At 68.5% G+C, this 113,182-nt stretch carries 114 protein-coding genes, 2 tRNA genes and 1 other RNA gene (1 of these 117 cut by a window edge); 56 read left to right on the plus strand and 61 right to left on the minus strand.

The genetic code is table 11. The features are described 5' to 3' along the window. A partial coding sequence (locus DW306_RS14570) for a 2-oxo acid dehydrogenase subunit E2 (RefSeq protein ID WP_205814188.1) occupies positions 1-1,016 on the plus strand: 1,016 nt, incomplete at its 5' end. Between the two features lie 8 nt (positions 1,017-1,024). Here DW306_RS14570 and DW306_RS21645 read toward each other — a convergent pair. After that, a complete protein-coding gene (locus DW306_RS21645; protein WP_240747208.1) occupies positions 1,025-2,485 on the minus strand; it encodes a hypothetical protein in 1,461 nt (486 codons plus the stop codon). 163 nt (positions 2,486-2,648) lie between these two features. Here DW306_RS21645 and DW306_RS14580 point away from each other — a divergent pair, with 163 nt between their 5' ends. Further along, the gene (locus DW306_RS14580; protein ID WP_136056319.1) at positions 2,649-3,359 is read left to right on the plus strand and encodes a DUF4191 domain-containing protein; all 711 of its coding nucleotides are present in this window, start codon (positions 2,649-2,651) and stop codon (positions 3,357-3,359) included. 63 nt (positions 3,360-3,422) lie between these two features. Here the strand turns inward: DW306_RS14580 and DW306_RS14585 are convergent, their stop codons facing one another. Continuing rightward, entirely contained in the window at positions 3,423-4,610 is a 1,188-nt protein-coding gene (locus DW306_RS14585; RefSeq protein WP_136056320.1) for a RimK family alpha-L-glutamate ligase, read from the minus strand. Between the two features lie 17 nt (positions 4,611-4,627). Between DW306_RS14585 and DW306_RS14590 the strand changes: the two genes are divergently transcribed. After that, positions 4,628-5,116, plus strand: a complete 489-nt coding sequence (locus tag DW306_RS14590; protein WP_136056321.1) for a RimK/LysX family protein — start codon at positions 4,628-4,630, stop codon at positions 5,114-5,116. A gap of 7 nt (positions 5,117-5,123) precedes the next feature. Here the strand turns inward: DW306_RS14590 and DW306_RS14595 are convergent, their stop codons facing one another. Then, positions 5,124-5,552: an RDD family protein gene (locus DW306_RS14595; protein ID WP_168429343.1), complete on the minus strand. Its 429-nt coding sequence runs from the start codon at positions 5,550-5,552 to the stop codon at positions 5,124-5,126. Between the two features lie 121 nt (positions 5,553-5,673). Here DW306_RS14595 and glnA (DW306_RS14600) point away from each other — a divergent pair, with 121 nt between their 5' ends. Further along, positions 5,674-7,098, plus strand: coding sequence for a type I glutamate--ammonia ligase (glnA, locus tag DW306_RS14600; RefSeq protein WP_136056322.1), 1,425 nt, complete (start codon positions 5,674-5,676; stop codon positions 7,096-7,098). Between the two features lie 107 nt (positions 7,099-7,205). Further along, the gene (locus DW306_RS14605; RefSeq protein WP_240747224.1) at positions 7,206-8,363 is read left to right on the plus strand and encodes an AI-2E family transporter; all 1,158 of its coding nucleotides are present in this window, start codon (positions 7,206-7,208) and stop codon (positions 8,361-8,363) included. A gap of 70 nt (positions 8,364-8,433) precedes the next feature. On the opposite strand, the gene DW306_RS14610 is transcribed toward DW306_RS14605, so the two are convergent. Further along, complete coding sequence (locus tag DW306_RS14610) at positions 8,434-8,943, minus strand: hypothetical protein (RefSeq protein ID WP_136056324.1); 510 nt, start codon at positions 8,941-8,943, stop codon at positions 8,434-8,436. Positions 8,944-9,089: 146 nt separating this feature from the next. On the opposite strand from DW306_RS14610, the gene DW306_RS14615 reads away from it, so the two are divergent. The 3 genes from DW306_RS14615 (at position 9,090) to DW306_RS14625 (ending at position 11,090) form a co-directional block, all read left to right on the plus strand. Then, positions 9,090-9,578 carry a pyridoxamine 5'-phosphate oxidase family protein gene (locus tag DW306_RS14615; protein WP_136056325.1) on the plus strand — a complete coding sequence of 163 codons (489 nt, stop codon included), beginning with the start codon at positions 9,090-9,092 and terminating at the stop codon, positions 9,576-9,578. A gap of 65 nt (positions 9,579-9,643) precedes the next feature. Further along, positions 9,644-9,850 (plus strand): glycine zipper family protein, encoded by a 207-nt coding sequence (locus DW306_RS14620; RefSeq protein ID WP_136056326.1) that lies wholly within the window; start codon positions 9,644-9,646, stop codon positions 9,848-9,850. A 127-nt stretch (positions 9,851-9,977) separates the two neighbouring features. Then, on the plus strand, positions 9,978-11,090 hold the full coding sequence (locus DW306_RS14625; RefSeq protein WP_240747209.1) for an AI-2E family transporter: 1,113 nt from the start codon (positions 9,978-9,980) through the stop codon (positions 11,088-11,090). A gap of 23 nt (positions 11,091-11,113) precedes the next feature. Here DW306_RS14625 and DW306_RS14630 read toward each other — a convergent pair whose 3' ends face one another. Genes DW306_RS14630 through DW306_RS14645 form a run of 4 tightly spaced genes read right to left on the minus strand, consistent with a single transcriptional unit; the run spans position 11,114 to position 16,637 of the window. Next, entirely contained in the window at positions 11,114-12,034 is a 921-nt protein-coding gene (locus DW306_RS14630; RefSeq protein ID WP_136056328.1) for a diacylglycerol kinase family protein, read from the minus strand. A 50-nt stretch (positions 12,035-12,084) separates the two neighbouring features. Next, positions 12,085-15,060: a bifunctional [glutamine synthetase] adenylyltransferase/[glutamine synthetase]-adenylyl-L-tyrosine phosphorylase gene (locus DW306_RS14635; RefSeq protein ID WP_136056329.1), complete on the minus strand. Its 2,976-nt coding sequence runs from the start codon at positions 15,058-15,060 to the stop codon at positions 12,085-12,087. Positions 15,061-15,069: 9 nt separating this feature from the next. Then, positions 15,070-16,407 (minus strand): type I glutamate--ammonia ligase, encoded by a 1,338-nt coding sequence (glnA, locus tag DW306_RS14640; RefSeq protein WP_116634839.1) that lies wholly within the window; start codon positions 16,405-16,407, stop codon positions 15,070-15,072. Positions 16,408-16,409: 2 nt separating this feature from the next. Next, positions 16,410-16,637, minus strand: coding sequence for an SPOR domain-containing protein (locus DW306_RS14645; protein WP_136056330.1), 228 nt, complete (start codon positions 16,635-16,637; stop codon positions 16,410-16,412). Between the two features lie 68 nt (positions 16,638-16,705). On the opposite strand from DW306_RS14645, the gene DW306_RS14650 reads away from it, so the two are divergent. Beyond that, positions 16,706-17,452: an ROK family protein gene (locus tag DW306_RS14650; RefSeq protein ID WP_136056331.1), complete on the plus strand. Its 747-nt coding sequence runs from the start codon at positions 16,706-16,708 to the stop codon at positions 17,450-17,452. A 57-nt stretch (positions 17,453-17,509) separates the two neighbouring features. Here DW306_RS14650 and rnpB read toward each other — a convergent pair. From rnpB to DW306_RS14670, 4 genes are all read right to left on the minus strand, one after another. Beyond that, positions 17,510-17,866: RNase P RNA component class A (gene rnpB / locus DW306_RS14655), an RNA gene on the minus strand. A gap of 43 nt (positions 17,867-17,909) precedes the next feature. Continuing rightward, a complete protein-coding gene (locus DW306_RS14660) occupies positions 17,910-19,607 on the minus strand; it encodes a bifunctional 3'-5' exonuclease/DNA polymerase (RefSeq protein WP_136056332.1) in 1,698 nt (565 codons plus the stop codon). 22 nt (positions 19,608-19,629) lie between these two features. Then, entirely contained in the window at positions 19,630-20,364 is a 735-nt protein-coding gene (locus tag DW306_RS14665) for a C4-type zinc ribbon domain-containing protein (protein WP_136056333.1), read from the minus strand. A 37-nt stretch (positions 20,365-20,401) separates the two neighbouring features. Further along, positions 20,402-20,785: a YchJ family metal-binding protein gene (locus DW306_RS14670; RefSeq protein ID WP_136056334.1), complete on the minus strand. Its 384-nt coding sequence runs from the start codon at positions 20,783-20,785 to the stop codon at positions 20,402-20,404. Positions 20,786-20,846: 61 nt separating this feature from the next. On the opposite strand from DW306_RS14670, the gene DW306_RS14675 reads away from it, so the two are divergent. Further along, on the plus strand, positions 20,847-21,686 hold the full coding sequence (locus DW306_RS14675; protein WP_136056335.1) for an aldo/keto reductase: 840 nt from the start codon (positions 20,847-20,849) through the stop codon (positions 21,684-21,686). Positions 21,687-21,695: 9 nt separating this feature from the next. On the opposite strand, the gene DW306_RS14680 is transcribed toward DW306_RS14675, so the two are convergent. After that, entirely contained in the window at positions 21,696-22,532 is an 837-nt protein-coding gene (locus tag DW306_RS14680; RefSeq protein ID WP_136056336.1) for a helix-turn-helix transcriptional regulator, read from the minus strand. Positions 22,533-22,632: 100 nt separating this feature from the next. Here DW306_RS14680 and DW306_RS14685 point away from each other — a divergent pair, with 100 nt between their 5' ends. Then, complete coding sequence (locus DW306_RS14685; RefSeq protein WP_136056337.1) at positions 22,633-23,397, plus strand: SDR family NAD(P)-dependent oxidoreductase; 765 nt, start codon at positions 22,633-22,635, stop codon at positions 23,395-23,397. Positions 23,398-23,401: 4 nt separating this feature from the next. On the opposite strand, the gene DW306_RS14690 is transcribed toward DW306_RS14685, so the two are convergent. After that, entirely contained in the window at positions 23,402-24,292 is an 891-nt protein-coding gene (locus tag DW306_RS14690; protein WP_136056338.1) for a TIGR01777 family oxidoreductase, read from the minus strand. Positions 24,293-24,603: 311 nt separating this feature from the next. Beyond that, positions 24,604-24,679, minus strand: a tRNA-Val gene (locus tag DW306_RS14700). Positions 24,680-24,833: 154 nt separating this feature from the next. On the opposite strand from DW306_RS14700, the gene aceE reads away from it, so the two are divergent. The 6 genes from aceE to DW306_RS14730 all read left to right on the plus strand — a co-directional run bounded on the left by aceE (position 24,834) and on the right by DW306_RS14730 (position 32,459). After that, the gene (aceE, locus tag DW306_RS14705) at positions 24,834-27,560 is read left to right on the plus strand and encodes a pyruvate dehydrogenase (acetyl-transferring), homodimeric type (RefSeq protein ID WP_136056339.1); all 2,727 of its coding nucleotides are present in this window, start codon (positions 24,834-24,836) and stop codon (positions 27,558-27,560) included. Positions 27,561-27,591: 31 nt separating this feature from the next. Then, on the plus strand, positions 27,592-28,788 hold the full coding sequence (locus tag DW306_RS14710; RefSeq protein WP_136056340.1) for a PucR family transcriptional regulator: 1,197 nt from the start codon (positions 27,592-27,594) through the stop codon (positions 28,786-28,788). A gap of 101 nt (positions 28,789-28,889) precedes the next feature. Further along, positions 28,890-29,810 (plus strand): ACP S-malonyltransferase, encoded by a 921-nt coding sequence (locus DW306_RS14715; RefSeq protein ID WP_136056341.1) that lies wholly within the window; start codon positions 28,890-28,892, stop codon positions 29,808-29,810. Further along, the gene (locus DW306_RS14720) at positions 29,807-30,808 is read left to right on the plus strand and encodes a beta-ketoacyl-ACP synthase III (RefSeq protein ID WP_136056342.1); all 1,002 of its coding nucleotides are present in this window, start codon (positions 29,807-29,809) and stop codon (positions 30,806-30,808) included. Before DW306_RS14715 ends, DW306_RS14720 begins: the two co-directional genes overlap by 4 nt. Positions 30,809-30,875: 67 nt before the next feature. Further along, positions 30,876-31,124 carry an acyl carrier protein gene (locus DW306_RS14725; protein WP_017830435.1) on the plus strand — a complete coding sequence of 83 codons (249 nt, stop codon included), beginning with the start codon at positions 30,876-30,878 and terminating at the stop codon, positions 31,122-31,124. A gap of 93 nt (positions 31,125-31,217) precedes the next feature. Further along, positions 31,218-32,459 (plus strand): beta-ketoacyl-[acyl-carrier-protein] synthase family protein, encoded by a 1,242-nt coding sequence (locus tag DW306_RS14730; protein WP_136056343.1) that lies wholly within the window; start codon positions 31,218-31,220, stop codon positions 32,457-32,459. A 142-nt stretch (positions 32,460-32,601) separates the two neighbouring features. Here the strand turns inward: DW306_RS14730 and DW306_RS14735 are convergent, their stop codons facing one another. Next, positions 32,602-33,105 carry a DUF3145 domain-containing protein gene (locus tag DW306_RS14735; protein WP_136056344.1) on the minus strand — a complete coding sequence of 168 codons (504 nt, stop codon included), beginning with the start codon at positions 33,103-33,105 and terminating at the stop codon, positions 32,602-32,604. Between the two features lie 196 nt (positions 33,106-33,301). Continuing rightward, a complete protein-coding gene (locus DW306_RS14740; RefSeq protein WP_136056345.1) occupies positions 33,302-34,075 on the minus strand; it encodes a hypothetical protein in 774 nt (257 codons plus the stop codon). Between the two features lie 176 nt (positions 34,076-34,251). Here DW306_RS14740 and DW306_RS14745 point away from each other — a divergent pair, with 176 nt between their 5' ends. The 3 genes from DW306_RS14745 to DW306_RS14755 are packed head-to-tail and all read left to right on the plus strand — an operon-like array spanning position 34,252 to position 37,837. Continuing rightward, on the plus strand, positions 34,252-36,255 hold the full coding sequence (locus tag DW306_RS14745; protein WP_136056346.1) for a DUF262 domain-containing protein: 2,004 nt from the start codon (positions 34,252-34,254) through the stop codon (positions 36,253-36,255). Further along, positions 36,255-37,511: an alpha/beta fold hydrolase gene (locus tag DW306_RS14750; protein ID WP_136056347.1), complete on the plus strand. Its 1,257-nt coding sequence runs from the start codon at positions 36,255-36,257 to the stop codon at positions 37,509-37,511. Before DW306_RS14745 ends, DW306_RS14750 begins: the two co-directional genes overlap by 1 nt. Positions 37,512-37,570: 59 nt before the next feature. Then, complete coding sequence (locus DW306_RS14755) at positions 37,571-37,837, plus strand: hypothetical protein (protein WP_240747225.1); 267 nt, start codon at positions 37,571-37,573, stop codon at positions 37,835-37,837. A gap of 70 nt (positions 37,838-37,907) precedes the next feature. On the opposite strand, the gene DW306_RS14760 is transcribed toward DW306_RS14755, so the two are convergent. The 3 genes from DW306_RS14760 to glgA all read right to left on the minus strand — a co-directional run bounded on the left by DW306_RS14760 (position 37,908) and on the right by glgA (position 40,268). Continuing rightward, a complete protein-coding gene (locus tag DW306_RS14760) occupies positions 37,908-38,171 on the minus strand; it encodes a type B 50S ribosomal protein L31 (protein WP_136056349.1) in 264 nt (87 codons plus the stop codon). Between the two features lie 109 nt (positions 38,172-38,280). Beyond that, entirely contained in the window at positions 38,281-39,066 is a 786-nt protein-coding gene (locus tag DW306_RS14765; protein ID WP_136056350.1) for an ABC transporter ATP-binding protein, read from the minus strand. Between the two features lie 17 nt (positions 39,067-39,083). Further along, complete coding sequence (gene glgA / locus DW306_RS14770; RefSeq protein ID WP_136056351.1) at positions 39,084-40,268, minus strand: glycogen synthase; 1,185 nt, start codon at positions 40,266-40,268, stop codon at positions 39,084-39,086. A gap of 70 nt (positions 40,269-40,338) precedes the next feature. On the opposite strand from glgA, the gene DW306_RS14775 reads away from it, so the two are divergent. Genes DW306_RS14775 through DW306_RS14785 form a run of 3 tightly spaced genes read left to right on the plus strand, consistent with a single transcriptional unit; the run spans position 40,339 to position 42,998 of the window. Then, on the plus strand, positions 40,339-41,580 hold the full coding sequence (locus DW306_RS14775) for a glucose-1-phosphate adenylyltransferase (protein WP_136056352.1): 1,242 nt from the start codon (positions 40,339-40,341) through the stop codon (positions 41,578-41,580). Positions 41,581-41,623: 43 nt separating this feature from the next. Beyond that, entirely contained in the window at positions 41,624-42,259 is a 636-nt protein-coding gene (serB, locus tag DW306_RS14780) for a phosphoserine phosphatase SerB (protein WP_136056353.1), read from the plus strand. A gap of 43 nt (positions 42,260-42,302) precedes the next feature. Beyond that, complete coding sequence (locus DW306_RS14785; protein WP_136056354.1) at positions 42,303-42,998, plus strand: alpha/beta hydrolase; 696 nt, start codon at positions 42,303-42,305, stop codon at positions 42,996-42,998. Between the two features lie 24 nt (positions 42,999-43,022). Here the strand turns inward: DW306_RS14785 and DW306_RS14790 are convergent, their stop codons facing one another. After that, complete coding sequence (locus DW306_RS14790; protein WP_136056355.1) at positions 43,023-43,733, minus strand: beta-ketoacyl-ACP reductase; 711 nt, start codon at positions 43,731-43,733, stop codon at positions 43,023-43,025. Positions 43,734-43,874: 141 nt separating this feature from the next. Between DW306_RS14790 and DW306_RS14795 the strand changes: the two genes are divergently transcribed. The 4 genes from DW306_RS14795 to DW306_RS14810 are packed head-to-tail and all read left to right on the plus strand — an operon-like array spanning position 43,875 to position 45,915. After that, entirely contained in the window at positions 43,875-44,513 is a 639-nt protein-coding gene (locus DW306_RS14795; RefSeq protein ID WP_168429344.1) for a DUF4190 domain-containing protein, read from the plus strand. Between the two features lie 51 nt (positions 44,514-44,564). Further along, positions 44,565-44,915, plus strand: coding sequence for a DUF3099 domain-containing protein (locus DW306_RS14800; protein WP_136056357.1), 351 nt, complete (start codon positions 44,565-44,567; stop codon positions 44,913-44,915). Then, entirely contained in the window at positions 44,912-45,106 is a 195-nt protein-coding gene (locus tag DW306_RS14805; protein ID WP_136056358.1) for a hypothetical protein, read from the plus strand. Before DW306_RS14800 ends, DW306_RS14805 begins: the two co-directional genes overlap by 4 nt. Next, entirely contained in the window at positions 45,103-45,915 is an 813-nt protein-coding gene (locus DW306_RS14810; RefSeq protein ID WP_136056359.1) for an SURF1 family protein, read from the plus strand. Before DW306_RS14805 ends, DW306_RS14810 begins: the two co-directional genes overlap by 4 nt. 6 nt (positions 45,916-45,921) lie before the next feature. Here the strand turns inward: DW306_RS14810 and DW306_RS14815 are convergent, their stop codons facing one another. From DW306_RS14815 to abc-f, 3 genes are read right to left on the minus strand one after another with little or no spacing between them, the layout of a single operon-like run. Continuing rightward, positions 45,922-46,356 (minus strand): cupin domain-containing protein, encoded by a 435-nt coding sequence (locus DW306_RS14815; protein WP_136056360.1) that lies wholly within the window; start codon positions 46,354-46,356, stop codon positions 45,922-45,924. A gap of 19 nt (positions 46,357-46,375) precedes the next feature. Beyond that, positions 46,376-46,963 carry a pyridoxamine 5'-phosphate oxidase family protein gene (locus DW306_RS14820; protein ID WP_240747211.1) on the minus strand — a complete coding sequence of 196 codons (588 nt, stop codon included), beginning with the start codon at positions 46,961-46,963 and terminating at the stop codon, positions 46,376-46,378. Positions 46,964-46,993: 30 nt separating this feature from the next. After that, a complete protein-coding gene (gene abc-f / locus DW306_RS14825; protein ID WP_136056361.1) occupies positions 46,994-48,592 on the minus strand; it encodes a ribosomal protection-like ABC-F family protein in 1,599 nt (532 codons plus the stop codon). A 163-nt stretch (positions 48,593-48,755) separates the two neighbouring features. Between abc-f and DW306_RS14830 the strand changes: the two genes are divergently transcribed. The 4 genes from DW306_RS14830 to DW306_RS14845 all read left to right on the plus strand — a co-directional run bounded on the left by DW306_RS14830 (position 48,756) and on the right by DW306_RS14845 (position 52,706). Further along, entirely contained in the window at positions 48,756-49,373 is a 618-nt protein-coding gene (locus tag DW306_RS14830) for a VTT domain-containing protein (RefSeq protein WP_136056362.1), read from the plus strand. Between the two features lie 5 nt (positions 49,374-49,378). Continuing rightward, positions 49,379-50,629: a sensor histidine kinase gene (locus DW306_RS14835; RefSeq protein ID WP_136056363.1), complete on the plus strand. Its 1,251-nt coding sequence runs from the start codon at positions 49,379-49,381 to the stop codon at positions 50,627-50,629. Further along, complete coding sequence (locus DW306_RS14840; RefSeq protein ID WP_136056364.1) at positions 50,626-51,297, plus strand: response regulator transcription factor; 672 nt, start codon at positions 50,626-50,628, stop codon at positions 51,295-51,297. Before DW306_RS14835 ends, DW306_RS14840 begins: the two co-directional genes overlap by 4 nt. Positions 51,298-51,395: 98 nt before the next feature. Continuing rightward, a complete protein-coding gene (locus DW306_RS14845; RefSeq protein WP_136056365.1) occupies positions 51,396-52,706 on the plus strand; it encodes an acyltransferase in 1,311 nt (436 codons plus the stop codon). 4 nt (positions 52,707-52,710) lie between these two features. Here DW306_RS14845 and DW306_RS14850 read toward each other — a convergent pair whose 3' ends face one another. Then, on the minus strand, positions 52,711-53,304 hold the full coding sequence (locus DW306_RS14850; RefSeq protein ID WP_136056366.1) for an energy-coupling factor transporter transmembrane protein EcfT: 594 nt from the start codon (positions 53,302-53,304) through the stop codon (positions 52,711-52,713). Continuing rightward, on the minus strand, positions 53,301-54,002 hold the full coding sequence (locus DW306_RS14855; RefSeq protein WP_136056367.1) for an ABC transporter ATP-binding protein: 702 nt from the start codon (positions 54,000-54,002) through the stop codon (positions 53,301-53,303). Before DW306_RS14855 ends, DW306_RS14850 begins: the two co-directional genes overlap by 4 nt. An 82-nt stretch (positions 54,003-54,084) precedes the next feature. Here DW306_RS14855 and DW306_RS14860 point away from each other — a divergent pair, with 82 nt between their 5' ends. After that, complete coding sequence (locus tag DW306_RS14860; protein ID WP_136056368.1) at positions 54,085-54,669, plus strand: TetR family transcriptional regulator; 585 nt, start codon at positions 54,085-54,087, stop codon at positions 54,667-54,669. Here the strand turns inward: DW306_RS14860 and DW306_RS14865 are convergent. The 7 genes from DW306_RS14865 to sufB are packed head-to-tail and all read right to left on the minus strand — an operon-like array spanning position 54,632 to position 61,213. After that, on the minus strand, positions 54,632-56,002 hold the full coding sequence (locus DW306_RS14865) for an MFS transporter (RefSeq protein ID WP_136056369.1): 1,371 nt from the start codon (positions 56,000-56,002) through the stop codon (positions 54,632-54,634). The two genes, DW306_RS14860 and DW306_RS14865, sit on opposite strands and share 38 nt — an antisense overlap. After that, a complete protein-coding gene (locus DW306_RS14870; protein WP_136056370.1) occupies positions 55,999-57,153 on the minus strand; it encodes an aminotransferase class I/II-fold pyridoxal phosphate-dependent enzyme in 1,155 nt (384 codons plus the stop codon). Before DW306_RS14870 ends, DW306_RS14865 begins: the two co-directional genes overlap by 4 nt. 2 nt (positions 57,154-57,155) lie before the next feature. Then, positions 57,156-57,485, minus strand: a complete 330-nt coding sequence (locus DW306_RS14875) for a metal-sulfur cluster assembly factor (protein WP_116637041.1) — start codon at positions 57,483-57,485, stop codon at positions 57,156-57,158. A 9-nt stretch (positions 57,486-57,494) separates the two neighbouring features. Then, positions 57,495-58,265: a Fe-S cluster assembly ATPase SufC gene (gene sufC, locus DW306_RS14880; RefSeq protein WP_136056371.1), complete on the minus strand. Its 771-nt coding sequence runs from the start codon at positions 58,263-58,265 to the stop codon at positions 57,495-57,497. After that, a complete protein-coding gene (locus tag DW306_RS14885) occupies positions 58,266-58,592 on the minus strand; it encodes a non-heme iron oxygenase ferredoxin subunit (RefSeq protein ID WP_136056372.1) in 327 nt (108 codons plus the stop codon). Further along, positions 58,589-59,794, minus strand: coding sequence for a Fe-S cluster assembly protein SufD (gene sufD, locus DW306_RS14890; protein WP_136056373.1), 1,206 nt, complete (start codon positions 59,792-59,794; stop codon positions 58,589-58,591). The genes DW306_RS14885 and sufD overlap by 4 nt, the downstream gene beginning before the upstream one ends. After that, a complete protein-coding gene (gene sufB / locus DW306_RS14895) occupies positions 59,795-61,213 on the minus strand; it encodes a Fe-S cluster assembly protein SufB (RefSeq protein WP_136056374.1) in 1,419 nt (472 codons plus the stop codon). A 231-nt stretch (positions 61,214-61,444) separates the two neighbouring features. On the opposite strand from sufB, the gene DW306_RS14900 reads away from it, so the two are divergent. Together DW306_RS14900 and DW306_RS21650 are read left to right on the plus strand one after the other, a co-directional pair. Next, positions 61,445-62,566, plus strand: coding sequence for a COX15/CtaA family protein (locus DW306_RS14900; RefSeq protein WP_136056375.1), 1,122 nt, complete (start codon positions 61,445-61,447; stop codon positions 62,564-62,566). 65 nt (positions 62,567-62,631) lie between these two features. Beyond that, positions 62,632-63,093, plus strand: a complete 462-nt coding sequence (locus tag DW306_RS21650; RefSeq protein ID WP_240747212.1) for a hypothetical protein — start codon at positions 62,632-62,634, stop codon at positions 63,091-63,093. A 99-nt stretch (positions 63,094-63,192) separates the two neighbouring features. Here DW306_RS21650 and DW306_RS14910 read toward each other — a convergent pair whose 3' ends face one another. Continuing rightward, positions 63,193-64,098, minus strand: coding sequence for a heme o synthase (locus DW306_RS14910; RefSeq protein WP_136056537.1), 906 nt, complete (start codon positions 64,096-64,098; stop codon positions 63,193-63,195). A 264-nt stretch (positions 64,099-64,362) separates the two neighbouring features. Here DW306_RS14910 and tkt point away from each other — a divergent pair, with 264 nt between their 5' ends. The 6 genes from tkt to pgl are packed head-to-tail and all read left to right on the plus strand — an operon-like array spanning position 64,363 to position 72,477. Continuing rightward, positions 64,363-66,474, plus strand: a complete 2,112-nt coding sequence (gene tkt, locus DW306_RS14915) for a transketolase (RefSeq protein WP_136056376.1) — start codon at positions 64,363-64,365, stop codon at positions 66,472-66,474. Continuing rightward, positions 66,471-67,583, plus strand: coding sequence for a transaldolase (gene tal / locus DW306_RS14920; protein ID WP_136056377.1), 1,113 nt, complete (start codon positions 66,471-66,473; stop codon positions 67,581-67,583). Before tkt ends, tal begins: the two co-directional genes overlap by 4 nt. Beyond that, positions 67,580-69,187, plus strand: a complete 1,608-nt coding sequence (locus tag DW306_RS14925) for a glucose-6-phosphate isomerase (RefSeq protein WP_136056378.1) — start codon at positions 67,580-67,582, stop codon at positions 69,185-69,187. The genes tal and DW306_RS14925 overlap by 4 nt, the downstream gene beginning before the upstream one ends. A 22-nt stretch (positions 69,188-69,209) precedes the next feature. After that, positions 69,210-70,760 carry a glucose-6-phosphate dehydrogenase gene (zwf, locus tag DW306_RS14930; RefSeq protein ID WP_136056379.1) on the plus strand — a complete coding sequence of 517 codons (1,551 nt, stop codon included), beginning with the start codon at positions 69,210-69,212 and terminating at the stop codon, positions 70,758-70,760. Then, positions 70,757-71,692 (plus strand): glucose-6-phosphate dehydrogenase assembly protein OpcA, encoded by a 936-nt coding sequence (locus DW306_RS14935; protein ID WP_136056380.1) that lies wholly within the window; start codon positions 70,757-70,759, stop codon positions 71,690-71,692. The genes zwf and DW306_RS14935 overlap by 4 nt, the downstream gene beginning before the upstream one ends. A 5-nt stretch (positions 71,693-71,697) precedes the next feature. Then, entirely contained in the window at positions 71,698-72,477 is a 780-nt protein-coding gene (gene pgl, locus DW306_RS14940; protein ID WP_205814189.1) for a 6-phosphogluconolactonase, read from the plus strand. Here the strand turns inward: pgl and DW306_RS14945 are convergent. Then, positions 72,471-73,475 carry a DMT family transporter gene (locus tag DW306_RS14945; RefSeq protein WP_136056382.1) on the minus strand — a complete coding sequence of 335 codons (1,005 nt, stop codon included), beginning with the start codon at positions 73,473-73,475 and terminating at the stop codon, positions 72,471-72,473. The genes pgl and DW306_RS14945 overlap by 7 nt on opposite strands. Positions 73,476-73,518: 43 nt before the next feature. On the opposite strand from DW306_RS14945, the gene def reads away from it, so the two are divergent. Continuing rightward, on the plus strand, positions 73,519-74,085 hold the full coding sequence (gene def, locus DW306_RS14950; protein ID WP_136056383.1) for a peptide deformylase: 567 nt from the start codon (positions 73,519-73,521) through the stop codon (positions 74,083-74,085). 127 nt (positions 74,086-74,212) lie between these two features. Next, complete coding sequence (locus tag DW306_RS14955; protein ID WP_136056384.1) at positions 74,213-74,728, plus strand: septum formation family protein; 516 nt, start codon at positions 74,213-74,215, stop codon at positions 74,726-74,728. 43 nt (positions 74,729-74,771) lie between these two features. On the opposite strand, the gene DW306_RS14960 is transcribed toward DW306_RS14955, so the two are convergent. After that, positions 74,772-75,350, minus strand: a complete 579-nt coding sequence (locus tag DW306_RS14960; RefSeq protein WP_240747213.1) for an XRE family transcriptional regulator — start codon at positions 75,348-75,350, stop codon at positions 74,772-74,774. Between the two features lie 67 nt (positions 75,351-75,417). Between DW306_RS14960 and DW306_RS14965 the strand changes: the two genes are divergently transcribed. The 3 genes from DW306_RS14965 (at position 75,418) to DW306_RS14975 (ending at position 78,070) form a co-directional block, all read left to right on the plus strand. After that, a complete protein-coding gene (locus DW306_RS14965) occupies positions 75,418-76,419 on the plus strand; it encodes an NAD(P)/FAD-dependent oxidoreductase (protein ID WP_136056386.1) in 1,002 nt (333 codons plus the stop codon). Further along, a complete protein-coding gene (locus DW306_RS14970) occupies positions 76,416-77,090 on the plus strand; it encodes a class I SAM-dependent methyltransferase (protein WP_136056387.1) in 675 nt (224 codons plus the stop codon). The genes DW306_RS14965 and DW306_RS14970 overlap by 4 nt, the downstream gene beginning before the upstream one ends. Before the next feature lie 86 nt (positions 77,091-77,176). Next, the gene (locus tag DW306_RS14975; RefSeq protein ID WP_136056388.1) at positions 77,177-78,070 is read left to right on the plus strand and encodes a dihydrodipicolinate synthase family protein; all 894 of its coding nucleotides are present in this window, start codon (positions 77,177-77,179) and stop codon (positions 78,068-78,070) included. Between the two features lie 42 nt (positions 78,071-78,112). Here DW306_RS14975 and DW306_RS14980 read toward each other — a convergent pair. From DW306_RS14980 to dusB, 5 genes are all read right to left on the minus strand, one after another. Further along, positions 78,113-78,188: transfer RNA gene (locus DW306_RS14980), tRNA-Asn, on the minus strand. Positions 78,189-78,285: 97 nt separating this feature from the next. Beyond that, entirely contained in the window at positions 78,286-79,059 is a 774-nt protein-coding gene (locus tag DW306_RS14985; RefSeq protein WP_136056389.1) for an ATP-binding cassette domain-containing protein, read from the minus strand. A 36-nt stretch (positions 79,060-79,095) separates the two neighbouring features. Further along, on the minus strand, positions 79,096-80,955 hold the full coding sequence (dnaG, locus tag DW306_RS14990; protein ID WP_136056390.1) for a DNA primase: 1,860 nt from the start codon (positions 80,953-80,955) through the stop codon (positions 79,096-79,098). Beyond that, on the minus strand, positions 80,955-82,340 hold the full coding sequence (locus DW306_RS14995) for a deoxyguanosinetriphosphate triphosphohydrolase (RefSeq protein ID WP_136056391.1): 1,386 nt from the start codon (positions 82,338-82,340) through the stop codon (positions 80,955-80,957). The genes dnaG and DW306_RS14995 overlap by 1 nt, the downstream gene beginning before the upstream one ends. Beyond that, positions 82,330-83,484: a tRNA dihydrouridine synthase DusB gene (gene dusB, locus DW306_RS15000; RefSeq protein ID WP_136056392.1), complete on the minus strand. Its 1,155-nt coding sequence runs from the start codon at positions 83,482-83,484 to the stop codon at positions 82,330-82,332. The genes DW306_RS14995 and dusB overlap by 11 nt, the downstream gene beginning before the upstream one ends. Before the next feature lie 59 nt (positions 83,485-83,543). On the opposite strand from dusB, the gene DW306_RS15005 reads away from it, so the two are divergent. Further along, a complete protein-coding gene (locus tag DW306_RS15005; protein ID WP_136056393.1) occupies positions 83,544-84,038 on the plus strand; it encodes a glutathione peroxidase in 495 nt (164 codons plus the stop codon). Here the strand turns inward: DW306_RS15005 and DW306_RS15010 are convergent. Continuing rightward, on the minus strand, positions 84,035-84,715 hold the full coding sequence (locus tag DW306_RS15010) for a DsbA family oxidoreductase (RefSeq protein ID WP_136056394.1): 681 nt from the start codon (positions 84,713-84,715) through the stop codon (positions 84,035-84,037). The two genes, DW306_RS15005 and DW306_RS15010, sit on opposite strands and share 4 nt — an antisense overlap. 66 nt (positions 84,716-84,781) lie before the next feature. On the opposite strand from DW306_RS15010, the gene DW306_RS15015 reads away from it, so the two are divergent. Beyond that, a complete protein-coding gene (locus tag DW306_RS15015) occupies positions 84,782-85,393 on the plus strand; it encodes an AAA family ATPase (RefSeq protein WP_136056395.1) in 612 nt (203 codons plus the stop codon). On the opposite strand, the gene DW306_RS15020 is transcribed toward DW306_RS15015, so the two are convergent. Both DW306_RS15020 and recO read right to left on the minus strand, forming a co-directional pair. Then, positions 85,333-86,136 (minus strand): isoprenyl transferase, encoded by an 804-nt coding sequence (locus tag DW306_RS15020; RefSeq protein ID WP_136056396.1) that lies wholly within the window; start codon positions 86,134-86,136, stop codon positions 85,333-85,335. The two genes, DW306_RS15015 and DW306_RS15020, sit on opposite strands and share 61 nt — an antisense overlap. After that, on the minus strand, positions 86,133-86,876 hold the full coding sequence (gene recO / locus DW306_RS15025) for a DNA repair protein RecO (protein ID WP_136056397.1): 744 nt from the start codon (positions 86,874-86,876) through the stop codon (positions 86,133-86,135). The genes DW306_RS15020 and recO overlap by 4 nt, the downstream gene beginning before the upstream one ends. Positions 86,877-86,910: 34 nt before the next feature. Here recO and DW306_RS15030 point away from each other — a divergent pair, with 34 nt between their 5' ends. Further along, a complete protein-coding gene (locus DW306_RS15030) occupies positions 86,911-87,606 on the plus strand; it encodes a TRIC cation channel family protein (RefSeq protein ID WP_136056398.1) in 696 nt (231 codons plus the stop codon). Positions 87,607-87,630: 24 nt separating this feature from the next. Here DW306_RS15030 and leuA read toward each other — a convergent pair whose 3' ends face one another. Next, positions 87,631-89,385, minus strand: a complete 1,755-nt coding sequence (gene leuA, locus DW306_RS15035; protein WP_136056399.1) for a 2-isopropylmalate synthase — start codon at positions 89,383-89,385, stop codon at positions 87,631-87,633. Between the two features lie 194 nt (positions 89,386-89,579). Here leuA and DW306_RS15040 point away from each other — a divergent pair, with 194 nt between their 5' ends. Together DW306_RS15040 and DW306_RS15045 are read left to right on the plus strand one after the other, a co-directional pair. After that, a complete protein-coding gene (locus DW306_RS15040; protein WP_240747214.1) occupies positions 89,580-90,227 on the plus strand; it encodes a hypothetical protein in 648 nt (215 codons plus the stop codon). Positions 90,228-90,284: 57 nt separating this feature from the next. Beyond that, complete coding sequence (locus DW306_RS15045; protein ID WP_136056401.1) at positions 90,285-90,785, plus strand: hypothetical protein; 501 nt, start codon at positions 90,285-90,287, stop codon at positions 90,783-90,785. 36 nt (positions 90,786-90,821) lie between these two features. On the opposite strand, the gene DW306_RS15050 is transcribed toward DW306_RS15045, so the two are convergent. From DW306_RS15050 to hrcA, 12 genes are all read right to left on the minus strand, one after another. Continuing rightward, entirely contained in the window at positions 90,822-91,763 is a 942-nt protein-coding gene (locus DW306_RS15050) for an NADP-dependent oxidoreductase (protein WP_136056402.1), read from the minus strand. 8 nt (positions 91,764-91,771) lie between these two features. Further along, complete coding sequence (locus tag DW306_RS15055; protein ID WP_240747215.1) at positions 91,772-92,251, minus strand: hypothetical protein; 480 nt, start codon at positions 92,249-92,251, stop codon at positions 91,772-91,774. Next, on the minus strand, positions 92,248-93,216 hold the full coding sequence (locus DW306_RS15060) for a hypothetical protein (RefSeq protein WP_240747216.1): 969 nt from the start codon (positions 93,214-93,216) through the stop codon (positions 92,248-92,250). Before DW306_RS15060 ends, DW306_RS15055 begins: the two co-directional genes overlap by 4 nt. Positions 93,217-93,223: 7 nt before the next feature. Continuing rightward, positions 93,224-93,751 (minus strand): sigma-70 family RNA polymerase sigma factor, encoded by a 528-nt coding sequence (locus tag DW306_RS15065; RefSeq protein ID WP_136056403.1) that lies wholly within the window; start codon positions 93,749-93,751, stop codon positions 93,224-93,226. Between the two features lie 54 nt (positions 93,752-93,805). Beyond that, positions 93,806-94,702: a GTPase Era gene (era, locus tag DW306_RS15070; protein ID WP_136056404.1), complete on the minus strand. Its 897-nt coding sequence runs from the start codon at positions 94,700-94,702 to the stop codon at positions 93,806-93,808. Next, a complete protein-coding gene (locus DW306_RS15075; RefSeq protein WP_136056405.1) occupies positions 94,695-95,990 on the minus strand; it encodes a hemolysin family protein in 1,296 nt (431 codons plus the stop codon). The genes era and DW306_RS15075 overlap by 8 nt, the downstream gene beginning before the upstream one ends. Beyond that, entirely contained in the window at positions 95,987-96,445 is a 459-nt protein-coding gene (gene ybeY / locus DW306_RS15080; protein WP_136056406.1) for an rRNA maturation RNase YbeY, read from the minus strand. Before ybeY ends, DW306_RS15075 begins: the two co-directional genes overlap by 4 nt. 16 nt (positions 96,446-96,461) lie before the next feature. Beyond that, positions 96,462-97,487 carry a PhoH family protein gene (locus tag DW306_RS15085; protein WP_240747226.1) on the minus strand — a complete coding sequence of 342 codons (1,026 nt, stop codon included), beginning with the start codon at positions 97,485-97,487 and terminating at the stop codon, positions 96,462-96,464. A 79-nt stretch (positions 97,488-97,566) separates the two neighbouring features. Next, positions 97,567-97,917 (minus strand): histidine triad nucleotide-binding protein, encoded by a 351-nt coding sequence (locus DW306_RS15090; RefSeq protein WP_136056408.1) that lies wholly within the window; start codon positions 97,915-97,917, stop codon positions 97,567-97,569. Between the two features lie 49 nt (positions 97,918-97,966). Further along, on the minus strand, positions 97,967-98,695 hold the full coding sequence (locus tag DW306_RS15095; RefSeq protein ID WP_136056409.1) for a 16S rRNA (uracil(1498)-N(3))-methyltransferase: 729 nt from the start codon (positions 98,693-98,695) through the stop codon (positions 97,967-97,969). Positions 98,696-98,697: 2 nt separating this feature from the next. Further along, complete coding sequence (dnaJ, locus tag DW306_RS15100; protein ID WP_136056410.1) at positions 98,698-99,813, minus strand: molecular chaperone DnaJ; 1,116 nt, start codon at positions 99,811-99,813, stop codon at positions 98,698-98,700. A gap of 37 nt (positions 99,814-99,850) precedes the next feature. Beyond that, positions 99,851-100,882, minus strand: coding sequence for a heat-inducible transcriptional repressor HrcA (hrcA, locus tag DW306_RS15105; RefSeq protein WP_136056411.1), 1,032 nt, complete (start codon positions 100,880-100,882; stop codon positions 99,851-99,853). 115 nt (positions 100,883-100,997) lie between these two features. Between hrcA and DW306_RS15110 the strand changes: the two genes are divergently transcribed. Next, on the plus strand, positions 100,998-102,416 hold the full coding sequence (locus DW306_RS15110; RefSeq protein WP_136056412.1) for a carboxylesterase family protein: 1,419 nt from the start codon (positions 100,998-101,000) through the stop codon (positions 102,414-102,416). A gap of 18 nt (positions 102,417-102,434) precedes the next feature. Here the strand turns inward: DW306_RS15110 and hemW are convergent, their stop codons facing one another. The 3 genes from hemW to lepA are packed head-to-tail and all read right to left on the minus strand — an operon-like array spanning position 102,435 to position 106,252. Continuing rightward, positions 102,435-103,670: a radical SAM family heme chaperone HemW gene (hemW, locus tag DW306_RS15115; RefSeq protein ID WP_136056413.1), complete on the minus strand. Its 1,236-nt coding sequence runs from the start codon at positions 103,668-103,670 to the stop codon at positions 102,435-102,437. Positions 103,671-103,686: 16 nt separating this feature from the next. Beyond that, complete coding sequence (locus DW306_RS15120; RefSeq protein ID WP_136056414.1) at positions 103,687-104,340, minus strand: DUF1990 family protein; 654 nt, start codon at positions 104,338-104,340, stop codon at positions 103,687-103,689. A 58-nt stretch (positions 104,341-104,398) separates the two neighbouring features. Then, positions 104,399-106,252, minus strand: coding sequence for a translation elongation factor 4 (lepA, locus tag DW306_RS15125; protein WP_136056415.1), 1,854 nt, complete (start codon positions 106,250-106,252; stop codon positions 104,399-104,401). 239 nt (positions 106,253-106,491) lie between these two features. On the opposite strand from lepA, the gene DW306_RS15130 reads away from it, so the two are divergent. The 5 genes from DW306_RS15130 to DW306_RS15150 all read left to right on the plus strand — a co-directional run bounded on the left by DW306_RS15130 (position 106,492) and on the right by DW306_RS15150 (position 112,999). After that, positions 106,492-107,475, plus strand: coding sequence for an ABC transporter permease (locus DW306_RS15130; RefSeq protein ID WP_136056416.1), 984 nt, complete (start codon positions 106,492-106,494; stop codon positions 107,473-107,475). A gap of 1 nt (position 107,476) precedes the next feature. Next, positions 107,477-108,415 (plus strand): ABC transporter permease, encoded by a 939-nt coding sequence (locus DW306_RS15135; RefSeq protein ID WP_136056417.1) that lies wholly within the window; start codon positions 107,477-107,479, stop codon positions 108,413-108,415. After that, positions 108,412-110,340 carry an ABC transporter ATP-binding protein gene (locus tag DW306_RS15140; protein ID WP_136056418.1) on the plus strand — a complete coding sequence of 643 codons (1,929 nt, stop codon included), beginning with the start codon at positions 108,412-108,414 and terminating at the stop codon, positions 110,338-110,340. Before DW306_RS15135 ends, DW306_RS15140 begins: the two co-directional genes overlap by 4 nt. Before the next feature lie 140 nt (positions 110,341-110,480). Beyond that, entirely contained in the window at positions 110,481-112,199 is a 1,719-nt protein-coding gene (locus DW306_RS15145; protein ID WP_136056419.1) for an ABC transporter family substrate-binding protein, read from the plus strand. Between the two features lie 71 nt (positions 112,200-112,270). Next, positions 112,271-112,999, plus strand: coding sequence for an alpha/beta hydrolase (locus DW306_RS15150; RefSeq protein WP_136056420.1), 729 nt, complete (start codon positions 112,271-112,273; stop codon positions 112,997-112,999). Here DW306_RS15150 and DW306_RS15155 read toward each other — a convergent pair. After that, on the minus strand, positions 112,994-113,182 hold the final stretch of the coding sequence (locus tag DW306_RS15155) for an MFS transporter (RefSeq protein ID WP_136056421.1). Its footprint extends 1,032 nt past the window's final position; 189 of the gene's 1,221 nt are visible here — the last part of the coding sequence; the start codon falls outside the window, past its right edge; it ends in the stop codon at positions 112,994-112,996. The two genes, DW306_RS15150 and DW306_RS15155, sit on opposite strands and share 6 nt — an antisense overlap.

Genomic DNA, 113,182 nt, shown 5'->3' on the forward strand with positions numbered 1-113,182 from the left:
CCCCCGCACCTGCCGCGGCCCCCGCCGAGCCGGCGCCTGCCGCGGCGTCTGCTCCTGCTGCGGCCGCCGAGACGGCACCGAAGCTCAACCTCCCGACCGAGAGCGACAACCTCTACGTCACTCCGCTGGTTCGTCGCCTGGCCTCCCAGCAGGGCGTGGATCTGGCGTCTGTCACCGGAACCGGTGTCGGCGGTCGCATCCGCAAGGAAGACGTGCTGAAGGCGGCCGAGGCTGCTGCCAGCGCTCCGGCTGCTTCGGCACCGGCGGCTGCAGCTGCTCCGGCGCCTCTCGAGGTCTCGCCGCTGCGGGGCACCACGCAGCCGATGTCGCGTCTGCGCAAGGTCCTCGCGAAGCGGGCCGTCGAGTCGATGCAGCAGACGGCTCAGCTGACCACGGTCGTCGAGGTCGACGTCACGGCTCTTGCGGACTACCGCGACAGCGTGAAGGCGTCGTTCCTGGAGAAGACGGGCGACAAGCTGTCGTTCCTGCCGTTCTTCGCCCTGGCCACCGCGGAGGCCCTGCAGGCCTTCCCGATCGTGAACGCCACGGTCGACGGCGAGAACATCGTGTACCCGGCGAGCGAGAACGTGTCGATCGCGGTCGACACGGAGCGCGGCCTGCTCACGCCGGTGCTGCGTGACGCGGCGTCGAAGAACATCGCTCAGATCGCTCACGAGATCGCGGACCTCGCGGCTCGCACGCGCGACAACAAGCTGAAGCCCGACGAGCTCGCCGGCGGCACGTTCACGCTGACCAACACGGGTTCGCGTGGCGCGTTGTTCGACACGCCCGTCGTGTTCCTGCCCCAGTCCGCGATCCTCGGCACCGGTACGGTCGTCAAGCGTCCTGGTCTGGTGAAGGTCGGCGGTGCCGACGCCATCGCGGTGCGATCATACGTGTACCTCGCACTCTCGTACGATCACCGGATCATCGACGGCGCCGACGCTGCTCGTTTCCTGGGCGCCGTCAAGGCCCGCCTGGAGGCGGCGCAGTTCGCCGCACAGCTCGGAGCCTGACACTCGTATCATCCTGGCTGGTCCGCGACGCCGTAGACGTCGCGGACCAGCCATTTTTCGTCTTGCCGCACGAGGACGAGCATCTGGTCGGGTGCAGCGGTGCCGACCGCTCCGTCTTCGCCGGGATCGACCACGGGCGAACCGAGCCTGACCACCGCGACGTCGCCGTACTCGTCGACCAGTTCGATCGTCGGCGTGCCGCCGGCAGCGGAGGCGAGCGCGTCCACCACTCCGGCGGACCCCGTCACGACCACGTCGGTGCAGACCAGATCCTCCGCAACATGGCATTCGGCGATCTGCGTCAGGAGGGTGGATGCCGCGGCGACCGGATCGTCGCGCGCCGCTGCGGCGCCCGGCGTCGCCGCGGCTTCCTCCTGAGCGACTCCGCCCACGTCACTTTCATCGGGCGGCGCGGAGACCGCCGGGGACGGATCCGCTGACGGAACCCCGCCGCGCGCAGCATTCGCCGACTCCGCCGAGTCCCCTGACGGCCACAGCAGGCCGCCGACGAGCACAGCGGCCGCTGCGGCCCCCGCGAAGAGCAGCAGGGGACGCTTTCCCGCGCGACTCCCCGCACGCGCCGGAGGTCTCACTGACTCCCCACGACGGGCGACGACCGCTCCGGATCGCGACGAGAAGTGCGATCCGAACGGCTCGAGACCCGATCGCAGCCGCCGCACAACCGCGACGACACTCGAAGGATGCCGTGTCGGCACCGACCGCGCACGCCCGTCTCGTCGCGCGGCTCGACTCGACGGTGGGCGCCGGTGGTCGAGGACCAGCGTCCGCGCCACCTCGCGTGCGCGCTCCGGCGCGTGCACCTCCCGTTCGAGCGGACGCGGCGCCGCGATCGCCAGGAGCTCCTTCTCCCAGTCCTCCAACGATCGGTGCGGCACACGGGGCTGCGTCAGAGCCTTCACGATCCCGTCTTCGATCGTGGTGAGCACCCGTGTCAGCGCTTTGTCCCCGCACTCGTCGCGCAACCGCTCGATGACCTCCGTCGCACCGACCCGTGGGTCTTCCCCCTGGCCGATGACGAAGGTGGGGCGGCCGCCATCGGTCAGCCACCACACCCCCGTCTGCACCGCGTCGGCGCTCTCGCCGAGTTCATCGAGGCCCCGCAGCAGGCTCACCACGAGCGTGCTGCATTCGCCCGACGTCAACGCGGCGTCGGCAGCCGTGCGACGGACCAGGAACCCCAGAACCCGGTCGGTGCACCATGGCAGCAGCGCGTCGTGGCCGTCGGCACGCCGGATGACGTCGACCGGACTCGCGACATGCTCGGCGCCCGCGAAACGCCACCCCACCCATCCGGCGAGTGAAGCGGCATCCACCCGAACAGCCACCCCGTCCCCTCGGGTGACGAGCGTTCCGGCGAACGGACCCTCGGTCGGATCGAGTGTGCGGACGACACGATGCGCTCCCGGGAGGAGCACGGTGCCCCGGTCTTCGATCTCGACGTCTGCCATGCCTCCATCACAGCCCACGGACGCCCCGGGAAGGACCGATCGACGTCGATGTGGATGGATCGAGGAGATCCGGGCCAATGTGGAGGAAGAGTCGAGCCGCCCCGCGCTCCGCTGGGCGCGAACTCGACATCACGGCATCCGCGAACTGGGTAGGCTGGTGCCCATGGCAAAGCGTGCTCCTGAACCCGAAAAGCGTCCTGGGTTCTTCTCCCAGATCAAGTCCCTCTTCCGGTTCACCCGCGAGGCCTACACCTGGCTTCCGTGGGTCCAGGCCGCGATCCTCATCGCCGGGGTCCTGATCGGCCTCATCGCCGGCTTCCTGATCCCGCCGTTCCAGGTCTGGACGCTCATCCTCTGGGGCATCACCGGCCTCATGCTCGGTGTTCTGGGCGCGCTTTTCCTGATGACCCGACTCTCCACGTCGGCGATGTACACGAAGATCGACGGCATGCCCGGAGCGACGGGCCACGTGCTCAGCACGAGCCTCGGCCGCAACTGGCAGGCCTCGGAGACCCCGGTCGGCATCAACCCGAAGACGCAGGAAGCGGTCTACCGCACCATCGGCCGCGGCGGCATCGTCGTCGTCGGCGAAGGTGCCCGCGGACGTCTGACGCGTCTCGTCAACGAAGAGCGCAGCAAGGCGCAGCGCGTCGCCCACGGCGTTCCCGTGACGGTGCTCTACGTCGGCCACGGCGATGACGAGGTCGCCATCGCCGATCTCTCCAAGACCATCAAGAAGCTGCCCAAGGCGATCGACAAGACCACCATGGCCGCAGTCATCCGGCGCATCGACTCCGTGTCGCAGTCGCTGTCGTCGCTGCCGATCCCGAAGGGCATCGACCCGACCAAGGTCCGCGCGCAGCGTCCGCGCTGAGCGCCACAGCATCCGCCTCGAAAGCGCGGCCGCCCTCTGAACGAGGTGCGGCCGCGTTCTCGTTCACTCGGAGAGCGGCTGCCGGGGCAGGCGACGCACCTTCGCGCGACGCCGGCGGCGCTCGGGAACCATCGATCGCATCTCGTCGAGCTTGCCGAAGCAGAAGAGCCGGTCGTCGGCTTCGAGCACCACGTGCTTGCGCGGGTTCGGGATCACGCTGACACCCCGATGCAGCGTCAGCACGGTGATGTCCCTCTCCCAGAGCCCCGCCTCCCCCAGCGTCTTGCCGACGAGGTCGACCGCCCCGTGCACCATGAGCTCGGCGACGCCGTAGCCAGTGGAGACGGTGAGGCGCTGACGCACGTCGATCTCGGGGAACGCGACCTGCCCGGCGATGTAGTCGATGATCGCGCCGGCGACGTCGAGCTTGGTGGCGCTCTCGATGCCCTGCAGCCCTGGCGAGGAGTTGACCTCCATCACCAGCGGGCCGTCTTCGCCCTCGAGCATGTCGACGCCCGCGACGCGAAGTCCCATGATCTGCGCCGATCGCACGGCCGCCCGCTCGTACACCGGGTCGAGCTCGATCGCCGCGACCGAACCCCCGCGGTGCACGTTCGAGCGGAACTCGTCACCCGCCGCGGAACGCCGCATGGCCGCCACGACCCTGTCGCCCACGACGAGAGCACGGATGTCGCGCCCGCGGCTCTCGGAGATGAACTTCTGGATGAGCACGTTCTGCTTCGTGGAATGCAGGGTCTCGATGATCGCCTCGGCGACCTTCACCTGGGGGGCCAGGATCACGCCGATCCCCTGGGTGCCCTCGAGCAGCTTGATGACGACAGGAGCCCCGCCGACCCGCTCGATCGCCGGACGCACGTCGGCGCGATTGCGCACGAAGGCCGTCGGCGGCATCGCGATGTTGTGACGGGACAGGATCTGATTGGCGCGCAGCTTGTCCCGTGCGCTCGAGATGCCGTTCGCGGTGTTCGGCGTGTAGACGTCCATCTGCTCGAACTGGCGCACGACGGCCGTGCCGAAGTACGTGATCGAGTTGCCGATACGGGGCAGGATCGCGTCGTAGTCGCTGAGCTGGCGACCCCGGTAGTGCAGGTCGGGTTCGTCGGAGGTCAGGTCGATCGCGAAGCGCAGCGTGTTCAGAACCTTGACGTTATGACCGCGCTGGAGCGCAGCCGCACGCAGCCGCTGGGTGGAGTACGCCTGGGGCGCACGGGAGAGCACTGCGATCTTCACGGAGAATTCCTGCCAGGATGGGTCGAGTGAACAAGTCATCCCATTCAAACACCCTTACGGGGTGGCGAGAGTGGGTGAGCCTTCCCGATCTCGGGGTCGACTGGCTGAAAGCGAAGATCGACACCGGCGCCCGCACCTCCTCGTTGCACGCCTTCGACGTGCACGAGTTCGAGCGCGAGGGCGAGGAGTGGGTCCGATTCCGGGTCAAGCCCTGGCAGGACAGCCAGGAGGATGCCGTCGTCGTCGAGACTCCGGTCCACGACAGGCGTGCGGTGCGCAGTTCGTCGGGTCACGCGCAGGAGCGCCTCGTGGTGAAGCTGCTCGTGCGTCTGGTGGACCGCGAGGTGCTCGCCGAGGTCACGCTCAGCAATCGAGACGAGATGGGCTTCCGCATGCTGATCGGACGCGAAGCGCTGCGTCACGGGTACATCGTGGACCCGGCGCGCTCGTTCCTGGGCGGAAGGGCGCCGCGCGAGGCACGCCGACGCAACCGCGGTCGCAGCTGACTCCCGCTCAGGTGCGGATCAGGATCGTGCCGACGGCCTTGTCGTGCAGGCCGCGCTGATCGGCATCCCAGATCACTGCGGGCACGACGAGGATCAGCAGCAGGGTGCGCACGATCGGCCGCCAGAGGCCGACCCAGGCCCCGTCGAGGCGCACGACGCGCATGCCGAGGATGCGGTGGCCGGGGCTGCCGCCGGCGGTCGGGATGAACAGGATCTGCAGAACGGTGAACACGAGCATCGGGGCGAACTGCGAGAGCCCGGCCTCGGCGGGAAGCGCGAACTGATCGAATCCCAGGAAGGCGGTCGCGATGATCGTCGCAGCGGCGTAATCGATGGCCAGGGCGCCGATGCGACGGCCGACGCGGGCCACGCTCCCCGACCCCGAGGACGGCAGTCCGAGTCGTTCACCGGGGTATGTGTTCACAGCATCCGTCACTGCTCCAGCCTAAGCGACCCCTGTAACATGCCCGAAACAATACGGACACCCTGGGGAAACGCCCCAGCCGTACTGTGCACAATGGCCGTGAAGCCATCGATCCGCAATCCAGGAGTCGTACATGTTCAAAGATTCGTCCGAGGTTCTGAGCTACATCAAGGAGAACGACGTCAAGTTCCTTGACATCCGTTTCACCGATCTCCCGGGTGTGCAGCAGCACTTCAACATTCCTGCGGCAACGGTCGATGAGGCGTTCTTCACCGAGGGCCAGCTCTTCGACGGCTCCTCGATCCGCGGCTTCGCGAGCATCCACGAGTCCGACATGCAGCTCATCCCGGATGTCACGACGGCGTACGTCGACCCCTTCCGCGAGGCGAGCACCCTCGTGATGATCTTCGACATCTACAACCCGCGCACCGGCGAGATCTACTCGAAGGACCCGCGTCAGGTCGCCAAGAAGGCCGAGAAGTACCTCGCCTCCACCGGCATCGCCGACACCGCGTACTTCGCCCCTGAGGCCGAGTTCTACATCTTCGACGACGTGCGCTACTCCGTCACCGCCGGTGAGAGCTTCTACAAGGTCGACTCCGAAGAGGCCGCGTGGAACACCGGTCGCGAGGAAGAAGGCGGAAACCTCGCCAACAAGACCCCGTACAAGGGCGGCTACTTCCCCGTCTCCCCCGTCGACAAGACGGCAGACCTCCGCGACGACATCACGCTGAAGCTGATCGACGCCGGTTTCATCCTGGAGCGCTCGCACCACGAGGTGGGCACGGCCGGCCAGCAGGAGATCAACTACCGCTTCGACACGATGGTCCACGCGGCGGACGACATCCTGAAGTTCAAGTACATCGTCAAGAACACCGCCAACGAGTGGGGCAAGGTCGCGACCTTCATGCCCAAGCCGCTCTACGGCGACAACGGCTCCGGCATGCACACGCACCAGTCGCTGTGGGACGGCGGCAAGCCGCTGTTCTACGACGAGGCAGGCTACGGCCAGCTCAGCGACATCGCGCGCTGGTACATCGGCGGCATCCTGGCGCACGCGCCGGCCCTGCTGGCCTTCACGAACCCGACCCTGAACAGCTACCACCGTCTGGTCAAGGGCTTCGAGGCTCCGGTCAACCTGGTCTACTCGGCCGGCAACCGCTCCGCCGCGATCCGCATCCCGATCACGGGCTCCAACCCGAAGGCCAAGCGCATCGAGTTCCGCGCGCCCGACGCCTCCGGCAACCCGTACCTCGCCTTCGCCGCGCAGCTGATGGCCGGCCTCGACGGCATCAAGAACCGCATCGAGCCGCACGAGCCGGTCGACAAGGACCTCTACGAGCTTCCTCCCGAGGAGGCCAAGGGCATCCCGCAGGTCCCGAACTCCCTGCTGGACTCCCTCGACGCACTGGCTGAGGACCACCAGTTCCTTCTTGAGGGCGGCGTGTTCACCAAGGAGCTCATCGAGACCTGGATCTCGTACAAGTACGAGAACGAGATCCTCCCAATGGCACAGCGCCCGCACCCGTTCGAGTACGAGCTGTACTTCGGCGTCTGACATCTCGCCGACCGACACGGAAGCCCGCCCCAGCCTCGCGCTGGGGCGGGCTTTCCCGTTCGCACGATAACGTGGCGTGACCGCGGCTATTCAAGGAGTGCAGGATGATGTTCCCGATCTTTCGACGGCCGCAGGACCCCGCGGCACCGGCAGCGCCCGCGAAGGGCCTGTGGGCACACGGTTTCGGGCTCGTCGCGACACGCAGCCTGCAGACGCTGGCGGTGCTCGCGCTCGTCGCCGTGGGAGTGCTCGTCATCACCCAGCTGTCGCTGGTGTTCATCCCTGTGACGATCGCGCTGATCCTCGCCTGCGCGATCCACCCGCTGGTCAGCCTGATGCGCCGGCGTGGAGTCCCGTCGATCCTCGCGACCTGGATCGCTCTCATCGGGATCATCGCCGTCCTCGGCGGCGTCATCTGGGTGATCGTGCTCACGGTCCGCAATCAGTGGGATGACCTCGTCGAGTCGGCCACGGACGGCATCTCCCAGGTGACGGACTGGCTCGGCACGCTGCCGTTCGACATCGACGCGATCAACTTGGACGACGTGTGGGCCTCCGCACAGGACTTCCTCACGAGCTCCTCGTTCGGCCAGGGCGCTCTGGCCGGAGTCTCCGCGACCGCGAGCTTCTTCACCGGGCTCGTCCTGATGATCGTGGTGCTGTTCTTCTTCCTGAAGGATGGGCCGCGCATCTGGGAGTTCCTGCTGCGTCCGTTCAGCGGCGAGAGCTACGCCCGTGCACGCCGCATCGGCGACAAGAGCGTCGACGTGTTCGGCAGCTACATCCGGGGCACGTCGATCGTCGCGGCCGCGGACGCGGTCGGAATCGGCGTGGGCCTCGCGATCCTGCAGATCCCCCTCGCACTGCCGCTCGCGGTCATCGTCTTCCTGACCGCGTTCATCCCCCTCGTCGGTGCAACCGCCGCCGGCATCCTCGCCGCCCTCGTCGCCCTCGTCACTCACGGGCCCGTGGCCGCGCTGATCGTGGTCGGCATCGTGGTGCTCGTGAACCAACTGGAAGGCAACTTCCTGCAGCCCGTCGTGATGGCGCGCTCGTTGAAGCTTCACGCTCTGGTGATCCTGCTCGCTCTGACGGCGGGAACGATCCTCGGCGGCATCGTGGGAGCTGTCCTCTCCGTGCCGCTCGCCGCAGCGGCCTGGGGCATCATCACCGTGTGGGACGGTCCGCACACTCCCGCTCGGCCGTTCCGACAGAAGCGCGACGAGAGCGTTCAGCCCTCGCCTGACAGGAAGGTCGAGGCATAACCCCTCGGCACCGACGTCCTTCTCGAGGAGCCTGCTACAGCCTCAGGCTGCAGCGGACTCTTCCCGTCCCTCAGCGCAGGCGTGTCCGACGCCGGCGCTGCGGCAGACGCAGATGCATGGTGGCGAACGCGAGGACGACGAGCGAGCTCCCGAAGACTCCCGCGTCGGGTTCGAAGCCGTCCGTCAAGGGCCAGTCAGCGACTTCGTCGTAGTAGACCGGCCCTGCGTGGCCGACGAAGTACGACAGGACGACTCCTGCCGCGCCCAGGATGAACAGACCGAGCATCCACGCCGCATGACGAATCCACCACCTTCGTAACGGCGGCGCGATGCGGAGCGGCAGGCCGAGCAAGAACACCAGGATGGTGAGCACGGCAGAGACGACAGCGAAGCCGACTACCTGCAGTCCCTCCGTGTAGGCGCCTGCGATGACCGTCCACTCGCCGATCACCAGCCAGGTGATCAGTCCCGTGAGAAAGACATGCGCGGGCAGCAGCGACCATACCTTCCCGGCAGGAACGGAGGTGCGCTGCTCGGGAGACGGAGGCGCTGCGGGGTGAATCTGACTCTCGGCTTCCACAATCGGATCATATGGCTCATAGCGGACGAACAGCCGCGTCGCGTGGCCTTCTGCCTAACGTGACCCCGCTCGCTTCGCAACCCCCTCGGCTCGGACACGCCCCTCGTTCAGGATGGAGATCCATCGAACGCGAAAGGGACGTACTCATGACCGACACCACCCCCACCCAGAGGGTCGCGGAACTGCTCAAGGACTTCCGCTTCGCCATGTTCACCACCCGCAACGCGAATGATCGTCTGGTCTCCCACCCCCTCACCGTGCAGGAGTCCGAGTTCGACGGCGACCTCTGGTTCCTCGTCTCGCGGAGCGCGTCGCTCGTCGCCGACATCGCGAAGGATGAGCGCGTCGGCGTCTCGCTGAGTTCGAACGACTCGTGGGTCTCACTCTCGGGAAGCGCAGAACTCGTCGAGGACAAGGCGAAGGTGAAGGAGCTGTGGAGCCCGACCGTCGAGGCATGGTTCACGAACGGCCCCGATGACCCCGACGTCGGACTGCTGAAGTTCTCGGCCGAGTCCGCCGAGTACTGGGACAGCCCCGGAGGCAAGATCGCCTCGCTGTTCAGCTTCGTTAAGTCGAAGATCACCGGCGAGCCGTACGACGCCGAGAACGAGACGGTCGAGCTCCCGGGCAAGTGATCCCGACGCGATGTCCCCCGCACGACGGATGTGCGGGGGCATCGCGTGCTCGTAGCCTCGATGACATGAGCGACTCAGATGAAGCCTCAAAGAAGGACAAGTCCGGAAGCGGGCTCGCGATCGGCATCGCGCTCGGGTTGCCGATCGGAGCGACGATGGGATTGCTCCTCTTCGACAACATCGCCATCGGAATGGGGTTCGGCATCTCGATCGGGCTCTGCCTCGGCGTCGCATTCGACGCCGCAGGTAAGAAGAAGAACGAAAGCAACTGACTCTTCGGTCCTCGCGTGTCCACCCGGTTGACCCGGGTGATGAGGGATGATCGACTGATGAGTCTGACATCCGACCGGGGGAATCATGCGCCGTAGAAGAGTGATCGCGAGAACCGACGCGACAGCCATGGCCACAGCGCCCGCGAAACCCTCGCAGCCGTCGAACGCCGTCGCGGCGTACGCGCGCACCAACCCGTTCAAGTTCGGTCTCCTCGGAGGCCTCGGTGTGCTGGTGGCGCTGGTCATCGGCGGCATCGTCGATCAGCTCGCCACGGTTCTGGTCTACATCGGGGTCGCGCTCTTCCTCGCCCTCGGACTGGACCCCATCGTGCGGTTCATCGAGAAGAAGCTCCCGCGCGCTGCCGCAGTCGCGATCGTCGTCGCCTCCGTGGTGCTCGCCTTCGCCGGCATCATCCTCGCCATCGTGCCGCTCCTGGTGGAGCAGATCAGCAATCTGATCAAGGACGGTCCGCAGATGGTCCAGGACTTCATGAACAGCGACTGGTTCAAGGACGTGAGCGGGCAATTCGGGTCGACGATCGAGGACGCGGTCCAAGGGGTCCTCAGCTTCATCCAGGATCCGGGCAACTTCGCCGACATCGGCGGCGGTGTGTTCGCCGTCGGCGCGGGCATCGCCGGCGGTTTCACCGGCATCACCATCGTCCTGATCCTCACGCTCTACTTCATGGCCTCACTGCGCGGCATGAAGCGCACGGCGGCCCGATTCGTTCCGGTGTACCAGCGCGAGACGTTCTCGGGACTCCTGGAAGACGTGTCGGGTGCCGTCGGCCGCTATGTGATCGGACAGGCGAGCCTCGCGCTCATCAACGGCGTGCTGAGTCTCATCTTCCTCAGCATCATCGGCGCCCCGGTGCCGGCGCTGCTCGCCCTCATCGCCTTCATCGGGTCGATGATCCCCCTGGTGGGTACCCTCACCGCGTCGATCATCAACTCGCTGATCTGCCTCTTCGTCTCACCGCTGACCGCACTGATCTCGATCGTCTACTACCTCGTCTACATGCAGATCGAGGCATACGTGCTGTCGCCGCGCATCATGAGCAAGGCAGTCGCCGTTCCCGGAGCGCTCGTGGTGATCGCCGCCGTCGCCGGTGGCGCTCTCGGCGGCATCCTCGGCGCGCTGGTGGCGATCCCCGTCGCGGCCAGCATCATCATCATCGTGCAGAAGGTGACCTTCCCGGCACAGGACCGCAAGGTCGTGCCGCCCGAGGTCGCCCTCTGATCGCCTGCTGAACCCGGGTCAGATCACCTGACGAGCAGGGCGCCCGCCTGCACGCGCACGTCGAATGACGACACCTCGCCCATCTCCTCGCCATCGATCTCGAACATCAGCGGCGTCCCCAGTTCCACCGAGATGTTCTCCACGGGCAGGTGGCGCGCGGAGTCGGTGCTCACCGCCTCGTCGGAGGCGCCGAAGAGACGACGGATGCCGTTGTCCCAGACGAACGAGCGGAGCGTGTCGAGCCACTGCAGCGCGCCGTCGGCGCTGATCATGAGCACGTCGAGCTTTCCGTCGTCCAGCACGGCGTCCGGAAGCAGGCGGATGCCTCCCTGCACCATGCCGCAGTTGCCGATCAGCATCGTGTGGCCACGCACGGCGACGGCCTTGTCTCCGTCGATCGCGAGGGTGATATCGGTCATCTCGGTACCCGCGAGCGCGCGACCCATGGCCTCGACGTACGCCAGCCACCCGGCCTTCGACTTGAGATCGTCGTCGGTCTCGACGAGCATCTGCGCATCGACGCCGAAGCCGACCATCACCGCGAACGCGTGCTCGGTGCCGTCGTATGACACCCAGCCCAGGTCGATGCGGCGCGCCTCACTGTCGCGCACGCGCTCGAGCGCGGCCTTCACGTCGTTGAGCGGCACCTCGAGGTTGCGGGCCAGGAGGTTGCCCGTGCCCTGCGGCACGATCCCGAGCATCGTCTCCGAGCCGGCCAGCGACTCGGCCACCGCGCGGACGGTGCCGTCTCCACCGACAGCGATGACGATGTCGCGGCCGTCGTCACGCGCCTCCTTCGCCATGCCCCGACCCGGGTCCTCCGGGGTGGTCTCCCACCAGCGGACGTCGGTTTCGTCGCCGAAGACTTCGCTCACGGCATCTTGCAGCACCTCCTGCTCGACCTTCGAGGGGTTCCAGACGATACCGATGCGCGCGTGTGTCATAGCGTCAGCTTGAGTCACCGCGTCGGATACTGCAAACCCAGGCGGCGGGGTCAGCCGTAGAACAGGTGCTCGAACGACTTCCGGGCCCGCCGGGTGACCCCGAGATAGTCCTCTTCCAGCTCGGTCGCCGAGCGATCGGGATAGCCGAGCAGTCGCGCGATCGCATCGAGCTCCCGGCGATCGGCCGGCAGCACGTCGCTGGTCTTGCCGGTCAGGAGGGTGATCGCCGACCGCAGCCGACTGGCCAGTCGCCACGCCTCCCGAAGACGCTCCGCGTCGGGTTCGGGCACGAAGCCGGCCTCGACTGCCGCATCCAGCGCGGAGATCGTGGAGGTCGTGCGAAGTCCGGGGACATCATGCGCGTGCTGGAGCTGGATCAACTGCACGAGCCACTCCACGTCGCTGAGCGTGCCCGGACCGAGCTTGAGATGCCGACGCGGGTCGGCGCCCTGAGGCAGTCGCTCCCCCTCGACCCGAGCCTTGATCCGCTTGATCTCTCGCGTACCCTGCAGGTCGACCTTCTCGGGGTAGCGGATCGAGTCCGCGAGTGCCGTGAACCGGGCGATCAGCTTCGCACTGCCGGCGACGCCGCGGGCGCGGAGCAGAGCCTGCGCCTCCCACGACAGCGACCATCGTCGGTAGTACTCCGTGTACGCCTCGATGGACCGCACAACGGGCCCCTGGCGGCCTTCCGGCCGGAGATCGGCGTCCAGGTCCAGCGGGACCCGATGATCCGTCAGATGCTCGCGCAGCCCCGCGACGATCCTCGTGGCGAGTGCCTGGGCACGGTGACCGTCGACGCCGTTCGCGTCATAGACGTACAGGATGTCGGCGTCGGACCCGAATCCGAGCTCGGCACCGCCGAAGCGCCCCATCGCGATCACGGCGAAGTCGAGCGCATCGTCTTCGGGCGGGACGACCTCCCTGATGACCGCGCGCAGAGCCGCCTGGATCGTGGCCGCGGTGATCTCGGTGAGTGCGGTCGCGACCTCCTCGATCGTCAGCACGTCGAGGACTCCTCCCATCGCGGTGCGGAGGAGCTCGCGCCGTCGGAGGGCGCGGACCGCGCGCAGGGCGTCGGTCACCGTCTCGTGGCGCGTCTGGATCGCGCGCGCCTCCTCGTCCAGTGCGGCCGCGCCGCGCGGCCGCAGCCGCTCGGCGCTGTCGAGCCACGCGACCGACTCGGGGATCCACTCCATCAGCTCGCCGATGTACCGAGAGGACGACAGCAGGCGCGTCAGGCTCTCGGCGGCTCCGGAGGAATCGCGCAGCATCCGCAGGAACCAGGGGGTGTCCCCCAGTCGCTCGCTGATCCGCCGGAAAGCGATGAGGGCGTAATCGGGGTCGCTGCCGTCGGCGAACCAGCGCACCATGATCGGCATCAGTGCCCGCTGGATCGTCACCTTGCGGCTGAGCCCGGTGGTCAGCGCGCCGATGTGTCGCAACGCGCCCGCCGGATCGCGGAAGCCGATCGCGGCCAGGCGGTCATGTGCCTGCGCGGCGGAGAGCGTCCGCTCCTCCTCGGGAAGCCCGGCGACGGCACTGAGCAGCGGGCGGTAGAACAGGCGCGTGTGGATCTCGCGCACCTCACGGCGAACGCTCTCCCATCGCGTCCAGATGCCCTCGCCGCTCTCGGCCAGTCCTGTGCCGCGGGCCAGCACGCGGAGTCCCGCCGGCGTCCGCGGCAGGAGGTGGGTGCGGCTCAACTCGCGCAGCTGCAGGCGGTGCTCCATCAGCCGCAGGACGCGATAGTCGTCTGCGAACGTCGCGGCATCCGCTCGTCCGATGTAGCCGCCGGCGACGAGCGCGTCGAGACTCTCGAGGGTGCCGCGGGTGCGCAGCGACTCATCGGTGAGGCCGTGCACGAGCTGGAGCAGCTGCACGGTGAACTCGATGTCGCGCAGCCCGCCGGCGCCGAGTTTCAGCTGATAGGGCGCGTCCTCCGGGTCGATGTGCTCGGTGACGCGTTCCCGCATCTTCTGGACGCTCTCGACGAAGTCCTCTCTGGCGGCGCTCGACCAGATCTTCGGCTGCACGGCGGCGATGTACTCCGCCCCCAGTTCAGGATCACCGGCGAGCGGTCGTGCCTTCAGCAGCGCCTGGAACTCCCAGCTCTTCGCCCAACGGTCGTAGTACGCGAGGTGAGAGGCGAGCGAACGAACCAGCGCGCCCTGCTTGCCCTCCGGACGCAGGTTGGCATCGACCTCCCACAGCGGAGGCTCGACCTCGATGCTGTCGAGACCGCGCATCGTCTCGCGGGCCAGCCGGGTGGCGATGTCGATCGCTTTCGGCTCGGCGACGATCTCCTCATCACTGGTTCCGCCGACGAAGATGACGTCCACGTCGCTGACGTAGTTCAGCTCCCGGGCTCCGGATTTCCCCATCCCGATGATCGCGAGCCGCGTCGCGGCGACCTGCTCCTCCGGCACGCTCTCGCGCAGCCGTGCGCGGGCGATCGCCAGCGAGGCCTCGAGAGCCGCCCCGGCGGCATCTGCCAGCGCGGCCGACACCTCGGCGACGACCGTCTGCGGTTCCGGATGCGTCAGGTCGTAGGCGGCGATGGCCGCGAGGCTCCGGCGATACGCGACCCGCACGGCGACCACGGCGGCGTCATCGCCCGACCGTGCGAAGCCGCCCTTCGTGCCGACCGCGTCCAGCATCTGCGCGCGAAGAGCGTCCGGGGTCGGGAGAGAAGCGTTCGGCTCCCCCAGCACCGTCAGCTGCTCCGGATGCCGGAGGAAGAAGTCCGCCAGACCCTCCGACGCACCGAAGACCCGCCACACGCGATGGCGCGCTTCGGCGTCGGCGAGGAGGGCCTTCAACGGCTCCGGGTCTCGACGCGCGACGCGCACCATCCCTCTCACGGCGGCGTCGGGATCCGCGGCATCCGCCCCTTCGAGCAGCGACGATCTCGAGATGCCGAGAACCGTCGCCAGCTCGGAAAGGGATGCTGCGGCGTCGCTCAGCTCGGCGAAGCCGAGCCTGGCCAGAGCGGAGAGTGAGACGGAGTCGTCCGGGCGGGCCATGCGCGACGCTCAGAGGAGTTCGAGGTTGTTCTTCAGCTCCAGCGGGGTGACCTGGCCACGGTAGGCCTCCCACTCCTTGCGCTTGTTGAGCAGCACGTAGTTGAACACCTGCTCGCCCAGGGTCTCTGCGACGAGCTCGGACGCCTCCATGAACTCGAGGGCGTGATCGAGGCTCGCGGGCAGCGCGGAGTAGCCCAACGCGCGCCGCTCGGCGTCGCTGAGCGCCCAGACGTTGTCCTCGGCCTCCGGCGGGAGCTCGTAGCCCTCTTCGATGCCCTTGAGGCCCGCGGCGAGCAGCAGCGAATACGCCAGGTAGGGGTTGGCCGCCGAATCCAGAGCGCGGTACTCGACCCGTGACGACTGCCCCTTGTTCGGCTTGTACATCGGCACCCGGACGAGCGCCGAACGGTTCGCGTGACCCCACGTGACGAAGCTCGGCGCCTCGTCGCCGCCCCAAAGGCGCTTGTAGGAGTTGACGAACTGATTCGTCACTGCAGCGATCTCGTTCGCGTGCCGCAGGAGACCGGCGATGAAGTGGCGTCCGGTCTTGGAGAGCTGGTACTTCGCGCCCTCCTCGTAGAAGGCGTTCTGATCGCCCTCGAACAGGGACATGTGCGTGTGCATGCCGCTGCCCGGGTGGCCGCTGAGAGGCTTCGGCATGAACGTCGCGTAGACGCCCTGCTCGATCGCCACCTCTTTGATCACCGTGCGGAAGGTCATGATGTTGTCGGCCGTCGTGAGCGCATCGGCGTAGCGGAGGTCGATCTCGTTCTGCCCCGGCCCGCCCTCGTGGTGGCTGAACTCCACGGAGATGCCGAGATCTTCCAGCATCCGCACCGAGCGACGACGGAAGTCGTGCGCGGTACCGCCGGGCACGTTGTCGAAGTAGCCGGCAGAGTCGACCGGCACCGGACCCTCCGGGCCGAACGACGACGACTTGAGCAGGTAGAACTCGATCTCGGGGTGCGTGTAGAACGTGAACCCGGCATCGGCGGCCTTGGCCAGCGTGCGCTTGAGGACCTGTCGAGGGTCGGCGACGGCCGGCTGCCCGTCAGGTGTGGTGAGGTCGCAGAACATGCGCGCCGTCGGATCGATCTCGCCGCGCCACGGCAGCGTCTGGAACGTCGTGGGGTCGGGCTGGGCGAGCAGATCGGACTCGTGGCTGCGCGTGAGACCCTCGATCGCCGAGCCGTCGAATCCGATGCCCTCGGCGAAGGCGCCCTCGACCTCGGCCGGCGCGATCGCGACGGATTTGAGCGTGCCGATGACATCGGTGAACCACAGTCGCACGAACTTGACGCCGCGCTCCTCGATGGTCCGGAGGACGAAGTCCCTCTGCTTGTCCATGACTACTCTGCGCCCTGGCCCTTTGCGTCGGAGGACTTCGCGTCCCAGCCCTGCTCGGCCGCCTCTTCCTCGGCCCAGGCGCGCGAACGCTCCTTGAGCACCTCGGGCGCACGGGCTGCTTCGGCAGCGCTGTCGAACGGACCGACCCGGTCGACAGAGGGCGAGATCATGCCGAATTCGACCTGACCGGTCTCGGAGTTGTACCAGTACTTTTCGTCGCCGTCAGACATAGCTGCCCCTTCTTCGCGTGATGTCATCGATCCTACTGGCGTGTGCCGCGGTCGCTAAGCTATCGCTCATGGCAAAAGCGATCGGCGTCGACATCGGCGGTACGGGAATCAAAGCAGGAATCGTCGACCTCACGCACGGCACGATGGCCTCTGACCGCGTGCGCGTCCCCACTCCCGAGGGCGCATCGCCGCAGGACGTGCTGGTCGCGGTGCAGTCGGTTCTCAAGACTCTCGACGTGCACGACTCGACGATGCCGCTGGGCGTCGCCTTCCCCGCGATCGTGAAGCGCGGGAAGACCCTGTCGGCCGCGAACGTCTCCAAGGAATGGCTCGAGTTCGACGCGGAGCGTTTCTTCCGCGACGGTCTCGGTCGCAACATCGTCTTCGTGAACGACGCCGATGCAGCGGGCGTCGCCGAGGCCCGCCACGGCGCAGCGAGAGACGTCCGCGGCCTCACGCTGCTGACCACCCTCGGCACCGGCATCGGTTCTGCGTTCCTCTACGACGGCGTGCTGCTGCCGAACACCGAGCTCGGTCACCTGAACTTCCGCGAATACGATTCCGTCGAGCAGTGGGCGGCCACGTCGGCGCGCGAGCGCGAGAACCTGAGCTGGGAGGCCTGGGCCGAGCGCCTGCAGGCGTTCTACTCGCACATCGAGTTCCTCTTCAGCCCCGACCTGTTCGTGGTGGGCGGCGGCGTGTCGAAGAACGCCGGCGACTTCCTCCCGCTGCTCGAGCTGAAGACCCCGATCGTCCCGGCGATCCACCGCAACAACTCGGGCATCATCGGCGCCGCGTCGCTCGCCGGGGACTAGTCCACCGCACTCATCGAGAAGGCCCCGCTGATCCAGCGGGGCCTTCTGCGTGTGAGGCGAATGGGCCGGCCTGTACGCCGGGTTCTGTTCCGGGGTTCTTCGCCCCTTCGACGGCCATCTCTCTCGGCGACACGTTGCCGTGGCACTCTAGCGGTCTACCCGAGGACTCGGCGAGCCGCGTCAACATCCTCTGTCTGACCTTGCTCCGGGCGAGGTTTACCTGGCGGGTCATGTCACCATGACCCCCGGTGGTCTCTTACACCACCCTTTCACCCTTACCCCTTGCGGGGCGGTCTGCTCTCTGTGGCACTTTCTCGCGGATCACTCCGGGTGGGTGTTACCCACCGCCCTGCCCTGTGGAGCCCGGACGTTCCTCGGTGCGGTTGCCCGCCACGCGGCCGTCCAGCCGACCCATTCGCGTGCTCAGTCTACTTTCTCCGGCATCCGGAGACGGCTCCTACTTCTCCGCGGACTCTGCGATGCGGAGATCCAGCGGCACGTCGATCGGGAAGTCGCCGAACAGTCGACGAGTGGCGACGGATGCCGCGACGCGCACGGCATCGGCCGCCGCTTCGGCCTGCTCCTCGGGGACGTGCAGGATCACCTCGTCGTGGAGGAAGAAGGCCAGATGGGGCTGACGGGCGAACGGACCGGATGCTGCGGCGGGTACGGCCGACTCGGGTGCCCGCTGCAGTCGGTGCCGGATCTCGGCCAGCCAGATCAGCGACCACTCCGCGGCCGTGCCCTGCACGATGAAGTTGCGGGTGAACCGACCCCAGTCCCTGGCGCGCCGACGGGCGAGGGCGACCTCGGCGGGGTCGGCATCCGCTCCGGTCGCTCTGGACTGGAGGTCCGCCCATTCCGCGGATGGTCGGGGTGACGATCGACCCAGCCACGTCGACACGACGCCGCCGTCCTCGCCGGTTCGGGCGGCCGTGTCGACGAGCGCCATCGCCCGCGGATAGACCTTCCGCAGGCGCGGCACCAGCCGACCGCTGTCGCCGGTCGTGGCTCCGTACATCGCGCCGAGCACGGCGTACTTCGCCTGCTCGCGGGTCTCCACCGCACCGGACGCCACGACGCCCTCGTACAGGTCGCTGCCCTGCGCCGCGCGCGCCATCGCCTTGTCGGATGCCATGGCGGCCAGCATCCGCGGTTCCAGCTGCGCGACGTCGGCGACCACCAGCGTCCAGCCGGGATCGGCCCGCACAGCGGGCCGCAGGCTGCGCGGCAACTGCAGGGCTCCCCCGCCCGCCGACGCCCATCGTCCGGTCACGACGCCACCGGGGATGTACACCGGTCGGAACCGCCGGTCCTGCACCCATTCCGCCAGCCACGCCCAGCCGTTGGCGCTGAGCAGTCGGGAGAGCTTCTTGTAGGCGAGCAGGGGCTCCACGACGGCGTGGGACTGCGTCGCGAGCTCCCACCGGCTCGTCGACTCGACATGCACGCCGACCCGGTGCTGGGCGCGGAGCAGCTTGGGCTGGCTGTCGAGATGCAGCGTCGAATCACTGAGGATGGCGCGGACCCGGTCGCCGAGCTCGACCATCCGGCTGGGCAGCCCCCCGGCGGCGGGCCGCGTGCCCAGGGTCTCGGTCAGGATCGCGTCGTGCACCCCCTCGTCCCACGGGAGACCGGCCGCGCGCATCTCCTCGGCGATCAGACCGCCGGCGGATTCCGCCGCACACAGCAGGGTCAGGCGTCCGTCGCGCTCCTGCTCGATCACCCGGCGCTGCGCGCGGAACTGGTCAAGGACCTCGGCGACCGGATCGCCCGCGTCGTCCTGCTCGTCGACGTCGAAGAGGGCGGGCGCGGCATCCGTCGGCTCCCGGCGGATCCAGGCGGCGGACGGCGGCAGCGGTCGCGCCACCTTGTCGGTGTCGCGCAGGATCGCGTGGCACAGCAGCAGGTCGTGCGTGCGCCCGAGACGTACTCCGCCGTCGAGCAGCATCGGATAGATGTCGCGCGCGCTGCGGATGATCCACCGCGGCGCTTCCGCCCGCTCGAGGTCGGCGACCCAGGAGACGAGCTCCGGCACGGACATGGTCAGCCGCGAGATCTCCTCCGCGACCTCATCGAGCTCGACGGCCGCATATCGTCCGGAGCCGAGCGCCACGAGGGCGATCCGCCGTCCCGGCGACGTCGACGCGCTCATCGACGCGGCGCGCGGGCCCCGCTCAAGCGAGCCCGGATTCCTCGGTGCGGACGAGGATGCAGCCGCACTCGGGGCACGTCACGACGAGCTCGTCGGATGCACGGCGGATGTCGTTCAGGTCGGTGCTCGGAAGCACCATGCGGCAGCCTTCGCACGTGCCGCGGGTGAGCAGGGCGGCACCGGCGCTGTTCGCGGCACGACGCGTGTACTCGGCCAGAAGGTCGGACGGCACGGTCGCCGCGACGGCGGCGCGATCACGGGCGAGTTCGGCTCCGCGGTCGGCGGCCGCGGCGACATCGGCCTTGGCCTGCGAGGTGAGCGCCGTGCCCTCGGCCGTCGTCGTCTCGAGCAGCGCCTGCTGCGCGGCGACGGCAGCCTCGGCCTCTTCGAGGCGACCCATGACGTCGAGCTCGGCGTCTTCGAGATCGCTCTGACGCCGCGCCAGGCTCGCCAGCTCGTGCTCGAGCGCCTGGGCATCCTTAGCGCTGGTGGATGCAGCGAGCCGCTCGGCATCGCGGTTGCGACGCTGCTCGACCACCTTGACGTCGGATTCGAGCCTCGTCAGTTCGGAGCGCACGTCGTCGCGGGTTCCGGTGAGCGTCGTGAGCTCACGCAGCTGTTCCTGACGGATGGCGACGAGCTCCGTGATCCGCGCTCCCTGGCTGGGCTGAGTGCGGGCACGTTCGGCCTGCGCGATGCGCCGGTCGAGGTCGGCGATGTCGAGCAGGGTGCGCTGGTTCTCGGGGCTGGCGTTCACGCTCTCAAATCTAGCCGCTGGCCGGACATCCCGCCCGTCACCGCACAGCGCCGTCGAGGTAGTACCAGCGCCGGTCTTCTCGGACGAAGCGACTCCGCTCATGCAGCGAGCCGCGTTCCGCGCCCTGGCGCCAGAACGCCTCGAACTCGACGACGCCCTCGTCGTCGAACGGCCCGCCCGCGACCCGATCGATGATGAGGAGCCTGCGCCAGCTCAGCCCGGGGTCGAAGTCGAGGGAGTCGGGACGCGTCGTCGGGTGCCACGTGCGCAGCAGGTGCTCGGCGTCCTCGAGCGTGAAGGCGGTGAACCGCGACCGCATCAGACGCTCGGCGGTCGGAGCAGGTGATCCCTGCAGTAGCGGACCGCAGCAGGAGTCGAAATCGTTGCCGGAGAGGCACGGGCAGCGCACGGCGTCGGTCATGAGAGCTAGCATCGCAGGTCACGCCCTACGCTGAAGAGACACCCCCCTCGAAGGAGCCTCGATGCCCACTGTTCCGACCTTCACCGCTCACAACGGCTTCGCGCTGCCGGCCATCGGCCTCGGCACCTACGCGCTCAACGGCGATGAGGGCGCGGCCGCCGTGACGAGCGCGCTCGGCGCCGGCTATCGGCTGCTCGACTCGGCGTTCAACTACGAGAACGAAGGGTCGGTCGGCCGCGGCGTCGCGGCATCCGACGTTCCGCGTGGGGAGATCATCGTCACGACGAAGCTCCCGGGGCGCCATCACCCGACGGCGAAGGCCCGCGCGAGCATCGAGGAGAGCCGCTCGCGGCTCGGACTCGACATCACCGACCTCCACCTCATCCACTGGCCGAACCCGTCGCAGGACGAGTACGTGCAGGCGTGGGCGGCTCTCGTCGAGGCGCAGGAGCGCGGTGTCGTGCGTCAGATCGGCGTGTCGAACTTCCTCCCCGAGCACCTCGAGCGCATCGAGCGCGAGACGGGCGTGCGCCCCGTCGTGAACCAGATCGAGCTGCACCCGTATTTCCCGCAGGAGGAGCAGCTGGCGTACCACCGCGAGCACGGCATCCTGACCGAGGCGTGGAGTCCGCTCGGCCGGGCCAAGGCCCTCGTCGAGGAGCCCGTCGTGGTCGAGGTGGCCGCAGCCCATGGCATCACCCCGGTGCAGGCGGTTCTCGCGTGGCACGTCGCCCGGGAGACCGTCTCGATCCCGAAGGCCTCGTCGCTCGAGCACCAGGTCTCGAACCTCGCCGCCGCGGAGATCGTCCTCGACGACTCCGAGGTCGAGGCTCTCACCGCGCTCGGTCGCGCCGACGGTCGGCTCTTCGACGCCGATCCGCGTACCCACGAAGAGTCCTGAGCCGGTCGCTCAGACCGTCTGGATTCCGAGCACCCTGACCAGCTCCAGCTTGCTCGCGGCTTCGCTGCCGGGTGCGGCGGTCAGCACGATCAGCGACTGGGACTCGTCCTCCGTGAAGAGCGCCTGGCAGTCCACCTCGATCTCCCCGAGCTCGGGATGGACGAGGACCTTGTGCTCCTCGAACCGCCGCCGCACCTCCTGCGTCTCCCAGAGCGCGACGAACTCGGGGCTCGTGCGGGTGAGCTCCGCGACGATCTCCCCCGCCCGCGAACGGGTGCCGAGTGCACCGTGCGCGGCGCGCAGCGAGGCCACGAGGGAGCGGCTCTGCAGGCGGTGGTCGCGCTCCGGATAACGACGTCTCTCGGTCTCGGGCTGTGCGAACCAGCGGTAGATGCCGCTGCGCTCGAGACCCTCCCAGCGACTCGCGTCGCCGAGCAGCGCGCGCGCCGCGTCGTTCTGCACGAGCACCTCATCGAGCGCCGAGACGACGAAAGCCGGCGAGTCGTGAAGGCGATCGAGGATGCGCAGCATTCCCGGGCGCACATGTCCGGCGAAGGTCGCGCGGTCCGGTGCGCTGTAGCCCGCGATGCGATGGAGGTAGTCGCGCTCGTCCGAGGTCAGGCGCAGGGCGCGTGCCAGCGCCGCCACGATCTGCAGACTCGGTTGCGGTCCGCGACGCTGCTCGAGACGGGTGTAGTAGTCGGTGGACATCGCGGCGAGCTGCGCGACCTCCTCGCGGCGAAGGCCGGGCGTGCGTCGCCGCGCTCCCGCGCTCAGGCCGACATCGGACGGCTGCAGCATCTCCCGCCGTCGCAGGAGGAACTCCGCCAATGCTTCTCGATCCACTCCTGAAGTATCCCCCGCACGGCCGCCGTCATCCAGGGACCGCCGATCCCTGGATGACCGGTCTCTGGTGGGGTCTCCGCGGGCGGTCGAGTCTGGGGACATGGACATCAGCGGAAACACCATCTTCATCCCCGGGGCGACCAGCGGCATCGGTCTCGCCCTCGCCCGCGCACTCCGCGACAAGGGCAACACCGTGATCGTCGGCGGACGCCGCACCGAGCTCCTGCGCGAGATCGACGCGGACGATTCCGGCCTCCACACCGTGCAGATCGACACGACGGATGCCGACAGCATCCGCGCCGCGGCATCCGACGTGCTCGCCGCGCACCCCGACCTGAACGTCGTCGTCACGATGGCCGGTGTGATGAGCGTCGAGGACTGGACGCACCCGTCCGGTTTCCTCGAGAACGCCGAGCGCACCATCGTCACCAACGTGCTCGGCCCCATCCGCCTCATCGCCGCATTCATCGAACATCTCCGGAGCAGGCCCGACGCCACGATCATGACCGTCTCCTCCGGACTGGCCTTCGCTCCCCTGCGGGCCACGCCGAGCTACAACGCCAGCAAGGCGGCGATCCACATGCTCAGCGAGTCTCTGCGGTTGCAGCTCGAGGGTTCGACGGTGAAGGTCGTGGAGCTCGAGCCGCCGTCCGTGCGGACCGACCTGATGCCCGGACAGCGCGACAGCGACTTCGCGATGCCGCTCGACGCCTTCATCGCCGAGGTCGTGCACCTGCTCGAGACGCAGCCGGACGCCACGGAGATCCAGGTCGAGAACGTGAAGTTCCTCCGCTACGGAGAGGCCCGCGGCGACTACGACCAGGTGGTCGCGACACTGAACAGCCGCGACCCGCACGGCCGCTGACGCGTCAGACCGCGGAAGCCACCGCCTCCTCCGCCGTCTCATGCGTGAAGCGGAAGCCGGACCTCTCCAGCACGGCGGGGCGCACGTCGGCATCCGGGAGGAGCAGCGAGTCGGTCGCGGACGCACTCAACGCGAGGCGAAGGGCCCAGGCCGGCGCGGGCAGCCAGAACGGACGATGCATCTCCCGGGCGAGGGCCCGCCCGATCTCGTTCGCGGTCGCCGGCGTCGGTCCGGTGAGGTTGACGGGGCCCGCGATCTTCTCGTCGATCACGTGCCGGATCGCCCGTACCTCGTCGTCGAGCGACATCCACGGCCAGACCTGCGTGCCGCGCCCGATGGGTCCGGCGACGCCGAACCGCGTCAGCTGGATGAGTGGTTTGAGCACACCCTGCCGGTGGATCAGCGGGGCCGTGCGCAGCAGCGCGACCCTGGTGTGGTCCTCGGCGCGGCGCGCCGCGGCCTCCCATTGCACGCAGAGTCCGGCGAGGAACGTCTGCCCCGCGGGAGAGTCCTCGGTCAGCTGCTCCCCCGGCGCCGACCCGTAGTAGCCGACGGCGGATGCCGAGACGAGGGCCGGAGCATCGTCGCGCAGAGCGCGCAGAGCCGTGGTGATCGTCACAGTGCTCTTGAGCCGCGAGTCGATCAGTTCCTGTCGGTAGCGGGGCGTCCAGGGCAGCCGGCCGACGCTCGCGCCTCCCAGCGCGACGATGGCCTCGGCTCCGGCGAAGACATCCGGATCCAGCTCTCTCTCGCCCGGTGCCCACTGCCGTTCCGACGTGTTCCTCGGCGGCCGACGCACGAGCGTCGTGACGTCGATGCCGTCCGCTCGCAGCGACGACGTCAGCGCGGTGCCGATCAGTCCGGATGCTCCGCTGATGACGATGCGTCGCGCCATGGTCGCTCCTCGGTCGGTGTGACGATCCGCTCACGGTGTGAGTGGTGTCCACACTAACCGCGTGAACGGCGTCGGAGTCACCCCTTCGGCGGGCCGTACGAGAGTCGGTCGAAGATCAGCACGGTGTCGCTGATCGTGCCGTCGCACACGGTGAAGTACTCGGCGGCCGGCGCCGTGGACGTCGCGGCGGTCTGCGGGTAGGAGAACAGCGCGACACGGAGCGGTCGTCACGACCGACTGCGATCCGGACTCCCTCTACGCCGGAGCGCCGGCCACGAAGAAGGGCCGTCTCGATGCATCGGATTCCACGGTGGTGGGCCCTGCCGGGATCGAACCGACGACATCCACGGTGTAAACGTGGCGCTCTACCAGCTGAGCTAAAGGCCCTGGTGCCGTCAGTCTATCGGGCACCCGGTGCGCGACCGTGTCGTGGAAGAGGGATAGGCTGAACCCGGCGCGCGTTGTGCACAGCCGACAAGGCTGCCCGCGTCGCTTCCCGTTTCCTTGGCATGACCTGCCAGCTTGACGAAAGGTTCGCCCCGTGACCGTGCACGACCAGGATCCGTATTCCCAGGGCCCCCAGGACAGCGATCCGGAAGAGACCGGCGAGTGGCAGCAGTCGCTCGATGAGCTGGTGGACGCGAAGGGCCACGGCCGCGGCCGCGAGATCATGCTCAGCCTGCTCAAGCGCTCCAAGGAGCTGCACCTGGGCGTGCCGATGGTCCCGACGACGGACTACATCAACACCATCGCCCCGGAGAACGAGCCGGAGTTCCCCGGCGACGAAGAGGTCGAGCGCCGTTACCGCGCGTGGATCCGCTGGAACGCGGCCATCACGGTGCACCGCGCGCAGCGCCCCGGCATCGGCGTTGGCGGACACATCTCGACCTACGCGTCGTCGGCCGCGCTCTACGAGGTGGGCTTCAACCACTTCTTCAAGGGTGCCGACAACGCCGGCGGCGCCGACCAGATCTTCATCCAGGGCCACGCCTCCCCCGGAACCTACGCGCGCTCCTTCCTCGAAGGCCGCCTGACCGAGGACCAGCTCGACGGATTCCGCCAGGAGAAGTCGCACGCACCGAACGGCATCCCCTCGTACCCGCACCCGCGGCTCATGCCCGAGTACTGGCAATTCCCGACCGTTTCGATGGGCCTCGGTCCGATCAACGCCATCTACCAGGCGATGTCGAACAAGTACCTCGAGAACCGCGGCATCAAGGACACCTCCGCCTCGCACGTCTGGGCCTTCCTCGGCGACGGCGAGATGGACGAGGTCGAGAGCCGCGGCCAGCTGCAGGTCGCCGCCAACGAGGGTCTCGACAACCTCACCTTCATCGTCAACTGCAACCTGCAGCGCCTCGACGGTCCGGTGCGCGGCAACGGCAAGATCGTGCAGGAGCTCGAGTCGTTCTTCCGCGGTGCCGGCTGGAACGTCATCAAGGTCGTCTGGGGCCGCGAATGGGACGACCTGCTCGCCCGCGACACCGACGGCGCTCTCCTGAACCTCATGAACGTCACGCCCGACGGCGACTTCCAGACGTACAAGGCCGAGTCCGGCGCGTACATCCGCGAGCACTTCTTCGGTCGCGACGAGCGCACCGCCGCGCTGGTCAAGGATTACTCTGACGACGACATCTGGAACCTCAAGCGCGGTGGCCACGACTACCGCAAGGTCTACGCAGCCTTCAAGGCCGCGACCGAGCACAAGGGCAAGCCCACCGTCATCCTGGCGAAGACCGTCAAGGGCTACGGCCTCGGTCCGCAGTTCGAGGGTCGCAACGCGACCCACCAGATGAAGAAGATGACGCTGGACAACCTCAAGACGTTCCGCGACGCGATGCACATCCCGATCACGGATGCGCAGCTCGAGGAGAACCCGTACCTGCCCCCGTACTACAACCCGGGACCCCAGGACGAGACGATCCAGTACATGCTCGAGCGCCGTCAGGCTCTCGGCGGCTTCCTGCCCGAGCGGCGCACGACCCACGTCGGCCTGTCGCTGCCGGACGACGCGGCCTACGCGCTGCCCAAGAAGGGCTCCGGCACGCAGGAGATCGCCACGACCATGGCGTTCGTGCGACTGCTCAAGGACCTGCTGCGCTCGAAGGACTTCGGTCACCGCATCGTGCCGATCATCCCCGACGAGGCGCGCACCTTCGGCATGGACGCGTACTTCCCGACGGCGAAGATCTACAACCCGAACGGCCAGCACTACACGTCGGTCGACCGGGAGCTGCTCCTCGCCTACAAGGAGAGCCCGCAGGGGCAGATCGTGCACGTCGGCATCAACGAGGCGGGCGCCCTCGCGGCGTTCACCGCGGCCGGCACGTCGTACGCGACCCACGGTGAGCCGCTCATCCCGATCTACCTCTTCTACTCGATGTTCGGCTTCCAGCGCACGGGTGACGCGCAGTGGGCGGCCGGCGACCAGATGGCCCGAGGCTTCATCATCGGCGCCACGGCAGGACGCACCACCCTCACGGGTGAGGGCCTCCAGCACGCCGACGGCCACTCGCACCTCCTCGCCGCGACCAACCCCGCGACGGTCTCGTACGACCCGGCGTACGGCTACGAGATCGCGCACATCATGCGCTCCGGTCTCGAGCGCATGTACGGCGGCAACCACGAGGACCCGAACGTCATGTACTACCTCACGGTGTACAACGAGCCCATGGTGATGCCCGCCGAGCCCGAGAACGTGGACGTCGACGGCATCGTCCGCGGCATCCACCGCGTCTCCGTCGGCGAGGGCGACGGCCCCCGCGCGCAGCTGTTCGCGTCGGGTGTCGGGCTCCCCTGGGCCCTCGAGGCGCAGGAGCTGCTGAAGAACGACTGGGGCGTGATCGCCGACGTGTGGTCGGTCACCTCGTGGACCGAGCTGCGCCGCGACGGCCTCGCCGCCGACGAGCACAACTTCCTGTACCCGGAGGAGGAGCCGCGCACGGCCTACCTCACCCAGAAGCTGCAGGGTGCCGAAGGTCCGGTCGTCGCGGTCAGCGACTTCATGCACGCCGTGCAGGACCAGATCCGTCCGTGGGTTCCGAACCGCTTCGCCACGCTCGGCGCCGACGGCTTCGGCTTCTCCGACACCCGTGCCGCCGCTCGTCGCTTCTTCAAGATCGACGGACCGTCGGTCGTGGTGCGCACGCTGCAGTCGCTCGCCGAGGACGGCGTCGTCGACCGCTCGCTCGCCGCGCAGGCCATCCAGAAGTACAGCCTTCACGACGTGAACGCCGGCACCAGCGGCAACGCGGGCGGGGAGAGCTGAGCCCTCGGTGACAGCTTCGTCTTCCCGCGACATGGACAAGGCCGCAACCCTCACCTGGCTGCGCCGGATATCCGGTGACATCGCCTCGGTGACGATCAAGCGCCTGGAAGACACGCTCCCCTGGTACGCCGACATGCCACCGGCCCGCCGCTCCGCGGTCGGGCTGGTGGCCCAGGCGGGCATCACCTCGTTCATCCAGTGGTACGAGGATCCGACCTCGACTCCGTGGATCGCGGCCGACATCTTCGCCGCAGCTCCCCGGGAGCTGCTGCGCAGCGTCAGCCTCCAGCAGACGCTGCAGCTCATCCGCGTGACGGTCGAGGTCACGGAGGAGCGCGTCGCCGGACGCGGCAACGACCTCCGCGAGGCGATCCTGCTCTACTCGCGGGATGTGGCCTTCGCCGCCGCCGACGTTTACGCCCGAGCGGCGGAAGCGCGGGGGCTGTGGGATGCACGGCTCGAGGCCCTCGTCGTCGACTCGATCCTCACGGGTGAGGCCGACGAAGAGCTCCCCAGCCGCATCGCGGCCCTCGGCTGGCACGGTCACGGCGAGGTCGCTGTGCTGGTCGGCACGACTCCCCCGCAGTTCGACGTCGACCTCGTGCGTCGCACCGCGCGCAAACTCGCCGTCGACGTGCTCATCGGCGTGCAGGGATCCCGGCTGGTCCTGGTACTCGGGCGTGCCCGCGTCGAAGGTCAGGAGGGCGAGGAGGACGAGCTCGGCTTCCTGGAGATCGCGGCCCGTCTCGAGCCGTCCTTCGGCCCGGGATACGTCGTGCTCGGGCCGCCGGTCGCCGCACTCGTCGATGCGAGTCAGAGCGCACGGGCGGCACTGGCCGGATTCGCGGTCGCACGCGCCTGGCGGAGCGCCCCGCGTCCCGTCGAAGCCGACGATCTGCTGCCGGAGCGCGCACTGGCGGGTGATCCCCTCGCGAAGCAGACCCTGATCGAGCGCATCTTCCGCCCGCTGCAGGCGCACTCCACCGATCTCGTGACGACGCTCTGGAGCTATCTCGACAACGGGCGCTCGCTCGAGGCGACCGCCCGCGAGCTCTTCGTGCACCCGAACACGGTGCGCTACCGCCTCAAGCGCGTGAGCGAGGTCATCGGCTGGGATGCCACCGGACCCCGTGAAGCCCTGATCCTGCAGACCGCGCTGATCCTCGGCTCCATCGGGGTGGCTGATCAGGCACGTCGTCGCCCGACACTCCGCCGCACCCCGCGCTGAGACCGGCGAATCGGCGGATCTGTGCGCCACACACAAGGGATCTTCGGAATCTTGTGATGGATCATCCACCGCTTCACGGCAATCGTTGGCAGACTGAGGGGGTGATTGTCGTCGTATGCCCGGGACAGGGCTCGCAGACCCCCGGATTCCTCGCCCCCTGGCTCGAGCTCGACGGGGTGGCCGAGCGCCTCGCCGCCTACTCCGAGGCGGCGGAGGTCGATCTCCGCGAACACGGGACCGTGTCGGATGCCGACACCATCCGTGACACGCGCATCGCGCAGCCGTTGATCGTCGCGGCTTCGCTGATCGCCGGAGACGCTCTGACGGAGCGCGCAGGCCGCCGCCCCGACGGAACCGCCGGGCACTCGGTGGGCGAGATCGCCGCCCTCGTCGGCAGCGGGGTGATCGATGCCGAGGCCGGCATGCGCCTCGTCGGCATCCGCGGACGAGCGATGGCGGATGCCGCGGCGCAGACGCCGACCGGGATGAGCGCGGTCATCGGCGGCGACGAGGCCGCGATCCTCGAGCGGCTCACCGAACTCGGCCTCTCCCCCGCGAACTACAACGGCGGCGGCCAGCTCGTGGTCGCGGGCGAGCTGCCCGGACTCGACGCCCTCGCGACCGAACCGGTCAAGGGCACCCGCGTGATCCCGCTCCAGGTCGCCGGCGCCTTCCACACCGAATACATGGCTTCGGCGGTGGCCGCCCTGCGCGACGCCGTCGCCGCCGTGACGCCCGCGGATCCCTCTCTCACGCTGTGGACGAACCGCGACGGGTCCGTGGTCGACAGCGGCGCCACGGCGCTCTCGTACCTCGTCGACCAGGTGTCGTCGCCCGTGCGGTGGGACCTCTGCATGAACTCCTTCGCCGACGGCGGCATCACCGGCCTGATCGAGCTCGCCCCGGCGGGCGCCCTCACCGGTCTCGCCAAGCGCGGCCTCCGCGGTGTTCCGACCGTCGCCGTCAAGACCCCCGATGACCTCGATGCGGCGGTCGCGCTGCTGAATGGAGACGCCGCATGAGCATCACTCTCGCCCAGACTGCCGGCCCCGCCTACACGCGCATCTACTCCTTCGGCGCCGCCCGCGGCGAGAACGCCGTCCCGAACGATGATCTGATCGGGCCGATCGACTCCAGCGATGAGTGGATCCGCCAGCGTACGGGCATCATCACCCGCGTCCGCGCCGACAAGGCCACCGACGCGATCGACCTCGCCACGACCGCGGCGACTGAAGCCATCGAGAAGTCCGGAATCGCCGCCGATCAGGTCGACCTGGTGATCGTGGCGACGATCAGCAACCCGAAGCAGACGCCCTCGGTCTCGGCGATCGTCGCAGACCGCGTGGGAGCCAATCCCGCAGCCGCCTACGACATCAACGCGGCCTGCGCCGGCTACGCGTACGCGGTCGCCCAGGCGGACGCCCTGATCAAGGCCGGAGCCGCCCGGTACGCACTCGTGATCGGCACCGAGAAGCTCTCCGACATCGTCGACCCCGCCGACCGCAGCATCTCCTTCCTGCTCGGCGACGGCGCCGGCGCCGCCCTGATCGGCCCGAGCGACACGCCCGGCATCGCTCCCGCGGTGTGGGGCTCCGACGGCTCGAAGGCGGAAGCCGTGGGCATGAACGGCACCCTCACGGATTTCCGCGACGGCGAGGTGCCGTGGCCGACGCTGCGCCAGGAGGGCCAGACCGTGTTCCGCTGGGCTGTCTGGGAGATGGCGAAGGTCGCGCGCGAGGCGCTCGACAGGGCCGGCGTCGAACCGACCGACATCGCCGCCTTCATCCCTCACCAGGCGAACATGCGCATCATCGACGAGTTCGCCAAGCAGCTGAAACTGCCGGAGTCGACGGTGATCGCCCGTGACATCGAGACGACCGGCAACACCTCGGCCGCCTCCATCCCGCTCGCCAGCCACCGGCTGATGGCGGAGCACCCCGAGCTGTCCGGCGGTCTCGCCCTGCAGATCGGATTCGGCGCGGGGCTCGTCTTCGCCGCCCAGGTCGTCGTCCTCCCCTGAGATCGTCCGACCTTCCCTAGACTGTTCCACGGTTCCGAATACAACCCGTAAGAAAGAGGAAGACCACATGGCTTTCACCAACGATGAGGTCCTCGCTGGCCTCGCTGAGCTGATCACCGACGAGACCGGCATCAACGCGTCCGAGGTCGCCCTCGAGAAGTCGTTCACGGACGACCTCGACATCGACTCGATCTCGATGATGACGATCGTCGTCAACGCCGAGGAGAAGTTCGGCGTCACCATCCCCGACGACGAGGTCAAAAACCTCAAGACCGTCGGCGACGCCGTCAGCTTCATCGTCGCGGGCCAGGAGTAATCCCGACAGGATGCCACCCCCGCACCTGCGGGGCGTGGCATCCTCTGCCTTGCCCGCATTCGCTCAGCACCCGTCCCGACAAGGAACCACACCATGACCAAGCGCATCGTCGTCACCGGCATCGGCGCCACGTCCGCCATCGGCGGGACGGCACCCGAGAACTGGACCAACCTGCTCGCAGGCGTGTCCGGGGCCCGGACCCTCGAGCACGACTGGGTGCAGCAGTACGAGCTGCCCGTCACCTTCGCCGCCGAGGCGATCGTGCGGCCCGAAGAGGTCCTGCCCCGTCATGAGGCGAAGCGTCTCGACCCGTCGTCGCAGTTCGCTCTCATCGCCGCACGCGAGGCCTGGGCCGACGCCGGCGCCCCCGAGGTCGACCCCGAGCGTCTCGGCATCGACTTCGCCACCGGAATCGGCGGGCTGTGGACGCTCCTCGACGCCTGGGACACCCTGCGCGAGAAGGGTCCGCGCCGCGTCATGCCGCTGACCGTCCCGATGCTCATGCCGAACGCGGCAGCCGGCAACCTCTCCCTGCAGTTCCACGCCCGCGCCTACGCCCAGACCGTGGTGAGCGCGTGCGCGTCGAGCACCGAGTCCATCATCCACGCCTTCCACCACCTGCAGAACGGCGACGCCGACATCGTGATCGCCGGCGGCACCGAGTCCGCGATCCACCCGATCACCATGGCGTCGTTCGCGTCGGCGCAGGCCCTGTCGCGGCGCAACGACGACCCCGCGCACGCCTCCCGGCCGGGCGCCATCGACCGCGACGGCTTCGTCATGGGCGAGGGCGCTGCCGCCCTGATCCTCGAGACCGAGGAGCACGCGAAGGCACGCGGTGCGAAGATCTACGGCTACGTGCTCGGCGGCAGTGTGACCGCCGACGCGTACCACATCACCGGGAACGACCCCGAGGGAACCGGCGCGGCACGCGCGGTGACGCAGGCCCTCGCCGAGGCCGGAGTCACGGCCGACCAGGTCACCCACATCAACGCGCACGCGACGTCGACCCCGGTCGGCGACCCGAACGAGTACGTCGCGCTGAAGAAGGTCTTCGGCGACCGGATCGACGAGATCCCCGTCTCGGCGACGAAGGCGTCCACGGGCCACCTGCTCGGCGGCACCGGCGCGCTCGAGGCGATCTTCTCGCTCCTCGCTCTGCGCGACCGCGTCGCTCCGCCGACGATCAACATGACCGAGCCCGACCCGGCCGTGCCGTTCCGCCTGTCCGGCGAAGCGACCCCGCTGGGCGACGGACCGCAGATCGCGATCAGCAACTCCTTCGGCTTCGGCGGCCACAACGCCGTCGCTGTGTTCGCCGGCGTCGACGACTGACCCGCCGTCGCAGACGAGGACCCCGCCCCTTCCCGGGGCGGGGTCCTCGTCATATGAAGCGGGGAAACGTCTTCTCAGCGTCCGGGACGAATCACCGGCATCCGATACTCACGCCTCCCCCGCTCCAGGTCTCTCGGCGGCGTCAGCCGACCTTGTGGAGCCAGACGACGCGCGCGTCGTCGCTGGCGTGGCGGAACGGCTCCAGCTCCTCGTCCCAGGCCGAGCCGAGCGCGATATCCAGTTCGCGCTGCAGCTCGACCGCGCTTCCGGCGGAGATCTCCATCGCATAGCGGATGCGATCCTCGCCGATGACGATGTTGCCCGCGGCATCCGTCTGGGCGTAGTGGATGCCGAGATCCGGGGTGTGCAGCCAGCGGCCTCCGTCGCTGCGAGGAGTGGGATCCTCGGTGACCTCGAAGCGCAGGTGCTCCCAGCCGCGGATCGCGGTCGCCAGAGCAGCGCCGGTGCCGACCGGGCCGTCCCAGTAGAACTCGGCGCGGCGGGCGCCGTCGAGGACGGGCTGCTCGGTCCAGTCGAAATTCACCGCGCGCCCGATAGCGCGACCGACCGCCCACTCGAGGTGGGGGCAGAGCGCGCGAGGCGCAGAGTGGATGAACACCACTCCGCGTGCGTAAGCCGTCGCCATGATCTCTCCGTTTCATCAGGTGCGTCTTCCCCAACGACCTGAAACCCACGAGAGTGGCGAGAATATGCGGTTATGGGCCCATTCTCGCCCAGTCCGGCCGAAATCACAAGCATGTAGTTCGGGTACGGAAAGGCCCCGGTCATCTCGACCGGGGCCTTTCGTGCTGCGACGGGGTCGACGACCCCGATGACGAGGCTTACGCCTCGCTCATCGCCTGCTTGACCTGCTGACCCTTGGCCGCGTAGTAGGCGGCACGGGCGGCATCCTTGCGGGCCTGTTCGGCGTAACCGAGCTCGAGCGTCTCCTGGTCGACCTCGTAGTTCGGGACGTCGTCGGTGCCGTGGTACTTCTCGATGTACGCATCGAGCTCGGGACCCGAGGTCCACGACGTGATGAGGCAGTAGCGCGGCTCGTCGCCGTTGTGCGTGGCGGCGTGCCAGAGACGCTGCGTGTCGACGATGAGCTGTGCGCCCGCGGGAAGCGCGATGCGGTACTCGATGCTCGGGTCGGTGCGGTTCTCACGCAGGACGAAGTAGCTGTCCTTGTCATCCGTCAGGTTGAAGAACCCGCGGACCACCCAGCCGGTGCCGTCGGGGTTCAGACGGTTGTTGTCGTCCTGGTGCAGGTTGTAGAGGCACTCGCCGTAGGGCGTGGGCTGCAGCTCGATCACGCGGCAGCGGCCGACGTTGGCGCCCGGCTCCTGCGCACGACGGGTCAGGTTCGGGGCCTTCTCGGTCTGCGAGTCGATCCAGACGCCGTCCTTGTCGGTGCGCGGCGGCTTGTGGTTCCAGAAGCCGTTGCACTCGATGTCACCGAAGGCGCTCGCGAGCGGAGCGAACCGGGTGTCGCCCGACGACTTCCAGTCGTTGTACTCGATGTCGAGCCATTCCTTGGGGTCGAGCTCCTGGTTGTAGCTGTCGAGGACGACGAATCCCTTTTCCTCGAGCGCCTTTGACTTGATGTATCCCATGATCTGAGTCAGATCCTCTCATCGGGGGCCAGCACGTTTTAACAGGCCCTGATAAGGCAAGCCTAACAGCGACGGCGGAGCGCTCCTCGGAGGTCAGCCGTGCATAACCGAATAGACTGAGCGGGGCGCCCGGCGAGTCCTCGGCGCCCGGCGCTACGGGAGGACGAGACACCAGCATGAGCACCGCGACCAACGTCGAGGCGACAGCAGTCAACACGATCGAATGGCTCGCGGCAGGGACGACGACCATCGTGGTTCCCGTGTATCAGCGGCAGTATCGGTGGGATATCGGCGGCTGCGAGCGACTGCTCTCCGACGTCCGCGCGGTGGCCGGCCAGGACGACGCGCATCGCCACTTCATCGGATCGATCCTCTCCGCCGAAGACGGCTCGGAACCCGGCTCCGACCTCATCCTCATCGATGGGCAGCAGCGGATCACGACCCTGATGCTCCTCGTCGCCGCCCTCCACCACGCCGTCCGCGACACCGATCCGACGATGGCGGCAGCGCTCGAGCGTGTGCTCGTCCGCCGCGATGCACCGGGGCGCACGAAGCTGCGGCCCCATGCCGCGTGGGCCGAGCTCTACGAGTCCGTCGTGCTCGACCGCCGCGACGACGCCGACCGCGAATCGCGCTTCGACGACAACTACGCCTTCTTCCGCAGTCAGATCCATGCGGAGGAGGCGCCGCGCATCTGGCGCGGGCTGCAGAAGCTGGAGCACGTGTCGATCACTCTCGGCGCCCAGGCGAACGCGCAGCAGATCTTCGAGAGCCTCAACTCGACGGGCGAACCGCTGCGCGACGACGAGCTGATCCACAACTACATCCTGATGGGGCTCACCCACGCCGAGCAGCTCGATGTGGAGGAGCGGTACTGGCTGCCGATCGAGCGCCACACGGGAGAGGCGATCGGCGCGTTCTGGCGCCACTACCTCGTGATGACGACCGGGCGCGAACTGGCGGCGAACGGCGAGCACGGGGTCTACAGCGCGTTCCGTCGTTCGTTCCCCCGCGTCGACGTCGCGCAGCTGCAGGCGGATGCCGAGAACTGGCGGCACTTCGCCGAGATCTACGGCATCCTCCTCGATCCTGCGAAGGAGCAGGATGCCGAGATCGGCCGGCAGCTCGATTACGTCAACACGTTCGGCCGCTCGACGTACCCGCTGGTCATGAGCGCCTACAGCGACCACGCCCGCGGTGTGATCTCCCGCGACGAGCTGATCGAGACGCTGGAGTGGATCCAGGCGATGCACCTCCGTCGCACGCTCGTGAACCTGCCCGGTGAGAGGCTCATCGCCCGGCTGTGCCGTGCCCTCACCGGTGGACGCGACGCCCTCGCACGCGCCTTCGCCCGGATCACACCGTCGGACGAACGCGTGAGCGCGGTGCTGAAGTACAGCGAGCTCCCGCACGCGGCCTATGTGCTCGGCCGGCTCGAGGGCGTCGACGACGTCGACGGGTTCGACGTCGAGCACATCGTCCCGGCCGTCCCCGGCGACACCTGGTCGGGCGACGGGGTGCGCCTGTGGAGCGAGTATTCGGAGGACGAGCAGAACAGCCACCGCGCGCTCGCCCCGACGCTCGGCAACCTCACGCTCCTCGAGCAGCCGCTCACCGAGCGCGTCTTCGGAGCCTCCTTCCCGGTCAAGCGCGCCGAGGCGTACGTCCGCAGCGACGTCCCCGCGACGCGCGCTCTCGGCGACACCGAGACCTGGGGCACGGCGGCGATCACACAGCGCACGGTCGCCCTCACCGCTGAGCTCGTGCGCATCTGGGCTCGCCCCGCACTGCCCGAGATCGACGATGACGGCCTGACCCCCATCCTCGACGCGGTCCGCCGACGCGGCTGGCCCGCCGGGTGGGAGCGCGAGTTCGACTACGTCGAGTACCGCGGGGAGCGCTGGGAGGTTCCCGACGTCAAGTACCTCTTCAACCGGGTGTTCCGCCGCGCGTGGACCGACACCCGGGACGCCGCCCTCTCGTACTGCGAGAGCCACGGCGGGCCGATCTACGACGAGATGGCCTGGAAGGGGCAGTGGGATGAGCTCGACGATTCGCACTTCCTCTACATGGGCTGGGACTCGAACTACATGATGACCGCCGTGCAGGGGGTGCTGGAGGAGTCCGGCATCGCCTCGGAGGTCTTCGTCAAGTACTCCTATATCGGAAACGTGATGTGATGACCGCTGTCGAGACCGTCACCCGCCGCCTGCTCGACCTGACCGTCGAGGAGCACACGCTCACCGTTCCCCTCGTCTGGGGCGACCCGGCGGATCACCGTACGATCGACGTGTTCGCTGCGGTCGTGTCACGCGAGGGCGGCGAGTCGCTCCCGTTCCTGGTCTTCCTCCAGGGCGGGCCGGGTCATGAGGCGCCGCGCCCGTTCCACTCCCCTGCCTCGCCCGTCTGGCTCGACGAGGCCCTCGCCCACTACCGCGTGGTGCTGCTGGATCAGCGGGGCACCGGCCGATCGACGCCGGTCGGGGACGACGACCTCGCCCGGGGCGCCTCGGCAGTGGCCGAGCACCTCACGCACCTGCGGGCCGACGCGATCGTCCGCGACTGCGAGGCGCTCCGCGAGCGCCTGGGAGCGGCGACGTGGAGCGTGCTCGGGCAGTCGTTCGGCGGGTTCACGACGCTGGCGTACCTGTCGACGGATGCCGCGTCCCTGGACCACGTCTACTTCACCGGCGGCCTCAGCGCCGTCGGGCGCCACCCCGACGACGTGTACGCCCTCTGCTACGACAAGATGCGCACGGCCTCCGAGAAGTACTACCGCCGGTTCCCCGAGCACCGCGACGCGATGCGCCGTCTCGTCGATCGAGCGGATGCCGGCGACATCGTGCTCCCCGACGGCGAGGTCGTCTCCCGCTCGCGGCTGCGGTCGCTGGGGTCCGCCCTCGGCACCGATGACGGCTGGCAGACCGTGTGGTCCCTCCTGGAGCGCGATCCGCGGTCGAACGCCTTCCGGTACGACCTGATGCACGCGATGCCCTACGACGGCCGCAATCCGATGTACTTCGCGTTCCACGAGTCGAGCTACGCCGACGGCGACACGACCCGCTGGTCGGCGGAGCGCACCGAGCCTGCGGACTTCCGCGACGACCCGACGCTGTTCACCGGGGAGCACATCCGGCGGGAGTGGACCGAGACCGTCCCTGCGTTCCAGCCGTGGCGCGAGGTCGCGCTCGAGCTGGCCGAGTTCGCATGGCCGCGCATCTACGACGCGGATGCCATCGCAGCCTCGGGCGCGACCGGGGCCGCCGCGGTCTACGTGAACGACGTGTACGTGCCGATGGAGTACTCCCTGGAGACCGCGCGACTGCTCCCCGGCATCGATCTCTGGGTCACGAGCGAGCACGAGCACAACGGACTCCGGTCCGGCCCCGTGCTCGCTCACCTGATCGACCTCGCGCACGGACGACGCGTCCGCTGAGGAAGTCCTCCCCGAGGAGGATGACGCCCGGGTCTCCGCCGATCTACGCTGAGTACGTGATGGAGACTCTCGGCGTCATCCTGGCGGTCATCGCGGGCGTGGCGATCGTCGTCGCCGTCGTGCACACGTTCTCCACGTTGCCGCTGGAGAAGAAGTACGAGAGCAGCGGCGGCGGGCTCGGCGGAGCCTTCGATGCCGTCTGGTCGCCCTCCGCGCACGAGGCCGGGATGGAGCGCGACCGGCAGACGCAGCGCACGGCGCCCGCACCCTCGCCCGGCGACCCGCCGGACACGATCGACAAGGGTCGCATCACGCTCGACCTCTGAGATTCGGATCGTGCGTGCATGACGAAGGCCCCGCCCTCCGAGGAGAGCGGGGCCTTCACAGCGAACGACCTTACTTGGTCGAGCCGCCGAAGCCCTTGAAGCGCTGGTTGAACTTCTCGACGCGACCGGCCGAGTCCATGATGCGCTGCTTGCCCGTGTAGAACGGGTGCGAGGCAGAGGAGATCTCGACGTCGATGACGGGGTACTCCACGCCATCCAGCTCGATGGTCTTGCCGCCGTCGACGGGGACCGTCGAACGCGTGAGGAAGGTCTCGCCCGAGCCGAGGTCGCGGAACACGACCGCCTGGTAGTCGGGGTGAATGTCAGTCTTCATGGGATTCCTTAGTTGCTGCCCTGGATTGTGCCAGGGACGAGGGAAGTCTGCGGCGCAGTGAGCACCAAGAATCGATTCTATCAGATCCCCACTGTCGCTCAGATCGACGTCAGGATGCCGCGCGGGCGGCGTACCGGCCGTCTTCGCTGTTCAGGGTGATCGGCATTCCGAAGGCCTCGCTGAGCGTATCGGCGGTGAGCGTCTCGGCGATCGGTCCCGCGGCGACGGCCCGCCCCTCGCGCAGCAGCAGCACGTGCGTGAAGCCGACGGGGATCTCCTCGACATGGTGCGTCACCATGAGCATCGCCGGAGTGGTCGGCGAAGAGGCGTAGCCGCTGAGCAGAGCGAGCAGCTCCTCACGCGAGCCCAGATCCAGAGACGCCGTCGGCTCGTCGAGGAGCAGGAGCTCGGGATCGGTCATCACGGCGCGAGCGATCTGCACGCGCTTCTGCTCGCCGTCGCTCAGAGTGCCGAAGGTGCGCTCGGCGAGGTGGTCGAGGCGCCAGTCCCCCAGGACCCGCAGCGCGCGGCGCTCGTCGATGTCCTCGTAGCTCTCGTTCCACCGTCCGAGCACGGAGTACGCGGCGGTCAGAACGGCGTTGAGCACCGTCTCGTCGCGCGGAACGCGCTTGGCCATCGCCGACGACGCGAAACCGATGCGCGGGCGCACCTCGAACACGTCGGTCCGGCCCAGGGTCTCGCCCAGGATCGTGACGGTGCCGGCCGTCGGATGCATGAGCGTGTCGGCCAGCTGGAGCAGCGTGGTCTTGCCCGCGCCGTTCGGACCGAGGATCACCCATCGCTGGTCGTCCGCGGCCTCCCAGGTCACGTGATCGATGATGTTGCGTCCTTCACGGCGCACGACGACGTCGGTGAATTCCAGAGCGCTCGGCATGCGTCCAGCCTATCGGCTCAGGTGAGGAGCTCCGCGTAGAGCGCGCGGGTGGTGTCGGCGATCGCACCCCAGCTGAAGTCGGCCTTCGCACGCTCGCGCCCTGCCTCGCCGTACGCGCGTGCGCGCTCCGGATCCATCGCCACCTCGGTCAGCACGGCCGCGAGATCCGCGACGTACCGGTCCGGGTCGACCGGTGTTCCCGTGCCGTCCTGCAGCTGCTCGATCGGCACGAGGCGCCCGGTCACGCCGTCCGCGACGACCTCCGGGATCCCGCCGGTCGCGGTGCCGACCACGGCCGCACCGCAGGCCATGGCCTCGAGGTTCACGATTCCCAGCGGCTCGTACACGGACGGGCAGACGAACGTCGTCGCGGCCGTCAGAATCGCGGACAGCTCGTCGCGCGGCAGCATCCGCTCGATCCAGATGACGCCGTCCCGACTCTGCTGCAGCAGGCGGACCCCCTCCTGCACCTCCGCCATGATCTCCGGGGTGTCGGGCGCCCCGGCGCACAGCACGAGCTGAACCTCCGGCGGCAGCAGGCGCGCCGCCTGGAGGAGGTACGGGAGCCCCTTCTGGCGGGTGATACGCCCGACGAAGACGACCGAGGGACGGGCGGGGTCCATCCCGATCGACTCGAGGAATGCGGCGTCCTGCACAGGACGCCAGCGCTCGACATCGATCCCGTTGTGGATCACGCGGACCTTCGCCGGGTCGACCTGCGGGTAGCTCCGCAGGATGTCGGCGCGCATCCCGGCGCTCACGGCGATCACGGCCGCGGCGTTCTCGTAGGCGAGCTTCTCGATGCCGCTCGACACGGCGTAGCCGCCGCCGAGCTGCTCGGCCTTCCACGGACGAAGAGGCTCGAGGCTGTGCGCGGTGAGGACGTGCGGGATGCCGTGCAGCTGCGACGCGAGGTGTCCCGCGAAGTTCGCGTACCAGGTGTGGCTGTGCACGATGTCGGCATCCGCGATCGCAGCGACGATCTCGAGATCCGTGCCGAGGGTCTGCAACGCCCCGTTGGCATCGGCGAGCTCGACGGGCGCCCGGTAGGAGAAGGTGCCCTCCTCGTCGCGGGCCGCGCCGAACGCGCGCACGCGCACCTCGATGCTCTTCCGGAGGGCGGTGACGAGCTCGGCGACGTGTACACCGGCCCCGCCATAGATCTCCGGCGGGTATTCCTTGGTGATCATCTCGACTCGCATGCAATAGACGCTAGCGACTCACTTGTCCAGACGCTAGGAACGAGAATGGAGTGGGATCTAGGGTGGAGCCATGTCCGCTCCAAAGAAGGTCTTCGGAATCATCCTCGCCGGCGGCGAGGGCAAGCGTCTCATGCCGCTGACGGCCGATCGTGCCAAACCTGCGGTTCCGTTCGGCGGACAGTACCGCTTGATCGATTTCGCGATCTCGAACCTGATCAACTCCGGGCTGCGCCAGATCGTGGTGCTCACCCAGTACAAGTCGCACAGCCTCGACCGGCACATCTCGCAGACCTGGCGGATGTCGGCTCTCCTGGACTCGTACGTGGCCTCCGTGCCGGCGCAGCAGCGACTCGGCAAGCGATGGTTCTCGGGGTCAGCGGACGCGATCCTGCAGAGCATGAACCTCATCAACGACGAGAAGCCCGACATCGTCGTGGTCATCGGCGCCGACCACGTCTACCGGATGGACTTCCGGCAGATGCTGGATGCGCACATCGCCTCCGGGGCGAAAGCCACGGTCGCCGGCATCCGTCAGCCCCTCGCCCTGGCATCGCAGTTCGGCGTGATCGACGCGGATGCCGAGACGGGCCGCATCAAGCAGTTCCTCGAGAAGCCCACCGACATCGCCGGCCTCGAGGATTCGCCGCACGAGGTGCTCGCCTCGATGGGCAACTACATCTTCGACGCCGACGCGCTGATCGCGGCGGTCGAGGCCGACGGCGAATCGCCCACGTCCGGACACGACATGGGCGGCGACATCGTGCCGTACTTCGTCGACCGGGGCGAGGCCGGCTACTACGACATGAAGCAGAACGAGGTCCCGGGATCCTCGCCGCGCGACCGCTCCTACTGGCGGGACGTCGGGACGATCGACTCGTTCTTCGACGCCCACCGCGACCTGATCTCGACGCTGCCGATCTTCAACCTGTACAACATGGAGTGGCCGATCCACTCGCAGGCGGTCAACTCGCCGCCGGCGAAGTTCGTGCGCGACTCGGTCGGCCGCATCGGCAACGCGATCGACTCGATCGTCTCGCTCGGATCGGTGCTCTCCGGCACGCATCTCGAGCGCAGCGTGGTCGGTCCCTGGGCGCTCGCGGGCGGCGGCTCGACCATCACGGACTCGGTCGTCTTCGATCATGTGCGGCTGGGCCAGGGCGCGCGGGTGCACCGCGCGATCCTCGACAAGAACGTCGTCCTCGCCGACGGCGCGACGGTCGGCGTCGACCGCGAACGAGATCTGGCACGCGGGTTCACCGTGACCGAGTCCGGCATCACGGTCGTCGGCAAGGGCGTCTTCATCGAGCGCTGAGCACCCGGTACGAGGCGGGCGAACGATCGCTAGGCTCGAAGCCGTGACCTCTGCGCGATTCCTCGTCGTCCTCGATGCCGATTCCACCCTCATCCGCAATGAGGTGATCGAGCTGCTCGCCGACGAGGCGGGTCGGCGCGATGAGGTCCAGGCGGCGACCGAGGCGGCGATGCGCGGCGAGGTCGACTTCGCCGCGAGCCTCCGTTCGCGTGTCGCAGCACTCGAGGGTGTCCCGGTGTCCGCCTTCGCGCGCGTGCGGGCACGCATCGAACCGACCCCCGGCGTGCAGGCCCTCACCGCGGCCGTGCACGAGCGCGGTGGCGTGGTCGGCGTGGTCTCGGGCGGCTTCCACGAGATCCTCGACCACATCGCGCCCGAGCTCGGCGTGGATCGGTGGCGCGCGAATCGCCTCGATGTCGTCGACGGCGCGCTCTCCGGTCGCGTCGACGGCGAGATCGTGGATGCGGCCGCCAAGGCGTCGACGCTGAAGGAATGGGCGGCGGAGCTCGGCGTCGCGCCGCACGCGACGATCGCGATCGGCGACGGGGCGAACGATCTGCAGATGATGAGTGTCGCCGGCCTCGGCCTCGCCTTCAACGCGAAGCCCGCCGTACGCGCGGCGGCCAGCCTGGTCATCGGTCCTCAGGACCTCGCCGAGGTCGTCGCGCTGCTGCCCTGAGGATGCCGTGGCGGATGTCGGTGACCCCCACTACCGTCGGCTCATGGACATCATCCTCATACCAGGACTCTGGCTCGACGCATCCAGTTGGGACGAGGTGATCCCCACCCTCGAGAGGGCGGGGCATCGCGTGCATCCGCTCACTCTGCCGGGCCTCGGCGCTCCGGCGTCAGAATCTTCCGAGATCGGGATCGCCGACTGGGTCGCCGCCGCGGTCGCTGCGGTCGATGCCCTGCCGGGCGCCGCCGTCGTCGTCGGGCACAGCGGCGGCGGCAATGTGGCGTGGGGCGTCGTCGACGCTCGGCCCGATCGCGTGGCCCGGGTGATCTTCGTCGACACCGTGCCGCCGCCGTCAGGAAACGGCATCAGCGAGTTCGAGCTCGTCGATGGGGTCGTCCTGTTCCCGGGCTGGGACTTCTTCCCCGACGAAGACGTCAGCGACCTCGACGAGGCGACCCGTGAGCGTACTGCTCCGCTCGCGCGCAGCGTGCCCGCGCGTGTTCCGACCGATGAGATCGTGCTCCGCGACAGCGCGCGCTACCGGGTCCCGGTGACACTGCTGATGGGCAACCTCGATCAGGAGACGTTCGAGGGCATGATCGACCAGTGGGGGCCGTACGCCGACGAGTTCCATGCGATCGACGACGCGGAGGTCGTGAAGATCGGCTCCGGCCACTGGCCGCAGTTCTCCGTGCCGGAGAAGCTCGGCGACCTGATCAACGCGGCGATCGCGCGATGATCGCCCGCGAGCGGGTTCGGGTCGTCAGTGCCCCATGCCCAGTCCGCCGTCCACCGGGATGACCGCGCCCGAGATGTAGCCCGCGTCGTCGCCTGCGAGCCAGGTGACGACTCCGGCGACCTCGTCGGGCGTGGCGAAACGCCCGGCGGGGATGCTCGCCTTGTACTGCTTCTGGGTCTCTTCGGGGAGCTCTGCGGTCATGTCGGTCTCGATGAATCCGGGCGCGACCACGTTCGCCGTGATCCCGCGGCCGCCGAGTTCCCGGGTGAGCGACCGGGCGAAACCGACGAGCGCGCTCTTCGACGCCGAGTAGTTGACCTGACCGGCCGAACCGTAGAGGCCGACGACGCTGGAGATGAGGATCACCCGACCGAAGCGGGCGCGGAGCATGCCCTTCGAGGCCCGCTTCACGACGCGGAACGTGCCGCCGAGGTTGGTCGCGACGACGCTGTCGAAGTCGTCTTCGCTCATGCGCATGAGCAGCGTGTCCTTCGTGATGCCGGCGTTCGCGACCACGATCTCGACCGGGCCGAGCTGCTGTTCCACCTCGGTGAACGCGGCGTCGAGGGCGGCGGCATCCGTCACGTCTGCGCGCACGGTGAGAGTGCCCTCCGGGCCTTCGCCCGAGCGTGCGGTGACGGCGACGCGGTAGCCGTCAAGGACGAAGCGCTCCGCGATGGCGCGGCCGATGCCGCGGTTTCCTCCGGTGACGAGGACGACGCGCTGAGCACTCATGGGTATCACTCCTGATCTGGGCGGTGGCCCGGGTCTTCCGAGCCGTCAACGATCCTATCGAGGATGCTCCGTCGGCCACCGGCGAGGCGTTTGACACGAGCAGGTCGTGCTGGAACGCTGAACGAGACGAAAGGCATCAGCGTGAGCGACAACAGCTTCCCTCCCCCGGCAGATCAGCAGCCGCACACTCCGCCGCCGCCCGCGTACCCGGCGCCCGCCCAGGCACAGCCCGTCCAGCCGATCCAGGCGTACCCGGGGGCTGCGCCGTCGTACGCGCCCGCTCCCCCGCCACACGGCGGATACGGCGTGCCGGCCGCTCCTCCGCAGCCCGGCTACGGCGTCACCGCCGCCCAGCCCGGATATGCCGTGGCACCGGCCCAACCGGCGTACGGCGTCGCGCCGGTACAGCCGGGATATGCGAGCGCTCCGGTCCCGCCGCAGCAGGCCGGCTATGCGCCGTATGCCACACCCGGATACCCCGTTCCCGCACCCCGGCCGACCAGTGGCCTCGCGATCACCTCGCTGGTCTGCGGAATCGCCGGACTCGTCCTGTTCTGGGCCGTCGTCCCGATGCTGGCCTCCATCGTCGCGGTCGTCACCGGGCACATGGCTCTGCGCCAGACGAAGCGAAACCCCGCCCTCGGCGGCCGCGGCATGGCGTTCGCCGGCCTGATCACCGGTTATGTCGTCGTGGCGCTGCTGGCATTCACGATCGTGTCGACGGTCATCGGCGCACTCTTCTTCGGCGCCTTCACCCTGCCATTCCTGTTCTCCAGCTGAGCCGCAAGACCGCACGCCGTGCGGGCCGGACCGGCGTAGGCTGGAGGCATCGTGAAGAACGCACGTCAGGTCCCGGCTGTCACCTCATTGCCGCAGTCCCCACGGGATGAGGCTGATCATCGTGTGCGCCGTTACGCCCTCACGATGACGATCCGCATCGCCTGCTTCGCGCTCATGGTCCTCGTCCAGCCTTACGGCTGGTACACCTGGATCTTCGGGATCGCCGCCGCCGTGCTTCCCTACATCGCGGTCGTGTTCGCGAACGCCGGAAGCGACAGCACGGAGACCGTGGTGGAGTCGCCCGTGCAGGAGATCGAAGCCCCCAGATCAGAGCCGACGGTCATCGAGAGCACGGATCCGACGGTGTTCACGATCCGCGAAAGCCGCCGGGACGAATCGTGACGGAACTCGAATGCTCGCGCGCCGGCTGCCGGAGCGCGGCGACCAGCCGTGTGGTCTGGCGGAATCCGCGCATCCACGCCGCTGACCGCGAGAAGATCTGGCTGGCCTGCGACGAGCACGTCGGCTTCCTCCACGACTACCTCGCCGCGCGGGACTTCCCGGTGACCGTCCGGGCCGGTGTCACCGCATGAGCAAGAGGATGACCCGGTGGAGCGTCTACGTGCTCATCGCGATCGGCTTCGCGATCGCGTGCGCGTTCCTCTCTCATTGGCAGTTCGATCGGAACGAGTCGCGCTCCGAGCAGATCGCGCTCGTCGAGCAGAACTACGATGCCGAGCCGGTTCCGCTCTCCGACCTCATCGGCGACGACGGGGCGCTCGATCCCGGAGATCAGTGGCATCCGGTTCTTCTGCGCGGAGAATATCTGGTCGATCAGCAGCTGCTGGTGCGCAACCGCCCGCACGGCGGAACGAGCGCCTTCGAGGTGCTGGTGCCGTTCCGTGACGCGGATGGGCGCGTGTTCATCGTCGACCGCGGGTGGGTGCCGCCGGGTGACGGAGATTCTCCGGATGCCGTGCCCACGCCGCCTGAGGGCCAGGTCGAGGTGACGGTGCGGCTCCGTCCGAGCGAGCAGGTCCCGGCCTCCGGCCGCGGCGCACCGGAGGGCCAGGTGCCGACCATCAACCTGCCGACGATCGCCGACCTCGTCGAGGGCGACGTGATCACCGGAGCCTACGGCCAGCTGATCAGCGAAGAGCCTGCGGCCGACGCGGCGCTGGGCGGATTCGACTCCCCCACCGACGACCCCGGTCCGCACCTCTCGTACGCGATCCAGTGGATCCTGTTCGCCCTGATGGGCTTCGTGTTCATCGGATACATCATCCGCACCGAGATCGTGAAGCACCGCGAAGACCAAGAGGGAGCTCCCGCGCCCGTGAAGCCCCGCCGCCGGCGCGACGCCGACGCCGACGTCGAGGACGAACTGCTCGACGCCCGCTGAGGCGGATCAGTCCGCCCAGGGCATCGGCCTGTCCGGCAGACGCTCACTGTCGTCCGGAAGGTGCGGCAGCTCGTCACCGCCGGCCCGGATGCACAGCCAGCGCAATTCGCCGGGGCTGTCCGTGCGGGCCCGCCACGTGCGCGCGACCCCCTGACCGACCCGGATCACGGTACCGGGCCCCACCTCGACGACATCATCGTCCAGACCCATCTGGCCGCGCCCGCCGAGGAACACGTAGACCTCCTCGATCTTCGCGTGCACGTGCCAGTATCCGGCTTGTTCCCCCGGCTCCAGGGCGTTCGCCGTCATCCCGATGTACTGCATCGTCAGCTCGTGGTCGATGACCCGGCGTCCATCCCTCGACCGCGCCGCGTCGAAGCCGCCGTGATGGTCCCGCCACTCGTCGAGCGCGCCGATCTCGACGACCTGGTATCCGCTCATCGTGTTCCCTCCGCGCCCATCATGCGTCCCCGAGGACCGCGTACGACCAGCCTTCACCGTCCGGCACATAGACGACCCGCGTGTGTCGACGGTCGCGCGACCCCTGCCAGAATTCGATCCGCGTCGGAACGATCCGCCAGCGCACCCAGTCGCCTGGGGCGATATCCGCCTGCGCTGCGGGCGATCGTGCCGCGAGATCTGCGGCGCTCTCCTCGGCTGTCGCCTCTTCCACCGGACCGCGCACGCGAACCGCACGCACCTGCGGCTGCCACCAGAAGTTCAGCGCGGCCGCAGGCATGTGCGCGAGCTGTGCGCCTTTGCGTGAGGAGCGCGTGCTCGCGAAAGCCCATCCGACAGGGTCGATCGCCTTCAGGATCAGGGTCCGCGCGTCGGGAACCCCGTCGGCATCGACGGTCGCGAGCGTCGCGGTGTGCGGTTCCGGAACGCCGTCCGCGGCCGCCTGCTGCATCCACTGCGCGAAGAGCGTGGAAGGATCAGCCGGCAACGTGTCGAGATCCCATTCCGGCGCGACGCCGGTGAGCGCGGGGCGACCGCGGAGCCAGTCGTTCAGAGAGAAGGTCTCGCGGTCAGCAGCATCGAGGATCACCCTCTCGACTATGCCATGCGTGCGCGCCGCTCAGGCGAGCTCGATGAGGTCCTGGTAGTCCTGGCTCCAGATGTCCTCGACGCCGTCCGGCAGGATCAGGACGCGCTCCGGGTTGAGGGACTGCACCGCGCCCGGGTCGTGCGAGACGAGGACGACCGCACCCTCGTAGTGCGCCAGCGCGCCGAGGATCTCTTCGCGAGAAGCGGGATCGAGGTTGTTGGTGGGCTCGTCGAGGAGCAGGAGGTTCGCCGACGACACCACGAGCGTCGCCAGCGACAGACGGGTCTTCTCTCCACCGGACAGGACGCCCGCCGGCTTCAGCACGTCATCGCCCGTGAAGAGGAACGAACCGAGCACCTTGCGCGCCTCGGTCTCGGTGATGTGCGGAGCGGCGGAGACCATGTTCTCGAGCACCGAGCGATGCACGTCGAGGTTCTCGTGCTCCTGCGCGTAGTAGCCCACCTTGAGACCGTGCCCCGGCTCGAGGTGTCCCGTGTCGGGCTGGTCGACGCCGGCCAGCATCCGCAGCAGCGTCGTCTTGCCGGCACCGTTGAGTCCGAGGATCACGACCTTGGAGCCGCGATCGATCGCGAGGTCGACGTCCGTGAAGATCTCGAGCGATCCGTACGACTTCGACAGACCGGAGGCCATGAGCGGCGTCTTGCCGCAGGGCGCCGGCTTCGGGAACCGCAGCTTGGCGACGCGGTCTTCCTGGCGCACATCGTCGAGCCCCGCGAGCATCTTCTCGGCGCGAGCGACCATCTGGTGCGCGGCCGCCGCCTTCGAGGCCTTCGCGCCGAAGCGGGCGGCCTGCAGCTGCAGGGTCGTGGCCTTCTTCTCGACGTTGGCGCGCTCCTTCTTGCGGCGCTCCTCGTCGGCCACCCGCTGGCGCAGGTAGTTCTTCCAGTTCATGTTGTAGGTGTCGATGACCTGACGATTCGCGTCGAGGTAGAACACCCGGTTCACGGTCTCGCCGACGAGCTCCACGTCGTGGCTGATCACGATCAGACCACCCTTGTACCCCTTGAGGAACTCGCGCAGCCACACGACGCTGTCGGCGTCGAGGTGGTTGGTCGGCTCGTCGAGGATCATCGTCTGCGCATCGGAGAAGAGGATGCGCGCGAGCTCGATGCGGCGGCGCTGGCCACCCGAGAGGGTCGAGAGCGGCTGATCGAGGATGCGATCGGGCAGCGACAGGTTGTGCGCGATCGACGCGGCTTGGGCTTCGGCGGCGTAACCGCCCTGCGCCTCGAACTTCTCGGTGAGGGCGGCGTAGCGCTTCATCGCCTTCTCGGCGACGGCAGGATCGTCGGATCCCATCGCGAGCGATGCCTCGGTCATCCCGAGATTCAGCTGACCGAGTCCGCGCGCGTCGAGGATGCGGGTGCGAGCGAGGTCTTCCGGGTTGCCGGAGCGCGGGTCCTGCGGCAGGTAGCCGAGCTCCCCCGAACGCGTCACGGTGCCGTCCGACGGCAGCACGTCGCCGGCGAGGACCTTGGTGAGCGTGGTCTTCCCGGCGCCGTTGCGACCGACGAGTCCGATCTTGTCGCCGTCGGCGACGCGGAAGGAGACGTTCTCCATGAGCAGGCGCGCGCCAACGCGGATCTCGAGGTCGTGCACGGCAAGCACAGCGGATGTCCGTTCGTTCAGAGGGAGGGTTCGGCCGAGGGGCCAGCCTCCCAGTATAAGCGGCGCGGCAGGGAGCACCGGTCAGGAAGATCACCCCGGAGAGTGAGCGGGACGATACTCCAGAGGGATGCCGCCACCGGCATGCCGTCCATAACGTGCAGGGGTGGACATCCTCAACGACATCATCATGCAGGCGATCGCCTCGCCGTGGCTGTACCTCGTGCTCTTCGCCGTGACGATCATCGACGGGTTCTTCCCGCCGATCCCGAGCGAGACGGTCCTCGTCGCCGCGGCAGCCGTCGCGGCCTCCTCCGGTGACGGGAACCTGCTGCTCCTCGGCATCGTCGCCGCGATCGGCGCGGCGATCGGCGACAACATCGCCTTCGCCATCGGCCGGAGACTCGGCACGACGCGTTACCCCTGGATGCGACGACCGCGGGTGGCCGCAGCCTTCGCGCACGCCCAGACCGCGCTGGATCGCCGCAGCGCCACGCTCATCCTCGGCGCCCGCTACATCCCCGTCGGCCGGGTCGCGGTGAACATGTCCGCCGGTGCGCTCGGCTTCCGCTGGCGCCGCTTCCTGCCGCTCAGCCTGATCGCCGGCCTGAGCTGGAGCATCTTCAGCCTCGCCATCGGGCTCCTCGCCGGAGCATGGATCAAGGACCAGCCGCTGCTCAGCGCCGCATTCGGCGTCGTCATCGCGCTCGTGATCGGCCTCGTGATCGACCGTGTCGCTGCGGCCCGTCGCCGGCGCGAGTCCGTCGTTCGACTGGCAGGATGACAGACATGGCACGTCGCCGAGAGCGCACCCCGCGCCGTCCGCGGATCAATCCGCGCACCGCTGCCCTGGTGGCGCTGTATGCGGCGTGCATCGGGCTGTACGCGAACCTCGTGCCGATCCAGACGGTCGCGTACGGCACGCCGCTGCCCCTGTCGTTCCTCCTGGGCGCGGCACTGTGCGGATCGCCGATCCTGGCGCTCTCCCGCCCGCGAGGGGCCACCCTGCTCTTCACGGCGGCCGCCTTCGTCCTGCCCCTCATCGTCGTTCCGGAACTCGCGACCCACGCCCCCTGGCCCTGGTCGGTGCCGGCGCTCGTGACCTTCGTGCTCTTCGTCGGCGTCGTCACGTTCGTCCACGGCGCCCGCGTCGGCGCCCTCCCTCTGGTCTTCGGCGTGCTCGCGGCTCTCGTCGCGCCACTTCTGCGGCCGGACATGGTCGCCACCCCGGGATCCGCAGGCAGCTCCACCGCCGACCTCATCGTGACCGTCTCCCTCGCGGCGGCGATGTTCCTCATCGCGGCGCTGGTGGCCGGTCGCCTCCGGGTGTCCCAGGAGCTGACCCGCGAGAAGGAGCACAGCGCGCTCGAGGGATCGCGGCGCGCCCTGGTCGAGGAACGCACCCGCATCGCACGGGAACTGCACGACGTCGTGGCGCACAGCATGTCGGTGATCCAGGTGCAGGCCTCCACTGCCCGCTACCGCATCCCGGAGGTCGGCGAGGCCGCCATCGCGGAGTTCGACGACATCGCAGCGACGGCTCGCGCGTCTCTCACCGAGATGCGGCGGATGCTCGGCGTGCTGCGCACCGAGGACCAGAGCGCGGAGCTCGCCCCCCAGCAGGGCATCGACGACGTGCCGGCGCTGGTGGACAGCATCCGTCGCGCCGGCGTGGAAGTCGGGCTGGTGGTCGAGGGCGGCGACGCTGCGGCCGCCGCGAACCCCGCCGTGCAGATCGCCACGTTCCGCATCGTGCAGGAGGCCCTGAGCAACGCCGTGCGGCATGCGCCCGGCGCCCGCATCGAAGTACGTCTGCACGCGGATGCGACGAGCATCCGGATCCGCGTGCACAACGACATGCCGCCGCGAATTCCCGACACCCATGGCCCGGGGTACGGTCTTCGTGGCATGCGCGAGCGCTCCGAGCTCCTCGGCGGCAGCCTCTCCGCGGGCCCCGATGCCGACGGCGGTTGGACCGTCGAGGCGTCACTCCCCCTCAGCTCCGCCGATCACCCCGCCCCCGAGAAGGAGACCACGTGACGATCAGCGTGCTCATCGCCGACGACCAGGCCATGGTCCGCGCCGGGTTCGCCGCCCTGCTGAACGCCCATGAGGGCATCCGCGTGGTGGGACAGGCCGCGACCGGTGCCGAGGCGGTCACGCTGGCGGCGCGCGTCGACCCCGATGTGATCCTGATGGACGTGCGGATGCCCGAACTCGACGGCATCGAGGCCACCCGCCGCATCCTGGGGCCGACGTACCCGGCGGCGCACGTGCCGCGCATCCTGATGCTCACGACCTTCGACATCGATGACTACGTGTATGACGCTCTCGAGGCCGGCGCCAGCGGATTCCTGCTGAAGGACGCCCTCCCCGAGGAGCTCGTGCACGCGGTCCGCGTGGTGGCAGACGGTGATGCGCTGCTGGCTCCCAGCGTCACACGCCGCATGATCGAGCAGTTCGCCGGGCGGCGACCCCGCGCACCCCGCTCCGCGACCGCGCTCGCGGAGCTGACCGAACGCGAACGCGAGGTGCTCGTGCTGATCGGCAAGGGACGCTCGAACACCGAGATCGCCGCCGACCTCTTCATCGCCGAGCAGACCGTGAAGACCCACGTCGGCAAGGTGCTCGCGAAGCTGAGCCTGCGCGACCGGGTGCACGCCGTGATCCTCGCCTACGACACCGGACTCGTCGAACCCTCCTCCTGACTCACTCCGGGGTAGGGGTCGGGAACAGCACCCCGGGGTGATGTCCGCTCGCGCACCGCGTCCATAGTCTTCGGGAACACCGCTCCCGAGGAGGACTCATGACCATCGCCCCGGCGCCGCGCACCGCGACTCCCGCTCCCCCGCATCGCCCTCCGCGCGACACCGGTATCGATCTCATCCGGGCACTCTGCGTCCTGGGCGTGGTGCTGCTGCACGGGATCATGGTGGGCGTCACGGTCACCGGCTCGGGACCGGTGTTCGAGAACGCCAGCGATGGCTCCTGGTGGATCACGCCGCTGAGCTGGGTGCTCCAGGTGATGCCGCTGTTCTTCGTGATCGGCGGATTCTCGGGCTATCTCGCCTACGGGCAGCTGCGCGAACGCGGCGGCTCGGCGACCGACTTCGTCGCCGGACGCCTGCACCGCCTCTTCCGCCCCGCGATCTTCACCGTGGTCGTCGTCGGCCTCGCCCTCGCCGTGCTCACCGTGATCGGCATCCCCGCCGACCTCCTCGCCATCGCGGGCTTCCGCTACGGGCAGCCGCTCTGGTTCCTCGGCGTGTTCGTGCTGTGTCAGGCGCTCCTGCCGGCGCTGGCGGCAGCACATCGCCGCGCCCCGTATGCGACGATCGGCACGCTCGCCGCGGGATCCGTGCTGGTGGACGTTCTCCGCGCCGTCACGGGCATCGACGGCCTCGGCTTCCTGAACCTCGCCTTCGTGTGGATGGCTCTGCAGCAGCTCGGGTTCTTCCTCGCCGACGGTCGCATCGACGCGCTGAGCCGGCGGACGCGCGTCCTGGCTGTCGCCGGCGCGCTCGTCCTGCTGACGGTCGCCTTCCTCACCGGCGTGTACTCCCCCGACCTCATCGCGAACATCAATCCTCCGACGGCGGCGCTGCTGCTCGTCGGGGTCGTGCACGCCGGTGCGGTCTCGCTCCATCGCGACCGCATCGAGCGTTTCAGCCGGCGTCCGCTTCCGGCCGCCTTCACCGGCTTCGTGACACGCCGCGCCATGACCGTCTACCTCTGGCACATGCCGATCCTGCTCGCGATGGCCGGGCTGACGGCGGTGTTCGCGCTCCTGACCGGCGCGGCGCTGCCGGCGCTCGGCAGCGGCGATTGGTGGGCTGGGCGTCCGCTGTGGCTGGCGACGGCCCTCGCGCTCACGGCGGTCGTGGCGATGGCGTTCACGCGATTCGAGACGCTGCCGGCACCCGAGCCGACGAGGTCGGCACGCGGACTCGCGCTCGGTGCGCTTCTCGGGCTCGTCGGCATCGTGCTGCTGCTCGTCCTCGGCACGTCGGTCGCGACCGCGATGATCGCGGTCGCCCTCCTGGCAGCGTCGCTGAGGCTCGCCCGGCGGGCGCCCGAGGCATCTGCGCGCCCTCGGGCATCCATCGCAATCGGCTGAGGGATCAGCCGATCCCTCGGGCGGCCAGCGCATCGCCGACGTCGTCCGCGTGCCGGAGCGCGAGCACCAGCAACGGCACCACGGCCCGCGGACCCAGCCGCACCCCGCGGGCACGTCCCGCCTCGCGCACGCGATCGACGAACCCGGCGATCACCGGGATCATCGTGATGGTGAGCGAGATCGTCATGGCGACGGCCTCGGGGTCGACTCCCACCCGGCGGAACGGACGCAGCAGCCCCCGCAGGACCTCGAGCAGCGCGGACATCCGGGTGGTGAGCGTCAGCAGGCTCGCCAGCAGCAGCAGAGCCACGACCCGTCCGGTGCTGATCCACGCCGCAGCCGGCGACACGAACACGATCAGAGCCACGGAGAGGACCAGCACGATCCAGCGCAGTCTCCAGAGCTCGGCTGTCAGCACCCGCAGGGGAAGACGCGCGACGACGTAGAGCCCGCACACGGCGAGCAGAGAGACGCCGATGCTCAGAGGATCGTGCGGGTACAGCGAGAGGATCAGGGCGGCGACGGCGAGGACGGCGAGCTTGGCGCCGGCCGGCGCGCGGTGCAGAGGACTCGACCCCGGACGGTAGAGCTGGATCATCCGCATCCTCGACGATAGGCGTCGATGACCTCCGCCGGCTCACCGGATGCGGCGACGCGACCGTCGTCGAACAGCACTGCCGCATGGCACCGACCGGCCAGCTCGAGATCGTGGGTCACCAGCACGACCTGCGCCGACTGCGCGAGCAGCAGATCGCCGATGCGACGGGCATTCCGCAGATCGAGGAGCGTCGTCGGCTCGTCGGCCACGATGAGGTCGGGCTCGGTGATGAGGACCGAGGCGAGGGCGAGCATCTGCTTCTGACCACCGGAGAGCGTCGATGCCGGTGCATCGGCGTGAGCGGCGAGACCGTGCGCGTCGAGCGTCTCGGCGACGCGGCGGGCGATCTCATCGCGAGGCCGCCCGCGCAGCGACAGTGCGAGGTCCTCGGCCGGGGTCGGCATGAGGATCTGGGCCTCCGGATTCGCGAACACGAAGCCCACGCGCCGACGCACGGCCGTGCGGTCGCTGGTCGCATCGATCCCGTGCACGAGGACTCGCCCGGTCGTCGGCCCGACCAGCCCGTTCAGCAGCCGCGCGAACGTCGACTTGCCGGATCCGTTCGCGCCGATCACCGCGATGGTGGGCGCCCGCAGCTCGAGCGTGATGTCCTGGAGCACGGCGCTGCCATCGAACTCGACGGAGACCCGATCGAGCAGGATCGACCGGGTCAGGGTCGTCGTGCTGCTCTTCGTCATGCCGACCTCCGCCCTCTGTCCATCGGGCGATGACCGCCTCCTGAACACCGTTCACCTGAACGCTGTTCACTATAGTGAGAGCATGAGCCCCGAACACAATCCGGCCCGGCACGACCGCGAGAGCGTCGCCCGCACGGCTCTCGCCCTGCTCGACGAGGTGGGGCTCGCCGACCTCTCGATGCGGCGCATCGCCTCTCGACTCGACGTGCAGCCCAGCGCTCTCTACTGGCACTTCTCGAGCAAGCAGGAGCTTCTCGCCGAACTCACCGACCGCATCACAGCGGTCATCCCCGGCCACGGCGCCGGAGTGCTGGCGACGGCGCGAAGCATCCGCGATGCCCTCTTCGCCCACCGGGACGGCGCCGAGCTCGTGCTCAGCACGTACGCGCTGCGCCTGGGGTCGTCGCCCGCGCAGTCCGCTCTGGCGACAGCGCTCGAGCGCGAGGGCGCCGCCGATCCCGAAGAGCGCGCGGTCGCGATCCTCCACTTCGTGCTCGGACACGCGACGCTCGTGCAGCAGCGCATGCACGCCGACAGCCACGGCGCCCTGCTCGGCGGCGACCAGACCGACGTCACCGCGGGCCTCGATCGCATCTTCGACCTGGGAGTCACCTCCCTCGCCGGCGAGATCAGTGCGGCCGCGACTCCGCCGCGTGACCGAGCCTGAGTCCGGGGACCACCGCCAGCAGCACCAGCGCGATCCCGAACGCGAAGACGACCGCGAACGCACCGGCCCCGCCGCCCAGATTGGCGACGCCGAGTCCGGCGAGAGCGATGGCGACGGCCGACCCCGTCGCGTCGGAGATCGACAGGGCCGAGGAGTTGAATCCCTGGTTCGTGTCGTCGGAGTAGGCGAGCGTGAGCACGGTGAGGCGCGGATACAGCAGTCCCATGCCTCCTCCGGCGAACGCCCACCCGACGATCACGATCACCGGTGAGACGCCGAACACGGCAGCGACCAGCACGCTGAGCATGGCCACCAGCAGCAGGCTGAGGCTGATCAGGGTGATGCGGTGATTGCCGAGGCTCTCGCCGTACTTCCCCTGGAGAGCGGATGCTCCGGCCCAGGCGAACGCGGCGAGCATCAGGGCGACGCCCGCCCAGGTCGCCGTGAACCCGAATCGCTCCATGAGCAGATACGGGATGTAGGCCTCGGCGGCGAAGAACGCCCCGGCCGCGATGCCGCGCATCAGCACCACGCTCGGCAGACCGGCGCCGGCACGCAGGGTGCGGCGCGGCACCAGGGGCAGCACGGCGAAGGCGATCACGATGACCGCCCCGAGGGCGATGGGCCACCCGATCGCCGGAGCCATGTCGGCGGAGAAGCCGATCACGACGGCGAGCACCGCCACCACTACGGCGAGCAGCAGGCGCCTGATCAGCGCGCGGCCGTCCTGGGGTTCACCGTGGCCGAGATCCACCCCGCGCAGCCGCACCGCGATCATCAGGAACGCCGCGGCGGTCAGCACCGCGACGCCGAGGAAGGCCCAGCGCCAATCGAGGTACTCCGCAACCGCACCGGCGAGGAACGGCCCGACCATCGACGGCACCACCCACGCGGCGGCGAAGGCGGCGAAGATGCGCCCGTGCAGGTGCGGCGGGTACAGTCGCGCGACCACGACGTACAGCGCCACGGTCTGGCCGCCCGTACCGAGGCCCTGCACCAGCCGCCCGATCAGGAACTGGTGCATGGTCAGCGCGAGGCCCGAGATGAGGAGGCCGGCGACGAAGAGCGTCACGGCGACGTAGAGGGCCCCGCGTGGTCCGCGCGCGTCCGACCATGCTCCGGCAGCCACCATCCCGATCACGCTCGTCGCCAGCGTCCCGGCGAACGCGACCGCATAGAGCGACTGTCCGTCGAGAGCCTCACTGACGATCGGCATCACCGTCGTCACCGCGAGGGCCTCGATGGCTGCCAGGAAGATGAGGGCGACGGCGCCGAGCGTGACCCAGATGCGGTTGCGGTCCCAGATCGAAGCGACGGCCCCGGGGAGAGTCATCGAGCGACGAGCGCCGCGATGCGCTCGATGGCCTCGGTGAGGATCTCAGGGCTCGTGCCGAAGTTCAGTCGCACGTGACCAGCGCCCTCGGCCCCGAACGCGGGACCGTAGTGCAGAGCGACTCTGGCGTCCTTCAGGATCCGCCGTGCAGGGTTGTCTCCCCACTCGAGGGCCGACAGGTCGATCCACGCGAGATACCCGGCGTCGGGGATGCGATACCGCGCACCCGGCAGGCGCGAGGCCAGGAGATCTTCGAGGAGCACCCGGTTCTCGTCCAGCGTGCGCAGCAGTCCGTCGAGCCACTCATGGCTCTCCTCCGAGAACGCGGCGACCGCGGCGAGCAGGCCGAACTGTCCGGTGCGCCACTCCACCTCGACGGGAAGGCCGCGAACGACGGCGCTCGTCTCGTCGTCCGCCGTGACCATCAGCGCGCACTTGAGACCGGCGAGATTGAAGGCCTTGCTCGCACTGACGACGGCGTATCCGACGCGCTGCGCGGCATCGCCCGCCGACAGGAACGGCGTGAAGGCCGTCCCGGGCTGGGCCAGCGGTCCGTGGATCTCGTCGGACACGACCGCGGCGCCGAACTCGTCGGCGATCTCCGCCAGCGCGACCAGCGCGTCGCGGTCGTGCACGGTGCCGGTCGGGTTGTGCGGATTGCAGAGCAGGATCGCCGTGGCGCCGTCTTCGAAAGCGGCGCGGATGCCGTCGAGATCGAGCTCCCATACCGTCCCGGTATCGCGCAGCGGGACTCGCACGACCTCGGCACCCGCCTCAGCGACGAGCTCATAGAACGGCGGGTAGACCGGAGGCGTGACGATGACCCGGTCGCCGGGTTGCGTGACACGGCGGAGGATCTCCACGATGCCCATGCTCACATCGGCGGTGCTCCGCATGCGGGCAGGGTCCGGCGTCCATCCGAACCGTCGCTGCGCGAAAGCGGCGAAGGATGCGGCGAGCGGAGTGCGCGAGGCCACGTAACCCGTGTCTCCGACCTCGATGGCGCGCTGCAGAGCGTTCGTGATCGCCGGCGCGAGCGGGAAGTCCGTCTCCGCGACGAACAGCGGCAGGACGTCGGCGGGATACTCCCGCCACTTCTCACTGCTGCGCTCGCGGAGCTCTGCCAGAGGCAGGGCCGTGACCCGGAGCATCCCTAGATCGCGAAGCCGAGGGCTCGCATCATGTCGCGGCCGTCGTCGGTGATCTTCTCGGGCCCCCACGGCGGCATCCACACCCAGTTGATGCGGAAGCGATCCACCACGTTGTCGAGAGCCTCGGCGGTCTGCTCCTCGAGCACGTCGGTCAGCGGGCAGCCGGCGCTGGTGAGCGTCATGTGGATGACGAGAGCGTCGTTCTCGTCATCCCAGGCCAGGTCGTAGATCAGACCGAGGTCGACGACATTGATCCCCAGCTCGGGGTCCATGACGTCTTTCAGAGCCTCGGTGACCTCGTCGTACTTCTGGTCGGTGAGCGTCGCGGTCATGCGGTCAGCCTACGCCTCGATGGGAGCGGCGGGGTCGAGGAAACGGTCGTATCCCTCGTCCTCGAGCCGGTCGGCGAGCTCGGGTCCGCCCTCTTCCACGATCTTGCCCGCGACGACCACGTGCACGTAGTCGGGACGGATGTAGCGGAGGATGCGCGTGTAGTGCGTGATCAGCAGAACGCCGAGACCGGTCGACTCCTTGGCGCGGTTGACGCCCTCGGAGACGATCTTCAGGGCGTCGACGTCGAGACCGGAGTCGGTCTCGTCGAGGATCGCGAACTTCGGCTTCAGGACCTCGAGCTGCAGGATCTCGTGGCGCTTCTTCTCGCCGCCCGAGAAGCCCTCGTTGACGTTGCGCTGCGCGAACTTCGGGTCCATGCGCAGGTTTGCCATGGCCGCCTTGACGTCCTTGGTCCAGCCGCGGATCGCCGGCGCCTCGCCGTCGAGAGCGGTCTTGGCCGTGCGGAGGAAGTTCGTCACGGTCACGCCGGGGATCTCCACCGGGTACTGCATCGCGAGGAACAGGCCCGCGCGCGCACGCTCGTCGACGGTCATCGCGAGGACGTCCTCGCCGTCGAACGTGATCGAACCGGAGGTCACGGTGTACTTCGGGTGACCGGCGATCGTGTAGGCGAGCGTCGACTTGCCGGAGCCGTTGGGGCCCATGATCGCATGGGTCTCACCGGTGTTCATGGTGAGGGTGATTCCGTTGAGGATCGGGGTGGTCCCCGACTCGGTCTCGACCGTCACAAACAGGTCGCGGATCTCGAGAACAGACATTCAGACTTCCTTCGTCACGGTCGGGTCGATGAGCACGTCGTCGCCGTCGATCTCGACGACGTAGACCGGGACGGGCTCATAAGCGGGGAGGTTCTGGGGCTTGCCGGTGATCAGGGAGAAGGCGGAGCCATGGGCCCAGCACTCCACTGTGTCGCCTTCGACGAAGCCCTCGGAGAGGGAGATGTCGCCGTGGGTGCAGACGTCGCCGATGGCGTGGATGACGCCCTCGCCGTCCTTGATCACGGTGATGGGCACGCCGGCCGGCTCGACACGCAGGGGGGTGTCCTGCTCGAGGTCGGCGACGCCGCAGACGCGCTCGGCGGTCATGCGTTCACCGCCGAGAGTTCGGTCTCGATGGCGTCGAGCAGCTCCGTCTCCAGGGCCGGGATGCCGAGACGCTGCACGATGTCGGTGAGGAAGCCGAGCACGACCAGACGCCGTGCCTCTTCTTCACTGATGCCGCGAGCTTGGAGGTAGAAGAGCTGCTCATCGTCGAAACGACCGGTCGCGCTCGCGTGCCCGGCGCCGAGGATGTCGCCCGTCTCGATCTCGAGGTTCGGGATCGAGTCGGCCCGGGCGCCTTCGGTGAGCACCAGGTTGCGGTTGGCCTCGTAGGAGTCGGTGCCGTTGGCGTTCGCGCCGATCAGCACATCGCCGATCCAGACGCTGTGCGCGCCCTGGCCCTGCAGCGCGCCCTTGTAGAGCACGTCGCCCTTGGTGTGCGGGCCCTTGTGGTGCAGGTACACCTGGCTCTCGAGGTGCTGCCCGGCGTCCGCGTAGGACAGGCCGTACAGGTAGCCCTCGGAGCCGGCGCCGGCGAGCTCGACGTTGGGGTTGACTCGCACCACGCCGCCGCCGAAGCTGACGATGAAGTGCTTGAGCGTCGCATCTGCTCCGACACGGGCCTGATGCGCGGCCGCGTGCACGGCGTCATCCTGCCACTGCTGGAGGCTGATCACGGTGAGCTTCGCGCCATCACGCACCAGGATCTCGACGTTCTGCGCGTACTGCGCCGAACCCGTGTGCTGGAGCACGACGGTCGCCGAGCTGTGCTCGAGAGCCTCGATCACGATGTGCGCGTCGGCGCGGCGGTCGGCCCCGAGGCCCGTGACCGACACGAAGACGGGCTCCGCGACCTCTTCCTCGCGGGGGATGCGCACATGCAGCGCCTCTGCCGAGCCCTGCCAGGCGACGGCCGCGGTCACGTCCTCGGCGAGGAAGACCTCGCCGCGCGGAGCGTCGCCGGCCGCGAGCGGCGAGGAGACGTACTGCTCCCCCGCGCCGAACTCGTAGCGGACGCCGTCGTTCGGGGACGCCACCGAGAACAGCGACGTCAGCTTCGCGACCGGCGTGTGCTTCCAGTTGACCTCGCGGCCCGTGGGCGCGCCGAAGTCACCGGGTTCGAAGGAGTGCGGCCGCTCGGAGCGGGTCTGCACCGGGACGAAGCCCGCCGAGGCGACCTGTGCCGCCGGGTCGATGTGCGCGTTCGAATCCTGCGTCCCTGCGGACGCCGTAGCCTGAGCCGTCATCTAGCCGACGCTGCCTTCCATGCCCATCTCGATGAGCTTGTTCAATTCCATCGCGTACTCCATCGGCAGCTCGCGCGCGATCGGCTCGATGAAGCCGCGCACGATCATCGCCATCGCCTCGTCCTCGGGCATGCCGCGGGACTGCAGGTAGAAGAGCTGCTCCTCGCTGACCTTCGACACGGTGGCCTCATGGCCGAGCTGCACGTCGTCGACGCGGATGTCGATCGCCGGATAGGTGTCGGAGCGCGACTTCGTGTCGACGAGCAGCGCGTCGCAGCGCACGGTGTTGGCGGAGTGGTGCGCGTTGGCATCCACCCGCACCTCGCCGCGGTAACCGGCGCGACCGCCGCCTCGTGCGATCGACTTCGACACGATCGATGACTGCGTGTACGGCGCCATGTGGATCATCTTCGCGCCGGCGTCCTGGTGCTGGCCGGGGCCCGCGAACGCGACCGAGAGCGTCTCGCCCTTGGCGTGCTCGCCCATGAGGTAGATCGACGGGTACTTCATCGTCACCTTGGAGCCGATGTTGCCGTCGACCCATTCCATGGTCGCGCCCTCGTGGGCGACCGCACGCTTGGTGACGAGGTTGTAGACGTTGTTCGACCAGTTCTGGATCGTCGTGTAGCGCACGCGGGCGTTCTTCTTCACGATGATCTCGACCACGGCCGAGTGCAGCGAGTCCGACTTGTAGATCGGGGCGGTGCAGCCCTCGATGTAGTGGATGTAGCTGTCTTCGTCGGCGATGATCAGGGTCCGCTCGAACTGGCCCATGTTCTCGGTGTTGATGCGGAAGTAGGCCTGCAGCGGGATCTCGACGTGAACGCCCTTGGGGACGTAGACGAACGAGCCGCCCGACCACACCGCGGTGTTCAGCGCGGCGAACTTGTTGTCACCGGCCGGGATGACCGTGCCGAAGTACTCCTCGAAGAACTCGGGGTGCTCGCGCAGGGCCGTGTCGGTGTCCATGAAGATGACACCCTGCTGCTCCAGGTCCTCGCGGATCTGGTGGTAGACGACCTCGGACTCGTACTGCGCGGCGACGCCGGCGACGAGACGCTGGCGTTCGGCCTCGGGGATGCCGAGACGCTCGTACGTCTCGCGGATCTCGACAGGCAGGTCCTCCCAGGACTGCGCCTGCTTCTCCGTCGAGCGCACGAAGTACTTGATGTTGTCGAAGTCGATCTCGCTGAGGTCGGCGCCCCAGGTCGGCATCGGCTTCTTGCCGAACAGGTCGAGACCCTTCAGACGGGTCTTCAGCATCCATTCCGGCTCGTTCTTGAGGGCCGAGATGCCGCGGACGACATCTTCGGAGAGCCCGCGTTTCGCGATGGCTCCGGCGGCATCCTCATCGTGCCAGCCGAATTCGTACACCCCCAGCCCATCGAGCTCCGGGCGGTCGATCAGCACATCCGACATCACACTCTCCTCACAGGTCCCAAACGGTGTCATCCGCCCCGGCACACCTGATCCCCGTCGAGTCTGCGGGAGTGTGTGCCGTTGGTGGGCCCTCATCACCGGCGCATTCTTCGCGCCTAAACTGTTGTCGATGCTTCAGCGCTGTCAGCGCTCATCGCAACAATCCGATTCTACAGGTTTCGCCTGACAACCGGGCCGTGCCCGGCGAGTCAGCCCCGGTCCGGAGGACCCATGCCCGACACGAAGATCCCCGCCGCCCCCGCGAACACCGGCGGTGGGCCGAGGACGACGGCGCCGCGACGCGCCGCGTGGGGGCGCGCACTCCCGATCCTCGCGTGGCTGTCGTTCCTCACCGAGACGATCATCATCGGGACGGGCGGCGCCGTGCGCCTCACCGGATCGGGCCTCGGATGCTCGGAATGGCCGCTGTGCACGCCCGAATCGCTCGTGCCGACGCCCGAGCAGGGGATCCACGGCGTCATCGAGTTCGGCAACCGGCTGATGACCGGCGTGGTCGGGATCATCGCTATCGCGGTCGTGCTGCTCGTGCTGCAGCGGATCGGCGGCCGTCGTGCGCTGGTCTCGTCGCTCTGGTTCGCCGGTGGAGGGATCGCGGCCGCAGCCGTGGCGTACGCGATCGCCCGCCCGATCGCGGAGAAGCTGGCCTTCCCGGTCGCGGCCGCGGTGCTGCTGCTGGTCGTGATCGCGGCCGCCGTCCACGCGGTGCGGACTGCTGTCGAGCGCCGAGACCTCATCCTGCTCTCCTGGATCACGCTGGTGGGCGTGGTCGCCCAGGCGTTCGTCGGCGGCATCACCGTGCTCACCGGGCTCAACCCGTTCATCGTCGGCTTCCACTACACGTCGTCACTGCTGCTCGTCTGCGTGACCGCGGCGTTCCTGGTGCGTCTGTACGCGGCGCCGGGTGCGCGCGAGCGCGCCGTGCCGGCATGGTTCGCCGCGCTCAGCCACGTCTCGGGACTCGCCCTGGCCGTCACGATCGTCTTCGGCGTGCTGACCACCGGGTCGGGACCGCATTCCGGCGACGCGGAGGTCTTCCGGCACGGCTTCGACGCGACGATCCTGGCCCACGTCCACTCCTGGCCCGGCTACATCCTCGCCGGGCTCGTCCTCGTGCTGACGATCGCGGCATGGCGCCTCGGTCTGGAGCCGCGACGCTGGCTGCTGGTGCTCGTCATCGCGATCGCGGTGCAGGTCGGCGTCGGCGTCTTGCAGGCGCGCGAGGGTCTGCCTCCCCTGCTCGTCGGCATCCACATGGTCCTGGCGTCGCTGTCGGCCGCGACCTACACGGTCGTCGTGCTGCACCTGAAGCGTCCGGTCAGCTCCGCGGAGTGATCCGCACAGGCTATCCATAGGGTGCACATCGGCGTCTCATCAGCGCGTCGGGGATCGTGGCCCGCATGAACAAGTCACTCACACGAAGCATCGGATTCTGGCTCCTCCTGGTCGTGTCCCTCGCCACGACGGCAGTCGGCGCCTGGCTCATCTCCGGCCAGATCGGCACGATGACGACCACGCTGCTCGATGGCACGGCCACCGGCGTCGAGGTCTACGTCGGCCAGTCGCTCGTGGTCGTGGGCGCCGGCGTGCTCGCCGCCGGAATCATCGGCATCCTGCTGACTCTCGGACTCGTCGCCGCGCGGTCGCTCGTTCCCGCCCCTGCGCCGGCAGTCGTCGAGGCGATCGACTGGACGGCCGAACCGGCCGAGTCGCCCGTCGTCGCAGCGGAGACCGCGCCGGTGACCGAGGCCGAGCCCGTCGTCGTCGACGCGGAGCCCGTCGATCTCGCTGCTGCCCCTGTCGAGAAGGATGCCGCTGTCGAGAAGGATGCCGACGAGACGGCACCGTCCGTCACGCGCTGATCATCGCACTCCGGAGCGGCGTCGAGCGATCGGCGCCGCTTCGTCGTCTCCGCGACACGGCGGGTCAGGCCGAACCGCCGTCGTCCAGAACGCGAGCGGTCAGAACGGCAGCAGCGGATCGAGTGCGACGGCGACGAAGATCAGCGTGAGATACGTGATCGACGCGTGGAACACGCGCATCGGCCGTGCCTCGGTGCCGTGCACGGCGCGGTTGTAGAGGCGGTGCGACTCGTAGATGAACCATCCGCCGAAGACGAGCGCCGACACGGTGTAGACGAGTCCCATGTTCGCGATGGGGACGAGCAGGAGGGAGCAGGCGACGGTCGCCCACGCGTACAGGATGACCTGGAGACCGACCTGCGAGGCGTTGCGCGTGACACCGAGCATCGGCACGTCGACGTCTTCGTAATCGCCCTTGTACTTCATCGACAGCGGCCAGTAGTGCGGCGGCGTCCAGAGGAAGACGAGCAGGAAGAGGATGAACGCCGGCCAGTCGAGCGAACCGGTGACGGCCGACCAGCCGATGAGCACCGGGAAGCAGCCGGCGATGCCGCCCCAGATGATGTTCTGCTCGGTGCGGCGCTTGAGGATCATCGTGTAGATCACGACGTAGAAGAAGATGGCGACCGCCGAGAGCGTGGCGGCCAGCCAGTTCGTGGTGAACCACAGCCAGACCGTCGACGTGATCGCGAGCGTCCACGAGAAGATCAGCGCGCCCCGCGGGCTGACCTCGCCCGTGACGAGCGGCCGCTTCTCGGTGCGGTGCATGTGCGCGTCGATGTCGCGATCGAGATACATGTTGAATGCGGCGGCCGAGCCGGCGCTCAGCGACCCGCCGATGACCGTCGCGAGCACGAGCCACAGGTTCGGGAGCCCGCCCTGGGCCAGGAACATCACCGGGACCGTCGACACCAGGAGCAGTTCGAGGACGCGCGGCTTGGTGAGGGCGACGTACGCCTTCAGGGTACGACCGAGGGACTTCCCCACAACGGTCTGATCAGACATCGTCGAGATCTCGATCGCCTCCTCCGCACGCGTCACGACAGCTCTTCCAGTGTATGGCACAGCCTTGCGGGGCCACGGCCGCGGCCGGGGTCGCAGCCCCCTCCGCCGCCGACGCGGAGCACCGTAAAAGGGGGTAACCGCGGAACCCACGGCGGTATGCTGAGAAGACTCGCGCGCCCGGCGCACATCACACCTCCTCCGTAGCGATGCGGACCGCGATCTTGCTCTCCGGGTGCTCTCGAACTGTTGAAGAAGGGCTTCACCGTGTCGGAATTGCAGTGGGATGAGATCGATCGGCGCGCGGTGGACACCGCACGGATCCTGGCGGCGGATGCTGTGGAGAAGGTCGGCAACGGCCACCCCGGCACCGCGATGAGTCTGGCTCCTGCCGCGTATCTCCTCTACCAGCGCGTGCTCCGTCACGACCCGACCGACGTCGACTGGCTCGGCCGCGACCGGTTCATCCTCTCTGCCGGTCACTCCTCCCTCACGCAGTACGTCGAGCTGTACCTCGGCGGCTTCGGTCTCGAGCTCGACGACCTCAAGGCCCTGCGCACGTGGGGCTCGCTCACCCCCGGACACCCGGAGTACGGCCATACGAAGGGCGTCGAGATCACGACCGGCCCGCTCGGCCAGGGCCTGTCCTCCGCGGTGGGCTTCGCCTACGCCTCCCGCTACGAGCGCGGCCTGTTCGACCCGGATGCCGCTGCCGGCACCAGCCCGTTCGACCACTTCGTCTACGTGATCGCCGGTGACGGCGACCTGCAGGAGGGCGTGACCAGCGAGGCGTCCTCGCTCGCCGGTCACCAGCAGCTCGGCAACCTCATCGCGATCTACGACTCGAACCAGATCTCCATCGAGGACGACACCAACGTCGCCTTCACCGAAGATGTCGCGAAGCGCTACGAGGCCTACGGCTGGCACGTGCAGGTCGTCGACTGGAAGAAGACCGGCCAGTACGTCGAAGACGTCGCCGAGCTGTACACCGCGATCGAGGCCGCGAAGGGCGAGACCGCGAAGCCGTCGCTCATCATCCTGAAGACGATCATCGGCTGGCCGTCGCCCGGCAAGCAGAACTCCGGCAAGATCCACGGCTCGGCTCTCGGAGCCGACGAGCTCGCCGCGACGAAGAAGGTGCTGGGCTTCGACCCCGAGCAGACCTTCGCCGTCGCCGACGACGTCATCGCGCACACCCGCGGCCTCGCGGCGCGCGCCGCCGAGGAGCGAGCAGCCTGGCAGGAGTCGTTCGACGCCTGGGCCGCCGCGAACCCCGAGCGCAAGACCCTGCTCGACCGCCTCGAGGCGGGCGAGCTGCCGGCCGGCATCGACGACGCCCTGCCGGTGTTCGAGAGCGGCAAGGAGGTCTCGACCCGGGCCGCGTCGGGTCAGGTCATCAACGCCCTCGCCGCCGAGCTCCCCGAGCTGTGGGGAGGCTCCGCCGACCTCGCCGAGTCGAACCTCACCACGATCAAGGACGCGCCTTCCTTCATCCCCGCCGAATGGTCGACGCACGAGTGGTCGGGCAACCCGTACGGCCGGGTGCTCCACTTCGGCATCCGCGAGCACGCGATGGGCGCGATCGTCAACGGCATCGTGCTGCACGGCCCGACCCGCCCGTTCGGCGGCACCTTCCTCATCTTCAGCGACTACATGCGCCCGTCGGTGCGTCTCGCCGCGCTCATGAACATCCCGAGCATCTTCGTCTGGACGCACGACTCCGTAGCGCTCGGCGAGGACGGCCCGACCCACCAGCCGATCGAGCAGCTCGCCACGCTGCGCGCGATCCCGAACTTCTCGGTCGTGCGTCCGGCGGATGCCAACGAGACGTCGGTGGCGTGGCTCGAGATCCTCCGTCGCCAGGCCGGCCCGACCGGCATCGCCCTGACCCGCCAGAACATCCCGGTGTTCGAGCGCGGCGAGGGCGCGGCATCTGGCGACGCGTTCGCCGCCGCCTCCGGTGCGGTCAAGGGCGCGTACGTACTCGCCGAGGCGCCGAACGGCACCCCCGACGTGATCATCATCGCGACCGGTTCCGAGGTGCAGCTGGCCGTGAACGCCCGCGAGGCGCTCGCCGCCGACGGTGTGAACGCGCGCGTCGTCTCCGCTCCGTCGCTGGAGTGGTTCGACGAGCAGGACGAGGCGTACCGCGAGAGCGTGCTGCCGGCATCCGTCACGGCTCGCGTCTCCGTCGAGGCGGGCTCCGTGCTCAGCTGGCGCGGCATCGTGGGCGACCGCGGCCGCTCGGTCGGCATCGACCACTTCGGCGCCTCCGCCGACTACAAGACCCTGTTCGAGAAGTTCGGCATCACCACCGAGGCCGTCATCGCGGCCGCGCGCGAGACCATCGCCGCAAACAGCACCAAGGAGAACGCATGAGCACCCCCACCGCACAGCTCGCCGCCGCAGGTGTCAGCATCTGGCTCGACGACCTGTCCCGCACCCGCATCTCCTCGGGCAACCTCGCCGAGCTGATCGAGTCGCGCAACGTCGTGGGAGTCACCACGAACCCGACGATCTTCGCGAACGCGATCACCGACAAGAGCAACACCTCCTACGACGCGCAGGTCACCGAGCTCGCCGCGTCGGGCGCCAGCGCCGAGGAGGCCGTGTTCGCCGCCACCACGCAGGATGTCGCCGCCGCGCTCGACGTGTTCCGCCCCGTGTGGGAGAAGTCGGGTCACGTCGACGGCCGCGTGTCGATCGAGGTCTCCCCCGACCTCGCGCACGACACCGCCGGCACGGTCGCGCAGGCCAAGGAGCTGTGGGCGAAGATCGACCGGCCGAACCTGCTGGTCAAGATCCCCGCGACGAAGGCCGGCCTGCCCGCCATCGCCGAGGCGATCGGCGCCGGCATCAGCGTCAACGTCACCCTGATCTTCAGCCTCGAGCGCTACGCCGCCGTCATCGACGCGTACCTCACCGGCCTCGAGACGGCCAAGGCCGCGGGCATCGATCTCTCCACGATCCAGTCCGTCGCATCGTTCTTCGTCTCGCGCGTCGACACCGAGACCGATAAGCGTCTCTCGGCGATCGGCACGGACGCGGCTGAGGCGCTCAAGAGCAAGGCGGGCCTCGCGAACGCACGTCTCGCCTACGAGCTCTTCGAGCAGACCTTCGCGGGCGACCGTGCCAAGGCACTGCGGGATGCCGGGGCGAACCTGCAGCGTCCGCTGTGGGCGTCGACCGGTGTCAAGGATCCTGCGCTTCCCGACACGCTGTACGTCACCGAGCTCGTCGCCCAGGGCGTCGTGAACACGATGCCCGAGAAGACGCTCGAGGCGACGTTCGACCACGGCGTCGTCACCGGTGACACCATCACGGGTGGCTACGAGGATGCGCGCGCCGTCTTCGCCGGACTCGCCGAGGTCGGCATCGACTTCGACGACGTCACCCAGGTGCTCGAAGACGAGGGCGTCGCGAAGTTCATCGACTCCTGGCACGACCTGCTCACCCAGGTCGCCGAAGGCCTGGAGGCCCAGCGATGACGTTCTCGATCCACACCTCCGGCGCCGCTCGTGCAGCCATCGACGAGACGGTTCCCGGACTGGTCCACGACCTCGTGGCCTCGCGCATCACCAACGGCGACGCGACCCTCTGGGGCCCCGAAGCCGAGGCTGAGGCGGCCGTCCGTCTCGGCTGGGTCGAGGCCGTCTCGATCTCGCGGCCCCTGGTCGCAGAGATCACGGCGCTGCGCTCCGAGCTGCAGGCCAAGGGTGTCACGCGCGTCGTGCTCGCCGGTATGGGCGGTTCGTCGCTGGCCCCCGAGGTCATCGCGCAGACCGCCGGGGTTCCGCTGACCATCCTCGATTCGACGGCGCCCGGCCAGGTGCTGGCCGCGCTCGATGAGGGTCTCGCCGAGACCGCGCTCGTGGTGTCGTCGAAGTCCGGCTCGACGGTCGAGACCGATTCGCAGCGCCGCACGTTCGAGGCCGCGTTCCGCGATCTCGGCATCGACCCGACCGAGCGCATCGTCGTGGTGACCGATCCGGGTTCCCCGCTCGACACCTCCGCACGCGAGGCGGGATACCGCGTCTTCAACGCCGACCCGAACGTCGGCGGACGCTACTCCGCACTCACCGCCTTCGGCCTCGTGCCGTCGGGCCTCGCCGGCGTCGACATCGACGAGCTCCTCGACGAGGCCGAAGCCTCGCTGCTCGAGGTCGCCGTCGACTCGGCCGAGAACCCCGCCCTCCGCCTCGGTGCCGCGATCGCCGCGACGAACCCGCGCCGCGACAAGCTCGGCCTCATCACCGACGGCACGCACATCAACGGCCTGCCGGATTGGATCGAGCAGCTCATCGCGGAGTCGACCGGCAAGGACGGAACCGGCATCCTGCCCGTCGTCCTGCTGCCCGTCTCCCCCGAGCTCGACGAGAAGCCCGCCGACCTGCAGATCGTCCGCCTGGTCGACGACGCGAACGAGTTCCACCTCCACGAGCGCCACCCCGGCGAGATCCTCGTCAGCGGCACGCTCGGCGCGCAGCTCATCGTCTGGGAGTACGCCACGGCGATCGCCGGTCACCTGCTCCACATCAACCCGTTCGATCAGCCCGACGTGGAGTCCGCGAAGATCGCCGCCCGCGGTCTTCTCGATGCGCGTCCGGAGCCCACGGCGCCGGCGTTCACCGAGAACGGCGTCGAGGTGCGCGTGTCCGACCCCGCCCTCGCCGCATCCGGCACCGTCGAAGGCGTGCTCGACGCGCTCTGGGCGCAGCTCCCCGCCGACGGCTACGTGTCGATCCAGGCCTACGTCAACCGGCTCGAGGTTCCTCAGCTTCAGGGCCTGCGCGAACTCGTCGCCGCCGACTCCGGTCGTCCGACGACGTTCGGGTGGGGACCGCGCTTCCTGCACTCGACCGGCCAGTACCACAAGGGCGGACCGGCTCAGGGCGTCTTCCTGCAGATCCTGGAGCGCACCGACGTCGATCTCGAGATCCCGGATCGTCCGTTCACGTTCGGTCAGCTCATCCAGGCGCAGGCCGCGGGCGACGCCAACGTCCTCGCGGAGCACGGCCGCCCGGTGGTCTCGCTGACCATCACCGAGTCGTCCGACGACGTGCTCGCCCTCTTCGAAGCCGCACAGAAGTAGACAGCAGGAGAATCCCCCACCGATGTCTGTTCCCATCTCGCGCGGGCACAACCCGCTGCGTGACCCCGATGATCGTCGCCTCAACCGGATCGCGGGGCCCAGCGCCCTCGTGATCTTCGGGGTCACCGGTGATCTGTCACGCAAGAAGCTGATGCCCGCCGTCTACGACCTCGCGAACCGAGGTCTGCTGCCGCCCGGGTTCGCGCTGGTCGGGTTCGCCCGCCGCGATTGGGAGGACCAGGACTTCGCCCAGGTCGTCTACGAGGCCGTCAAGGAGCACGCGCGCACGCCGTTCCGGGAGGAGACCTGGACGCAGCTGCTGCAGGGCATCCGCTTCGTCTCGGGAGAGTTCGACAACCCCGACTCGTTCCGCAAGCTCCGCGAGACGGTCGAGAAGCTCGACGTGGAACGCGGCACGATGGGCAATCACGCCTACTACCTGTCCATTCCGCCGAGGGACTTCCCGCTCGTCGCGAAGCAGCTGAAGGACTCGGGACTTGTCGGAGAGGATGCCGACGACGACGAGCACTGGCGTCGCGTGGTCATCGAGAAGCCGTTCGGACACGACCTCGAGTCCGCCCGCGCCCTCAACGCCGCGCTCGAGGTGGCCTTCCCCGCCGACTCGATCTTCCGCATCGACCACTACCTCGGCAAGGAGACGGTGCAGAACATCCTGGCGCTCCGCTTCGCCAACGAGCTGTACGAGCCGATCTGGAACCGCAACTACGTCGACCACGTGCAGATCACGATGGCCGAGGACATCGGCGTCGGCGGCCGTGCCGGCTACTACGACGGCATCGGCGCCGCGCGCGACGTCATCCAGAACCACCTGCTCCAGCTGCTGGCGCTCACCGCGATGGAGGAGCCCATCAGCCTCTCCGCCGAGCACCTGCGCGCCGAGAAGGAGAAGGTCCTCGCCGCGGTCCACGTGCCGGAGGATCTCTCCCAGGCGACCGCCCGCGGGCAGTACGCGGGTGGCTGGCAGGGCGGCGAGAAGGTCACCGGCTTCCTCGACGAGGACGGGATGAACCCCGAGTCGACGACCGAGACGTATGCGGCCATCAAGCTCGAGATCGACACGCGTCGCTGGTCGGGCGTGCCGTTCTACCTCCGTACGGGCAAGCGCCTCGGCCGCCGGGTCACCGAGATCGCCGTCGTCTTCAACCGGGCGCCGCAGCACCTCTTCGGGCGCGGCAACGCCTCCGAGCTCGGACAGAACGCGCTCGTCATCCGCGTGCAGCCCGACGAGGGCGTCACGATCCGCTTCGGCTCCAAGGTGCCGGGCAGCGGCTCGAACGTGCGCGACGTCACGATGGACTTCGGCTACGGCCACGCGTTCACCGAGGCCAGCCCCGAGGCGTACGAGCGGCTGATCCTCGACGTCCTGCTGGGCGATCCGCCGCTGTTCCCGCGGCACGAGGAGGTCGAGCTCTCCTGGAAGATCCTCGACCCGGTGGAGAAGTACTGGGCGGCCGTCGGCGGCCCGGTCGAGCAGTACGCGCCCGGCTCGTGGGGACCGGCAGCCGCCGACGACCTGCTGGCCCGCGACGGACGAGTCTGGAGACGACCGTGATCATCGACCTTCCCGACACGACCGTCAGCCAGGTCGCGAAGCAGCTCGTCAAGGTGCGTGAAGACGGCGGGGCCGTCGCCCTCGGCCGCGTGCTGACGCTCGTCATCGCGGCCCGGAACGGGGTCGCCGAAGCCGCCATCGACGCCGCGAACGACGCGTCGCGCGAACACCCGATGCGTGTGATCGTGCTGACCACCGGCGAAGGAGAATCGCGTCTCGACGCGCAGATCCGCGTCGGCGGTGACGCGGGCGCCAGTGAGGTGGTCGTGCTCCGCGCGTTCGGAGACGCCGCGAGCAACGAGGAGAGCCTGCTCACCGGCCTTCTGCTGCCCGACGCGCCCGTCGTCGCCTGGTGGCCCGAAGAGGCTCCGGAATCGCCCGCGACGTCGCCGCTCGGAAAGATCGCGCAGCGACGGATCACCGATGCCGCGACGGCGCACGACGTGCGCGACAGGCTCGCGCTGCTCGGCCGCACGCACGCGCCCGGCGACACCGACCTCGCCTGGACGCGCCTGACGCACTGGCGCGAGCAGCTCGCCGCCGTGCTCGATCAGCCGCCGTACGAGTCGATCACCGCCGTCGAGGTCCGCGGAGCGGCCGCCTCCCCGTCGACCGCGCTGCTCGCCGCCTGGCTGCAGATGGCGCTCGAGGTTCCGGTGCGCTGGTCGTATGAGGATCCCGAGCACTGGCAGGAGGGCATCAAGTCGGTGCGCCTCACTCGCGAGTCCGGCGACATCGTGCTCGAGCGCCCCACGCCGGGCGTCGCCGTGCTGACGCAGCCCGATCAGCCGAACCATGATCTCCATCTGCCCCGCCGCACGCTGCGCGAGTGCCTCGCTGAGGAGCTGCGACGCCTCGACCCGGATGTCCTGTACGGTCGAGTGATCACCGAGGGCTGGGAGAAGCTGGGTCCGCCCGAGACTGGAGAGTGAAGTCGATGCAGGTATCGTCCGCAGAGAAGCGGGTCGTGGTGGAAGCCACGCCTGCCGCTCTCGCCGCCCGGGTCGCCGACCGTTTCCTCACGCGCGTACGTGCGCGCACGAAGAACGGCCGGATCGCGCATATCGCCCTTACCGGCGGTTCGATGGGCGGAGCTGTCCTCAGTCAGGCCGCAGCTGATCCGCGAGTGAACAGCATCGACTGGTCGCTCGTGCACTTCTGGTGGGGCGACGAGCGTTTCGTGCCGCGTGCCGATGCCGACCGCAACGCGGTGCAGTCGCGCCAGGCGCTGCTCGACCACATCCCCGTCCCCCCGGAGAACGTGCACGAGGTCGCCGGGTCCGACAGCGGAGTCAGCCTCGACGAGGCCGCGGCCGCATACGCCGCTGAACTCGCCCGCTTCGGGACGGAGGAGCACCCCTGGCCGTCGTTCGCCGTCTGCTTCCTCGGAGTCGGCCCCGACGGGCACATCGCTTCGCTCTTCCCGGATCGGGAGGAGGTCACGGTGACGGATGCCGCCGCTCTGCCCGTGCGCAACTCGCCCAAGCCTCCGCCTGAGCGGGTGACGCTGACACGTCCGGTGCTCAATTCGTCGAAGCGGGTCTGGCTCGTGCTGACCGGTGCCGACAAGGCCTCGGCGCTCGGCCTGGCTCTCGCCGGCGCGAGCTACACGAGCGTGCCGGCGGCTGGTGCCAAGGGGCGCAAGCGCACGGTGTTCTTCGTCGACGAGGCTGCAGCGTCGGAGGTCTCCCCCGACCTGATCGACCAGGCTTACTGAGGCTCGTCGCTCGACGACGGCGAATCGCTGCCGCGCACGATCGGAAGCTCCTGGCTCTCGCTGAGCACCTGCGGGTGGTACCGGGCGAGGTTGACGACACCCCAGACCGCGATCGCGCCCGCGAAGCCGAAGATGATGAGGACCCACCACGGGGCGGCCGCCGCCTCGCCGAGCACGATCATTCCGATGAGCACGGCGATCAGGGGATCGACGACCGTCAGGCCGGCGATGACGAGGTCGGGGGGACCCGAGCTGTAGGCGGTCTGCACGAAGTAGGCGCCGACCGACGCGGCCGCGAGCAGCGCGAGCACGCAGACCGCGGTGATCCACTCGAACTGCCCCGCTTCGATGCGCTTGATGACGACCTTCGCCAGCGTGGCGACGAATCCGTAGAGGATGCCGGCGCCGATGACGTAGAACAGCGCCCGCATGCGGCGACGGAGGATCAGCCAGCAGGCGCCGAGCACGATGATCACCACGAGCAGCAGCGCGAGGATCACGAAGAGCTCGCGTTCGGTGACCTGCTTCTCCGTCGCGTATATCGCGGCGAAGAACACGAAGAGGAAGATGCCGCCGACGCAGAAGATGATGGCGGTGATCGACTTCCGGGTCGGAGAGTGACCGGAGATGCGCGCGTTCAGGAGCGTCGTGATGACGAGGGCGATCGCGCCGAGCGGCTGCACCACGATGAGCGGCGCCTTCACGAGGGCGGCGAGCTGGCACACGATCGCCAGCCCGAGCATGAGGGTGCCGGCGATCCATGAGGGCCGGGTCAGCAGCGCCTTGATCTGGCCGAGAGAGAGCCCGGACGCGCCGTCAGCCCCGCTGAGGCGCTCGACCTTCTCGACGCCGCGATGCTGGTACTGCGCACCGAGCGACATGAACACCGCGCCTGCCAGCGCGAGCGGGATGCCGAGAAGGAGTCCGGGGTTCTGGAAGGCGCCGACGAGCTGGTCGCCGACCTCTTCTGCGGTGTTTGCCCATACCCCAACGCTCACACTAAGACCCTACCTGCCGCACCCTTCACAGTAGGGTTGTGACGTGGCTGTACTTCCGATTCGCATCATGGGCGACCCCGTTCTCCACTCCCCCGCCTCTCCTGTCGAAGAGATCACGGACGACATCCGCTCGCTGGTCGCCGACATGTTCGAGACGATGGATGCGGCTCCCGGCGTCGGGCTCGCCGCCCCACAGGTGGGTGTCCCGCTCCGCATCTACACCTACGCGTACGTGGATGACGACGACCAGCCGTGGCGGGGAGTGCTCATCAATCCCGAACTCTGGATCGCGCCGATCGAGCCGGGCGATCCCGACCCCGAGCTGGAGTCGGAAGGGTGCCTCTCCTTCCCCGGCGAACGCTTCCCGCTGCGTCGCTCGGAGCGTGTGCGCCTCACGGCGACCGATCTGGAGGGGCGTCCGGTGACGATCGACGTCGACGGCTGGCGCGCGCGGATCATGCAGCACGAGTTCGATCACCTCGATGGCGTCCTCTACGTGGATCGGCTCTCCGACGGCGACTGGAAGACGGTTCAGAAGATCGCTCGCAAGCGCGGCTGGGGGCGCGCCGGGGTGAGCTGGATGCCCGGCGTCGACGACCTCGAAGGCTGATCCCGCTCCCAGCGCAGTCACAGGATCCTTGGAGTTGCATCACAGACTCCAGGGCGGATAGCGTGGATCGACGCGTGCGGAATATCGGCACTGCGCACTCACGGGACGTTCTGGAGGGGACAAGATCATGATGAAACTGCGCAATCGACGCGCTCTGATGCTCGCAGGGACCGCGGTGGCGCTTTCCCTCGCCCTGAGCGGCTGCAGCGCCATAAACGACATTCTCGGCAGCGGTTCCGGCGACGCCGACCGTGACGAGGAGACCGGTCAGGTCACCGAGAGCGCGAACATCGACGTCTTCTCCGTGAAGCTCGGCGACTGCATGGCCGACACCGGCTCGGGCACGCTCACCGACGCGAACGTCCTGCCGTGCGATGAGCCTCACGATCTCGAGGTCTTCTACGAGATCAAGATGGACGACGGCGACTTCTCGGAAGAGGCCATCGATACCGCTTCGCAGGAATGCATCGGCGACGCCTACACGACCTTCGTCGGCGTCGCGTACGCGGATTCTGCGCTCGACGTCACGACTCTGACCCCGACGAAGGATTCGTGGGAGCAGAACAACGACCGCGTCGTCCAGTGCCTGATCGTGGATCCCGCCGGACAGACCACCGGATCCCTGCAGGGTGCGGCACGCTGACACTCCTGAGAAGGCCCCGCCGAACGGCGGGGCCTTCTGCGTGTCATGACGCGGCGGGTCGTGCCCGCAGATGGATGCGCTTGCCCTCTTTGCTGAAGATCGACACGACCTCGGTCGGCCCCGGGCCGGCGGATGACAGCCAGTGCGGCACGCGCGTGTCGAATTCCGCGGCCTCTCCCGGTCCGAGCGTCACGTCCTGATCGCCGAGGACGAGCCGGAGCCTTCCGGATATGACGTACAGCCACTCCTGGCCGTCGTGCACCTTCGGCTGCGGCACCGCCGTGATTCCCACCGGATGCGCCGGGAACGTGACCTTGAAGGTCTGCACGGGGCTGGACGCCGGCGAGAGGGATTCGTACCGGATCCCCTCGACCTCTCTCGTCGTCCGCGACACGCGCGGGTCGGGCACAGCGCGTGGCACGACGTCGTCGAGGCCGATGCCGAGTGCGCGCGCGATCGGCACCAGCAGCTCGAGGTTCGGCGCTCTCTTCCCCGCCTCCAGCCGGGAGAGTGTGCTCGGAGAGATGTCGGTGAGCGCGGAGAGGTCGACCAGGGTCATGCTGCGCTTCTCCCTCCAGCTCTTGAGCCGGGGACCGATGAGGGCGAGCGAGTGATCGGACACGAACGCTCCTTTTGCTGTTTCAGCATGAATAGTTGCCGAAAGCGTATCAGCTGCGCACAGTGGAGACATGACCGAACGAACCGCATCCGCTTCCCTCGACCATGCACACCGCTCGATCTCCGACGAGCACTGGGATGTCATCATCATCGGCGGCGGCGCAGCCGGTTTGAGCGCCGCGCTCATCCTCGCCAGAGCGCGTCGTCGCGTGCTGGTCCTCGACTCTCAGGAGCCCCGCAACCGGTTCGCACCCCATATGCACGGGGTTCTGAGCCGCGACGGCTACTCGCCGCTCGACCTCGTCGCCGACGGATACCGCGAGGTGCGGGCGGTCGACGGCGTCATCGTCGACGCCCGGTCCACGACGACCCGTGCGATCCCCGAGGGCTTCGAGGTCGAGACGGAGGCCGGCGTGCATGCGACGGCGCGGCGTCTCATCGTCGCGACCGGCGCACGGGATGAGCTGCCCGACATCCCCGGGCTGGCGGAGCAGTGGGGCCGTGGTGTCGTCGCCTGCCCCTACTGCGACGGATATGAGGCCACCGGCCGCGCGATCGGCGTGCTCGTGACGTCGGTCCCCGGACTCCACAAGGCGCACATGCTGCGGGCGTACTCCGACGACCTCACCGTGTTCACGGCTCTGGCCGGCGCCATCCCCGACGAGGAGCGGCTCGTGCTCGAAGCCCGGGGCATGCGCATCGAGACCCGCACGGTCACGCGGGTGATCTCGGATGCCGGTCGCCTCACAGCGCTCGGCCTGGAAGACGGCACCACGACGCCCGTCGATGTCGTGTTCGCCGAGCCCGCGCTCGTCGCGCTCGACGAACCCCTGCGCCAGCTCGGAGCTGACCGTATCGACTCCCCTTTCGGACCGTGGACGGCCGCCGATGCTCTCGGCAGGACGAGCATCGACGGCGTGTGGGCCGTGGGCAACTCTGCCAGCCCCGCGGCGCTCGTGCCCCTCGCCATGGGCTCCGGCGCGACCGCGGCGCTGGCGATCAACGGCGAGCTCGTGGCTCTCGACGTGGCTGCAGCGGCCGAGCGCGTCGCGGCATCGGCGGTTGCCTCGTGAGCCCCGAGGATCACCGGACGGAACCGCCTGTCGAGCCTGCGGCGTTCTGGGAGGATCGCTACCGCTCCACCCGCGGCGAGCACGGCCGGGTATGGAGCGGACGCGTCAACGAGGCCGTGGAGCGGGAGATCTCCGGGATCCCCTCGGGAACAGCTCTCGAGCTGGGCTGCGGCGAGGGTGGCGACGCCCTCTGGCTCGCAGGGCGGGGGTGGCAGGTGACAGCGATCGACATCTCCGCCACTGCCCTCGCGGTCGGCGCTGCGGAGGCCGAGCGCACCGGCCTGGCCGACAGGATCCAGTGGATCCGGGCCGACCTCTCGACCTGGCAGCCGTCCGGAGAGTTCGACCTCGTGACGTCGGCGTTCCTGCACTCCCCCGTCGATCTGCCGCGTGAGGAGGTGCTGCGCCGCGCGGCGACGGCGGTCGCCCCCGGCGGCAGACTGCTCGTCGTCGGGCACGGAGAGACGCCGCCCGGGTCGAAGCTCGGCCGACACCTGCACGAGGGGCCACCGCTGCCGTCGTCGGACGACGTGCTCGCATCCCTCCACCTCGCCGACGATTGGACCATCGAGACGAACGCGCACGTCGAGAGGCCGGGCGTCTGGCGCGACGGCTCGACCGTCACTCTCGTCGATTCGGTGGTGCGGGCGCGACGCGGAGCAGCCGAGTGACCGCGCGCAGGCGGCTGCGCTATCCTCACTGAGCGCGCGCGGTGACCCTTCGGTGTCCGGACCGGCGCCACGAGAGGAGATCGCCGATGTTCACCGGCCTCAGCGCCTTCCCCCTGACGCCCCTGCGGGACGACTCGTTCGACGAGGCGTCCTTCGCGCGCCTCATCGAACGACTGGTCACGGCAGGGGTGGATTCGCTCACCGCCCTCGGTTCGACGGGCTCCTACATGTACCTCGACCGTGACGAGCGCCGCCGCGTCGCACGCGCGGCGGTGACGCTGGCGGGTGACGTCCCCGTCATGGTCGGCATCGGAGCGCTGCGCACCTCCGAGGTGAAGCGGCTCGCCGACGATGCGCAGAACGCCGGCGCGAGTGCCGTGCTGCTCGCGCCCGTGACCTATCAGGCACTCACGGCCGACGAGGTGTTCACGCTGTTCGACGACGTCACCGCGGGCCTCTCGGTGCCGCTCGTCGTCTATGACAACCCGGGCACGACACACGTCACGTTCACCGACGATCTCTACGCGCGCATCTCGACGCTGCCGCACGTCGCCTCCATCAAGATCCCCGGCGTACCGTCGGATCCGCAGATCGCGGCGGCGCGAGTGCAGGCGATCCGCGAACGCGTCCCGAGCACCGTGAGCATCGGCGTCTCGGGCGATGCGTTCGCCGCGACCGGTCTGAACGCCGGATGCGATGCCTGGTACTCGGCCATCGGGGGCACGCTCCCCGGTCCGGCACTGACCATCACCCGCGCCGCGCAGAGCGGTGACCAGGCGGCGGCGACCGCGGAATCGACCCGCCTGCAGCCCCTGTGGGATCTGTTCGCCGAGTTCGGCAGCTACCGGGTGACGGCAGCGATCGCCGAGCGCCTCGACCTGGTGGCTCCGCACTGCCTTCCGCGTCCGGTGCAGGGACTCGGGTCACAGGCGAGGGCGAGGGTGACCGAGATCATCGACGAACTCGGACTCCGTGGCTGAAAGGGAAAGGCCCGGAACTCGTCTGAGTTCCGGGCCTTTCATTGGCTCCCCGGCTTGGACTCGAACCAAGAACCTGCCGGTTAACAGCCGGCTGCTCTGCCAATTGAGCTACCGAGGAATGTGCTCCGCTGCGCGGGCAACTCGACAAGCTTAGCAAACTCCAGACCGCACTCGTGACACCGGGGCGGGGTCTGCGCGGGTCGGGCGTGTCGTGATCAGTGGCGCGAATCCGACTCGGCATTGGGCACCCAGAGCAGGTCCTTGCCGACCCCGCGAGCCACGACGTGACCGCCGCGGAGCATCAGGGTCTCGGCGTTCAGCTCGCGGATGAAGGCCGCGTCGTTGGTCACGAGAAGAGCCGCCATCGACTCCTCCTTGCGACGTCGCGTGATCGCGTCGAACACGACCGGTCGCACCTCCAGATCGAGGTTCGCGAGGATCTCGTCCGCGATGAGCACCTTCGGCTCCAGGATGAACGACCGCGCGATCGCGACGCGCTGACGCATGCCGGCACTCAGCTCATAGGGGAACTTCGCGGCCGTGCCGAGGGGCAGGTGCAGCTCATCGAGCAGCGTGGCGACACGGATCGAGAGCGCCTTGGTGTTGACCCGGCGTTCGCGGACGAGGATCGGCTCGGCGATCACCTCGTTGACAGTGAGCCGGGGCGGCAGATCGGCACCGGCGCCCTGCGGGACGAAACCGGTGCGATACGTGAGGATGCGGTGCTTCCGGCCGGGCCTGCGCACGTCGACCCCGCACACCACCGCGCTTCCGCCCACGACCTTCACGGAGGGGTCGGTGGACCCGGCGAGAGCGGCCACCAGCGTCGACTTGCCCGAACCGGTGGGACCGGCGACGCAGATGAGTTCCCCGGGGGCCAGAGAGAAGGTCACACCGTCGACGGCGCGCGTGGGCGAACCGTGCCCGATCCGGTCGATCACCAGATCCGAGCAGTCGATCGCGTTCGAGGATTCCGGCCGGCGGGACATGTCTCTATCCTGCCCTCTGCAGACCCGCCGCCTGCGTTACGACTCGGCGAACCGCTGACGCTCCGCATCGATGTCGCGCAGGCGCACACGCAGGGCGCGGCCGCCGTCGGACTCGGCGGGAACGCGCTGAACGGCGCCGAGGAGCTCCTGCTTCTCACGCTCCAGCTGACGCAGGATGAGCCGACGTGCGAGGTCGGTCGCCGAGGTCAACGCTCCCTCCTCGTTCTTCGCCGGGAACGGCGTCATCAGCAGCTCGCCCGCCAGTGACCGGTACGGCTCGCGCACGCTGTTCACGGCATCCGTCACCCATCCGGCCCGCGTGCGATCCGGGGCGGCCGCGACGGCCTCGCGCACGGCGTCGAGGCCCGGCGTGCGGAAAGGAGCACCGAGCGCGCGGTTCAGAAGGGTCTGATCCACCTGGTGCCCATACTGCAGCGCGCCCATCAGCGCGTCGCGTTCCACGGCGACGTCCGCGGTGCGCGGCAGACTCGCGAGCGTCACCGGGGCGACGGACGCGGCACCGGTCGCGGGGTCGACCGCGGGGGTCTCACGACGAGCGGCGGGCTGATGCGAGGCGCCGCGCGCGGCGCGCTCGACCTCGTTGCGCACCTCGGTGGGGTCCATGCCGAGGCGGCGTGCCAGCACTCGCTCGTAACCGGGTCGGAGGAGCTGGTCGCGGATCTCCGCGACGATCGGCGCCGCGGCACGGAGCGCCCCGACGCGGCCCTCGACGGTGGCGAGGTCGAAGCCGCTGAGCTTGCGGTCGATCGCGAACTCGAACATCGGGACCTTGGCGTCCATGAGACCGCGCACGGCGGCATCCCCGCGCTGCAGGCGCAGATCGCACGGATCGAGGCTGTCCGGCGCGACCGCCACGAACGTCTGGGCGTTGAACCGGTCGTCCTCGGTGAACGCGCGAAGCGCCGCCTTCTGCCCCGCCTCATCGCCGTCGAACGTGAAGACGACCTCGCCGGACGCGTTGTCGTCGCCCATCACGCGACGCAGCACCTTGATGTGCTCGGTGCCGAACGCCGTGCCGCATGTCGCGATCGCTGTCGTGAGACCCGCGAGGTGACACGCCATCACGTCGGTGTATCCCTCCACGACGACGACGCGCCGGGGGTCGCCCCGCGAGATGTCGCGCTTGGCGAGGTCGAGTCCGTAGAGCACCTGCGCCTTCTTGTAGATCGGGGTCTCCGGGGTGTTCAGGTATTTCGGTCCCTGGTCGTCGTCGAAGAGCTTGCGCGCACCGAAGCCGATCGTCTGTCCGGAGACGTCGCGGATCGGCCACACCAGACGGCCGCGGAACCGGTCGTAGACGCCGCGCTGGCCGGTCGAGACCAGTCCCGAGGTGACGAGCTCGTCGCGCGTGAAGCCCTGCGCGGTGAGCGCCTTGAGCATGCCGTCCCAGCCGCGCGGCGCGAAGCCGACGCCGAAGTGCGCCGCTGCGCCCGCGTCGAAACCGCGCTCGCCCAGGAAGCGCCGGCCGGCCTCGGCATCCGGCGACAGCAGCTGGGCGCGGAAGAACTCCGCCGCCGCCGTGTTCGCTGCATAGAGGCGGCTGCGTCCGCTGGTCTCGGGGGCCGCTCCCCCGTCTTCGTAATGCAGCGTGTAGCCGATGCGGCCGGCGAGACGCTCGACGGCCTCGGTGAAGCTGACATGGTCCATCTCGCGCAGGAACGAGTAGACGTCACCCGATTCTCCACATCCGAAGCAGTGGTAGTAGCCGACCTGCTGCCGCACGTGGAAGCTCGGGCTCTTCTCGTCATGGAACGGGCACAGTCCCTTGAGCGACCCGACACCCGCCGACTTCAGGGCGACGCGCTCGCCGATGATGTCGGCGATGTTGGTGCGCGCCTTCACCTCGTCGACGTCGGCCTGCCGGATGCGGGGCATCAGCCCACCCCTTCGGCGACGGGCCGCCTCTCGGCGTGCGCGCCCGCCCGGGCGCGGGCGTGCCGTGGCGTCCAGATGCCGACCTCGGCGGGATCGATCTCGCCGACCAGACGGTTGTGCCAGTCGATCGCGCTCTGATCGGTCAGGCTGGCGATCTGGTCGACCACGACGCGGGCGCGCTCGGCGTCATCGACCGCGGCGACGAAGTCCGCCGCGAAGGCGGGCTCCAGCACATCGGCACCCGCCGACCAGAGAGCGTCGGTCGACCAGAGCGAGTCCGCGAGCCGCTTCAGCACTCGACGCTGCTCCTTGTACACGCCCTTGCGGGCGTCGATCGTGACGATCGCCTGACCCATGATGCCCTTGAGCACCGCGATCTCGGCCTCGACGACCCGCGGAACGACCACGTGGGCGTTGTACCGTACGAGATTGCTCCCGCTGTAGGCGGACCGCGTGGCCGACACCGAGGCGCGGGCGAAGCGCCCGATCAGGTCGCTCGTCAGGTTCTTCAGACGCGCGAGCGCCTGACGGGAGCGGTCGAACGACGCGAGCCACATCGACTGCGAGGCCAGACGGTACAGCGCGTCGGCGAGCTCGTCGCGGGTGAAGTCGTAGCCGACCCACTGCTGGATGCGACCGACGAGGGCGTCGTGTCCGCGCGGATCCGCGAGCTGGGCGACGTCGACGTAGCCGTTGACGATCGCGTCTTCGAAGTCGTGCACGGAGTACGCGATGTCATCGGACAGGTCCATGATCTCGGCCTCGATGCAGCGCAGTCGCCCCGGAGCACCCTCGCGCATCCACCGGAAGACCGCCTCGTCTTCGGGGTAGACGCCGAACTTCAGCCGACCGCCCGGGTCGGGGACCGGACTGTCGACCGTCCACGGGTACTTGCAGGTCGCGTCGAGGCTGGCCCGCGTGAGATTGAGGCCCACCGAGTGGTCGTCGTCGTCGAGGACCTTCGCCTCGAGCCTGGTCAGGATGCGAAGGGACTGCGCGTTGCCCTCGAACCCGCCGATGTGCTCGGCCCATTCGTTGAGCGCGCGCTCGCCGTTGTGGCCGAACGGCGGATGGCCGAGGTCGTGGCTCAGGCACGCGGTGTCGACCACATCGGCGGAGACACCGAGGGCCGTCGCGAGCTCGCGACCCACCTGCGCGACCTCGAGCGAGTGCGTCAGGCGGTTGCGTGCGAAGTCGGCGGTGCTGGCCGGGCTGAGCACCTGCGTCTTGGCGGCGAGGCGGCGGAGAGCGGCGGAATGCAGCACCCTCGCGCGGTCGCGGGCGAAGTCGTCGCGTTCCGAGCGGTGCGTCTCCGCGAAGAAGCGCTCGGCATCGCGGGCGTGGTAGCCGTCGGCCCGCGCGCCATCGTTCGAGTCAGCCACCACTGTTCTCGATCTCCGCTCCACGCATCATCTCCGAGGCCGAAGACTCGATCTCCCGCGACTCGAGCCACTTGTCCGGCAGCGCCGGTCGCTTCGGGTGACCGGAGCGGCCCCGCTGGCCTTCGGCATCCGCTCCCGGGTAGGGAGCGGTGTGGTCGAGCCGGCCGAGCAGATCGTCGATCTCGGCGAGGCTCGACGAGGTCGCGAGTCCGGTGCGGATGTCTCCGCCGACCGGGTAGCCCTTGAAGTACCAGGAGACGTGCTTGCGGATGTCGCGGCAGCCGCGATCCTCGTCGTCGAAGAACTCGACCAGCAGCTGGGCGTGCCGACGGAACGCATCCGCGACGAATCCGAGCGTCGCGTCGACCGGATGCGATTCTGCCCCGAACGCCGCCGCCAACTCGCCGAAGAGCCAGGGACGCCCCAGACACCCGCGACCCACGACGACGCCGTCGCAATCGGTCTGCTCCATCATGCGCACAGCGTCGTCGGCCGACCAGATGTCGCCGTTGCCGAGCACCGGGATGCTGGTGACCGCCTGCTTGAGCTCGCCGATCGCGTTCCAGTCGGCGTGCCCGGAGTAGAACTCGCTCGCGGTGCGGGCGTGCAGGGCGACGGCGGCGGCACCGGCGTCCTCGGCGGCACGGCCGGCGTCGAGGAACGTCAGGTGGTCACGGTCGATGCCCTTGCGCATCTTGACCGTCAGCGGGATCGATCCCGCGGCCTTGACGGCCTGGTCGACGATGTCGGCGAAGAGCTGCGACTTCCACGGCAGCGCTGCTCCCCCGCCCCGGCGGGTGACCTTGGGTACCGGGCAGCCGAAGTTCAGATCGATGTGGTCGGCGTGATCTTCGGCGACGATGATGCGCACTGCTTCGGCGATCGTCTTCGGATCGACGCCGTAGAGCTGGATCGACCGCGGCGTCTCCGACTCGTGGTGCCGGATCAGACGCATCGTCGTCTCATTGCGCTCGACGAGCGCGCGCGAGGTGATCATCTCGCTGACGTAGAGGCCGGCACCGTACTCGCGGCACAGGCGCCGGAACGCCGTGTTGGTGATCCCCGCCATGGGTGCGAGGACGACCGGCACGTCGAGATCGATCGGGCCGATGCGAAGAGGGCGGGCGGGGGCTGTGGCGAGAGTCATGTCCCGTCTATTCTCCCAGACGCGGAGCCCGTGCGGACGCGGCGACCTAAGCTGTGAATATGACCGAATCCGCGCTCCGTTCGATCCCCTTCACCGATGCTCAGGGCAACGAGAAGACGCTCGACGATCTCGGTGCCGATGTGGTGCTCGTGGTGAACGTCGCCTCCAAGTGCGGCCTGACTCCGCAGTACGAGCAGCTCGAGGAACTGCAGCGTCTCTACGGTGACCGCGGCTTCAGCGTCGTCGGCTTCCCGTGCAACCAGTTCTTCGGTCAGGAGCCCGGATCCGTCGACGAGATCCTCGAGTTCTGTTCGACGACCTACGGCGTGACCTTCCCCGTCAACGACAAGGTCAAGGTGAACGGCCGGAACGCGTCGGACCTCTACAAGGCACTCAAGCAGACGGCGGATGCCGGGGGCAAGGCCGGCCGCGTCGAGTGGAACTTCGAGAAGTTCCTCGTGCTGCCCGACGGAGACGTCCTGCGCTTCCGCCCGAAGCAGAAGCCGGACTCCCCCGAGATCGTCAGCGCGATCGAAGCGGCTCTGACCCGCTAGACGGCGGCGTCCTCGGTCTCTCCGCGCTTCGCCCAGAGATCGCGGAGGACGTTCTCGAACGCCGCAGGAGGCTGTGCTCCGGAGATGCCGTACTGACCGTCGATGACGAAGAACGGCACGCCCTGGATGCCGTAGGCCTGCGCCTGCGCCTGGTCCTGGCGGACGGCGGGGAGGTACTGCTCGCTCTCCAGCGCCTGCCGGGCACCGTCGGCATCGAGGCCGACCTCGACCGCGAGCTCGACGAGGTCGTCGATGCGACCGACGTGCTTGCCCTCGGTGAAGTACGCCGACATCAGGCGCTCCTCCATGGCGTGCTGCACGCCCTCCGCCTTCGCGAAGTGCAGCAGCTCATGCGCCTTCACGGTGTTGGTGTGCTGCAGCAGGTCGAAACGGTATTCGAGACCGGCGTTCGCCGCTACGCCGGTGACGTTCGACAGCATCTGCTCGACCTGCGTGCGCGGCATGCCCTTGTGGCCGGCCAGGAAGTCGATCTCATCGCCGTCGAAGTCGACCGGGGTGTCGGGCGACAGCTCGAAGGAGTGGAAGGTGACGGTGACCTCGGGGGCATCCTCGTCGGCGGAGACGGCCTCGAGGCCCTTCTCCAGATTGCGCTTGCCGATGTAGCACCAGGGGCAGGCGATGTCGGACCAGATGTCGATAGAGATGGGTTCGCTCACATCATCATCCAACCCCATGATTCTGTGACCTATTCCGGGCGGTCTCTCCCCGGATACGATTTCCGGATGCTCTCCGCCGATGATCCACTGCCCGTGAAGCCCGAGCGCGTACTCGTCGCCGGGGTCACGGGGTCGGGCAAGACCACGCTCGCCGGCCGGATCGGGGATGCCTGGGGTCTGCGACACGTGGAGATCGACGCCCTCTTCCACGGGCCGAACTGGACGCCGCGGCCGGACTTCCTCGACGACGTGCGCGCCTTCGCCGCCGAGGATCGCTGGGTGACGGAATGGCAGTACACGAGCAAGGGGACCGACGACATCCTCCCTCCTCGCGCGCAGCTCGTCGTCTGGCTGGACTACCCCTACCGCGTGGTCCGGTCGCGGCTGCTGCGCCGGACCGTCGCCCGCGGCATTCTTCGCACCCGGCTGTGGAACGGGAACGTCGAGAAGCCGATCTGGCGCATGTTCACGGGCGACCCCGAGGAGAACATCCTGCGGTGGCAGTCGACCACGCTCCATAAGTGGACGGAACGCATGCCCGCGGTCGTAGAGCGCTTCCCCCACCTCACGATCGTGCGGCTGCGGCATCCGCGCGAGGCGGAGCGGTGGCTCCGCGCTCAGGCCGACGTGTCAGGGGCGTCGACGGCTCCGCCGAAGCGACGGTCGCGCGACAGGTAGACACCGATCGCGCGCCACAGCTCCTCGCGCGAGAAGTCGGGCCACAGCGTGTCGAGGAACACCATCTCGGCGTACGCGGACTCCCAGAGCAGGAAGTTGGAGGTGCGCTGCTCCCCCGAGCTGCGCACGAAGAGATCGACGTCGGGCATGTCGGGCACGTAGAGGTGGCGCCGGATCATCTTCTCGCTGATCGCGCTGGGCTTCACCCGCCCCGCGGCGACGTCGGCGGCGATCGAGCGCATCGCATCGACGAGCTCGATCCGTCCGCCGTAGTTGACGCACATGGTGAGCGTGAGGACGTCATTGCCCTTGGTCAACTCCTCGGCGTACTGCAACTCCTTGATGACGCTCCCCCAGAGCCGCGGCTTGCGGCCCGCCCAGCGCACGCGCACGCCCCACTCGTTGAGCTGGTCACGACGGCGGTGCAGCACGTCGCGGTTGTAGCCCATCAGGAACCGGACCTCCTCCGGTGACCGCGCCCAGTTCTCGGTCGAGAAGGCGTACACGGAGAGATGCTTCACACCCGCCTGGATGGCACCGGCGACGACGTCGAGGAGCACCTCCTCGCCGGCCTTGTGGCCCTCGATCCTGCTGAGCCCCCGGCGGTTGGCCCACCGGCCGTTGCCATCCATGACGATCGCCACGTGTTCGGGCACGGCGCGGAAGGCGGGCGGATGCACGCCGGTCCAGTCGATCGGGCGGTAGGCCACGGCGTCCTTGTGCGTATACGGCTTCGGGCTCACCGTGCTCCTTCTCCTCGGATGTCGGAAACGTGGGAGAGCGAGCGGATGCCGCGCTCGAGATGCCACTGGGCGTAGGCGCCGACGAGCCCGGACGCGGCCGCCGATTCGCCGGGAGACGCCGCGTCGATGAACTCCCAGTCGCCTCGGATCAGGGCGCGGAGCAGCTCGAGAGTGCGTTCGGCGATGCGCGGACTCCCGGCAGGCGCATCGTTCACGCAGACCAGTCCGCCCAGCTGGGCGACGAAAGTGCTGTGAGGTCCGGGCGCCGCGCAGCGGGCGCAGTCGTCGAGAGACGGCGCCCATCCGGACAGCGACATGACGCGCAGCAGGTACGAGTCCAGGATGCTGCGGGGCACGTGCTCACCGCGGGAGAGTGCGCGCAGGCCGCCGACGAGGAGCAGATATTGCTCAGGCGTCGCCTCGGAGTCGCTCAGACGGTCGGCGGTCTCGACCATCGCGTTGGCCGAGGTGAAGCGGTCGTAGTGCGCGGCGATGTCGGTGCCGTAAGAGCCGAGCGACTCCGCCTGCTGCACGATGTCGAGGGAACGGCCCTGGTAGAGCTGCACATCGGCGACCATGAACGGCTCCAGCCGGGAGCCGAACTTCGACGACGTGCGGCGCACGCCCTTCGCCACCGCCCGGACCTTGCCGTGCCGGCGCGACAGCATGGTGACGATGCGATCCGCCTCGCCCAGCTTGTGGGTGCGCAGGATCACCACTTCGTCTCGGTAGGTGGGCACCCTTCGATTATCCTCCGTGCGCGAGAATGGAAGCGTGACCGAACCGCTCTTCACCATTCCGCTGTGGGCGGACCTTCTCGGCGTCGGGCTCGGCGGGGTGCAGGGCGCGCTGTTCGCCTCGGGTTTCCAGGGACAGCGCCGACTGGACTGGTTGGGCGTCGCGATCATCGGCATCATGATCGGCATGGGCGGCGGTCTGATCCGCGACATCCTGCTCGGCCAGACGCCCGCCACGTTGCAGAGCAACTGGTACCTGGTGACCGCCACGGGTGCGGCCCTGCTGGGGATGCTGCTCGCCGGGCTCTTCAACCGGCTCAACACCGTCATCGTGGTGCTGGATGCGGTGGTGATCGGGATGTTCGGCGCGTTCGGAACGAGCAAGGCGATCGCGTTCGGCATCCCGCCCGTTCCCGCGGTCTTCATCGGCGTCTGCGCCGCGGTGGGCGGCAGCGTGCTGCGCGACATGCTGATGGGGCTGCCGACCTCGATCATGCACGTGGGCTCCCTCTACGCGGTCGCCGCGGGTGCGGGATGCACCTTCATCGTCATCGCGAACGGGTTCGGCATGCAGATCACCCTCGCCGCGGTCTTCGGCATCGTGGTGACCGCGGTGATCCGGGTGCTCGCCGTGAGCTTCGACGTCTCTCTCCCCGAGCAGCGCCGCATCTACCGTCGCAAGGTGGCCGCCGAGACCGGGGCCATTCCGATCGTGAAGCCGCGCGCCGACTGAGTCGACGCGCGGCTTCACGACGTGTCAGACGGCTGCCAGCTCCTGCTCGCGCGTGCGGATCGAGCGGTTCACGCCCGACACGATCGCCTTGAGCGACGCGGTCGAGATGTCGCCGTCGATGCCGACGCCCCACAGGCGCTGGTCGCCGACCTGCAGCTCGACGTAGGCCGCGGCCTGCGCATCGCCACCGGCGCTGAGAGCGTGCTCCACGTAGTCGTAGACCGTGATGTCGAATCCCTGGGCTCGCAGCACCTCGACGAACGCGGCGACGGGTCCGTTTCCGGAACCGGCGACCGCGAGCTGCTGCTCGTCGTCGCGCAGCACGACGTCGAGCACGACCTCACCCGACATGTCGCTGCGGGTCTGCGTCGCGAGCAGCTCGAAGCGGCCCCACTTGGCGGTGGCGTCGTCGGCCGGCAGGTACTCGTCGTTGAAGATCGACCAGATCTGGTCGGACGTGACCTCGCCGCCCTCGGCATCCGTCTTCGCCTGCACGACACCCGAGAACTCGATCTGCAGCTTGCGGGGCAGGTCGATCGCGTGGTCGGACTTCAGCAGGTACGCGACGCCGCCCTTGCCGGACTGCGAGTTGACGCGGATGACGGCCTCGTAGGAACGGCCCAGGTCCTTGGGGTCGACCGGCAGGTAGGGCACGGCCCACTCGATGTCGTCGACCGAGACGCCCTGGGCCTCGGCGCGGACGGCCATCGCCTCGAAGCCCTTCTTGATCGCGTCCTGGTGCGAGCCGCTGAACGCCGTGAAGACCAGGTCTCCGGCCCACGGGCTGCGCTCGGGCACCGGCAGCTGGTTGCAGTACTCGACCGTGCGCTTGACCTGATCGATGTCGCTGAAGTCGATCTGCGGGTCGATGCCCTGCGTGAACAGGTTGATGCCCAGCGCCACGATGTCGACGTTGCCGGTGCGCTCGCCGTTGCCGAAGAGACAGCCCTCGATGCGGTCGGCACCGGCCATGTAGCCGAGCTCGGCCGCAGCGATCGCCGTCCCGCGGTCGTTGTGCGGGTGCAGCGACAGGATGACGTTCTCGCGGTGCGCGAGGCGACGGCTCATCCACTCGATCGAGTCGGCGTAGACGTTCGGGGATGCCATCTCGACGGTCGCAGGCAGGTTGATGATCACCTTGCGGTCGGGCGTCGGCTCGAACACCTCGATCACCTGGTTGCAGATGTCGAGGGCGAACTCGAGCTCGGTGCCGGTGTAGCTCTCCGGCGAGTACTCGTAGTAGACCTTCGTGTCGGGGATCGTCTTCTCGAACTTCCGGCACAGGCGAGCGCCCTCGAGCGCGATGTCGATGATGCCCTGCTTGTCGGTGCGGAAGACCACCTCGCGCTGCAGCACGCTGGTCGAGTTGTACAGGTGCACGATGGCCTGCTTGGCGCCGGCGATCGACTCGTAGGTGCGCTCGATGAGGTGCTCGCGCGCCTGGGTCAGCACCTGGATGGTGACGTCGTCGGGGATGAGGTTCTCTTCGATGAGCTGGCGGACGAAGTCGAAGTCCGTCTGGCTCGCCGACGGGAAGCCGACCTCGATCTCCTTGTAGCCCATGCTGACGAGCAGCTCGAACATGACGCGCTTGCGCTCGGGGGACATCGGGTCGATGAGGGCCTGATTGCCGTCGCGGAGGTCGACCGCGCACCAGCGCGGAGCCTCGGTGATGCGGGCGTCGGGCCAGGTGCGGTCCGGCAGGTGGACGTCGATCTGCTCGTGGAACGGCCGATACTTGTGGATCGGCATCGCTGAGGAGCGCTGAGTGTTCTGCATGATGGGCTTCTTCTCTTCGTCAAGATGTACGGGCCAACACAAGCGCCGCGACGAGGAAGGCCCTAGCTCTTAGGACTCGTCGCGGCAGCTAAGAAGAAGCAGACCGCCGAAAGGCATGCGGCCATGCTAGCAGGGATGCTCCGGCATCGTTCGACGGTCGTGAGACGATCCGGGCGCCCGCGACACTGAGGAGTATGAGCACATCGCAGCGTCGCCTGCTTCTCGCCGCGGCATCCGTCCTCGCCGTCGTCTCGCTGAGCGCCTGCGCGAGCGGACCGGGAAGTTCGCCCGCCCCGACGAACACCGCCGTCCCCTCCGATCAGCGCCTCGAGAAGGTCACCGCGAGTCTGCCGGAGGGACGCGTGATCGGCGTCGGCACGGTACTGGACGTCGCAGGCGACGTGCAACTGTGCCTGGGCGCGGTCATGGAGTCGTATCCGCCGCAGTGCACCGGCGTTCCCCTCGACGACTGGAGCTGGGACGGAGTCGACGGCAGCGAGACCAGCGGCGAGACGACCTGGGGTGCGTATGCGGTGTACGCCACCTACGACGGGGAGCGTCTGACGAACACCGACCCGCCGATCATGCTCGCGCTGTTCGACCCGGTGGCGCCGGAGGATCCGACGGGCGGCGTGGAGGGCGTGACGCCTGAGGCCGAGCTCACGAGCATCCAGGACGACATCTCCGAACGGCTCGGAAGTGACGCTCTCACCGTGGGAACGGATCGCGGATACGTCTGGCTGCAGGTCGTCTGGGACGACGGCACGATCCAGGATGCCGCCGACGCCGAGTTCGGCGACGACGTGGTCATCGTGACCTCGTCGCTCCGCGAGATCGACTGAAGCAGGTCGGCGCCTGTGCGATCATTTCGTCATGCGCGAGACGATGACGGCGACCCGATGACGATCGAGCTCCTCCTGGGTGGGTTCGTCACTGTGTTCGGTCTCATGGCGATCATCTTCGCCCGACAGCTGACCGACTTTCTGGTCGCCGGCAACTACCTGATCAGCGCCCGTCGGGGAGCTGTCATGAACGCCTCCCAAGGACCGTGGTCGAACCGGATCCTCGGGGTGTTCTTCATGGCCTTCGGAACGTTCGTGATCGTCAGCGGTGCGATGACGGCGCCGGAGTCGGGTCGGGGCCCGTCCAAGGCGTGGGAGGTCGTCGGTCCTCTGATCGCCGCTGCGATCTTGGCGCTGATCGGACTCGTCGTCCTTCTCTCACGGCGGCGCCTCGCGATTCTGGCCGCCCAGCGGCTGCGTGCTCACGCCGGTGACATCTACCAGGACCCCGAGGCCGACCGGTACGCCCGGATGATCGTCTCGACGTTCGCCGGTTGGGTCTTCATCCTCGCGGCGCTCTTCTCCGCGATCGCCGTGATCTTCGCCGTCGGACCCTGATTCCCCGCACCTGCGAGTGCCAGCCGAATCGGGATCTCACACGTCCGGGATCAGGGCGAGCTTGCCACCGGGGTGCCCGGTCGCGAGGAGGCGGTGGGCTTCGGGCGCCTCGTCCAGAGCGAACGTCTGAGCCACGGGCACGACGAGGTCGCCGTTCTGCGCGAGCGCGACGAGTTCACCGCGTACCTCGTCGCGGAACCGTGCGCTGGCCGGCATGGCTCCGGCGATGGCCAGGATGCCGTCGGATTCGGCGCGGCCGAATGCGGCGATCGTGACGATGCGCCGACGGTCCGCGACGAGGTCGAGCGAGACGTCCACGGCCTCATCGGTGCCGACGGCGTCGAGTGCGGCGGCGATCGGCCCGCCGGCGGCGTCGCGGACCCGATCGGCGAGACCGTCGCCGTAGCGGACGGGGACGCCGCCGAATCGGCGGACCTCGTCGAAACGTCCTTCGCCGGCGGTGCCGATCACACGGATGCCGCGCAGCCGCGACTGCTGCAGAACACTGACGCCGACGGCTCCGGATGCGCCGTGGAGGAGGATCGTCTCCCCCGGCGCGGCACCGGTGACGGCGAGCATCTCCGACGCGGTCGTGCCCACGAGGAGGAGATTCGCCGCTTCGGCATGCGTGAGCGTCGCCGGCTTCGCGAACACCTTCTCGGCAGGCACCGTGATCTCCGTCGCATACCCGCCTCGTACGCGGAACGCGATCACCTCGTCACCCACAGCGGCGGCGCCCGATCCGATCGACGTGTTCGGGCCGATCGCGATCAGTTCGCCGGAGACCTCGTATCCGATCGGCACCGGGAACTCGACTCCTGCACGCGGAGCGGCTACGTGCTTCGCGTCTGCGGGGTTCACTCCGGCGGCATGCACGCGGATCGTGACCTCGCCTTCAGTGGGAGCCGGCGGAGCGTACGCGACGAAGTCCCACGACTCGGGCGCGCCCCAGGTCCGAGCGATCCAGTGCAGGGCCATGGTCCTCCTCAGAGATAGCAGCGGAGGCTGGTGACGCCGCTGGGGACGTTGGACCAGCTGCCCGCGTACACGGTCGCGAGCACCGTCGATCCGCTGCGGCCCTCCACGAAGCCGGATGTGCGGGCATTCGCCAGCGACTTCGCCGAGAACGACGACGGGATGGCGTGATTGCTGCAGGTGCTGAACGTCAGCGCACTCGTGCCTCCCAGCGAGACGCCGTTGTACACGCAGATCTTGTTCGTGGCGCAGCTCCCGACCGAGCGCGCAGACCTCCCTCGATCCGCGAACACGGTCAGCTCCATCGCGAGCTCGGGCCACACCGCATGTCTCGCGTCGATGACGATGCCGCCCGGCACCTCTTCGAGCATCGCCGTGATCTGCGGGTCGGGCTCGGCGCCGCCCGAGGGCGCCGCGACGGCCGGAGCCGACGTCATCGCGATGATGATTCCGACGAGACCGGCCAGAACAGTCGTGCTCGCACGCCTCACTCGATCATCTCCTCCGTGACATCCCACATCTCATAGGAGATGATCGCGCCCGCGTCGAACACCTCGTCTGCGATCAGCACGGTGCGTTCGACGCCGACGATGCGGCCCGTCTCACGCGAGATCAGGACGAGATCACTCACAGCCCCATCCGGGGACTGCACTCGGATGCCGGCGACCGGTCGTCCGAGACGATCCGTGGAGGTGCCGAGGGCGACGCCGTCACCGGTCTCCTCCAGCAGAGACAGGAGTGCGGCGTGCTGCGCGTTCGTCAGCGTCCACTGCTGGAGAACCGACGTGAACGCCGATTCCACATCGAATGCGGTGGGATCATCGGGCATGCCGAAAGCGCGGAGCATCGCTGCGGTGTCCTCGCCGTCCGCTGCCGGCACCGTCGTCCACGGCGTCGTGAAGTCGCCGGGCTCCATGACGAGATCCGTGACCACCTCTCCACTGCTGGTGACCTCGGCCGCGCTGTTGGCGACAGCATCCGCGGGATCGTACGGCACGCCGGCGACGATCGTCATCCGTCCCGAGCCGTCGGGCTCCCAGATCAGAGTCGAGAGCTGCGGAACGACCGTGGTGACCTCGTTGCCCACATCGACCGAGAACCCCCACGAGGCCGTTCTGACGGTCCGCTCGGCCTCCGCAGGACCCGCCGAGGCCGCGAGGTCTGTCTGCGCCTCGTCGACGATGCCGGCGACGGTGGCTTCCCCCTCGAACTCGAGGGGAGAAGGCGTTCCCGCGACGGCGGCGACCTGCGGTGTGAGGAGGGCGAAGGCGACCACCGAGGCCGTCGCCACCGCGACCACCCCCGACGCCCAGCCCAGCGCGCGCACACGACGGTGCTTCTTCGGCGCCGCGGTCGAACGGAGGATCCTGTCGCGCGTGGCGATCGCCCCGGCATCGGGCGCTGCATCGCGGGGCGTGCGCCCGGGATCGGCGTCGCTGATCACTTTCTCGAGCACCGCGTTCTCATCGATCACCGGACGTCACCCCCTCCAGGCCGAGCTCGGTGCGCAGACGATCCTGCGCACGATGAAGCATCTTCCGCACCCGGGACTCAGAAGCGCGCGACAACTCCGCGATCTCCCCCACCGCGAGTCCATCCCAGTACGTCAGCATGATGATACGCCGTTCCCTGGCGCTGAGGACACCCAAAGCCCGCACGACCTCCGCCCGCTCGACTCGGCCCGGAGGAGTGGAGTCGCCCGTGACTCCGGCGTGTACGGCATCGAGCGCGGTGTGCAGCGTCAGCCGACGCCCTGATCGCGCGCGCAGACGACGCTCGGCCGCACGCAGAAGCCAGACCCGCCCCATCGGCCGCGCGGGTTTGAGTCGCGACCAGGCGAGGAGGAAGACCTCCGAGACGATCTCGGTGACCTCGGCATCGTCATCGACGACGCACTCGATGTGATGCCTGACCGATGCCCAGTGCTCATCGAAGACGCGGGTGAAGACCTCGTTGCGCACCGCGTTCGGGTCGAGGCTGCGCGCGTTCATGCCTGTCGGGTCGGCGGTCTGCCCGCCGCCGACGACGTGTTCCCCGAGCGCATGTCAGAATCCGAGCCGGCCGAGCTGCTTCGGGTCGCGCTGCCATTCCTTCGCGACCTTCACGTGCAGGCCCAGGTACACCCGGGTGCCGATGAGCTTCTCGATACCGACGCGCGCACGCGCGCCGACGTCGCTCAGCCGCTTTCCCTTATGCCCGATGATGATCGCCTTCTGGCTGTCCCGCTCGACGACGATGGAGGCGTGCACGTCGGTCAGGTCGGTCCCCTCCCGCGGTGCGATGTCGTCGATCACGACGGCGATCGAGTGCGGGAGCTCGTCACGGACGCCGTCGAGGGCTGCCTCGCGGATCATCTCGGCGATGCGATCCTCCTGCGACTCGTCGGTGGTGATGCCCTCCGGATACAGAGCCGGGCCCTTCGGCATGAGGCTCAGGACCTCGTCGGCCAGCACGTCGAGCTGGTCGCGCGTCAGAGCCGACAGCGGGATCACTGCGGCCCAGTCCTCGCGGAGAGCATCGACCTCGAGCAGCCGCTCGGTGATGTCGTCGCGCCCCGCGGCATCCGTCTTCGTGACGATCGCGATCTTCTTCGCGCGGGCGTAGCCGTCGAGCGACGCCGCGATCCGGCGGTCGCCGGGTCCGACCTTCTCGGTAGCGGGCACGCAGAAGCCGATGACGTCGACGTCGCCGAGCACCTGGTCGACGAGGTCGTTGAGCCGCTCGCCGAGCAGCGTGCGCGGCTTGTGGATGCCGGGGGTGTCCACGATGACGAGCTGCCCCTCGGGGCGGTTCACGATGCCGCGGATGGCGCGGCGAGTGGTCTGCGGCTTCTCGCTCGTGATGGCGATCTTCTCGCCGACGAGGGCGTTCGTGAGGGTGGACTTGCCGACGTTCGGCCGGCCCACGAAAGTCACGAAGCCGCTCCGGGTGTGCTCAGTCATCGTGTCGTTCTCCCTCGTCCTGCGAAGCGTCGGGCTCCGTTGCCGTGCGTTCCACGAAGACCGTGGCGATTCCGCGACCGCGGCCTCGAGATGCGCCGCCGGTGAGCACGAGGCCCTCGACGGTCGCCGTTGCTCCGGGCTGCGGCACCTGTCCCAGCGCCTTGCCGAGCAGGCCGCCGATCGAGTCGACGTCCTCATCCTCGAGTTCGAGGCCGAAGAGATCGCCGACGTCCTCGAGCGAGAGCCGGGCGCTCACGCGGTACCGGCCATCGCCGAGATCGACGACCTCGGCGGACACCTGATCGTACTCGTCGGCGATCTCGCCGACGAGCTCCTCGATCAGATCCTCGAGTGTGACGAGCCCGGAGATGCCTCCGTGCTCGTCGATGACCAGGCACACGTGCACGGCGTCGCGCTTCATCTGCTGGAGCAGCGTCTCGGCACGCATCGACTCGGGCACGAAGGTGGCCGGGCGGGCGATCGGACGGATGGATGCCGCACGCCACGCACTGTCGTCGCGGTAGGCGAACTGCACCAGGTCCTTGAGATAGAGCACGCCCACCACATCGTCGGCGTCGTCGTCCACGACCGGCATGCGCGAGACGCCGCGGTGGAGGAAGAGCGACATGGCCTCGTCGGTGGTCGCGGTCGCGTCGACCGTGACCATCTCGGTGCGGGGCACCATCACCGCGCGGACGAACTGATCGGTGAAGTCGAACACCGAGTGGATGAGATCCCGATCGTCCTCTTCGATGAGGTCGTTGGACGCGGCTTCGTCGACCATGCTCAGCAGCTGGTCCTCACTCGTGAACGAGCTGCGGCCCGTGCCGGGCGTGACGCGGTTGCCGAGGACGACCAGGGCCTGAGCGAGCGGACCGAGGAAGATGCGCAGTCCTCGGACGATCGAAGCCGTGGCGCGGATCATGCCCTCCGCGTGCTGACGCCCGAACGACCGCGGGCTCGCCCCGACGAGCACGAAGGTGATCGCCGTCATCAGGAGCGCGGCCGCCAGCATCGCCCACCAGTTGTTCTCGATGAGGATCGTGAAGGCGACCGTCACGAGCACCGCCGCCGTGACCTCGGCCAGCACACGGATGAAGGCGACCGCGTTGACGTGCGCGTCGAGATCGGCGGCGATGCGACCCAGGGCCTTCGCCCGGCGTCCTTCTGTCGCCATGTCGGCGAGGTTGGCGCGCGAGGCGACGCCGTACGCGGCATCGATGGCGGACATCAGACCGCCGAACGCCACCAGCAGCACAGCGGCGACGAGCAGGAGAGTCGCCGTCATCGGCGGCGTTCGGCCGCGGCGAAGCCCTGGATGAGCTCCTTCTGCAGACCGAACATCTCACGCTCCTCGTCGGGCTCGGCGTGATCGAATCCGAGCAGGTGCAGCAGACCGTGCGTGGTGAGCAGGATGAGCTCGTCCATCAGCATGTGACCCGCGGCCTGCGCCTGCGCCTCGGCGACCTGCGGGCAGAGCACGATGTCACCGAGCAGTCCGGGAGCCGTCGGGCGGTCCTCGGTACCGGGCCGCAGTTCGTCCATCGGGAAGCTGAGCACATCGGTCGGCCCGGGCTCGTCCATCCACTGCACGTGGAGCGCCTCCATGGCGCCCTCGTCGACCAGAACGATCGCCACCTCGGCGTCGGGGCTGACGTGGAGCTGCGCGAGGTTGAAGTCCGTCAGCCGCTGCAGCACGGTCTCGTCGACATCGATGGCCGACTCGTTGTTGATCTCGATCATGCCTGTGCTCGTTTCATCAGGAGAGGCCTCGTTTCGGCATCCGGTCGCGGGGTCCCGGTCGCTGCGCTCCGCGGCGATCGGCGCGGTTCGCGAACTCCGCCGCCTGCTCGCGCTCGAAGCGCTGAGCGGTGCGCTTCTCGTCGTACTCGCTGTACGCGTCGACGATGCGGCCGACCAGCGAATGGCGCACGACGTCGGCGCTCGTGAGACGCGAGAAGTGGATGTCCTCGATGCCGTCGAGCACCCGCGTGACGAGCCGGAGTCCCGAGGCGCCCTGGGGCAAGTCGACCTGCGTGATGTCGCCGGTGACGACCATCCGCGTGCCGAAGCCGAGACGCGTCAGGAACATCTTCATCTGTTCGGGCGTCGTGTTCTGCGCCTCGTCGAGCACGACGAACGAGTCGTTCAGCGTGCGACCGCGCATGTAGGCGAGCGGAGCGACCTCGATCGTGCCCGTCGCCATCAGCCGCGGCACGATCTCGGGGTCCATCATCTCGTTGAGGGCGTCGTAGAGGGGCCGCAGGTACGGGTCGATCTTGTCGGTGAGCGTGCCGGGGAGGAACCCCAGCCGCTCCCCCGCCTCGACAGCCGGACGCGTGAGGATGATGCGGGTGACCTCTTTGCGCTGCAGCGCCTGCACGGCCTTCGCCATCGCGAGGTAGGTCTTGCCCGTTCCGGCGGGTCCGATGCCGAAGACGATCGTGTTCTCCTCGATCGCGTCGACATACTCCTTCTGTCCCAGGGTCTTCGGACGGATGACCTTGCCGCGCGTGGAGAGGATGGCTTCGCCGAGCACCTCGCTCGGACGCGGGCCGCCCTCCTGACGCAGCATCCGCGCGGAGTTCGACACATCGCTCGGAGCCAGGTCGTGGCCGGCCTTGGTCATGGCCATCAGCTCGTCGACGAGGGCCTTCGCGCCGCCGACAGCCTCGCGGTTGCCGCTGAGAGTGATCTCATTGCCGCGGACGAGCACCTGCACATCCCGGTGCTCCCGCTCGAGCATGCGCAGCAGGCGGTCCTGCGGACCGAGAAGCTGCACCATCGCGACACCGTCGGCGTAGATCTTCTCGACCGACTCCGGCGGCTGACCGCCGAGGCTCCGCTCCTGTGGTTCGTGGTTGTCAGGCACCGACACTCTTCTCCGTCAGTCCGCCGCCCAGCACATGCGCGTGGACGTGGAATATCGTCTGTCCGGCGTTCTCGCCGGAATTGAACACGAGACGGTAGTCGCCGTCCTCCGTGTACTCGGCGGCGAGCTCCTTCGCGAACGCCACCATCTCGGCGAGCAGCGACGGGTCGCCTGCTGCGAGCTCGGCGACGTTCCGGTACTCCGCCGACTTCGGCACGACGAGCAGATGCACCGGCGCCTGAGGCGCGATGTCGCGCAGCGCGAAGACCCGCTCCGTCTCACCGAGGATCTCTGCAGGGATCTCCCCGTCGAGAATGCGCGTGAAGATCGAGGGTTCCGTCATGGGGTCAAGTCTACTGATCGGCGAGTCGCCGGGCCGGTGGGCCGCGGAGTCACCAGCGTCCGAGGGCGACCGACAGCACGGCTATCGCGGCGGGACCGGCGGTCGAGGTGCGGAGCACCGTGTCGCCGAGGAGCACGCGTTCCGCGCCGGCATCCGTCAGCCGACCGAGCTCCTCGTCGGAGATCCCGCCTTCCGGGCCGACGACGAGCACCAGGTCGCGTCCATCCGATGCGATCTCCGAGAGCCGGACGGATGCCGTGGGGTCGAGCAGCAGTACCCTCTCAGCGCTCGCCCGTGCCGCGAGCTGCGCCGTCGACACCGGTACAGCCACCTCAGGGACCCACGCGCGGTGCGCCTGCTTGGCGGCCTCTCGCACGATGGTCGCCCAGCGCTCGCGCCCCTTCACGGCCTTCGTCCCCTCCCAGCGGGACACGCTGCGGCTCGCCTGCCAGGGAACGATCTCGTCGACGCCGAGTTCGCACGCGGCCTGCACGGCGAGCTCGTCGCGGTCGCCTTTCGCCAGCGCCTGCACGAGCGCGATCCGCGGTGTCGGCGCAGGATGCTCAGTCCGCTCCTCGATGCGCACATCGACGAGCGCGGGCGACACCGACGCCGCGACGCCGGAGAGCTGGACGCCCGCACCGTCGCCGACCGTGACCGCCTCGCCGACACGGAGGCGACGCACCACGGCGGCATGCTTCGCCTCGGCGCCGGTCAGCGACACGATGTCTCCGACCCGGGCATCCGTCGACGACTCGACGAGGAAGTGCAGCGCCACGATCAGTGCGTGCGGAACCGGTCGCGGAGCTTGGAGAAGAGCCCCTGCTGGAACTGCGCGAGCTGCGGACCCGGAGCCTTCGCCTTCTTCGCGAAGTCCTCGATCAGCGCGCGCTGCGCGGAGTCGAGCTTGGTGGGCGTCACGACCTGCACGCCGACCCGCAGGTCGCCGCGCTGCGAACCGCGCAGCGGTGTGATGCCTCGGCCCTTGATCGTCAGCACATCGCCGGACTGCACGCCGGGGCGGATCTCCAGGTCGACCTCGCCGTCGAGCCCCTGGATGGAGGTCTCCGTGCCGAGGATCGCGTCGGTCATCGAGACCTCGAGGGTCGCGAGCAGATCGTCGCCCTCACGGCTGAACGCCTGGTGGGCGTTGACGGTCACCTCGACGTACAGGTCGCCGTTGGGACCACCCGCCTTGCCGACCTCGCCGGAACCCGGCAGCTGCAGCCGGAGACCCGTCTCCACGCCCGCCGGGATGTCGAGCGACACGGTGCGACGCGAGCGCACACGACCCTGGCCGCCGCATGTTCCGCACGGGAACGGGATCGTGGTGCCGTAGCCCTCGCAGGTGCCGCAGGGCTGAGACGTGACGACATTGCCGAGCAGGCTGCGCACCTGGCGCTGCACGTGCCCCGAGCCGCCGCAGATGTCGCAGGTCACGGGCGAGGTGCCCTCCTGGCAGCACGACCCCTGACAGGTCTCGCAGAGCACGGCGGTGTCGACCTCGATGTCGCGATGCGCGCCGAAGACGACATCGCCGAGGTCGAGCGTCACGCGGACGAGGGCGTCCTGGCCCCGTTCGCGACGCGACCGCGGGCGTCCGCCGCGGCCGCCGCCCTGCGCGGCACCGAAGAAGGTCTCGAAGATGTCGCCGAAGCCGCCGAAGCCCTGGAAATTGCCTGCGGCTCCGTCTCCGCCGCCCATGTCGTAGCGGCGGCGGGAGTCGTCGTCGCTGAGCACGTCGTACGCGTGCGTGACGAGCTTGAACTTCTCGGCGGCCTCATCGCCCGGGTTCACATCCGGGTGCAGCTGCCGCGCCAGGCGTCGGTACGCCTTCTTGATCTCATCGGTGGAAGCGTCTCGGGACACCCCGAGAACCTCATAGTGGTCCGCCACAATCGCCTTTCTGCGTGTGTCTCTCGTGGCCGTCGCCTCAGCGACCGGCCTCGTCTTCGTCGAGCATCCGCGACAGGTAGCGGGCGACCGCCCGCGCTGCCGCGAGATTGCTCGGATAGTCCATACGGGTCGGCCCCATCACGCCGACTCGCGCCGTGCCGCTGGGAGCGGCGTAGTTGCTGGCGACGATCGAGGCCTCACCGAGACCGAACGGCTCGTTCTCGGTGCCGATGCTCGCGCCGAGCCCGTGCTCATCGGTCACCATCTCGCCCATCAGCCGCAGCAGGGTCACCTGCTCCTCGATCGCCTCGAGGATCGGGTGGATGCTGCCGCGGAAGTCCTGCTCGCGCCGGGCGAGCGTCGCGGCCCCGGCCATCACGAGTCGCTCCTGACGGAACTCCCCCAGCTCTTCGACCACGACCGCGGCGATCGTGCGCAACGCCAGATCCTTCGGCTGCTCGTCGCCGGCGACCAGGTTCTGCAGACGCTCTGCCGCATCGCTCACCGCCTGGCCGGTGATGAGAGCCGACAGGCGTGCGCGGAGCAGAGCGGTGTCCGCTTCGTCCACATCGACCGGCAGCGGCGTCAGCCGCTGCGACACGCCGCCCGCGTCGGTGACGAGCACGATCAGCATGCGGTTCGGGGCGAGCGCCACGAGCTCGAGGTGGGTGATGTGCGCACGGGCGAACGACGGGTACTGGGCGAGAGCGACCTGACCCGTGAGCTGCGTGAGCACGCGGACGGTGCGGACCATCAGATCGTCGAGATCGGTGGGACCCGTCAGGAACGACTCGATGGCCGTGCGCTGGGCGACGCTGAGCGGCCGCAGCTGCGCGAGGTGATCGACGAAGACGCGATAGCCCTTGTCGGTCGGAACACGTCCGGAGGAGGTGTGCGGGGCGGTGATCAGCTCTTCGTCCTCGAGCAGCGCCATGTCGTTGCGGATGGTCGCCGCCGAGACGCCGAAGGAGTACCGGTCGACGATGGATCGGCTGCCGACCGGCTCGTGGGTCTCGACGTAGTCCTGCACGATCGCGCGGAGAACCTGGAGTCCTCGCTCTGAGACCATCGCCTTCCCCTTCCGCTGACACTCGGACGCTCGTTGGCACTCTGATGTTCCGAGTGCCAATCCTACCCCGCGCAGCCGGGTAAACCCCGAAGACGCCCCCTCTAGGATGGCGCTCATGACGACGCCGCCGCTCGCGACCCTGTCCGCCGGCTCCGTCCGCGGAACACTCGACGACGGCATCCGCCGCTTCCTCGGGCTGCCCTATGCCGCAGCTCCGTTCGGTCCCGACCGCTTCCGCGCACCGCGACCGGCGACGGGGTGGGAAGGCGTGCGCGAGGCGACGGCTTTCGGTCCCACGGCGCCGCAGCTGCCCTACCCCGGCGCGATCGGCGAACTGCTCGGCTCCGTCCGCATCGAGGGCGACGACATCCTCACAGCCAACGTCTGGGCGCCGGAAGACGCCGTCGCCGCTCCCGTGCTGCTCTGGATCCACGGCGGGGCGCTCGAGCGCGGAACCGCAGCTCTCCCCCTCTATGACGGCACAGCCTTCGCGCGTGCCGGAATCGTCTTCGTCTCCATCAACTACCGCCTGGGGTCGGAGGGGTTCTCGGTGCTCGACGGTGCGCCGCGCAATCTGGGGCTGCAGGATGCTGCCGCAGCTCTCGCCTGGGTCCATCGCGAGATCGCGGCTTTCGGCGGAGATGCCGGCCAGATCACGGTGATGGGCGAATCGGCCGGTGGAGCGATCGTCGCCGGCCTGCTGGCGCAGGACCGTTCCCGTGCGCTCATCGCGCGCGCGATCATCGAATCCGGACCACTCGAGGCGCAGCCGCCGCGCAAGGCGGGCCGCGTGTCGGTGCAGCTCGCGAAACGGCTCGGCATCCGACCCGAGCGCGATGCGTTCGCCGCCGTGTCGCCCGAGGCGCTGCTCGAGGCCCGACGACAGCATGCGGCGGGGTCCTCCCCGCTCGGCGGCGCGCCGGGGTTCCAGTTCGCGATCGACGCGGAGAGCCTGCCGCGCTCACCGCACGAGGTGCTGCCCGACATCGACACCCCCTTGCTCATCGGCAGCAACACCGACGAATACCGGCTGTGGTTCCCGCCTGCGGCCCTCGACGCGATCAGCGAGGTGAAGCTGCTCGCCGCCCGGCTGGCGTTGCGGATCCCCCGGGCGGCCGTCCGGTCGTACCGCGCGGAGTTCCCGACAGCCTCGACCGGCGAGGTGTTCGGTCAGCTCGCGACCGACGTGCTTCTGCGGGCACCCCTGACCCGCGTCGCCCGCGCACGGACCGCGCCGACGTACGTGTACGAGTTCGCCTGGCCGAGTCCCGTGCGCGACCTCCGAGCCGCGCATGCCCTCGAACTGGGATTCGTCTTCGACAGCCTCGACGATCCCGAGACGCAGCGCCTCGCCGGGACGGACGCGCCGCAGGCGCTCGCCGCGGAGATGCACGCAGCCTGGATCGCGTTCGTCAAGACCGGCGACCCTGGGTGGCCGGCGTACGGCCCCGAGCGCCGCACGCGCCTCTTCGACACGACGAGCGAGACCGTGCCGCAGCGACGCACCACCGGACTGGACCTTCTTCCCGCCTGACCGGGTGCGCGGCTCACGTCAGTCGGTCAGTTCACGCACGACCGCGTCGGCCAGCAGCCGTCCGCGCAGCGTCAGCTGGATGCGCCCCTTGACCGCGGCGACCGGATCGACCAGGCCGTCGGCGATGAGACCGGCCACCCGGGTGCGGTTCGCCGAGGGAACCTCATCGAGCGCGATGCCCTCGCGGATGCGGCTGAGCAGCAGGATGCGCTCCAGCAGCCGGGACTGCTCGTCGGGTCGCTCCGTCCCGGCGGCGGGAGACTCGGATGCCGCGAGCCGCTGCGCGTAGGCGGCAGGGTGCTTGACGTTCCACCACCGGAGCCCCGCGACGTGGCTGTGCGCTCCCGGACCGAAGCCCCACCAGTCGTTCCCGCGCCAGTACGCGAGGTTGTGCCGAGACCTGTTAACCTCCGCGCTCCGGCTGGAGGCAGCTCGCGACCAGTTGCTCACCTCGTACCACTCGAATCCGGCGGCGGCCAGCCGCGCATCCGCGAGCTCGTACATGTCGGCCTGGACGTCGTCGTCGGGCGTCGGCACCTCGCCGCGCCGGATCTGGCGGGCGAGCTTCGTGCCGTCCTCGATGATCAGCGCATACGCCGAGATGTGGTCGGACTCGAGGTCGAGCGCCGCATCGAGCGATGTCTCCCAGTCCGTGAGCGACTCCCCGGGTGCGCCGTAGATGAGGTCGACGCTCACCGCGAGACCCGCGTCCTTCGCCGCGGCGACGGCTGTGCGCACGTTCTCCGGGTCGTGCGTGCGGTCGAGCGTGGCCAGCACGTGCGGCACCGCGGACTGCATGCCGATCGAGAGCCGCGTGACGCCGGATGCGGCGAGAGTGCGCGCCACCGCGGGCGTCACCGTGTCGGGGTTGGCCTCCACGGTCACCTCAGCGCCGTCGACCAGGCCGAAGGCGGATGCCGCGGCGTCCAGCATCCGTGCCAGGTCACCGGCCGGGAGCAGGGTCGGCGTCCCTCCGCCGAAGAACACGGTGTCCATCGGACGCAGCGCCCCGGCCTCGCCGAGCACCCGCCGGGCGATCTCGATCTCGCCGATCAGCGTGGTGGCGTAGTCCTCCTGCTTCGCGCCCCGGAGTTCGCTCGACGTGTAGGTGTTGAAGTCGCAGTATCCGCAGCGGACACGACAGAACGGCACGTGCAGGTAGGCGGAGAACGGCACCGCCGGGTCGATCGGCAGGTCGTCGGGCAGTCTGCCGTCGGAGGGCGCAGGATCGCCCAGCGGGAGCGGGCCCGCCATCAGTGGTTTCTCGGCATCAGACGGGCGTCGCGTAGAGCGGGGAGATCGCACGGAGGTAGCGGGCGAACAGTTCACGTCGGCGACGCTTCACCAGCGCCGGGACCGTTCGATAGAGAAGGGAGTTGGGCGCGTCGAAGGCGCGCACCGTGAACCACACCTCGTCGTTGTCCTCGCGCCATTCGACGTCGAAGGACTCCTCACCGCTGACGACCGAGCCGCCGACGGTGCCGAGCACGAAGCCGATGCGCCGCGTCTCTTCGGTGACCGAGATCACGCGGAGCTCGGAATCGGCGCGCATGCCGCCGATTCTACCTTTGAGGTGCAGGGTCATCCCGGCGCCGACGAACGGCGTGCCCTCGGCGTCGTAACGAGGCTCGACGTCGCGCTTGCTGGGGGCGATGGGGTTGCCCTCGGCGTCGAAGCTCACGCCGGCGTAAGCAGGTCCCGGTGCGGGACGGAGGTCGTCGACCGAAAGACCGGCCGCACGCTGCGCGGTCCAGGAGAGCAGCGCCTCGCCGGCCGTCTGGAAACGCTCGGCGCCGCTGCCGATCCGCCAGGATTCCTCGGCCGGAATGCTGCGCTCCGGCGGATACTGCATCAGATCGGGCGCGTGGGTCGCACCCACGGCCGCATAGTCCACCGTGTCGTCTCGGAAAGTCCCGCGCCGCATGAGTTCCAGCCTACTTGGGGTTGCCTGAGTGATCACCCCCCACGCGCCGGGGTGTGCCCTACTTCTTGTCCTTGCCTTCGACGTCGCCGGAGAGCGCCGCTATGAACGCCTCCTGGGGGACTTCGACGCGACCGACCATCTTCATGCGCTTCTTGCCCTCCTTCTGCTTCTCGAGGAGCTTGCGCTTTCGGGTGATGTCACCGCCGTAGCACTTGGCGAGCACGTCCTTGCGGATCGCGCGGATCGTCTCGCGGGCGATGATGCGGGCGCCGATCGCGGCCTGGATCGGGACCTCGAACTGCTGACGCGGGATGAGCTTGCGCAGTCGCTCGGCCATCATCGTGCCGTAGGCGTATGCCTTGTCGCGATGCACGATGGAGCTGAACGCGTCGACCTTCTCGCCCTGCAGGAGGATGTCGACCTTGACGAGGTCGGCCTCCTGCTGACCGGACGGTTCGTAGTCGAGAGAGGCATAACCCTGGGTCTTCGACTTCAGCTGGTCGAAGAAGTCGAAGACGATCTCGCCGAGCGGCATGTTGTAGCGGAGCTCGACGCGCTCCTCCGAGAAGTACTCCATGCCCAGCAGCGACCCGCGACGGGACTGGCACAGCTCCATGACGGTACCGACGTAGTCCTTCGGCAGCAGGATCGCCGCCTTCACCATGGGCTCCGAGACGGAGCCGATGCGTCCGTCCGGATACTCGCTCGGGTTCGTGACCGTGACGGTCTCGCCGGTGTCGGAGGTGAGCACCTCGTAGATCACACTGGGCGCGGTGGTGATGAGGTCCAGCCCGAACTCGCGCTCGAGGCGCTCGGTGATGATCTCGAGGTGGAGCAGTCCGAGGAAGCCGCACCGGAAGCCGAAGCCGAGGGCGACGGACGTCTCGGGCTCGTAGGCGAGGGAGGCATCGGAGAGCTTGAGCTTGTCGAGCGCCTCGCGGAGGTCGGCGTAGTCGCTGCCGTCGATCGGATAGATGCCGGAGAACACCATGGGCTTCGGGTCGGTGTAGCCCGGCAGCGGCTGGGTCGACGGCTTGCGCGCCGTGGTGACGGTGTCGCCGACCTTCGACAGACGCACGTCCTTCACGCCGGTGATGAGGTAGCCGACCTCGCCGACCCCCAACCCCTTGGACGGAACGGGCTCGGGACTGGAGACGCCGACCTCGAGCGCCTCGTGGTTCGCGCCCGTCGACATCATCTGGATGCGCTCGCGCGGCGCCAGGCTCCCGTCGACCATGCGCACATAGGTGACGACACCGCGGTAGGCGTCGTAGACCGAGTCGAAGATCATCGCGCGTGCCGGAGCATCCGCATCGCCGACCGGAGCGGGGATCTCCTTCACGAGTCGGTCGAGCAGCTCCTCGACGCCGACGCCCGTCTTTCCCGACACACGCAGGACGTCCTCCGGCTTTCCGCCGATGAGGGATGCCAGTTCCTTCGCGTATTTCTCGGGGTCGGCGGCCGGGAGGTCGATCTTGTTGAGCACCGGGATGATGTGCAGGTCGTTCTCGAGCGCGAGGTAGAGGTTCGCCAGGGTCTGCGCCTCGATGCCCTGGGCCGCGTCGACGAGGAGGATCGCCCCCTCGCAGGCCGCGAGCGAGCGGGACACCTCGTACGTGAAGTCCACGTGTCCAGGGGTGTCGATCATGTTCAGCGCGAACGTCTCGCCCTCGATCTGCCAGGGCATCCGCACCGCCTGGCTCTTGATCGTGATGCCACGCTCTCGCTCGATGTCCATGCGGTCCAGGTACTGGGCGCGCATGTCGCGATCGGACACCACTCCGGTGATCTGGAGCATGCGGTCGGCGAGCGTCGACTTGCCGTGATCGATGTGGGCGATGATGCAGAAGTTGCGGATCTGCGCAGGCGGCGTCGCGGCAGGCTGAAGAGGTGTGAGAGCGCGTGGTGACATGTCCCGTCGATTCTACGGTGAGGCGACGCTAATGCCCGATTCGCGCGATGTGCTGATATTCTGCCCAGGTTGCCCGGGAGCAATCCGTGACATCGGATCCCGTCAGCGATAGGACTCCGTCACACCCGCATGGCGTCGTCACATCGCGCGAAAGGGTAGATGGTGGTTGAATGACTACCCGGCTCAGCGTTGCGTCGGCAGATCCCGAGCGCGTCTGAAAAAGAGAAAGAATCATCACCTTGATCAAGTATCTCGTGCGCCGTGCACTCGGCTGGCTGCTCATGATCGTGGTCGCGACCAACATCACGTACTTCCTGGCGTGGGGGTTCCTCGATCCGCGCAGCAACTACGTGGGTCGACGTCCGCCGCTCACGGAAGACCAGATCGTCAATGTCCTCGCTCCGCGCAATCTGAGCGACACCGTCCCGCTGATCGAGCGGTGGTGGACCTGGCTCACCGGCATCCTCCTTCGGTGGGATTGGGGGGTCAGCCCCACGGGCGGCTCGGTCAACGAGCAGGTCGCGTATCGGATGTGGGTCAGCGCAGAGCTCGTCCTGGGGGCGACCATCATCACCACGGTCCTGGGCATCGCCCTCGGCGTGTACACCGCCTCTCGTCAGTACAAGCTCGCCGACCGCATCGGTCAGGCCACGAGCATCATCACCCTGAACATCCCCATCGTCGTCGCGGCTTTCGCGATCGTGCTCCTCGCGATCGGCCTGAACAACGCGACCGGCGTCCGCATCTTCTACGTGACCGGGAACGCCAGCAGGGGGGTCGAGGGATTCTTCCCCGTCCTCATAGACATCTTGCAACACCTGACATTGCCGACGATATCGCTGGTGCTGGTCGGCTACGCCGGCATCCACTTCCTGCAGCGTTCGCTCCTCCTGGACAACATCGGCGCCGACTATGTGCGCACGGCTCGCGCCAAGGGCCTGACGAAGCAGCAGGCGATCCGCAAGCACGCGCTGCGCACGTCACTGATCCCCGTGGCGACGCAGGTGGCGTTCACGATCCCCGCCATCTTCACCGGCGCCGTGCTGACGGAGACGATCTTCGCCTGGAACGGCATGGGCAAGTACTTCATCGACACCATCACGAAGAACGACATCCACGGCACCGTCGCGGTCGCCGCTTTCGGCGCTCTGCTCACGGCGATCGGCGCGATCCTCGCCGACATCGCCGTCGTGGTGCTCGATCCTCGAGTGAGAGTGAGCTGACATGACCTCGGAAATGATCGACCCGACCGTCGAAGCGTCTCTTGACGCTCCCGGCCCCGAGACGACTCGCGTCGCCACTCGCCGGCTGTCCAAATGGACGCTCTACTCGCGTCGCTACGCACGCAACAAGGGGGCCGTCGCCGGACTGGTGATCTTCGCGCTCCTGGTCCTCTTCGCGATCATCGGTCCGCTGGTCGCGAGATACGACCACGTCGAACTCGACTTCCTCGCTCTCAGCCTCGGCCCGTCGTCGGAGCACTGGTTCGGTACGAACAACGCCGGCAACGACCTCTTCGCGCAGGTGGCCGTCGGTCTCCAGCGGTCTCTGATGATCGCCTTGACCGTCTCGATCGGCGTGACGATCGTCTCGGCGCTCGTCGGCACGGCGGCCGCGTACTTCGGCGGCTGGACCGAGCGGATCACCCTGCTGATCATCCACTTCATGATGGTCATCCCGTCGTTCCTCATCCTGGCGATGATCTCGAACAAGTCGGGCGGCGACTGGCGCATCATCGCGCTGATCATGATCTTCGTGATCGGCTGGTATTTCCCTGCTCGCGTGATCTGGACCCTCGCCCTCTCCCTGCGAGAGCGTGAGTACGTCTCCGCCGCCCGGTACATGGGTGTCCGGGGCTTCACGATCGTGCTGCGGCACCTGCTGCCGAACATCGGCTCGCTCCTCGTGATCAACTTCACCCTCGGCGTCGTGAACGCCGTCGTCACCGAGACCGGACTGTCGTTCCTCGGCTTCGGCGTGAAGATCCCCGACGTGTCGCTCGGCGCCCTCATCGGAGCCGGGTCGAGCTCGCTGACGACCGCACCGTGGCTGTTCTACTTCCCGGCGGCGGCGCTCACGCTCCTCACCGTGTCGATGGCGCTGGTCGCCGACGGCCTGCGCGACGCCCTCGATCCCACCTCTGCGGCTGGAGGCCGAGCATGAGCAACGTACTCTCCGTCCGCGATCTCGCCGTCAGCTTCGCCTCCGAGGCGGGGCGCGTCGACGCGGTGCGCGGCGTCTCCTTCGATCTCGAGGCCGGCAAGACGCTCGGGATCGTCGGCGAGTCCGGCTCCGGCAAATCCGTCACCTCGCTGGCGATCATGGGGCTGCTCGACGAGAACGCCAAGGTCACCGGCTCGATCATGTACGAGGGCAAGGAGCTGCTCGGCATGAGCGACAAGCAGCTCTCCGTGATCCGAGGCAACGGCATGTCGATGGTCTTCCAGGACCCGCTGACGTCTCTCACCCCCGTGTTCACCGTCGGGGACCAGCTCATCGAGGCGCTCACGGTGCACCGGAGCCTCTCGCGGAAGGACGCCTGGAATCGATCGGTCGAGCTGTTGAAGCTCGTCGGCATCTCCGAGCCCGAACGGCGGATGAAGTCGTTCCCGCACGAGTTCTCCGGCGGAATGCGCCAGCGCGTCGTGATCGCGATCGCCATGGCGAACGACCCCAAGCTCATCATCTGCGATGAGCCCACGACAGCGCTCGACGTGACGATCCAGGCGCAGATCCTCGACCTGATCGAGAAGGCGCAGCAGGAGACCGGCGCAGCGGTCATCATGATCACCCACGACATGGGTGTCGTCGCCCGCACGGCCGACGACGTGATGGTGATGTACGCCGGAAAGCCCGTCGAGCAGGCTCCTGTGCATGAGCTCTTCCACAAGACGCGTATGCCGTACTCGATCGGACTGCTGGGCGCGATCCCCCGCGTCGACAAGGCGGAGAAGGAACCTCTGATCCCGATCAAGGGCAATCCGCCGCTGCTGATCAACCTGCCGGATGCCTGCCCCTTCGCCGACCGGTGCCCCATCGTGATGGACGCCTGCCGCACGAAGGAGCCCGAGCTGCTGCCCGTGGCGACCGGTTCCGGCGACCTCCACCGCGCAGCCTGCATCCGGGCGAACGAGATAGAGGACGGCGGCCTCCTCGGTGGCATGCCCGTGTACCCCGTGCGCGAGTTGCCCGAGAGCCCGCTCGCCCGTGTTCCCCGCGAGGAACGCCCGATCACTCTCGAGGTCACGAACCTCACGAAGACGTTCCCGCTGCTCAAGGGCGCTTTCCTCAAGCGGAAGGTCGGCGAGGTGCACGCGATCAAGGGCATCAGCTTCGACGTCCGCGAAGGCGAGACGATGGCTATCGTCGGAGAGTCCGGCAGTGGCAAGACGACGACGCTGCTGCAGATCATGGACATGGTGAAACAGACCGACGGCGACATCGTCATCGCCGGAACCAGCGTCAACGACATCCGCAGTCACAAGGTCGAGCGCGCGCTGCGCCGCGACATCCAGATCGTGTTCCAGGACCCCATGGGGGCCCTCGATCCGCGCATGACGGTCGCCGACATCATCTCGGAGCCGCTGTTCGCGATCGGTACGTCGAAGGAGGAGGCTCACCGTCGCGTCGATGAGCTGATGGACCTCGTCGGTCTCAACCCGGCGCATAGCGACCGCTTCCCCCAGGCGTTCTCCGGTGGTCAGCGCCAGCGCATCGGCATCGCCCGTGCCCTGTCGACCAACCCGAAGATCGTCGTGCTGGACGAGCCCGTCTCGGCTCTGGACGTCTCGATCCAGGCGGGCGTGATCAACCTGCTCGACGAGCTCAAGGCGAAGCTGGGACTGTCGTACCTGTTCGTCGCCCATGACCTGTCCGTCGTCCGCCACATCGCCGACCGCGTGGCGGTGATGTACCTCGGCGACTTCGTCGAGCACGGCGACGTCGACGACGTCTTCGAGAACCCGCAGCACCCCTACACGAAGGCGCTTCTGTCGGCCATTCCGGTGCCGGACCCGGACATCGAGCGCACGCGTCAGCGCGTCGTCTTCGATGCCGAGACCATGAGCACGCGCCCGGTGCCGGCCTGAGCACGTGATGGAACCGGATGTCACGGAACACGGGTCACCGTCCGATAACGGTTAGGCAGTATTCACTGTCGGCCGCTGTGGTTGGGAACAAGGCGAACTATTCTTCCCTTTATGAATCGCCGAAAGGCGGAAGGAGCACCATGAAGAACAAGAAGTTGTTGGGGGCCCTCGCGATCAGCGGCGCCCTCGCACTCGCCCTCGCGGGTTGCGCGAGCGGCTCCGGGAACACCGGCGGCGGGGACAACGGCGGCGGCGAAGCGGTCGAGACCAAGGTGGCGGACTACAACCCGCAGCCCCGCGAGAACCTCCAGGAGGGCGGCGAGGTCAACTTCCCGATCAACGAGGTTCCCGAGCAGCTGAACGCGTTCAACAGCGATGCCAGCGCCGACACCTCGCGCCTGTGGTCGTGGTACATGCCGCAGATCCTGCTCGTGGCCCCGGAAGGCGAGGTCACGAAGAACGACGCCTACCTCGACGCCTACGAGATCGGCGAAGACGGCGGCAACACGACCCTCACCTTCACGTTCACCGAAGAAGCGCACTTCAACGACGGCACCGACATGGACTGGACTGCCATCGACGCCACCTGGAAGGCGAACAAGTCGTCCGAAGAGGGCTTCAACCCGAACTCGACCGACGGCTACAAGCAGATCGCCTCCGTCGAGCAGGGTGACACCCCGAAGACCGCCGTGGTCACGTTCGACGGCGAGTACGCGTGGCCGTCGACGCCGTTCCTCACCGGTGGTGTGCTGAACCCCGCCATCGCCGACCCGACCGTCTTCAACGAGGGCCTCATCGGCAACATGCACCCGGAGTGGGGTGCGGGGCCGTACACCGTCGACGAGTTCGACGTCAACGCGCAGTTCGTCTCCTTCAAGCCGAACCCCGAATGGTGGGGCAACGCCCCGCTGCTCGACAAGGTGACGTTCACGGGCATGGAGCCTGACGCCTCGCTCAACGCGTTCAAGAACGGCGAGATCGACATGGTCGGCGCCAACACGAACGATCGCCTCAAGCAGGTCCAGGATGTCGATGACACCGTCGTGCGCCGCGCACAGCAGACCGCGAAGACGGTTCTGATCGTCGACGCCGACAAGCCGCAGTTCTCCGACCTGAATGTCCGCAAGGCGTTCTTCCTCGGCGTCAACATCGATCAGCAGAAGCAGATCGCGTGGAACGGCCTCGGCTACGAAGAGGAGCCCTCCGGCTCGCTGAACCTCTACGGTTTCCAGGACGGCTACAAGGACTCGTTCAAGACCGCCGGTCTGAAGTACGACCCCGATGAGGCCAAGAAGCTCCTCGACGAGGCCGGCTGGACCGAGGGCGACGACGGCATCCGCGAGAAGGACGGCGAGAAGCTGTCCGTCGTCTACCCGATCTTCGGTGAGGACCCCACGACCGAGGCCCTCGCGAAGTCGATCCAGGCTCAGCAGAAGGAGATCGGCATCGACGTCAAGGTCGAGGTTCGCGCCTCGGCTGACTTCTCGAACGACTTCACGTCGAAGAACTGGGACATGTTCTCGCTCCGGTTCACGGATTCCGACCCGTTCGGCCCCGCGTACTTCTGCCAGCTCTACTGCTCGGACAGCGGTCTGAACCTGTCGGCGACCGGCTCTGCCGAGATCGACAAGCAGATCGCCGACGAGGTCGAGTCGCAGCCGGACGCAGAGTCCTGGACCGCGGCGTCGATGGAGCTCGAGCCGAAGATCATCGAAGAGACCTGGGGCGTCATCCCGCTCTACAACGGTCCGTCGATCTACGTGGTCAAGAAGGGCCTGGCGAACCTCACGCCGGAGCCGTATGTCGGTCTTGACCTCTTCGGAGTCACCCCGGTCGAGAACGTCGGCTGGGAGAAGTAATTCCCTGACACATCGTGTCTGAGCGGGGTCGGTGGTTCATCCACCGGCCCCGCTTTCCTTATGCTGAACGCGTGAGCGTCCAGATCGTCTTCGTACACGGCATCCGCACGTCTGCGACGATGTGGCGCTCGCAGCTCGCCTACCTCGACGCGCAGGGGTACTCGTACACCGCCGTCGACCTCCCCGGGCACGGCTCGCGCATGCAGGAGGATTTCACCCTCCATGAAGCACTGCACACGATCGATGCCGCTGTGCGTGCGGCCGCCGCGAAGGGACCTGTGCTGCTCGTCGGTCACTCGATGGGCGGGCTGCTCTCCCTCACCTACGCGGGTGGAGCCCAGACGCCGCCGGTCGCCGGACTGGTCGCCGCGGCCTGCACCTCACTCCCCCGAGGCGCCGGGCTCTCGGCCTATCGGCTGCTGTTCCGCGCTGTCGACTCACTGCCGGATCGCGGGATGTGGCTCACCCGTCGCATGCTGGCGGCGACCATCCCCGCCGAGACGCGCTCGGACTTCGCCGCGGGCGGCTACGCCCTCGACACGCAGGATGCCGCGTTGCAGAGCCTCTCCACACTCGATGTCGCCACGGCTGTGGAACGGATCACGATCCCGCTGTGGTTCGTGAACGGTCAGTACGACCAGCTCCGGGTGAACGAGCGCCTCTTCCAGCGTCTCGCGCCGCATGCCGAGCTCATCGTCGTGCCGCGGACCACTCATCTCGTGACGGCGATGCGCCCCCGCGTCTTCAACGCCGTGCTGCAGCTCGCGATCGCGACGATCGACGCCGCCGACGAGTCATGACCGCGCGGGCTGACGCGCGCAGGCCGTGAGAACGCCGCCGACGAGCGAGAGCACGGCGGCCGCGACGAACACGAGCCAGAACCCGCCGACGAGTGCGACGAGTCCTGCCCCCAGCACGGGCCCGATGAGCTGTCCCAGCGCCGCGGTGACGTTGACGATGCCGAGGTCGCGCGCGTGGTCCTG

The organism is Microbacterium sp. K24 (assembly GCF_004794465.1).
Classification (GTDB): domain Bacteria; phylum Actinomycetota; class Actinomycetes; order Actinomycetales; family Microbacteriaceae; genus Microbacterium.

Coding starts and splice junctions, on each gene's coding strand:
- DW306_RS15120 (WP_136056414.1), bottom strand. CDS start 104,340: ATGCGGCGCGGGACTTTCCGAGACGACACGGTGGACTATGCGGCCGTG.
- era (WP_136056404.1), bottom strand. CDS start 94,702: ATGACTGAGCACACCCGGAGCGGCTTCGTGACTTTCGTGGGCCGGCCG.
- DW306_RS14730 (WP_136056343.1), top strand. CDS start 31,218: ATGACCAAGCGCATCGTCGTCACCGGCATCGGCGCCACGTCCGCCATC.
- DW306_RS15075 (WP_136056405.1), bottom strand. CDS start 95,990: ATGACGGCGACTCTCCTGCTCGTCGCCGCTGTGCTGCTGGTGGCGTTC.
- DW306_RS14590 (WP_136056321.1), top strand. CDS start 4,628: ATGGGTCGAGTGAACAAGTCATCCCATTCAAACACCCTTACGGGGTGG.
- DW306_RS14785 (WP_136056354.1), top strand. CDS start 42,303: ATGGACATCATCCTCATACCAGGACTCTGGCTCGACGCATCCAGTTGG.
- sufC (WP_136056371.1), bottom strand. CDS start 58,265: ATGTCTGTTCTCGAGATCCGCGACCTGTTTGTGACGGTCGAGACCGAG.
- DW306_RS14615 (WP_136056325.1), top strand. CDS start 9,090: ATGACCGACACCACCCCCACCCAGAGGGTCGCGGAACTGCTCAAGGAC.
- leuA (WP_136056399.1), bottom strand. CDS start 89,385: ATGCAGAACACTCAGCGCTCCTCAGCGATGCCGATCCACAAGTATCGG.
- DW306_RS14710 (WP_136056340.1), top strand. CDS start 27,592: ATGGACAAGGCCGCAACCCTCACCTGGCTGCGCCGGATATCCGGTGAC.
- DW306_RS14660 (WP_136056332.1), bottom strand. CDS start 19,607: ATGAGCGCGTCGACGTCGCCGGGACGGCGGATCGCCCTCGTGGCGCTC.
- DW306_RS15135 (WP_136056417.1), top strand. CDS start 107,477: ATGACCTCGGAAATGATCGACCCGACCGTCGAAGCGTCTCTTGACGCT.
- sufD (WP_136056373.1), bottom strand. CDS start 59,794: ATGACGGCTCAGGCTACGGCGTCCGCAGGGACGCAGGATTCGAACGCG.
- DW306_RS14870 (WP_136056370.1), bottom strand. CDS start 57,153: ATGCTCCGGGTCACGGCCCTGCCTCTGGCAGAGCTCCGCGAGCGCAGC.
- DW306_RS14755 (WP_240747225.1), top strand. CDS start 37,571: ATGGAGACTCTCGGCGTCATCCTGGCGGTCATCGCGGGCGTGGCGATC.
- DW306_RS14635 (WP_136056329.1), bottom strand. CDS start 15,060: ATGGCCCGCCCGGACGACTCCGTCTCACTCTCCGCTCTGGCCAGGCTC.
- glnA (WP_116634839.1), bottom strand. CDS start 16,407: ATGGACAAGCAGAGGGACTTCGTCCTCCGGACCATCGAGGAGCGCGGC.
- DW306_RS14885 (WP_136056372.1), bottom strand. CDS start 58,592: ATGACCGCCGAGCGCGTCTGCGGCGTCGCCGACCTCGAGCAGGACACC.
- DW306_RS14925 (WP_136056378.1), top strand. CDS start 67,580: ATGACGTTCTCGATCCACACCTCCGGCGCCGCTCGTGCAGCCATCGAC.
- hrcA (WP_136056411.1), bottom strand. CDS start 100,882: ATGGTCTCAGAGCGAGGACTCCAGGTTCTCCGCGCGATCGTGCAGGAC.
- DW306_RS14720 (WP_136056342.1), top strand. CDS start 29,807: ATGAGCATCACTCTCGCCCAGACTGCCGGCCCCGCCTACACGCGCATC.
- DW306_RS14605 (WP_240747224.1), top strand. CDS start 7,206: ATGTTCCCGATCTTTCGACGGCCGCAGGACCCCGCGGCACCGGCAGCG.
- DW306_RS14975 (WP_136056388.1), top strand. CDS start 77,177: ATGTTCACCGGCCTCAGCGCCTTCCCCCTGACGCCCCTGCGGGACGAC.
- zwf (WP_136056379.1), top strand. CDS start 69,210: ATGTCTGTTCCCATCTCGCGCGGGCACAACCCGCTGCGTGACCCCGAT.
- glnA (WP_136056322.1), top strand. CDS start 5,674: ATGTTCAAAGATTCGTCCGAGGTTCTGAGCTACATCAAGGAGAACGAC.
- DW306_RS14810 (WP_136056359.1), top strand. CDS start 45,103: ATGAGCAAGAGGATGACCCGGTGGAGCGTCTACGTGCTCATCGCGATC.
- DW306_RS21645 (WP_240747208.1), bottom strand. CDS start 2,485: ATGGCAGACGTCGAGATCGAAGACCGGGGCACCGTGCTCCTCCCGGGA.
- DW306_RS15005 (WP_136056393.1), top strand. CDS start 83,544: ATGACCGAATCCGCGCTCCGTTCGATCCCCTTCACCGATGCTCAGGGC.
- DW306_RS14675 (WP_136056335.1), top strand. CDS start 20,847: ATGCCCACTGTTCCGACCTTCACCGCTCACAACGGCTTCGCGCTGCCG.
- DW306_RS15090 (WP_136056408.1), bottom strand. CDS start 97,917: ATGACGGAACCCTCGATCTTCACGCGCATTCTCGACGGGGAGATCCCT.
- DW306_RS14850 (WP_136056366.1), bottom strand. CDS start 53,304: ATGATCCAGCTCTACCGTCCGGGGTCGAGTCCTCTGCACCGCGCGCCG.
- DW306_RS15145 (WP_136056419.1), top strand. CDS start 110,481: ATGAAGAACAAGAAGTTGTTGGGGGCCCTCGCGATCAGCGGCGCCCTC.
- DW306_RS14735 (WP_136056344.1), bottom strand. CDS start 33,105: ATGGCGACGGCTTACGCACGCGGAGTGGTGTTCATCCACTCTGCGCCT.
- pgl (WP_205814189.1), top strand. CDS start 71,698: ATGCAGGTATCGTCCGCAGAGAAGCGGGTCGTGGTGGAAGCCACGCCT.
- dnaG (WP_136056390.1), bottom strand. CDS start 80,955: ATGCCCCGCATCCGGCAGGCCGACGTCGACGAGGTGAAGGCGCGCACC.
- DW306_RS14855 (WP_136056367.1), bottom strand. CDS start 54,002: ATGACGAAGAGCAGCACGACGACCCTGACCCGGTCGATCCTGCTCGAT.
- DW306_RS14650 (WP_136056331.1), top strand. CDS start 16,706: ATGGCAAAAGCGATCGGCGTCGACATCGGCGGTACGGGAATCAAAGCA.
- hemW (WP_136056413.1), bottom strand. CDS start 103,670: ATGGCGGGCCCGCTCCCGCTGGGCGATCCTGCGCCCTCCGACGGCAGA.
- ybeY (WP_136056406.1), bottom strand. CDS start 96,445: ATGATCGAGATCAACAACGAGTCGGCCATCGATGTCGACGAGACCGTG.
- sufB (WP_136056374.1), bottom strand. CDS start 61,213: ATGTCGGATGTGCTGATCGACCGCCCGGAGCTCGATGGGCTGGGGGTG.
- DW306_RS14630 (WP_136056328.1), bottom strand. CDS start 12,034: ATGACACACGCGCGCATCGGTATCGTCTGGAACCCCTCGAAGGTCGAG.
- DW306_RS14860 (WP_136056368.1), top strand. CDS start 54,085: ATGAGCCCCGAACACAATCCGGCCCGGCACGACCGCGAGAGCGTCGCC.
- DW306_RS14745 (WP_136056346.1), top strand. CDS start 34,252: ATGAGCACCGCGACCAACGTCGAGGCGACAGCAGTCAACACGATCGAA.
- DW306_RS14765 (WP_136056350.1), bottom strand. CDS start 39,066: ATGCCGAGCGCTCTGGAATTCACCGACGTCGTCGTGCGCCGTGAAGGA.
- DW306_RS15110 (WP_136056412.1), top strand. CDS start 100,998: ATGACGACGCCGCCGCTCGCGACCCTGTCCGCCGGCTCCGTCCGCGGA.
- DW306_RS14965 (WP_136056386.1), top strand. CDS start 75,418: ATGACCGAACGAACCGCATCCGCTTCCCTCGACCATGCACACCGCTCG.
- DW306_RS14760 (WP_136056349.1), bottom strand. CDS start 38,171: ATGAAGACTGACATTCACCCCGACTACCAGGCGGTCGTGTTCCGCGAC.
- DW306_RS15065 (WP_136056403.1), bottom strand. CDS start 93,751: ATGAACGCGCGCAGCCTCGACCCGAACGCGGTGCGCAACGAGGTCTTC.
- glgA (WP_136056351.1), bottom strand. CDS start 40,268: ATGCGAGTCGAGATGATCACCAAGGAATACCCGCCGGAGATCTATGGC.
- DW306_RS15050 (WP_136056402.1), bottom strand. CDS start 91,763: ATGGCCCTGCACTGGATCGCTCGGACCTGGGGCGCGCCCGAGTCGTGG.
- DW306_RS15040 (WP_240747214.1), top strand. CDS start 89,580: ATGAGCACATCGCAGCGTCGCCTGCTTCTCGCCGCGGCATCCGTCCTC.
- DW306_RS14845 (WP_136056365.1), top strand. CDS start 51,396: ATGACCATCGCCCCGGCGCCGCGCACCGCGACTCCCGCTCCCCCGCAT.
- dusB (WP_136056392.1), bottom strand. CDS start 83,484: ATGACTCTCGCCACAGCCCCCGCCCGCCCTCTTCGCATCGGCCCGATC.
- DW306_RS21650 (WP_240747212.1), top strand. CDS start 62,632: ATGAACAAGTCACTCACACGAAGCATCGGATTCTGGCTCCTCCTGGTC.
- tal (WP_136056377.1), top strand. CDS start 66,471: ATGAGCACCCCCACCGCACAGCTCGCCGCCGCAGGTGTCAGCATCTGG.
- DW306_RS14835 (WP_136056363.1), top strand. CDS start 49,379: ATGGCACGTCGCCGAGAGCGCACCCCGCGCCGTCCGCGGATCAATCCG.
- DW306_RS14620 (WP_136056326.1), top strand. CDS start 9,644: ATGAGCGACTCAGATGAAGCCTCAAAGAAGGACAAGTCCGGAAGCGGG.
- DW306_RS14910 (WP_136056537.1), bottom strand. CDS start 64,098: ATGTCTGATCAGACCGTTGTGGGGAAGTCCCTCGGTCGTACCCTGAAG.
- DW306_RS14875 (WP_116637041.1), bottom strand. CDS start 57,485: ATGACCGCGACGCTCACCGACCAGAAGTACGACGAGGTCACCGAGGCT.
- DW306_RS14685 (WP_136056337.1), top strand. CDS start 22,633: ATGGACATCAGCGGAAACACCATCTTCATCCCCGGGGCGACCAGCGGC.
- DW306_RS14775 (WP_136056352.1), top strand. CDS start 40,339: ATGTCCGCTCCAAAGAAGGTCTTCGGAATCATCCTCGCCGGCGGCGAG.
- DW306_RS15045 (WP_136056401.1), top strand. CDS start 90,285: ATGACGATCGAGCTCCTCCTGGGTGGGTTCGTCACTGTGTTCGGTCTC.
- DW306_RS14985 (WP_136056389.1), bottom strand. CDS start 79,059: ATGTCCCGCCGGCCGGAATCCTCGAACGCGATCGACTGCTCGGATCTG.
- DW306_RS15140 (WP_136056418.1), top strand. CDS start 108,412: ATGAGCAACGTACTCTCCGTCCGCGATCTCGCCGTCAGCTTCGCCTCC.
- DW306_RS14740 (WP_136056345.1), bottom strand. CDS start 34,075: ATGGGATACATCAAGTCAAAGGCGCTCGAGGAAAAGGGATTCGTCGTC.
- DW306_RS14900 (WP_136056375.1), top strand. CDS start 61,445: ATGCCCGACACGAAGATCCCCGCCGCCCCCGCGAACACCGGCGGTGGG.
- DW306_RS14815 (WP_136056360.1), bottom strand. CDS start 46,356: ATGAGCGGATACCAGGTCGTCGAGATCGGCGCGCTCGACGAGTGGCGG.
- lepA (WP_136056415.1), bottom strand. CDS start 106,252: ATGTCACCACGCGCTCTCACACCTCTTCAGCCTGCCGCGACGCCGCCT.
- DW306_RS14725 (WP_017830435.1), top strand. CDS start 30,876: ATGGCTTTCACCAACGATGAGGTCCTCGCTGGCCTCGCTGAGCTGATC.
- DW306_RS14625 (WP_240747209.1), top strand. CDS start 9,978: ATGGCCACAGCGCCCGCGAAACCCTCGCAGCCGTCGAACGCCGTCGCG.
- DW306_RS14865 (WP_136056369.1), bottom strand. CDS start 56,002: ATGACTCTCCCCGGGGCCGTCGCTTCGATCTGGGACCGCAACCGCATC.
- DW306_RS14750 (WP_136056347.1), top strand. CDS start 36,255: ATGACCGCTGTCGAGACCGTCACCCGCCGCCTGCTCGACCTGACCGTC.
- DW306_RS14645 (WP_136056330.1), bottom strand. CDS start 16,637: ATGTCTGACGGCGACGAAAAGTACTGGTACAACTCCGAGACCGGTCAG.
- DW306_RS14790 (WP_136056355.1), bottom strand. CDS start 43,733: ATGAGTGCTCAGCGCGTCGTCCTCGTCACCGGAGGAAACCGCGGCATC.
- DW306_RS14955 (WP_136056384.1), top strand. CDS start 74,213: ATGATGAAACTGCGCAATCGACGCGCTCTGATGCTCGCAGGGACCGCG.
- DW306_RS14690 (WP_136056338.1), bottom strand. CDS start 24,292: ATGGCGCGACGCATCGTCATCAGCGGAGCATCCGGACTGATCGGCACC.
- DW306_RS15015 (WP_136056395.1), top strand. CDS start 84,782: ATGCTCTCCGCCGATGATCCACTGCCCGTGAAGCCCGAGCGCGTACTC.
- DW306_RS15085 (WP_240747226.1), bottom strand. CDS start 97,487: ATGGTGCAGCTTCTCGGTCCGCAGGACCGCCTGCTGCGCATGCTCGAG.
- DW306_RS14670 (WP_136056334.1), bottom strand. CDS start 20,785: ATGACCGACGCCGTGCGCTGCCCGTGCCTCTCCGGCAACGATTTCGAC.
- DW306_RS14580 (WP_136056319.1), top strand. CDS start 2,649: ATGGCAAAGCGTGCTCCTGAACCCGAAAAGCGTCCTGGGTTCTTCTCC.